At 72.3% G+C, this 114,282-nt stretch carries 92 protein-coding genes, 1 pseudogene and 1 riboswitch (2 of these 94 cut by a window edge); of the genes and pseudogenes, 32 read left to right on the forward strand and 61 right to left on the reverse strand.

Annotated elements, in window-relative coordinates:
• On the reverse strand, positions 1-1,488 hold the 5' portion of the coding sequence (locus ACIQ6Y_RS29805; RefSeq protein ID WP_404043484.1) for a GMC family oxidoreductase. It extends 42 nt beyond the left edge of the window; 1,488 of the gene's 1,530 nt are visible here — the first part of the coding sequence; the start codon lies at positions 1,486-1,488; the stop codon falls past the left edge of the window.
• Between the two features lie 138 nt (positions 1,489-1,626).
• Complete coding sequence (locus ACIQ6Y_RS29810) at positions 1,627-3,126, reverse strand: aldehyde dehydrogenase family protein (protein ID WP_404043486.1); 1,500 nt, start codon at positions 3,124-3,126, stop codon at positions 1,627-1,629.
• 192 nt (positions 3,127-3,318) lie between these two features.
• On the opposite strand from ACIQ6Y_RS29810, the gene ACIQ6Y_RS29815 reads away from it, so the two are divergent.
• A complete protein-coding gene (locus tag ACIQ6Y_RS29815; RefSeq protein WP_404043488.1) occupies positions 3,319-4,062 on the forward strand; it encodes a hypothetical protein in 744 nt (247 codons plus the stop codon).
• Here ACIQ6Y_RS29815 and ACIQ6Y_RS29820 read toward each other — a convergent pair.
• The 4 genes from ACIQ6Y_RS29820 to ACIQ6Y_RS29835 form a co-directional block, all read right to left on the reverse strand.
• Positions 4,059-5,120 (reverse strand): hypothetical protein, encoded by a 1,062-nt coding sequence (locus ACIQ6Y_RS29820; protein WP_404043490.1) that lies wholly within the window; start codon positions 5,118-5,120, stop codon positions 4,059-4,061. The genes ACIQ6Y_RS29815 and ACIQ6Y_RS29820 overlap by 4 nt on opposite strands.
• Before the next feature lie 10 nt (positions 5,121-5,130).
• A complete protein-coding gene (locus ACIQ6Y_RS29825) occupies positions 5,131-5,487 on the reverse strand; it encodes a hypothetical protein (RefSeq protein ID WP_404043492.1) in 357 nt (118 codons plus the stop codon).
• On the reverse strand, positions 5,474-7,255 hold the full coding sequence (locus ACIQ6Y_RS29830; protein WP_404043494.1) for a hypothetical protein: 1,782 nt from the start codon (positions 7,253-7,255) through the stop codon (positions 5,474-5,476). The genes ACIQ6Y_RS29825 and ACIQ6Y_RS29830 overlap by 14 nt, the downstream gene beginning before the upstream one ends.
• 85 nt (positions 7,256-7,340) lie before the next feature.
• Entirely contained in the window at positions 7,341-8,252 is a 912-nt protein-coding gene (locus ACIQ6Y_RS29835; RefSeq protein ID WP_404043496.1) for a LysR family transcriptional regulator, read from the reverse strand.
• 91 nt (positions 8,253-8,343) lie between these two features.
• Here ACIQ6Y_RS29835 and ACIQ6Y_RS29840 point away from each other — a divergent pair, with 91 nt between their 5' ends.
• Positions 8,344-9,777 (forward strand): MFS transporter, encoded by a 1,434-nt coding sequence (locus ACIQ6Y_RS29840; RefSeq protein WP_404043498.1) that lies wholly within the window; start codon positions 8,344-8,346, stop codon positions 9,775-9,777.
• 156 nt (positions 9,778-9,933) lie between these two features.
• On the opposite strand, the gene ACIQ6Y_RS29845 is transcribed toward ACIQ6Y_RS29840, so the two are convergent.
• The 4 genes from ACIQ6Y_RS29845 to ACIQ6Y_RS29860 all read right to left on the reverse strand — a co-directional run bounded on the left by ACIQ6Y_RS29845 (position 9,934) and on the right by ACIQ6Y_RS29860 (position 14,157).
• Complete coding sequence (locus tag ACIQ6Y_RS29845; RefSeq protein WP_404043500.1) at positions 9,934-10,923, reverse strand: malate dehydrogenase; 990 nt, start codon at positions 10,921-10,923, stop codon at positions 9,934-9,936.
• 363 nt (positions 10,924-11,286) lie between these two features.
• Positions 11,287-12,654 (reverse strand): DUF2690 domain-containing protein, encoded by a 1,368-nt coding sequence (locus ACIQ6Y_RS29850; protein WP_404043502.1) that lies wholly within the window; start codon positions 12,652-12,654, stop codon positions 11,287-11,289.
• Positions 12,655-12,839: 185 nt separating this feature from the next.
• Positions 12,840-13,313 (reverse strand): DUF3017 domain-containing protein, encoded by a 474-nt coding sequence (locus ACIQ6Y_RS29855; RefSeq protein ID WP_404043504.1) that lies wholly within the window; start codon positions 13,311-13,313, stop codon positions 12,840-12,842.
• Positions 13,300-14,157 carry a bifunctional methylenetetrahydrofolate dehydrogenase/methenyltetrahydrofolate cyclohydrolase gene (locus ACIQ6Y_RS29860; RefSeq protein ID WP_404043506.1) on the reverse strand — a complete coding sequence of 286 codons (858 nt, stop codon included), beginning with the start codon at positions 14,155-14,157 and terminating at the stop codon, positions 13,300-13,302. Before ACIQ6Y_RS29860 ends, ACIQ6Y_RS29855 begins: the two co-directional genes overlap by 14 nt.
• 268 nt (positions 14,158-14,425) lie before the next feature.
• Here ACIQ6Y_RS29860 and ACIQ6Y_RS29865 point away from each other — a divergent pair, with 268 nt between their 5' ends.
• Positions 14,426-14,941 carry a hypothetical protein gene (locus ACIQ6Y_RS29865; protein WP_404043508.1) on the forward strand — a complete coding sequence of 172 codons (516 nt, stop codon included), beginning with the start codon at positions 14,426-14,428 and terminating at the stop codon, positions 14,939-14,941.
• Between the two features lie 72 nt (positions 14,942-15,013).
• Here the strand turns inward: ACIQ6Y_RS29865 and ACIQ6Y_RS29870 are convergent, their stop codons facing one another.
• Positions 15,014-16,042, reverse strand: a complete 1,029-nt coding sequence (locus ACIQ6Y_RS29870; RefSeq protein WP_404043510.1) for an ArsR family transcriptional regulator — start codon at positions 16,040-16,042, stop codon at positions 15,014-15,016.
• Between the two features lie 141 nt (positions 16,043-16,183).
• Between ACIQ6Y_RS29870 and ACIQ6Y_RS29875 the strand changes: the two genes are divergently transcribed.
• Both ACIQ6Y_RS29875 and ACIQ6Y_RS29880 read left to right on the forward strand, forming a co-directional pair.
• A complete protein-coding gene (locus tag ACIQ6Y_RS29875) occupies positions 16,184-16,993 on the forward strand; it encodes an FHA domain-containing protein (protein WP_404043512.1) in 810 nt (269 codons plus the stop codon).
• A 41-nt stretch (positions 16,994-17,034) separates the two neighbouring features.
• Positions 17,035-17,607, forward strand: a complete 573-nt coding sequence (locus ACIQ6Y_RS29880) for a peptidoglycan-binding protein (protein WP_404043514.1) — start codon at positions 17,035-17,037, stop codon at positions 17,605-17,607.
• A gap of 103 nt (positions 17,608-17,710) precedes the next feature.
• Here ACIQ6Y_RS29880 and purH read toward each other — a convergent pair whose 3' ends face one another.
• Both purH and purN read right to left on the reverse strand, forming a co-directional pair.
• Complete coding sequence (gene purH / locus ACIQ6Y_RS29885; RefSeq protein ID WP_404043516.1) at positions 17,711-19,276, reverse strand: bifunctional phosphoribosylaminoimidazolecarboxamide formyltransferase/IMP cyclohydrolase; 1,566 nt, start codon at positions 19,274-19,276, stop codon at positions 17,711-17,713.
• Complete coding sequence (purN, locus tag ACIQ6Y_RS29890; protein ID WP_404043518.1) at positions 19,273-19,902, reverse strand: phosphoribosylglycinamide formyltransferase; 630 nt, start codon at positions 19,900-19,902, stop codon at positions 19,273-19,275. Before purN ends, purH begins: the two co-directional genes overlap by 4 nt.
• A gap of 319 nt (positions 19,903-20,221) precedes the next feature.
• On the opposite strand from purN, the gene ACIQ6Y_RS29895 reads away from it, so the two are divergent.
• Positions 20,222-20,998, forward strand: coding sequence for a hypothetical protein (locus tag ACIQ6Y_RS29895; protein ID WP_404043520.1), 777 nt, complete (start codon positions 20,222-20,224; stop codon positions 20,996-20,998).
• Here the strand turns inward: ACIQ6Y_RS29895 and ACIQ6Y_RS29900 are convergent.
• Positions 20,995-22,923: a DUF6350 family protein gene (locus tag ACIQ6Y_RS29900; protein WP_404043521.1), complete on the reverse strand. Its 1,929-nt coding sequence runs from the start codon at positions 22,921-22,923 to the stop codon at positions 20,995-20,997. The two genes, ACIQ6Y_RS29895 and ACIQ6Y_RS29900, sit on opposite strands and share 4 nt — an antisense overlap.
• A 96-nt stretch (positions 22,924-23,019) precedes the next feature.
• Between ACIQ6Y_RS29900 and ACIQ6Y_RS29905 the strand changes: the two genes are divergently transcribed.
• A complete protein-coding gene (locus ACIQ6Y_RS29905) occupies positions 23,020-24,288 on the forward strand; it encodes a helix-turn-helix domain-containing protein (protein ID WP_404043523.1) in 1,269 nt (422 codons plus the stop codon).
• An 88-nt stretch (positions 24,289-24,376) separates the two neighbouring features.
• Here ACIQ6Y_RS29905 and sucD read toward each other — a convergent pair whose 3' ends face one another.
• The 7 genes from sucD to ACIQ6Y_RS29940 all read right to left on the reverse strand — a co-directional run bounded on the left by sucD (position 24,377) and on the right by ACIQ6Y_RS29940 (position 36,089).
• On the reverse strand, positions 24,377-25,261 hold the full coding sequence (gene sucD / locus ACIQ6Y_RS29910; protein WP_404043525.1) for a succinate--CoA ligase subunit alpha: 885 nt from the start codon (positions 25,259-25,261) through the stop codon (positions 24,377-24,379).
• A gap of 27 nt (positions 25,262-25,288) precedes the next feature.
• Positions 25,289-26,470: an ADP-forming succinate--CoA ligase subunit beta gene (gene sucC, locus ACIQ6Y_RS29915; RefSeq protein ID WP_404043526.1), complete on the reverse strand. Its 1,182-nt coding sequence runs from the start codon at positions 26,468-26,470 to the stop codon at positions 25,289-25,291.
• A gap of 543 nt (positions 26,471-27,013) precedes the next feature.
• The gene (locus tag ACIQ6Y_RS29920) at positions 27,014-29,251 is read right to left on the reverse strand and encodes a hypothetical protein (protein WP_404043528.1); all 2,238 of its coding nucleotides are present in this window, start codon (positions 29,249-29,251) and stop codon (positions 27,014-27,016) included.
• Between the two features lie 294 nt (positions 29,252-29,545).
• Positions 29,546-30,544 (reverse strand): hypothetical protein, encoded by a 999-nt coding sequence (locus tag ACIQ6Y_RS29925; protein WP_404043530.1) that lies wholly within the window; start codon positions 30,542-30,544, stop codon positions 29,546-29,548.
• 256 nt (positions 30,545-30,800) lie between these two features.
• The gene (locus tag ACIQ6Y_RS29930) at positions 30,801-31,952 is read right to left on the reverse strand and encodes a VWA domain-containing protein (protein ID WP_404043532.1); all 1,152 of its coding nucleotides are present in this window, start codon (positions 31,950-31,952) and stop codon (positions 30,801-30,803) included.
• Positions 31,953-32,098: 146 nt separating this feature from the next.
• Positions 32,099-34,570 (reverse strand): DUF5682 family protein, encoded by a 2,472-nt coding sequence (locus tag ACIQ6Y_RS29935; RefSeq protein WP_404043534.1) that lies wholly within the window; start codon positions 34,568-34,570, stop codon positions 32,099-32,101.
• A 289-nt stretch (positions 34,571-34,859) separates the two neighbouring features.
• Positions 34,860-36,089, reverse strand: a complete 1,230-nt coding sequence (locus tag ACIQ6Y_RS29940) for an AAA family ATPase (RefSeq protein ID WP_404043536.1) — start codon at positions 36,087-36,089, stop codon at positions 34,860-34,862.
• 134 nt (positions 36,090-36,223) lie between these two features.
• On the opposite strand from ACIQ6Y_RS29940, the gene ACIQ6Y_RS29945 reads away from it, so the two are divergent.
• Both ACIQ6Y_RS29945 and ACIQ6Y_RS29950 read left to right on the forward strand, forming a co-directional pair.
• A complete protein-coding gene (locus ACIQ6Y_RS29945) occupies positions 36,224-37,606 on the forward strand; it encodes an SWIM zinc finger domain-containing protein (protein WP_404043538.1) in 1,383 nt (460 codons plus the stop codon).
• 59 nt (positions 37,607-37,665) lie between these two features.
• Positions 37,666-39,531 carry a DUF5691 domain-containing protein gene (locus ACIQ6Y_RS29950; RefSeq protein WP_404043540.1) on the forward strand — a complete coding sequence of 622 codons (1,866 nt, stop codon included), beginning with the start codon at positions 37,666-37,668 and terminating at the stop codon, positions 39,529-39,531.
• 390 nt (positions 39,532-39,921) lie between these two features.
• Here ACIQ6Y_RS29950 and ACIQ6Y_RS29955 read toward each other — a convergent pair whose 3' ends face one another.
• Positions 39,922-40,338 carry a cobalamin B12-binding domain-containing protein gene (locus tag ACIQ6Y_RS29955; protein WP_399650006.1) on the reverse strand — a complete coding sequence of 139 codons (417 nt, stop codon included), beginning with the start codon at positions 40,336-40,338 and terminating at the stop codon, positions 39,922-39,924.
• 532 nt (positions 40,339-40,870) lie between these two features.
• Between ACIQ6Y_RS29955 and ACIQ6Y_RS29960 the strand changes: the two genes are divergently transcribed.
• Positions 40,871-41,734, forward strand: coding sequence for an esterase/lipase family protein (locus ACIQ6Y_RS29960; RefSeq protein WP_404043542.1), 864 nt, complete (start codon positions 40,871-40,873; stop codon positions 41,732-41,734).
• 351 nt (positions 41,735-42,085) lie between these two features.
• Positions 42,086-43,738 (forward strand): peptidoglycan DD-metalloendopeptidase family protein, encoded by a 1,653-nt coding sequence (locus tag ACIQ6Y_RS29965; protein ID WP_404043544.1) that lies wholly within the window; start codon positions 42,086-42,088, stop codon positions 43,736-43,738.
• Positions 43,739-43,791: 53 nt separating this feature from the next.
• Here ACIQ6Y_RS29965 and pcrA read toward each other — a convergent pair whose 3' ends face one another.
• On the reverse strand, positions 43,792-46,287 hold the full coding sequence (gene pcrA, locus ACIQ6Y_RS29970; RefSeq protein ID WP_404043546.1) for a DNA helicase PcrA: 2,496 nt from the start codon (positions 46,285-46,287) through the stop codon (positions 43,792-43,794).
• Between the two features lie 230 nt (positions 46,288-46,517).
• Positions 46,518-46,682: riboswitch (cyclic di-AMP (ydaO/yuaA leader) on the forward strand.
• A gap of 7 nt (positions 46,683-46,689) precedes the next feature.
• Here pcrA and ACIQ6Y_RS29975 point away from each other — a divergent pair.
• Complete coding sequence (locus ACIQ6Y_RS29975) at positions 46,690-47,898, forward strand: NlpC/P60 family protein (RefSeq protein ID WP_404043548.1); 1,209 nt, start codon at positions 46,690-46,692, stop codon at positions 47,896-47,898.
• Between the two features lie 266 nt (positions 47,899-48,164).
• Positions 48,165-49,175: a tellurite resistance/C4-dicarboxylate transporter family protein gene (locus tag ACIQ6Y_RS29980; RefSeq protein WP_404043550.1), complete on the forward strand. Its 1,011-nt coding sequence runs from the start codon at positions 48,165-48,167 to the stop codon at positions 49,173-49,175.
• Here ACIQ6Y_RS29980 and ACIQ6Y_RS29985 read toward each other — a convergent pair.
• Entirely contained in the window at positions 49,153-49,506 is a 354-nt protein-coding gene (locus ACIQ6Y_RS29985) for a hypothetical protein (protein ID WP_404043552.1), read from the reverse strand. The two genes, ACIQ6Y_RS29980 and ACIQ6Y_RS29985, sit on opposite strands and share 23 nt — an antisense overlap.
• Before the next feature lie 450 nt (positions 49,507-49,956).
• On the opposite strand from ACIQ6Y_RS29985, the gene ACIQ6Y_RS29990 reads away from it, so the two are divergent.
• A complete protein-coding gene (locus ACIQ6Y_RS29990) occupies positions 49,957-51,033 on the forward strand; it encodes an NlpC/P60 family protein (RefSeq protein ID WP_404044168.1) in 1,077 nt (358 codons plus the stop codon).
• A 61-nt stretch (positions 51,034-51,094) separates the two neighbouring features.
• Here the strand turns inward: ACIQ6Y_RS29990 and ACIQ6Y_RS29995 are convergent, their stop codons facing one another.
• Both ACIQ6Y_RS29995 and ACIQ6Y_RS30000 read right to left on the reverse strand, forming a co-directional pair.
• Entirely contained in the window at positions 51,095-51,838 is a 744-nt protein-coding gene (locus ACIQ6Y_RS29995) for a LuxR C-terminal-related transcriptional regulator (RefSeq protein WP_404043554.1), read from the reverse strand.
• Positions 51,835-53,127, reverse strand: coding sequence for a PspC domain-containing protein (locus tag ACIQ6Y_RS30000; protein WP_404043556.1), 1,293 nt, complete (start codon positions 53,125-53,127; stop codon positions 51,835-51,837). The genes ACIQ6Y_RS29995 and ACIQ6Y_RS30000 overlap by 4 nt, the downstream gene beginning before the upstream one ends.
• A 180-nt stretch (positions 53,128-53,307) precedes the next feature.
• Between ACIQ6Y_RS30000 and ACIQ6Y_RS30005 the strand changes: the two genes are divergently transcribed.
• Positions 53,308-55,134, forward strand: a complete 1,827-nt coding sequence (locus ACIQ6Y_RS30005) for a PspC domain-containing protein (RefSeq protein WP_404043558.1) — start codon at positions 53,308-53,310, stop codon at positions 55,132-55,134.
• A complete protein-coding gene (locus tag ACIQ6Y_RS30010; RefSeq protein WP_404043560.1) occupies positions 55,121-55,348 on the forward strand; it encodes a hypothetical protein in 228 nt (75 codons plus the stop codon). Before ACIQ6Y_RS30005 ends, ACIQ6Y_RS30010 begins: the two co-directional genes overlap by 14 nt.
• Positions 55,349-55,696: 348 nt before the next feature.
• Here ACIQ6Y_RS30010 and ACIQ6Y_RS30015 read toward each other — a convergent pair whose 3' ends face one another.
• Together ACIQ6Y_RS30015 and ACIQ6Y_RS30020 are read right to left on the reverse strand one after the other, a co-directional pair.
• Complete coding sequence (locus tag ACIQ6Y_RS30015; RefSeq protein WP_404043562.1) at positions 55,697-56,230, reverse strand: DoxX family protein; 534 nt, start codon at positions 56,228-56,230, stop codon at positions 55,697-55,699.
• Between the two features lie 229 nt (positions 56,231-56,459).
• Entirely contained in the window at positions 56,460-57,263 is an 804-nt protein-coding gene (locus ACIQ6Y_RS30020) for a class II aldolase/adducin family protein (protein WP_404043564.1), read from the reverse strand.
• Positions 57,264-57,454: 191 nt separating this feature from the next.
• Here ACIQ6Y_RS30020 and ACIQ6Y_RS30025 point away from each other — a divergent pair, with 191 nt between their 5' ends.
• Entirely contained in the window at positions 57,455-58,081 is a 627-nt protein-coding gene (locus ACIQ6Y_RS30025) for a hypothetical protein (RefSeq protein ID WP_404043566.1), read from the forward strand.
• A 52-nt stretch (positions 58,082-58,133) separates the two neighbouring features.
• Positions 58,134-58,679, forward strand: a complete 546-nt coding sequence (locus ACIQ6Y_RS30030; protein ID WP_404043568.1) for a pyridoxamine 5'-phosphate oxidase family protein — start codon at positions 58,134-58,136, stop codon at positions 58,677-58,679.
• Between the two features lie 19 nt (positions 58,680-58,698).
• Here the strand turns inward: ACIQ6Y_RS30030 and guaA are convergent, their stop codons facing one another.
• Positions 58,699-60,279 (reverse strand): glutamine-hydrolyzing GMP synthase, encoded by a 1,581-nt coding sequence (gene guaA / locus ACIQ6Y_RS30035; RefSeq protein ID WP_404043570.1) that lies wholly within the window; start codon positions 60,277-60,279, stop codon positions 58,699-58,701.
• Between the two features lie 338 nt (positions 60,280-60,617).
• On the opposite strand from guaA, the gene ACIQ6Y_RS30040 reads away from it, so the two are divergent.
• Together ACIQ6Y_RS30040 and ACIQ6Y_RS30045 are read left to right on the forward strand one after the other, a co-directional pair.
• Positions 60,618-60,899, forward strand: a complete 282-nt coding sequence (locus ACIQ6Y_RS30040) for a chorismate mutase (RefSeq protein ID WP_404043572.1) — start codon at positions 60,618-60,620, stop codon at positions 60,897-60,899.
• 640 nt (positions 60,900-61,539) lie between these two features.
• Positions 61,540-62,484 (forward strand): LAETG motif-containing sortase-dependent surface protein, encoded by a 945-nt coding sequence (locus ACIQ6Y_RS30045; RefSeq protein WP_404043574.1) that lies wholly within the window; start codon positions 61,540-61,542, stop codon positions 62,482-62,484.
• 127 nt (positions 62,485-62,611) lie between these two features.
• Here ACIQ6Y_RS30045 and ACIQ6Y_RS30050 read toward each other — a convergent pair whose 3' ends face one another.
• From ACIQ6Y_RS30050 to ACIQ6Y_RS30090, 9 genes are all read right to left on the reverse strand, one after another.
• The gene (locus ACIQ6Y_RS30050) at positions 62,612-64,417 is read right to left on the reverse strand and encodes a GMC oxidoreductase (RefSeq protein WP_404043575.1); all 1,806 of its coding nucleotides are present in this window, start codon (positions 64,415-64,417) and stop codon (positions 62,612-62,614) included.
• Between the two features lie 41 nt (positions 64,418-64,458).
• On the reverse strand, positions 64,459-66,078 hold the full coding sequence (locus ACIQ6Y_RS30055; protein ID WP_404043577.1) for a succinic semialdehyde dehydrogenase: 1,620 nt from the start codon (positions 66,076-66,078) through the stop codon (positions 64,459-64,461).
• 134 nt (positions 66,079-66,212) lie between these two features.
• Positions 66,213-67,070: a serine/threonine-protein kinase gene (locus tag ACIQ6Y_RS30060; protein WP_404043579.1), complete on the reverse strand. Its 858-nt coding sequence runs from the start codon at positions 67,068-67,070 to the stop codon at positions 66,213-66,215.
• A gap of 44 nt (positions 67,071-67,114) precedes the next feature.
• Positions 67,115-68,779, reverse strand: coding sequence for a serine/threonine-protein kinase (locus tag ACIQ6Y_RS30065; RefSeq protein ID WP_404043581.1), 1,665 nt, complete (start codon positions 68,777-68,779; stop codon positions 67,115-67,117).
• A gap of 273 nt (positions 68,780-69,052) precedes the next feature.
• Positions 69,053-70,099: a serine/threonine-protein kinase gene (locus ACIQ6Y_RS30070; RefSeq protein ID WP_404043583.1), complete on the reverse strand. Its 1,047-nt coding sequence runs from the start codon at positions 70,097-70,099 to the stop codon at positions 69,053-69,055.
• 86 nt (positions 70,100-70,185) lie between these two features.
• Positions 70,186-71,751 (reverse strand): serine/threonine-protein kinase, encoded by a 1,566-nt coding sequence (locus ACIQ6Y_RS30075; protein ID WP_404043585.1) that lies wholly within the window; start codon positions 71,749-71,751, stop codon positions 70,186-70,188.
• A 146-nt stretch (positions 71,752-71,897) separates the two neighbouring features.
• Entirely contained in the window at positions 71,898-74,492 is a 2,595-nt protein-coding gene (locus ACIQ6Y_RS30080) for a protein kinase (RefSeq protein ID WP_404043587.1), read from the reverse strand.
• 188 nt (positions 74,493-74,680) lie between these two features.
• Positions 74,681-76,663: a protein kinase gene (locus ACIQ6Y_RS30085; RefSeq protein WP_404043589.1), complete on the reverse strand. Its 1,983-nt coding sequence runs from the start codon at positions 76,661-76,663 to the stop codon at positions 74,681-74,683.
• A gap of 191 nt (positions 76,664-76,854) precedes the next feature.
• Entirely contained in the window at positions 76,855-78,561 is a 1,707-nt protein-coding gene (locus tag ACIQ6Y_RS30090; protein ID WP_404043591.1) for a glycerol-3-phosphate dehydrogenase/oxidase, read from the reverse strand.
• Between the two features lie 303 nt (positions 78,562-78,864).
• On the opposite strand from ACIQ6Y_RS30090, the gene ACIQ6Y_RS30095 reads away from it, so the two are divergent.
• Positions 78,865-80,073 (forward strand): nucleotide sugar dehydrogenase, encoded by a 1,209-nt coding sequence (locus ACIQ6Y_RS30095; protein WP_404043593.1) that lies wholly within the window; start codon positions 78,865-78,867, stop codon positions 80,071-80,073.
• 648 nt (positions 80,074-80,721) lie between these two features.
• A complete protein-coding gene (locus ACIQ6Y_RS30100; RefSeq protein ID WP_404043595.1) occupies positions 80,722-81,195 on the forward strand; it encodes a hypothetical protein in 474 nt (157 codons plus the stop codon).
• A gap of 62 nt (positions 81,196-81,257) precedes the next feature.
• Here ACIQ6Y_RS30100 and ACIQ6Y_RS30105 read toward each other — a convergent pair whose 3' ends face one another.
• From ACIQ6Y_RS30105 to ACIQ6Y_RS30120, 4 genes are all read right to left on the reverse strand, one after another.
• Positions 81,258-82,382 carry a GuaB3 family IMP dehydrogenase-related protein gene (locus ACIQ6Y_RS30105; protein WP_404043597.1) on the reverse strand — a complete coding sequence of 375 codons (1,125 nt, stop codon included), beginning with the start codon at positions 82,380-82,382 and terminating at the stop codon, positions 81,258-81,260.
• A gap of 107 nt (positions 82,383-82,489) precedes the next feature.
• A complete protein-coding gene (gene guaB / locus ACIQ6Y_RS30110; protein ID WP_404043599.1) occupies positions 82,490-83,992 on the reverse strand; it encodes an IMP dehydrogenase in 1,503 nt (500 codons plus the stop codon).
• A gap of 152 nt (positions 83,993-84,144) precedes the next feature.
• Positions 84,145-84,732: a sigma-70 family RNA polymerase sigma factor gene (locus ACIQ6Y_RS30115; protein ID WP_404043601.1), complete on the reverse strand. Its 588-nt coding sequence runs from the start codon at positions 84,730-84,732 to the stop codon at positions 84,145-84,147.
• A gap of 316 nt (positions 84,733-85,048) precedes the next feature.
• Positions 85,049-85,660, reverse strand: a complete 612-nt coding sequence (locus ACIQ6Y_RS30120; protein WP_003948568.1) for a response regulator transcription factor — start codon at positions 85,658-85,660, stop codon at positions 85,049-85,051.
• Between the two features lie 378 nt (positions 85,661-86,038).
• Between ACIQ6Y_RS30120 and ACIQ6Y_RS30125 the strand changes: the two genes are divergently transcribed.
• Positions 86,039-86,368 (forward strand): WhiB family transcriptional regulator, encoded by a 330-nt coding sequence (locus ACIQ6Y_RS30125; protein ID WP_404043603.1) that lies wholly within the window; start codon positions 86,039-86,041, stop codon positions 86,366-86,368.
• 138 nt (positions 86,369-86,506) lie between these two features.
• Here the strand turns inward: ACIQ6Y_RS30125 and ACIQ6Y_RS30130 are convergent, their stop codons facing one another.
• Positions 86,507-87,412: a LysR family transcriptional regulator gene (locus ACIQ6Y_RS30130; protein ID WP_404043605.1), complete on the reverse strand. Its 906-nt coding sequence runs from the start codon at positions 87,410-87,412 to the stop codon at positions 86,507-86,509.
• Between the two features lie 80 nt (positions 87,413-87,492).
• Here ACIQ6Y_RS30130 and ACIQ6Y_RS30135 point away from each other — a divergent pair, with 80 nt between their 5' ends.
• From ACIQ6Y_RS30135 to ACIQ6Y_RS30145, 3 genes are all read left to right on the forward strand, one after another.
• On the forward strand, positions 87,493-88,161 hold the full coding sequence (locus tag ACIQ6Y_RS30135; protein ID WP_404043607.1) for an MOSC domain-containing protein: 669 nt from the start codon (positions 87,493-87,495) through the stop codon (positions 88,159-88,161).
• A 429-nt stretch (positions 88,162-88,590) separates the two neighbouring features.
• On the forward strand, positions 88,591-89,364 hold the full coding sequence (locus ACIQ6Y_RS30140; RefSeq protein WP_404043609.1) for an SDR family NAD(P)-dependent oxidoreductase: 774 nt from the start codon (positions 88,591-88,593) through the stop codon (positions 89,362-89,364).
• A 70-nt stretch (positions 89,365-89,434) separates the two neighbouring features.
• Positions 89,435-90,142, forward strand: a complete 708-nt coding sequence (locus tag ACIQ6Y_RS30145; RefSeq protein WP_404043611.1) for an ester cyclase — start codon at positions 89,435-89,437, stop codon at positions 90,140-90,142.
• A gap of 77 nt (positions 90,143-90,219) precedes the next feature.
• Here ACIQ6Y_RS30145 and groL read toward each other — a convergent pair whose 3' ends face one another.
• From groL to ACIQ6Y_RS30165, 4 genes are all read right to left on the reverse strand, one after another.
• Positions 90,220-91,845 (reverse strand): chaperonin GroEL, encoded by a 1,626-nt coding sequence (gene groL / locus ACIQ6Y_RS30150; protein ID WP_404043613.1) that lies wholly within the window; start codon positions 91,843-91,845, stop codon positions 90,220-90,222.
• A 137-nt stretch (positions 91,846-91,982) separates the two neighbouring features.
• A complete protein-coding gene (gene groES, locus ACIQ6Y_RS30155; RefSeq protein WP_014178834.1) occupies positions 91,983-92,291 on the reverse strand; it encodes a co-chaperone GroES in 309 nt (102 codons plus the stop codon).
• Between the two features lie 215 nt (positions 92,292-92,506).
• Positions 92,507-93,271: a polysaccharide deacetylase family protein gene (locus ACIQ6Y_RS30160; RefSeq protein ID WP_404043615.1), complete on the reverse strand. Its 765-nt coding sequence runs from the start codon at positions 93,269-93,271 to the stop codon at positions 92,507-92,509.
• Positions 93,272-93,666: 395 nt separating this feature from the next.
• Positions 93,667-94,551 carry a polysaccharide deacetylase family protein gene (locus tag ACIQ6Y_RS30165; protein WP_404043617.1) on the reverse strand — a complete coding sequence of 295 codons (885 nt, stop codon included), beginning with the start codon at positions 94,549-94,551 and terminating at the stop codon, positions 93,667-93,669.
• Positions 94,552-94,875: 324 nt separating this feature from the next.
• On the opposite strand from ACIQ6Y_RS30165, the gene ACIQ6Y_RS30170 reads away from it, so the two are divergent.
• On the forward strand, positions 94,876-96,036 hold the full coding sequence (locus tag ACIQ6Y_RS30170) for a methyltransferase domain-containing protein (RefSeq protein ID WP_404043619.1): 1,161 nt from the start codon (positions 94,876-94,878) through the stop codon (positions 96,034-96,036).
• A 48-nt stretch (positions 96,037-96,084) separates the two neighbouring features.
• Here the strand turns inward: ACIQ6Y_RS30170 and ACIQ6Y_RS30175 are convergent, their stop codons facing one another.
• From ACIQ6Y_RS30175 to ACIQ6Y_RS30195, 5 genes are all read right to left on the reverse strand, one after another.
• On the reverse strand, positions 96,085-97,362 hold the full coding sequence (locus tag ACIQ6Y_RS30175; RefSeq protein ID WP_404044170.1) for an RNA polymerase sigma factor: 1,278 nt from the start codon (positions 97,360-97,362) through the stop codon (positions 96,085-96,087).
• A gap of 98 nt (positions 97,363-97,460) precedes the next feature.
• Positions 97,461-97,823 (reverse strand): YciI family protein, encoded by a 363-nt coding sequence (locus tag ACIQ6Y_RS30180; protein ID WP_404043621.1) that lies wholly within the window; start codon positions 97,821-97,823, stop codon positions 97,461-97,463.
• A gap of 94 nt (positions 97,824-97,917) precedes the next feature.
• On the reverse strand, positions 97,918-98,970 hold the full coding sequence (locus ACIQ6Y_RS30185; RefSeq protein ID WP_404043623.1) for an LCP family protein: 1,053 nt from the start codon (positions 98,968-98,970) through the stop codon (positions 97,918-97,920).
• A gap of 109 nt (positions 98,971-99,079) precedes the next feature.
• A complete protein-coding gene (locus tag ACIQ6Y_RS30190; protein WP_404043625.1) occupies positions 99,080-100,429 on the reverse strand; it encodes an endo-1,4-beta-xylanase in 1,350 nt (449 codons plus the stop codon).
• A gap of 124 nt (positions 100,430-100,553) precedes the next feature.
• The gene (locus ACIQ6Y_RS30195; protein WP_404043627.1) at positions 100,554-101,609 is read right to left on the reverse strand and encodes a LacI family DNA-binding transcriptional regulator; all 1,056 of its coding nucleotides are present in this window, start codon (positions 101,607-101,609) and stop codon (positions 100,554-100,556) included.
• Positions 101,610-101,749: 140 nt separating this feature from the next.
• On the opposite strand from ACIQ6Y_RS30195, the pseudogene ACIQ6Y_RS30200 reads away from it, so the two are divergent.
• The 4 genes and pseudogenes from ACIQ6Y_RS30200 (at position 101,750) to ACIQ6Y_RS30215 (ending at position 107,270) form a co-directional block, all read left to right on the forward strand.
• Positions 101,750-103,095, forward strand: a pseudogene (locus ACIQ6Y_RS30200) (ABC transporter substrate-binding protein).
• Between the two features lie 32 nt (positions 103,096-103,127).
• Positions 103,128-104,009 (forward strand): carbohydrate ABC transporter permease, encoded by an 882-nt coding sequence (locus tag ACIQ6Y_RS30205; protein ID WP_404044172.1) that lies wholly within the window; start codon positions 103,128-103,130, stop codon positions 104,007-104,009.
• Between the two features lie 4 nt (positions 104,010-104,013).
• The gene (locus ACIQ6Y_RS30210; protein ID WP_404043628.1) at positions 104,014-104,919 is read left to right on the forward strand and encodes a carbohydrate ABC transporter permease; all 906 of its coding nucleotides are present in this window, start codon (positions 104,014-104,016) and stop codon (positions 104,917-104,919) included.
• A 44-nt stretch (positions 104,920-104,963) separates the two neighbouring features.
• Complete coding sequence (locus ACIQ6Y_RS30215) at positions 104,964-107,270, forward strand: glycoside hydrolase family 3 N-terminal domain-containing protein (protein ID WP_404043630.1); 2,307 nt, start codon at positions 104,964-104,966, stop codon at positions 107,268-107,270.
• A gap of 54 nt (positions 107,271-107,324) precedes the next feature.
• Here ACIQ6Y_RS30215 and ACIQ6Y_RS30220 read toward each other — a convergent pair whose 3' ends face one another.
• The 4 genes from ACIQ6Y_RS30220 to tsaB are packed head-to-tail and all read right to left on the reverse strand — an operon-like array spanning position 107,325 to position 109,813.
• Positions 107,325-107,579: a hypothetical protein gene (locus ACIQ6Y_RS30220; RefSeq protein WP_404043632.1), complete on the reverse strand. Its 255-nt coding sequence runs from the start codon at positions 107,577-107,579 to the stop codon at positions 107,325-107,327.
• Complete coding sequence (tsaD, locus tag ACIQ6Y_RS30225; RefSeq protein ID WP_404043634.1) at positions 107,576-108,661, reverse strand: tRNA (adenosine(37)-N6)-threonylcarbamoyltransferase complex transferase subunit TsaD; 1,086 nt, start codon at positions 108,659-108,661, stop codon at positions 107,576-107,578. The genes ACIQ6Y_RS30220 and tsaD overlap by 4 nt, the downstream gene beginning before the upstream one ends.
• Positions 108,654-109,160, reverse strand: coding sequence for a ribosomal protein S18-alanine N-acetyltransferase (rimI, locus tag ACIQ6Y_RS30230; protein WP_404043636.1), 507 nt, complete (start codon positions 109,158-109,160; stop codon positions 108,654-108,656). Before rimI ends, tsaD begins: the two co-directional genes overlap by 8 nt.
• Positions 109,157-109,813, reverse strand: a complete 657-nt coding sequence (gene tsaB / locus ACIQ6Y_RS30235; protein ID WP_404043638.1) for a tRNA (adenosine(37)-N6)-threonylcarbamoyltransferase complex dimerization subunit type 1 TsaB — start codon at positions 109,811-109,813, stop codon at positions 109,157-109,159. The genes rimI and tsaB overlap by 4 nt, the downstream gene beginning before the upstream one ends.
• A 108-nt stretch (positions 109,814-109,921) precedes the next feature.
• On the opposite strand from tsaB, the gene ACIQ6Y_RS30240 reads away from it, so the two are divergent.
• Positions 109,922-110,476 carry a hypothetical protein gene (locus tag ACIQ6Y_RS30240; protein ID WP_404043640.1) on the forward strand — a complete coding sequence of 185 codons (555 nt, stop codon included), beginning with the start codon at positions 109,922-109,924 and terminating at the stop codon, positions 110,474-110,476.
• 2 nt (positions 110,477-110,478) lie between these two features.
• Here ACIQ6Y_RS30240 and ACIQ6Y_RS30245 read toward each other — a convergent pair whose 3' ends face one another.
• From ACIQ6Y_RS30245 to ACIQ6Y_RS30265, 5 genes are all read right to left on the reverse strand, one after another.
• Complete coding sequence (locus ACIQ6Y_RS30245) at positions 110,479-110,613, reverse strand: hypothetical protein (RefSeq protein ID WP_404043642.1); 135 nt, start codon at positions 110,611-110,613, stop codon at positions 110,479-110,481.
• Between the two features lie 148 nt (positions 110,614-110,761).
• On the reverse strand, positions 110,762-111,271 hold the full coding sequence (gene tsaE / locus ACIQ6Y_RS30250) for a tRNA (adenosine(37)-N6)-threonylcarbamoyltransferase complex ATPase subunit type 1 TsaE (protein WP_404043644.1): 510 nt from the start codon (positions 111,269-111,271) through the stop codon (positions 110,762-110,764).
• Positions 111,240-112,478 carry an alpha/beta fold hydrolase gene (locus tag ACIQ6Y_RS30255; protein WP_404043646.1) on the reverse strand — a complete coding sequence of 413 codons (1,239 nt, stop codon included), beginning with the start codon at positions 112,476-112,478 and terminating at the stop codon, positions 111,240-111,242. Before ACIQ6Y_RS30255 ends, tsaE begins: the two co-directional genes overlap by 32 nt.
• A 41-nt stretch (positions 112,479-112,519) precedes the next feature.
• Complete coding sequence (alr, locus tag ACIQ6Y_RS30260) at positions 112,520-113,692, reverse strand: alanine racemase (protein WP_404043648.1); 1,173 nt, start codon at positions 113,690-113,692, stop codon at positions 112,520-112,522.
• Positions 113,693-113,740: 48 nt separating this feature from the next.
• Positions 113,741-114,282 carry the 3' portion of a L,D-transpeptidase family protein gene (locus ACIQ6Y_RS30265; protein WP_404043650.1) on the reverse strand. It continues 202 nt past the right edge of the window, so only the last 542 of its 744 coding nucleotides appear in the window; its start codon lies off the right edge, out of view; the stop codon is at positions 113,741-113,743.

The raw sequence follows: 114,282 nt of genomic DNA on the forward strand, positions 1-114,282 counted from the left end.
CATGAGCACGCCGATCATCGGGTTGACGGCGGTCATGGTCGGGAACACGGACGCGTCGGCGATGCGGATGCCGTCCAGTCCGCGGATGCGCAACTCGGGGTCGACGACGGCCAGTTCGTCGTCGGCGGCGCCCATACGGCAGGTGCCCGCCGGGTGGTACACGGTGTGCGCGACCTTACGGGCGTACTCGCTCAGTTCTTCGTCGCTCGTGACGTCGGGGCCGGGGCACACCTCGCGCTTGAGCCAGCCGGCCAGCGGCTCGGCCTTCGCGATCTCGCGGGCGATGCGGATGCCGTCGACGAGGGTGCGGCCGTCGTAGTCGTCCTCGTCGGTGAAGTAGCGGAAGTCCAGCGCGGGCTTGACGGCCGGGTCGGCGCTGGTGAGGTACAGCCGGCCCCGGCTCCTGGGCTTGGGGATGTTGGGGGTCATGGAGACGCCGTGGGCGGGGCGTTCGTAGCCGAGCCGCTCCGGGTTGTCCGTGAAGGGGATCTGGTAGAAGTGGAACATCAGGTCGGGGCCCTGGTGTTCGGGGTCGCGGCGCACGAACAGGCCCGCGTCGGAGTCCATCGCGGAGTTCTCCGGGATGGGCCCGTTCGTCTCCCACACGATCACCGACTCGGGGTGGTCGAGGAGGTTCTCGCCGACGCCGGGCAGGTCGAGCGCCACGGGTATGCCGAGCGCCTGGAGGTCCTCGCGCGGGCCGATGCCCGAGTGCAGCAGCAGCCGGGGCGAGTCGACCGCGCCCGCGCACAGGACGACCTCGCGGCGGGCCCGGACCAGCAGTTCCTCGCCGTCCTTGGTGCGCACATGGACGCCCTCGACCCGGCCGTCGGTGAGTTCGAGCTTGTACGCCCAGGTCTCCAGCAGCACGGTCAGGTTGGCGCGCTCGTCCATCACCGGGTGCAGATACGCCACCGACGCCGAGGACCGCTTGTTGTTCTCGGGGTGGTAGGCGAGGTCGAAGAAGCCGACGCCCTCGGTGAAGGGCTGCTTGTTGAAGCCCTCGACGCGGGGTACTCCGAGCGCCGCCTGGGCGGCGTCCACGAAGTCGCGGGCGATGGCGTTGCGGTCCTTCTCGTCGACGGAGACGATGTTGTTCTTCAGCCGCGCGAAGTAGGCCTCCATCGGGACGGCGCCCCAGCCCTTGGCGCCGGCCGCCTCCCACTCGTCCCAGTCGGACGGGAGCGGCTTGAAGGAGATGAGGGTGTTGTGCGAGGAGCAGCCGCCGAGCACGCGGGCGCGGCTGTGCCGGATGTGGGAGTTGCCGCGGGGCTGCTCCACCGTCGGGTAGTCGTAGTCGAGTTCGCCACCGAGCAGGCCCATCCAGCGGCGCAGGGTCAGCACGTCGTCGCGGCCGACGTCGCTGGGGCCGCCCTCGATGACGGCGACGGTGACGTCGGGGTTCTCGGTCAGACGGGAGGCGATGACGGAGCCTGCGGTGCCGCCGCCGACGACGACGTAGTCGTACTCGTGGGGGTTGTTGGACATGGGGTGGTACTCCAGGGGGATCAGGCTTGAGGGGGGGGTGACGGACACGCCCCCAAGGGGCGCGGGGAACTGCGCGATCAGCCACAACGGCGCCGCAGACGCCAAACGACGAACCGAGGCACTGTCGGCGGCGCCATGTCAGCCCCGGAACCACCGCACCGGGCTCGGCGCGAGGTTCTGGTACACGTGCTTGCTCTCGCGGTACTCGGCGAGCCCGGACGGGCCCAGCTCGCGGCCGACGCCGCTGCGGCCGAAGCCGCCCCACTCCGCCTGGGGCAGGTAGGGGTGGAAGTCGTTGATCCAGACGGTGCCGTGCCGCAGCCGGCCCGCGACGCGCCGGGCGCGGCCCGCGTCCGCCGTCCACACCGCGCCGGCCAGGCCGTACTCGGTGTCGTTGGCGAGGGCGACGGCCTCGTCCTCGGTGCGGAAGGTCTCGACGGTGAGGACCGGGCCGAAGATCTCCTCGCGGACGACCTTCATCCCGCGGTGGCATCCGTCGAGGACGGTCGGCTCGTAGAAGTACCCGGGCCCCTCGGGGCGCTTGCCGCCGGTCCGCAGCACCGCGCCCTCCTCCAGCGCGGAGGCGACGTACGCCTCGACCTTGGCGCGCTGCTGCTCGGAGACGAGCGGGCCGCACTCGACGCCGCCGTCGGTGCCGCGGCCGAGGCGGATACGCCCCGCGCGCTCGGCGAGTTCGGCGACGAAGCGGTCCCTGACCGACTCCTCGACGATGAGGCGGGAGCCGGCCGAGCAGACCTGGCCGCTGTGGATGAAGGCGGCGTTGAGGGCCTGGTCGACCGCGGTGTCGAAGCCCTCGTCGGTGGCGCAGGCGTCGGCGAAGACGACGTTGGGGTTCTTGCCGCCGAGTTCGAGGGCGACCTTCTTGACCGACACGGCGGCCGCCTGGGCCACCTTGACGCCGCTCACCAGGCCACCGGTGAAGGAGACCAGGTCGACGTCGGGGTGCTCGGCGAGGCGGGCGCCGACCGTGTGGCCGGGGCCGGTGACGATATTGGCGACCCCGGCGGGCAGGCCGGCCTCCGCGAGCAGGTCGATCAGGGCGACGGTCGTCAGCGGGGTGATCTCGCTGGGCTTGACGACGAAGGTGTTGCCGGCCGCCAGGGCGGGCGCGATCTTCCAACTGGCCTGGAGCAGGGGGTAGTTCCAGGGGGTGATCAGCGCGCACACGCCGACGGGCTCGTGCACGACGAGGCTGTGGACGTCCGGGGTGCCCGCGTCCACGACCCGGCCGGGGGCCTCGGCGGCGACGAGGTCGGCGAAGTAGCGGAAGGCGTCGGCGACACAGTCGATGTCGATGCGGCCCTCTTCGAGGGTCTTGCCCGCGTCCCGGCTCTCCAGCAGCCCGAGCCGCTCACGGTCGCGCACGAGCAGGTCGGCGACGCGCCGCAGCAGGGCGGCCCGCTCGGCGGCGGAGGTGCGGGGCCAGGCGCCCTGTCCGCCGTCGAAGGCGCGGCGGGCCGCCTCGACGGCGCGGTCCGCGTCCCTCTCGTCACCCTCCGCGACGACGTCGAAGGGCCGGCCGTCCGCCGGGTCGACGATCTCGCGGGTGGCTCCGGAGAGCGCGTCGTACCACTCGCCGTCTGCATGGATCGTCCGTCGTGCCTGCTGCCTTGCCATGGTCGGTATTGCCTTCCGTTCCTGTGCGATTCCCCTGGGTGACACGGATGTCACCCTCGGAGACCGGGAGCACATGCCCCCGGGCCCGAGATGCATGCGCAATAGGTGGCCGAAAGTGCGCTGCATCACTGAACATGCGGACAAAAAGGGCGAAACCTACCCTGGGAGAGATGCGCGCCTGGAGGTGACGCCATGGTCATGACGACCCTGCTCTCCGCCGCGGTGAGTGCGACCCTGCTGCTGGCCCCGTCGGCGGCCGCCACCGACGATCCCAGCGCCCGGCAGCTCGCCGACGAGGCGCGGGAGAACCTCCGCGACGCGGAGTCCGTCCATCTGAAGCTGACGGACCGCGGCAAGGACACGGCCACCAGCCGCACACGGCCCGCCTCCATGGATCTCGCCCTGGACCGGGACGGCAACTGCGCCGGCACACTGAAGATGGCCCGGCACGGCGGCACCGTGGAGATCGTCAAGCGGGGCGAGCAGGTGTGGATGAAACCGGACACCGCGTTCTGGAAGGCGCAGGTGCCGGGCGGGCAGGGCGACGAGGTGGCCGAGCTGTTCGAGAACCGCTGGATCCACGGCTCCACCCGCGACGCCATGCTCAAGGGCATGGCCGACACCTGCGACCTCGACAGCCTCCAGGACGACATCGGCTCCGGCGACGACCCGCCGACCGCCCTGAAGCGCGGCGAGAAGACCGAGCGCGACGGCACCGACGTCTACCCGCTGTCCGGCAAGGACGAGGGCAAGAACATCACGATGTACGTCACCGCCGACTCCCCGCACCAGGTCGTGGAGATCGTCCAGCGCGGCGGCGGCACCGACCGGTCCGTCACCTTCGACGACTACGACGAGCCGGTGCCGACGAGGACACCGCCGCCCGAGGACAGCGTGGACGTGGACAAGCTCCAGGACGAGCTGCAGAAGGTCTAGGAGAGATCTGGTTCCGGACCCTCACAGGTGCCGTACGGCGGGCAGAACCAGCCCAACGCCGTTTCCAGCGCCTCCAGTTCGTCGGCGCCGCCGTCGGAGTCGGGGCCGTAGGAAGCCACGGCGTAGATCTCGCCGTCGGAGGCGACGAACCGCTCGTCGTAGATGTGCCAGGTGCCCACGTCGGGCTCGCCGTCGATGGAGGCGACCAGGTACTCCAGGCGTGAGCCGACGAAGTCGCCGTCGTCCAGGTTCTCCAGGGCGATCTGCTCGAAGCCGTCCGCCTTTTCCCTGGCGTTGGACAGATACAGCTCGAACGACTCGTCCGGCGTCGCCTCGGACACCTGGTACACCTGGAGCCGCTGCGTGCGGTCGGGGCTGCGGTAGTTGACCACCGCGATGCCGTACTGCGAGTCGGTCTCGCTGCGCGACCAGCCCTCCGGGACGGCCATGCGGAAGCCCTCGTCGTCCTGTGTCAGCACATAGCCCGCCGGGGGTTCGGCGAAGGTGGGCGACGGAGGGACGGACTCCTCCTCGGTCGGCGTGGGCTGTGCGGAGGAGGACTCCACGCGGGGCGAACTCGTCGCGGGCGGCCGGGCGTCTTCCGTGCCGTCGTCCCCCTTCCCTACGACGAACGTCAGCACCAGGCTCACGGCCACACCGACGACAGCCGCGCCGACGACGACGGACCAGACGACCCGCCGGTCGACGCTACGAGGAGACGGTCCGGGTCCGGCACCGGGCCACGGCTCGGAAGGCGGCACACCGGGTGTCCCCGGCCAGCCGCCGGGAGGGAAGGAGCCGGGCACCGGCGGTACCGGGCCGGGCGCCGGGTCCGCGGGGTGAGCGGGCGGCGTGACCACGGCGGCAGGCTCGTCGCCGGAGCCGGCCCCGGCGAAGGCCCCGGCGAACGCCCCCGCGTCCGCGTCCCACGACGCCCGTCGGCCGGCCCCCGGCGCGAAGTCGGGGCGCGGCGGGGCGGACGGCGCCGGGGCCGGGCCGGACGACGGGTCCTCCCAGCGCTGGGTGTCCTCGTTCCAGTACCGCTGTCCCCCGCTCATCGCGCCCCTCTCACATCCCCAGCATCGCGGCGACGGCCCCGGCGGAGGCGAGCAGGCTGACCAGGGCCTCGGAGTCGGTGAGCAGGGCGCGCAGGCGTTCGCGGCGGGTGGGCGCGGCCTGCCCGGTGCTCGTGATCTCCTCCTCGGTCCGGGCCAGCTCCGCGTCGAGCGCGGCGGTCTGGTCGGTACCGCGCACGCGCGATGCGAGGTCGGCACGCAACTCCCGTACTGCCTTCAGCAGTTCCTCGGTGGCCGCGTCGCGCGGGCCGCCCGCGTACTGGTGGCTCTCGGCGCGCGCGTGGCTGCCGATGGCGAAGGTGCTGTGGGAGACGTTCCCCATGCTGACGTTGGGCTCATCGCTGGACATCGCCGGCTGATCCCTTCTGCGGCGCGTCGCCGCCCGAGACGGAGGAGGCGGAGGCGTGGGAGCCGACCGCGAAGGTGCTGTGCGAGACGTCCCCGATGTTCTCGACGTTCACGCCGCCGTTGCTGATGTTGACGATCTTCTGTACGAACTCGCCGGTCTGGTAGCCGGATTCGTCGAGGGCGGTGCGCACGCCGTGCGCCACCCGGTCCTGCACGCTGCGCAGATAGCGCACGACGTCCATCTCCTGGAACGTCGACCCGGCCTCCGCCGAGCCCAGTTCGCGCACCGACAGCGCCGGCCCCTCGGGCAGCGCGCCCGCGAACCCGCCGGTCAGCAGCCGCCAGCCGTACGCCACGGCCCGCCCGAGGACGGCCAGCGCGGACGCCGCGGAGCGCGGCACCCGGGCGAGCGCCCAGGCGGCCTTGCCGAGGGCGTTGTTGTGCCGGAAACGGTGGGCGGCCCGGTCGGCGTCCTTGAAGTCCGCGCGCACCGGCAGCAGCACATGCGGGGCGATCTCCAGCATGAGCATGCGGCCCTGCGTATGGACGCGCACGAACACCGTCGTGACCAGCTCCTCCTCCCAGCCGCCGACCCGGACGCGCAGGAAGTGACGCCGCTTCTCCGCGCCCTCCTCCACCGACCGCTCCCGGTGCTCGGAGAAGGCCGGGTAGGGCGCGTCCTCGCGGCGCAGCAGGCCCTCGGCGGGCAGGAAGACGCACTCGTCGATCTCCAGCCACCGCAGCCGGTCGCGTACGACATGCCCGGCGTACTCGGCGGTCTCGGCGGGCACCCGCAGCCGCTCCAGCAGGGGGCGGACCTTCTCCAGCACGGCGCGGTTGCTGAGCGGCTGCTGCTTCTTCGCGGGGTCGGGCCGCAGTTCGACGGCGAGCACCCAGGTCTCATAGGCCGCGCCGGCCCCGCAGAAGGGCCGGGCCGGGTGGTACATGACCAGCGGCGCGTGCTGCTCGGTGCGGATGCGGTCGCGCAGCCGCTGGAAGCGCTGCCCCTCGGCCTGTTCGGCCGGGTCGTTCGCCGCGTCCGGGAAGCGCTGCGGGGACAGTTCGGCGGCCATCACCCGGGCGAACTGGCCGCGCCGGCCGGCCTCGCACAGCGCGATCAGCGCGAGTACGGCGAGCGCCGACCAGGCCTCCCAGACCTCGATGGCGGAGGCGAGCTCGCGGACGAGCTCGGGCAGCCATCCGAACAGACCGCCGTCAGTGGGGTCGTCGGAGTACAGACCGAGGCCGTCGGAGGAGCCGTAGCCGTACGGATCGGACGAGTCCTCCTCCGCCGCGCCGAACGCGGCCGTCACCACGGCGGCCAGCAGGGCGGCGAACAGGATGCGGCCGTACCAGCGCAGCACGAACGCCGGCACCAGCCGATACAGCGGCGGCCGGGTGGACCGGCCGCGGATCCAGGAGGCCGCCGCGAGCAGCAGGCTGGGGCCGAGGAAGAGGAACAGCACTCCGCCGGTCAGTCCCCCGCCCACGACCCACAGCCCCAGGATCGCCAGCGCCCAGGCGATCTCCTGCCGCCGGGCACGCAGCGCGTGCGCCAGCACCCGCGCGGCGTCGAACCCGAGCGAGGGCGCGGCGATCCGCTGCTCGTTGAGATGGAGCTCCTCGATCACCCGGTCCCGGTAAGCGGAGTCCAGATACACCCCCGCGCACAGCAGCCGCGTCGCCTCACTGGCGTGCGGCAGGACGGGCGGCCCGGGCGGCGGCGCCCCTGACGGCTGCGGCTGCGACGGCACGTACGCAGTACTCACACCACTCCCCGAGGCTGAAACAGCTGACGGCCAGGCGTATTTGAGAGGCCATCAGCATAGTGCGAGCCACGTCACGGCGTCCGCTTCACGGGCGCACGCGGGTGATCAGCTCCCGTACGGTCCGCCGCAGCCAGGCATGCGCCGGATCGGCGTCATGGCGGGGGTGCCAGGCCAGGCCCAGCCGCAGCGGCGGCAGGCCGAGGGGCACCTCGAAGGCGACCAGCCCGAGCACCTCGGCGAGCGGCAGCCCCCAGGACGTGATCAGCCCCACCAGGTCGGTGTCGCGTACGACGAACAGCGAGGCCGGGAAGGTGCCGACACTGCCCACCACCCGCCGCTCCAGCCCCAGTCCGGCGAGCGCCCGGTCGACGGGCCCGTGGGTGCGGCCCCGCCGGGAGGCGGTCAGATGGTCGGCCGCGGCGAACCTCTCGGGCGTCAACTCCCCCTCCAGCAGCGGATGCCCCCGCCGTACGACGCCGAGCATGCGGTCGTCGCAGAGGTGCTCGCGATGCACCTCGGGTGCCACGGTGTCGATCACCCCGACCTCCAGATCTGCCGTCCCCTCGCGCAGCAGGGGCGCGTCCACATGGCTCTCGGCCAGGAACCGCAGCCGTACGCCGGGGGCCTCGGCGGCGGCCCGTGCGAACAGTTCGGCGCCGAACGCGGCGGCCATGGCGTCCTGTCCGACGATGGTGAAGGTCCGCTCGACGGTCCTGAGGTCGGTGTCGCCGGGCGCGAACAGCGCGCGGGCCCGTTCGACCACCGCGCTCACCTCGGCCCGCACCGCCAGGGCGCGCGGGGTCGGCACCATGGTGCGCCCGGCCCGCACCAGCACCGGGTCGCCCAGCGCCTTGCGGACCCGGCCGAGCGTGCGGCTCATGGCGGGCTCGGACAGATGCAGCCGCCGGGCCGCGCCCTGCACGCTCTGCTCCTCCAGCAGCACATCCAGCGCGACCAGCAGATTCAGGTCGAGGCCGCCCGATTGCGTCACACGCATCCACCCCTTGCAAAGGTTGCACTGGAAGACAATCCACCCCCGACCCTACGGTGGCAGCGCATCCCGTCCCACTCGCTCCTGAGGAGGAGCCGTGCCTTCGCCTGCCCTGAAACAGTCCCCTGCCCCGAACCGCCCCCCTGTCCTGAAGGGCTCCACCCTGCTGGCCCTGTGCGCCTGCGTGCTGGTCGCGCAGAGCCTGGTGGCCGCCGTCAACCTGCTGATACCGCAGCTGAGTTCGTCCTCCCTGCACCCCTCGCACACCGAGATCCTGTGGACGGTCGACGCCTACGTCATCGTCTTCGCCGGACTGCTCGTCCCGGCCGGCGCCCTCGGCGACCGATACGGCCGCAAGGGCGCCCTGCTCGCCGGGCTCGCGCTGCTCGGGGCGGGCGCGGGCACCAGCGCGCTGGCGAGCGGGCCCGCGCTGCTGATCGCCGGGCGCGGGATCGCCGGTGCCGGGGCCGCGCTGATCACCCCGGCCACGCTGTCGCTGGTGCTGTACCTGGCCGGTCCCGAGCGGCGGGCCCAGGCCATGGCGTCCTGGACGCTGGCGATCGGGCTCGGCGGCCTCGCGGGCAATGTGGGCGGCGGCCTGGCGGGTGAATTCCTGTCCTGGCGGGCGCTGTTCGGCGCGATGGTGCCGCTGGCGGCGCTGCTGGCCCTCGCGGTCGCCGTCACCACCCCGCGCACCGAGCGCTCCCCGCACAGCAACCTGGACCCGCTGGGCACGCTGCTGCTCACGGCCGGCCTGGTCGCCGTGCTGTTCGGCATCATCGAGGGCCCGGTCCACGGCTGGACGTCCGCGCGCATCCTCGGCGCGTTCGCCGCGGGCGCCCTGCTGGTGACCGCGTTCACGGTGCACGCCCTGCGCTCCCGCACCCCGCTGTTCGACCCGCGGGTCTTCGCCTCCCGCCGGCTGCGCGCGGCCTGCCTGGGCACGGCGACCGGCTTCTTCGGCCTGTTCTCCTTCTTCTACGTCAACTCGCAGTATCTGCAGGGCCTCAAGGGCTACGGCCCCGCGCTCACGGGCCTCGCGATCGTGCCGCTGACCGTCGGCATGGCCGCGGTGCCGAAGCTGGCCGCGCGCTGGACGGCGTACCCCCGTGCGGTGATCGGGGGCGGGCTCGCGCTGATCGGGACCGGGCTGCTCGGGGTGTCCACGGCCGACGCGGGCACGCCGTACGCCGTGTACGCGGGCTGGATGCTGCTGCTGTCGGCCGGTACCGGGCTGTGCATGCCCGCACTCACCCTCGGCGTGGTCGCTTCCCTGCCGCCGGGGCAGGCAGGGCTCGGCTCGGGTCTGGGCGCGGCGGCCCGTGAGGTGGGGGCGGCGCTCGGGGTCGCGGTGACCGGCACCGTGCTCGGCTCCCACGCGGGGCTGGCCGACGGTATGACGCCCGCGCTGCGCACGGTCGCGCTGCTGGTGCTCGCGGCGACCGTCCTGGTCACAGCGGGCTTCGGGGTCGTACGGCCTGCCGTACGAAGCACGAAGTCCCGCCCTGCCGAAGCAGGACGGGACGTGTGAGCGGAGCGCCGGGCAGGCCTTGCACCTGCATCTCCCCGCAGGAAGCGGGACGTCTTTCCTTGGACCACCAACGCACAGTCGGCTTCCGGGAGTTCCGGTGGCCGGTGTGTGATCAACTATAGCCCACACCGGCCGCCGGAGTCACGTCGGGGAAGCTCAGATGAGGCCGAGGGCGCGAACCGCCTCGCGCTCCTCCGCCAGCTCGGCGACGGAGGCGTCGATGCGGGTGCGGGAGAACTCGTTGATCTCCAGGCCCTGGACGATCTCGTACTTGCCGTCCTTGCAGGTGACCGGGAAGGAGGAGATGAGGCCCTCCGGGACGCCGTAGGAGCCGTCCGACGGGATGCCCATGGAGACCCAGTCGCCGTCGGCGGTGCCGTTGGTCCAGGAGTAGATGTGGTCGATGGCGGCGTTGGCGGCGGAGGCCGCGGAGGAGGCGCCACGGGCCTCGATGATCGCCGCACCGCGCTTGGCGACGGTCGGGATGAAGTCCTCGGCCAGCCACTTCTCGTCGTTCACGACCTCGGCGGCGTTCTTGCCGGCGACCGTGGCGTGGAAGATGTCCGGGTACTGGGTGGCGGAGTGGTTGCCCCAGATGGTCAGACGCTTGATGTCGGCGACCGTGGAGCCCGTCTTCTTCGCGAGCTGGGTCAGCGCGCGGTTGTGGTCCAGACGGGTCATGGCGGTGAAGCGCTCGGCCGGTACGTCCGGGGCGGCGGCCTGGGCGATCAGCGCGTTGGTGTTGGCCGGGTTGCCGACCACCAGGACGCGGATGTCGTCGGCGGCGTGGGCGTTGATGGCCTGGCCCTGCGGCTTGAAGATGCCGCCGTTGGCCTCGAGCAGGTCGCCGCGCTCCATGCCCTTGGTGCGGGGGCGGGCGCCCACGAGGAGGGCGACGTTGGAGCCGTCGAAGGCGACGTTCGGGTCGTCGGTGATCTCGATGCCCTGGAGCAGCGGGAACGCGCAGTCGTCGAGCTCCATGGCCGTGCCCTCGGCGGCCTTGAGCGCCGGGGTGATCTCCAGCAGGCGCAGCTTGACCGGCACGTCCGCGCCGAGCAGCTGGCCGGAGGCGATGCGGAAGAGCAGGGCGTAACCGATCTGGCCGGCCGCGCCGGTGACGGTGACGTTCACGGGAGTGCGGGTCATGGCGTTCTCCGTATGAAGCTGGCGGGGGGCGGCACTGCCCCGGGGTGCGGACGTACAGATGATCGATCTCTTGGTATCAAGAGATCCACCAGCGGTCAGGCTATCGCGCCCGCGTGATCCCGGGTGTCCGGGTGGGTGTGGCCCACCCCACAGCACGCCCTGGACAGGCGCCCCGGGACGAAGAACGGCGGCCGCCCGTCCGGGAGAGGAGAGACGAGGGCGGCCGCCGAGCGGGGGTACCGATCACGCCGGACTCCCGTGGGGGTACTGATCGCGTGCCCCGTATCCCGGCGGCCATTCCTGCTTCGGAAAAGATTTCCGCGAGAAGTTCTCCCGCCCGTACGTCCCCGGCGGCTCAGGCCGTCACTGGGTGCAGCCCGTGGTGCCGGCCGCCGCCAGCGTGGCACAGGCGACCGCGTCGTCCGCGTCCTTCACCGCCACCATCGGCGTGTACGCGATGGTGTCGCCGGCCGTGCTGGTCGTGCCTGTCTCGGTGCGCTTGCCCGCCGTCACCTTCACCTCGTCGCCCTGCGCGGCCCCGGTGATACGGCCCCACGCGGCCTTGCAGACCTTGCTGTAGCGGACTTCGACGACGGTGGTGCCGACCGTGGCCGACGTGGCCGTGGTCACCAGGTCGCCGCTGCAGCCCATGGCCTCGGCGTCCTTGCCGGAGCAGGTCTCGCCGCTGCACTTCACGCCGGGCGGCAGCTTCGGGGCGGTGCTGGGGGTGGGCGAGGGCTTGGGGTCGGCGCCCTCGTTCTTCTTGTCACCGCCGTTGAGGTACAGGAACGCGCCTACGGCCACGATCGCCACGCCGACGACCGCCGCGAGGAGCATCGTCGTACGCCGCCCGCCCCCGCCGCGGGAGGAGGCCGCCCGGGTGCCGCGCGGCGGTCCGCCTACGGCGCCCGCGTGGCGCGGTGCGCCGGCCGGGGCTGCCGGACCGGCGGGGCCGAGGGGGCCGGCCGGGCCGGCAGGGCCGCCGGGAGCGGCCGTGGGGGCCGTGCCCGGGGCCGTGCCCGCTCCTGTGCCGGGTCGGCGGCCGCCGGTCGGGGCCGGTCCGCGGTAGCCGGCGATGTTCCAGGAGTTGACGCCCGACTCCGGCGAGGCGGAGGGCTCGGCGGAGGACTGGGCGGAAGGTGGGGCGGAAGGCCGGGCGGAGTGGCGCGGACCGGCGTCGCGTACGCCGGTGTCGCCCACACCTGCCGCGCGTACGCCGGTGTCGGCCGCACCGGCCGCGCGCACGCCGCTGTCCCGCAGGTCGGCGTCGGTGCCGGTCGGCTGGGCCGGCACCGTGGGGGCCACGCCGGCGGCGCCCGCGACGCCGGGCGTGGCCGTGGCGCCGCCGCCCTTGCGGGCCTTGGCGTTCCTGGCGTTCGCCGGCGGCACGCCGAACTCGCTGAGCGCGGCGCGCGCCTGCGATATCCGGATCGCCTCCATGGTCATGTCGTGCCGCATCTCCGAACGGCTCCACGCACGTTCGGCGAGCTCCCACATGGTGGTGAGGTGGACCGGGTTGGTGCCGGTGACCTCGGCGAGGGCGACGATCGCACCCTTGGGCGCGAGCAGCCGTCCGTTCAGATAGCGCTCCCAGGACGTCTTGCTGTAACCGGTCTGGTCGGAGACCGCTGCGATGCCCAGCCCGCTGCGGTCCACCAGGCGCCGCAGCTGACTGGTGAACTCTCTGATCTGCGGATCGAGTTCATCTGGCAAGGCCTTCCAGCGAGGCATTGCTTTCCCCCTCTTCCCCCCGGTACGTGCTCATGTCTGTCCCGCGCGTGGTGGGGGCGCACGGGAGCTTCGGGGCCGTGGGCATGCACCGTTGCACGCCCGCGGGTCCGCGGTCCAGTGTTCCACCGACCGCGGTCGGGGTCGGCAGCCGCCCCGCTTCGGTCGCACTCAGTCGTCGGCCGTGCTCAGTTGTCGACCGTGAAGTGCAACGCGTCCTTGAAGAAGGGGATCTCCAGCCACGGGTTCGGCTGGACCATCATCGCCAGCAGCACGATCGCCAGCCCCAGGACGCCGTACGTGGCGATGTCCGTGAAGCGGGAGCGCACCGCGAGCATGCCGACACCGGGCAGCAGCCAGCGCAGTACGGCGCCGCCGAGCAGGGCGGCGCCGACCAGCAGGGTGCCGACGCGGAACTGGTCCAGCGCGGTCAGCAGCAGGCCGAGCGCGACCGTGGCGAGCACGGCGAGGATCGGCCACTGCCGTGCGGGCACGGAGGCGGCGCCGGGCACGGCCCGGCCGCTGCCCTCGGGGCGTGCGGTGTCCCGGGTGACCCGCGGGAAGCGCCGGGTCGTACGGCGCGGACGCCCCTCGGCGTCGGGTGCGCTGACCGCGTCCCGCACGACCGGCCGGTCCCCTTCGGGTGTCCTATCGTCCGACACTGCGCTCCGCCGCCTCGACGACGTTGACGAGCAGCTGCGCCCGGGTCATCGGGCCGACGCCGCCGGGGTTGGGGGAGATGAAGCCGGCCACCTCGCGCACGTCCGGGTGGACGTCGCCGACGATCTTGCCCTCGGCGCTGCGGGAGACACCGACGTCGAGGACGGCCGCGCCCGGCTTGACGTCCTCGGCGCGGATCAGGTGGGCGGAGCCGGCGGCGGCGACGATGATGTCCGCGCGCTTGAGGTGGGCCGACAGGTCCTTGGTGCCGGTGTGGCACTGGGTCACGGTGGCGTTCTCGCTGCGCCGGGTCAGCAGCAGCGGCATCGGGCGGCCGATGGTCACACCGCGGCCGACGACCACGACCTCGGCGCCCTTGATCTCGACGCCGTAGCGGCGCAGCAGGGTGAGCACACCATTGGGGGTGCAGGGCAGCGGGGCGGGCTCGTTGAGGACGAGGCGGCCCAGGTTCATCGGGTGCAGGCCGTCGGCGTCCTTGGCCGGGTCCATCAGTTCCAGGATGCGGTTCTCGTCGATGCCCTTGGGCAGGGGCAGCTGGACGATGTAACCGGTGCAGTCGGGGTCCTCGTTGAGTTCCCGTACGACCGCCTCGATCTCCTCCTGCGTGGCGGTGGCGGGCAGTTCGCGCTGGATGGAGGCGATGCCGACCTCCGCGCAGTCGCGGTGCTTGCCGGCGACGTACTTCTGGCTGCCGGGGTCGTCCCCGACGAGGATCGTGCCGAGGCCGGGCGTGACGCCCTTCTCCTTCAGCGCCGCCACGCGGGCGGTCAGATCGGACTTGATCGCGGCTGCGGTGGCCTTGCCATCGAGAATCTGGGCGGTCATGACCCCATCCTCCCGGATGACCGCCCCCCGGTTCCAATCCGGGCCCTTCCTGGGCCTCGTACCGGTGACATGCCCGTTTCTCCCCGTGATCGACGATGTTGCACTTGCACAACACATGACGCTCCGGCTGGACAAGCGCGCGACGGCTGAAGAACGATGAGCGGACAGTGCCGCGGGCAGCACCGGGGGGACGCACCGCTTCTGTGACCTTTCCTCCGCACAATGCCGCGCGTCGTCCCCGCACTCGGACAACGGAGGAAAGACCGCCATGAGTTTCGGCGACCCCAACAACCCCTACGGCGCCCCGCAGGGCCAGCCCCAGCAGCCCGGTTACGGCTACCCGTCCGCCCCGCCGGTCGGCGCGTACGCCGCGCCGGCGCCGACCACGATGCCGGGCACGGTGAGCACCGCCCGCATCCTGCTGTGGATCATCGTGGGCCTCCAGGTCATCGGCACGGCCCTGTACGGCTTCGCCGCCGTGGCCGTCGACAAGGCCGAGGACGACGAGACCTTCGGTCAGTTCGCCGACTACCCGACCGGCCTGATCTGGGCCATCGCGGCGCTCGCGCTGGTGTGGCTCGTGTGGAGCGCCGTCCTCGCGACGAAGTTCACCTCCGGCGGCAACGGCGCCCGTGTGACCATCCTGGTCTTCGGCATCCTCACCGCGGTGCTGGCGCTCGTCTTCACCATCCTGGGCATCGTCCACCTGGTGTTCGGCATCCTGATCGCCGTCTTCGTCGGCAACGCCAAGGGCAAGGCCTGGTTCAACCGGCCGCGTTACTGAGCGACGTCCCGCCCAAGGGCCGCGTCCACCCCGTCGGGGGAAGGGCGCGGCCCTGGCGCGTTCCCGGGGCCGTTACGGCGTCCCGCCCACCCGCCGCTGTGCCTCGCGCAGCATCGACGCGCCCAGCGGGGTGAGGGTGTGCAGCACGGACGGGCCGTGCCGGGTGGTGGTGATGAGCCCCGCGTCGCGCAGGGCCGTGGCGTGCCGGCTGGCGGCGGACGCCGAGACCCCGGCCGCACGGGCCAGCTCACCGGTGGTGGCACCGGCGGACGCGGCGTACAGGGCGACGGCCCGGGCCCGCCCGAGCAGGGTGGTCAGGGACTTCGCGGGCGCCTCGACGCCGAACGGTGAGAGCTGCGCGGCGTCCCGGGCGTCGGGTTCGTGCAGCAGCGAGTACCAGAGCACGGGCGGCAGTTCGGGGTCCGCGAAGGCGACCGGCTCTCCCCAGTTGAAGTAGGAGGGGACGAGCGTGAGGCCGCGGCCGTTGAGATGCAGGTCCCGGTCCTCGGCCTGGGTCGGATAAGCGACTTCCAGGACGGGAGGGCGCCAGCGCATCATGGGCCCGAGTCCCGCGAGCATGCCCTCCACCCCGCCGTCCAGGATGCCGCGCGAACGCACCGCGCGCTCGGCCTCGATCCGCGCCTGCACGGTCTCCCGGTGCGGGACGACGACGGCCTCGTGGTAGGCGCGGAGCATGCCGGTGAACTCCTTGCGCACCACCGGCTCGGCCAGTCGCGCGGCCCACGACGGCGCTCCTACGGTCCGGTCGAGGATGCTCACCTCTTCGAGGATCCGCTCGGGAGGTGTGGCGAGGATCGACTCCATGCCCGCGTCGAGTCCGTCCATGGCGTTCACCGGCGTCAGAAAGTCCGGAAAATACTCGGCCCTCGGGTACAGGGGCAGCAGCACGCCCCGCACCAGTGGCGTCAACCCCTTGTCCCGGATCTGCTGCCGTGCGGTGCGGTACCAACCGGCGTAGGCCCACCTGCCTCGCCTCGACTGCAGCCGGTGCAGGCTTGAGGCGATCTCCCAGAGCGGGTCGGGCGCGGCGGCGATCCGAGTCCTGCCCAGGTCGGCATCGCCGAAGTGAATGCGGAGCATCTCGTTCCCCCCGGTCGAGCACAGCTTTTGCATCCAGGCGCAACAGCATGGTCGGCCCGTCCGCCCTCACGCAATGCTCCTTCACGTCGCCTGGGCGGGCACGGGGGCTCGCCCAGGCGCGAGAGGGAGGGGGACGAACCGGTGTACAGCGTCATCGTCGTGCCGCCGGCCTGCGGCACACCCGACAGCCAGATCAGGATCGCGACCGGAGACCGGCTCTGCTTCGGCCGGGCGCGGGCACAGGACCGACTGACCCTCGCGCACGACGGAGTGCCTCGCGTCGCCGGTGAGATCACCGCGCACCGCACCTACTGGCTGCTGAGCAACCTCAGCGAGGACCGGACGTACGTGGTGGAGAACCCGGAGGGCGCCGGCGAACACGTCAAGGTCGCCCCGGGGCGGCTGGAGGCGCCCGTCCCGTTCGAGTTCTCGCGGATCGTGCTGCCCGCCGCGGGCGATCTGCTGGCCATCGACGTCTGGGGACCTCGCCATGCCTTCCGCAGCGCCCCGCGCGCCGGGCTCCACGGGCCGCCCACCGCACCGGCGTTCGCCCTGGACCGCACCACGCGGTACTACGCGGTTCTGGCCGCCCTGTGCGAACCCCGGCTGCGCGGGGCCCCGTACGCCCCGCTGCCCACCGTCGAGCAGGTGGTGGAGCGGCTGCGTCCGGCCTGGCCGGCGGCCTCCCGGTCGGCCGTCTACTGGAACATCGACTACCTCGCCGTGAAGCTCCGCCTGCGGCCGGGCCCGGACTCCGCGACGCCCGGCCAACGGGTCCACGGCAAGAAAGAGTCGCTCGTCTCCCTCGCCCTGCGCTTCGACCTGGTCCGTGAGGACGACCTGGCGGTGCTGGCGCCGACCGCGGCGCAGGCTCCCCGGCGCCACCCTGGAACATTTCAGGTTCCCGCGCTCCACGGCGCCGGAGAGAGTGGACGGACGACCCGCTCATGAGCGGGACTCACGGGGACAACGGGGAAGGAACCAGGATGAACATGCGCACGACACGGAGCCGGGCGGCCACGGGGGTCGTCGCCGCGCTCGCCACGGGGGCTCTGGCGCTGGGCGCGTCGCCGGCGTCCGCGGCCGCGTCCGACGGGTACGTCAGCGGCGGCGGCAGCTTCTACGACGACTTCAACGACGAGGGCACCCTGTCCACCTCGTCGCACGCCAAGTCCAACGCGACCTGCCTGTGGCAGATCATCCTCTACGCGGAGGGCGTCAAGGAGAGCAACGGCACCCTCTACGACAAGTCGGACATCGACGGGAAGTTCGGCGCGAACACCAAGTACGCCACCAAGCAGCTGCAGAGGGCGTGGGGGCTCACGCAGGACGGCATCGTCGGGAAGAAGACGTTCGGCGCCGCCGACGAGAAGTGGAACGCCTCGACGCGCGCGGGCGAGCTGGAGTACCGGGGTTCCAGCTCCGACGCGAGCACGCGGTACAAGCTCCGCTACCACGGCTCGCGCTACTACTTCGACTTCTACCGGACGGCGAGCGGCAAGTACCGCTTCTACCACGACAGCAAGTGGATGTACGCCTCGTACAGCAGCACCGGCTGCGCCTGACCGGTACGGAGCAGGGCGGGTGCCCCCCTCGGGGGTGGGGCACCCGCCCTTCGTGCTGCTCAGCGCTCCGCGCTCAGTGCGGTCAGTGCTCAGTGCTCAGTGCTCAGTGGAAGAAGTGGCGCGTCCCCGTGAAGTACATGGTGACGCCCGCCTTCTTGGCGGCCTCCACGACGAGTTCGTCGCGGACCGAGCCGCCCGGCTGGACGACGGCCTTGACGCCGGCCTCGGTGAGGATCTCCAGCCCGTCCGGGAAGGGGAAGAAGGCGTCGGAGGCGGCGTAGGAGCCCTGGGCGCGCTCGGCGCCCGCGCGCTCGACGGCCAGCTTGGCGGAGTCGACGCGGTTGACCTGGCCCATGCCGACGCCGACGGAGGCGCCGTCCTTGGCGAGGAGGATCGCGTTGGACTTCACCGCGCGGCAGGCCTTCCAGGCGAACGCCAGCTGCTGGAGGTCCGCGTCGCTCAGCGCCTCGCCGGTCGCCAGGGTCCAGTTGGCCGGGTCGTCGCCGTCGGCCTGGAGGCGGTCGGTGACCTGGAGCAGCACGCCGCCGTCGACGGGCTTGACCTCGACCGGGTCGGCGGGCGCGGCCGGGGCCTTCAGGACGCGGATGTTCTTCTTCTTGGTGAGGGCCTCGAGCGCGCCCTCCTCGTAGCCGGGCGCCACGATGACCTCGGTGAAGATCTCCGCGACCTGCTCGGCCATCTCCTTGCTGACCGGGCGGTTGACGGCGATGACGCCGCCGAACGCCGACAGCGGGTCGCAGGCGTGCGCCTTGCGGTGCGCCTCGGCGACATCCGCGCCGACGGCGATGCCGCACGGGTTGGCGTGCTTGATGATCGCGACACACGGCTCGTCGTGGTCGTACGCGGCACGGCGGGCGGCGTCCGTGTCCGTGTAGTTGTTGTACGACATCTCCTTGCCGTGCAGCTGCTCCGCCTCGGCCAGGCCCGCGCCCGTGCCGTCGACGTAGAGGGCGGCCGGCTGGTGCGGGTTCTCGCCGTAGCGCAGGGTGTTCTTGCGCTCCCAGGTGGCACCGAGGAAGTCGGGGAACTGCGAGTCGTCGACCGGGGCGTACTCGCTCGCGAACCAGGAGGCGACCGCCACGTCGTACGACGCGGTGTGCTGGAAGGCCTCGGCGGCGAGCCGCTTGCGGGTGGCGAGGTCGAAGCCGCCGTCCTGGACGGCCGCGAGGACGTCGGCGTAACGGGACGGGCTGGTCACCACGGCCACCGACGGGTGGTTCTTGGCGGCGGCGCGGACCATCGACGGGCCGCCGATGTCGATCTGCTCGACGCACTCGTCGGCCGAGGCGCCGGAGGCGACGGTCTCGCGGAACGGGTAGAGGTTGACGACGACCAGGTCGAACGGCTCGACGCCCAGCTCCGCCAGTTGCTGCCGGTGGTCCTCCAGGCGCAGGTCGGCGAGGATGCCCGCGTGGACCTTGGGGTGCAGGGTCTTGACCCGGCCGTCCAGGCACTCGGGGAAGCCGGTGAGCTCCTCGACCTTGGTGACGGGGACGCCCGCGGCGGCGATCCGGCCGGCCGTGGAGCCGGTGGACACCAGCTCGACGCCCGCCTCGTGCAGCCCGCGCGCGAGCTCCTCGAGGCCGGTCTTGTCGTAGACGCTGACCAGTGCGCGACGGATGGGCCGCTTGTTGCTCTCGGCGGTCACTGGATAACTACCTTTCGTCCCTCAATGCGATAGCCGTTGCGGGCGAGCCGCCCCACGACGTCGACGAGCAGCCTTCGCTCGACTTCCTTGATGCGCTCGTGCAGCGCACTCTCGTCGTCCTCGTCCCGGACCTCCACCACGCCCTGCGCGATGATCGGCCCGGTGTCGACGCCGTCGTCGACGAAGTGGACGGTGCAGCCCGTGACCCTGGCGCCGTACGCGAGCGCGTCGCGCACGCCGTGGGCCCCGGGAAAACTGGGGAGGAGGGCCGGGTGGGTGTTCACGAACCGGCCGCCGAAGCGGGCCAGGAACTCCTTGCCGACGATGCGCATGAACCCGGCGGAGACCACCAGATCGGGCTCGTACGCGGCAACGGCCCCGGCGAGCGCGGCGTCCCACTCCTCGCGGGTGGCGAAGTCCTTGACCTTGCACACGAAGGTCGGCAGCCCGGCGCGCTCGGCGCGGGCGAGCCCCTCGATGTTCTCGCGGTCGGCGCCGACGGCCACGATCTCGGCGCCGTAGGCCTCGGGGCCGACGGCGGCGATCTCGTCGAGCAGCGCCTGGAGGTTGGTGCCGGATCCGGAGACCAGCACGACGAGGCGCTTGGCCACGGGCTTGGCGGCCACGGCGGGGCCCTTTCTCGGGGGTGCGTCTGTCCGGGCCGGCGGTTGCCCGCACATCACGTATGTACGTTCGTACGAATGCTTCGCCCTCCCCGATACGGGGAAGCCTACGAAGCGGCCGGCCGTCAGCAACGATACCGGCACTCCGGACGGCCCCCACGGGACGGGGGCGTGGCCGGGAGGTAGCGTCTGGGAGGAACCGGGTCGGGAACGCGCGTCGCGCGTGGCGCGTTGAGCAGTCGACGGACGCCGACGGACCCGGTTCGCTTGTCGTCGTCAGTCGTTGTCAGCAGTCGTATCACCGAGGGAAGACGCCCACTTGATGCCCACCCGCAGCCTGCGACTTCTCACGCTCCCCCCGCAGTCGGCACAGGGAGGGGAGCGCGACGGCCTGCTGCTGCGGGAGCGCCCCTCCTCCCCGCCGGACGCGCCCTCGGGCGGGGAGGGCGACCGACGGGGTCGGGAGAGCCAGGAGGAGAACCCCTTCGCGCCGCCGCCCGAGGGCACTCCCGACCAGCCGTGGCAGCCCCGGCACCCCTCCCCCGGCGACCGCGGAGCACCCCAGTCCGGCGACTCCGGCGACGGCTCCTCGTGGGGCAGCCGGTGGAGCGACCGCCAGCCCGGACGCTCGCCCGGCGGCTTCGGCGAGCGGCCCGGCGGGGACCAGGAGGGCGGCGGCCCCGGCGGCGGCCGGCCCGACCGTATGCGCTGGGACCCGACCGACCCCGCCCAGCGCCGCGCCCGGTACGCGCTGCTGTCCGGCATGTGGGCCTTCTTCTTCGCCCTCTTCGGCTGGCCGTACGTCGCCCTGATGCTCGGCGCGCTCGCCCTCTACTGGGGCATCGACTCCCTGCGCACCCGCCCGCGCACCCCCGACCCCGACCAGCCCGCCCCGGAGAACCCCGGCCGCCCCGTGACCCCCTCCGCGGTCGGCGGCCTGGTCACGGCGTCCCTCGCGATCGTCCTGGTCGCCGCGTCCTTCACGGCCCAGCTGGTCTACAGCGACTACTACACCTGCACCAAGGACGCCCTCACCAACGAGGCCGAGCAGGCGTGCGCCGAGCTGCTGCCGAAGGAGCTGCGGGGCGTACTGGACTAGGTCTCCTGCTGCGGAGGGTCCTTCGGCGGGTGCGGCTCGCGCCCTGAGGGACTCGGCGGCTCCTCCCGCGGCATCGCCGCCTCCCTCAGGGCTGCCCAACGGGCCTCGCGCGCGGCCTCGTCGTGCCAGGGAAAGGGCGGGGGCGGGGGCGGGTCGACGGGGAGGAAGTCGTACGGCTCGAAGGCGGGGTAGGTGTCCGAGGTGCCGTACGGGTCGCGGGCGTCGTAGGCGTCGTCGCGGGGGTCGTAGGGGTCCTCGAGGTCGTAGGGACCGGCGCTTTCGGGCAGGGTGTCTCGTCCGCGGCGGGCGGCCTCCGTGGGCTGGGACTCGGCGGATCGCGACGTGCCGGATCGGGGCTCGGTGGAGCGGGACTCGGCGGATCGGGACGTGCTGGATCGGGGCTCGGTGGAGCGGGACTCGGCGGGTCGGGACGTGCCGGATCGGGGCTCGGTGGAGCGGGACTCGGGGCGGCCGTCAGCGTGACCGGACGTCGTACCGGACGTCGACGGGGTCTGGGCGCGCTGCCGGGCGATGCGCGGCCGGCGCGGGGCGCGGTCGCGGCGGCGCCAGGCGTGGACGCCCAGGGCCATGGGGAGCGCGGCGAGAGCGCCCCAGAGCAGGGCCGCCGGCCCGGCCTGCCACCACAGCGGCCCGAACCGGGCGAGCGCGGACGTCCCGAGGGGGCCTCCGGACAGCGCGGCCGCTCCGGCGAGCGCGGCGGCGCACAGCGCGACCGCCAGCCCGGCCACGCCCGCGGTCCGCCGCAGCGTCCAGGCCTCACCGGCAGGGCCGCCTTCCGACGTCGTGCCCCGCCCGGCCCGTTCCCGTGAGCGTCGGCCGCCGCCGTGGCTGTCCGTATCGGCTCCCTCGCCCGGCACCCGCGAGGCGGCCCGTGCCACGAACCACCCGACCGTCAGGCCGGCCAGCACCGGCACGGTCGTGGCCGCCCAGTTCAGGGGTGTGCCCGGGCCGGGGTCGGGGACCGCGGCCAGGAGGGGGAACGGCGGGAGCAGCGGGGCCGGGTCGGAGGTCAGCAGGCCGGTGAGGTGGCCGGTGCCGAGGGCGAAGCCGGGGCCGAGGGCGTAGCAGGCGGCCCAGACGGCGGCGTTGGGGACCAGCGCCAGGCAGAGGAGCAGGACCGCGAAACGGCCGGACCAGCCCTCCGTCAGCTGGGCGAAGGACGCGCGGGCCGTGCCGCCGTGCCACACCAGCGAGGTCGCGACCAGCAGGGCGCCGCCGCCGAGGTGGACGGCCAGTCCGGCCGTCGCCGCTCGGGCGGCCGTTGCGAGCCGGTCCCTGGCCTGCGGGTCCAGGGCGAGCCGGCGGGGCGTGGCCGGCAGCAGGAGCAGGACGGAGTCGAGGGCGTCGCGGGGGCGGCCGTACGCCGTCCACACCCCGGCCCCGGCCGCCGCGATCGCGACGAGCGGCAGACAGACGCAGGTCCAGGGCCAGTTGGGGCGCAGAGCGCCGTCGGCGGCGTACAGCGCGGCCGGTGCGGCGACGGCGAGGTAGCCGAGGACGACGCCCGCCCACGCCGTACGCCGGCTCACCGGCCGCTCGTCCTCCTCGACCGCGTCGCGCGCCGCGCGGTGCAGCAGCCACAGCGGCAGGGCGAGGAGCAGCAGCGGGGTGAGGCCCACGGGTGCGGGGGCGCCGGAGAGCGTGTCGGCGCGGACCAGTTCGGCGCCGTGCGCCAGCAGCCACAGCGCGGCCGCGACATGCAGCGCACCGCCGGGCCCGCTGTCGGGATACGGCGAGCTGATCCACAGCACCATCACCAGCACCGCGAACGAGCCGAGTCCCAGGCCCGCCGCGAGCACCCCGCCGAGGAGGCCTGCGGCCAGTCCGGGGGAGCGTCCGCGCATCCGGGTGAGCAGGAGCGACAGCGGTGGTCGGCGAGCGGTCATCGGGATCACGCCCGTCATGGTCCCAACGACACGCGCTTTCCCGTCGTAACAGGCGAACCTCCGACGTGTCACCCAATATATGTTTATGTTCTTTTCCGCACAAAGGGGCGCCCTGTGACACAGAGCCCGGCGACCCCTCTCCCTCCGCCGAAGGAACGCCGACGCCTGCGTGAAGCCGCCGCGCTGACCCAGGGTCAGCTCGCCGCGCGGGTCGGTGTCACCCGGGAGACCGTGCGCGCGTGGGAGACCGGCCGCACGACTCCACGCGGCCGTAAGCGGGAGGTCTACGCCAAGGTGCTGGCCTCCCTCGCCGAGCCGGCCACGGAGGAGAAGCCTGTGGAGGTCGTGAAGGTCATGCAGGCCACGGAGGTTGTGCAGGACGCGGAGGTCGTGCAGGACGCGGAGGTCGTGCCCGGCACGGAGGTCGTGCCCGGCACGGAGGTCGTGCCCGGCACGGAGGACGTCGAGGTGACGGCGCGTCAACCCGTGGTGGCCGTGGCGGCGGCTGCGGAGGCGCCCGCCGCCGAGCCCGTCGTACGACCGGAGCCGTTGCGCGAGCCGGAGCCGGAGCGCGAGTCCGGTGAGGTGCTGACGCCCACTCAGGCCTTCGACGCGCTGTACGCGTTCTGCGCGCCCGCCCTCGTGCGGCAGGCCTATCTGCTCAGCGGGCGGCGGGAGCTGGCCCGGGAGTCGGTCGAGTGGGCCTTCCAGCTGGCCTGGGACCGTTGGCCCGAGGTCGCCGTGGACCCCGACCCGGCGGGCTGGGTGCGGGCGGCCGCCTACGAGTACGCCCTCTCCCCCTGGCACCGCTTCCGCCCCCGCTACCGGCACCCCGAGCCGCCGCCCTCCGACGCCTCCGACCGCGCGCTGCTGGACGTCCTGCTCCAGTTGCCGGCGCCGTACCGCCGGACGCTCGTGCTGCACGACGGCGTCGGTCTGCGGCTGCCGGAGACCGCGGCCGAGACGGAGGCGAGCACCCCGGCGGCCGCGTACCGGCTGATGCACGCCCGCGAGGAGGTCGCCGCGCGGCTGCCCGAGCTGTCGGACCCCGTCGCACTGGGCCGGCGCCTCGCCGAACTGGCCTCCGCCGAGCGACTGCGCGCGGCCCGGCCACCCGTCGTACGGGCGGGCAGCGAACGCCGGGCCCGCTTCTGGACCCGGGCCGCGATCGCCTTCACCATCGCGATCATCGGCGCCACCGCACTGACCCTGCGCACGGCTCCCACGCATTACGAGCCACCCGTCGCACCCGGTGAGACCGTGCCGGGCGTGCCCCCTCGGGCGGCGCCGGGGCCGCTGTCGGAGGAGGAGCTGGAGCTGCGCACCAAGCTGCGGCAGGAGACGGCGAACGGGCCGGAGAGGCTGGTCCCGCAGGTGCGCTGAGGGTCCGTGACATGCGCGAGGCCCGCACCCCGTCGGACGGGATGCGGGCCTCGGGTCGCCTGTGCGGGCGTCAGCCGTCGGGGCTGATTCAGCCGGCGAGGATCTCGCGGGCCAGCTTGGCGGTCTCGGTCGGGGTCTTGCCGACCTTGACACCGGCGGCCTCGAGGGCCTCCTTCTTCGCCTGGGCGGTGCCGGAGGAGCCGGAGACGATGGCGCCGGCGTGGCCCATGGTCTTGCCCTCGGGCGCGGTGAAGCCCGCGACGTAGCCGACGACCGGCTTGGTGACGTTCTTCGCGATGAAGTCCGCCGCACGCTCCTCGGCGTCGCCGCCGATCTCACCGATCATGACGATCAGGTCGGTCTCGGGGTCGGCCTCGAACGCGGCGAGCGCGTCGATGTGCGTGGTGCCGATGATCGGGTCGCCACCGATGCCGACGGCCGTGGAGAAGCCGATGTCACGGAGCTCGTACATCATCTGGTACGTCAGCGTGCCGGACTTCGACACCAGGCCGATGCGGCCCGGCTTGGTGATGTCGCCCGGGATGATGCCGACGTTGGACTGGCCCGGGGTGATGATGCCGGGGCAGTTCGGGCCGATGATGCGGGTCTTGTTGCCCTTCTTGCCGGCGTACGACCAGAAGGCGGCCGAGTCGTGCACGGCGATGCCCTCGGTGATCACGACGGCCAGCGCGATCTCGGCGTCGATGGCCTCGACGACCGCGTCCTTGGTGAACTTCTCCGGCACGAAGATGACGGAGACGTTGGCGCCGGTGGCCTCGATGGCCTCCTTGACGGTGCCGAAGACCGGTACCTCGGTGCCGTCGAAGTCCACGGACGTGCCCGCCTTGCGCGGGTTGACGCCGCCCACGACGTTGGTGCCGTCGCCGAGCATGAGCTTGGTGTGCTTCATGCCGGTGGCGCCGGTCATGCCCTGGACGATGACCTTGCTGTCCTTGTTGAGCCAGATAGCCATGGTGTGTTGTGTCCTCGTCCTGAGTGCTTACTTTGCGGCGTGGGCCAGCTCGGCGGCCTTGTCGGCCGCGCCGTCCATGGTGTCGACGCGCTGGACCAGCGGGTGGTTGGCGTCGGTGAGGATCTGTCGGCCCAGCTCGGCGTTGTTGCCGTCGAGGCGGACGACCAGCGGCTTGGTGACGTTCTCGCCGCGGTCCTCGAGGAGCTTCAGGGCCTGGACGATGCCGTTGGCGACCTCGTCGCAGGCGGTGATGCCGCCGAAGACGTTGACGAAGACGGACTTGACGTCCGGGTCGCCGAGGATGATCTCCAGACCGTTGGCCATGACCTGGGCGGAGGCGCCACCGCCGATGTCCAGGAAGTTGGCCGGCTTGACGTTGCCGTGGTTCTCACCGGCGTACGCGACGACGTCCAGGGTGCTCATGACGAGACCGGCGCCGTTGCCGATGATGCCGACCTCGCCCTCGAGCTTGACGTAGTTGAGGCCCTTCTCCTTGGCAGCCGCCTCGAGCGGGTTGGCGGCGGCCTTGTCGTGGAGCTCCTCGTACTCGGGGTGACGGAACTCGGCGTTGTCGTCGAGCGACACCTTGCCGTCGAGCGCGATGACCTCGCCGGAGGCGACCTTCGCGAGCGGGTTGACCTCGACGAGGAGGGCGTCCGACTTGATGAAGGTGTCCCACAGCTTGACGAGGACGTTCACGACCTTGTCGGCGACCTCGGCCGGGAACTTGGCGGCCTCGACGATCTCGCGGGCCTTGGCCTCGTCCACGCCGTCGATGGCGTCGATCGCGATCTTGGCGACGGCCTCCGGACGGGTGGCCGCCACCTCCTCGATCTCCATGCCGCCCTCGACGGAGGCGATGGAGAGGAAGGTGCGGTTGGCACGGTCGAGGAGGAAGGAGACGTAGTACTCCTCGAGGATCTCCGGGGCCGTCTCGGCGATCATCACCTTGTGGACCGTGTGGCCCTTGATGTCCATGCCGAGGATGTCCGTCGCGCGGGCGACGGCCTCGTCCGCGGAGGCGGCCAGCTTGACGCCGCCGGCCTTGCCGCGACCACCGACCTTCACCTGCGCCTTGACGACGGACTTGCCGCCCAGACGCTCGGTGATCTCGCGCGCCGCCTCAGGCGTGTCGATGACTTCACCGGCCAGCACCGGTACATCGTGCTTGGCGAAGAGGTCCCTCGCCTGGTACTCGAACAGGTCCACGCGCTTCCGTCCCTATCAGTGATCTCGCGGTTCGTTGGATGCGTGGGCGTGCCGCGAAGGGCAACGTGACGTCCGCTGTCACAAGGGAGGCGCACACGGTGTCCGAGCGCGCGGCATGTCCGTCTCGCAGGTTATCGCTGCTTTCAGGGGGCCCCTAAATCGAGGGTCACACCTGAGCGGTGATACCTGTCACATGATGCCGTGCTCACTGACACGCGGTGCCAGGTGTGAGCGGGGGCGAAGGGGGCCTCACGGGGCCGCGACGGGCTGGGCAAGGCCTCTGAACAGGCCTTTTCTGGTGGGAGGAGGGGGCGGGTAGGGGGCACGGACTGGTTTCGGGGACGGTGTTCGAGGGTTCGGCCGTGTGGGTGGGTAGGGGGTGCGCGGGTGTGGGTGCGGGTGCGGGTGCGGACGCGTGTGTGGGTGGGGCCCCGCCCTCGGGCGCCGTGGTTCGCGTGGGCGCCGAGGGCGAGGCCGGTGCCCCGTGACCGGTGACTGGTGACCGGTGACCGGTGACTGGTGACTGGTGACTGGTGTGTTGTGTCAGACGCGGGGGTCCACGTGGGGCGCGTAGCCCGGGGTGGCGGACCCGGCGATGCCCTGGGCGCCGCCGACGGCGTGGTGGGCGAGGGGGTCCGCGCCGGTGTGGATCGTGCCGGTCAGGTCCTGGGCGAAGTACCCGGCCTGCCCGGCGACGCCGTACGCGAACGGGTCGACCTGGCCGCTCACGCCACCCGCGAAGGGCGTGACCTCGTCCGCGACGCCGTACGCCAGCGCGGTCGTGCTGCCGCCGACGCCCCGCACGACCGGCTGCGCGGTCTGCCCGACCGTGTCGACGACCTGGTCGGCGAGGTAGGCGACCCGGTCGACGGTCGGCTGGACCGTTGCGGTGACCCCGTGCGCGAACGCCGGCACCTCCCCTGCGACGCCCCCGGCGAAGCCGTCGGCCTGGCCGACGACGCCGTACGCCAGCGGCGGTACGTCCGCGGCGACGCCGCTCGCGAAGGGCCGCACATCGCCCTGGACGCCGTACGCCAGCGTGCCCGCGTCCACGACGGCCTGACCGGCGACGGGCACGACCCCGTGCACGACGGTGTGCGCGACGGGCGGCAGCACGGCGGCCGTGGCGTCGTCGGTGACCTGGCCGGCCAGCCCGGTCGCGTACGGCGGCACGTCGGCCACCACGCCCCCGGCGACGGTCCGCACCCCGGCGACCGCCCCTCCCGCGACCGGCTGCACACCGGCGACGGCCCCGCCGGCGACACCCCGCACCTCGGCGACCGCCTGCCCGGCGACGGGCGCGACACCGTGGACCAGCCCGTCCGCGACGGGTCGTACGTCCGCCACGACGCCGTACGCCAGCCCGGTCGCGGCGTCGACGGTGTGCGACGCGGTCGCCCCGACACCCGCCACCGCCTGCCCGGCGACGGGTACGACGCCCTGCACGGCGGTCCCTGCGACCGGCTGCACGCCCTGCACCGCACCGGTCGCGACAGGCACCGCACCGTCCACGGCATGCCCGGCCACCGGCACGACCCCGCGCACAGCCGACTGCGCCACCGGGGTGACCCCGCCGACGGCCGACCCCACGACCGGCGGCACCGCGGCCGCGACGGTCTCCTGCGCTACGGCGGCACCGGTGGCGGTCGCCTGCCGGCGGGCCGTGCCTGCGGTGGCGAGAGCCGATGCCTGGGCGGCGCCGACCGTGCGGTGAGCCTGGGCCTGGGCCTGGGCGTGAGCCTGGGCCTGGGTGCTGGTGACCGTGTCGGTCGCCTGCCGGCGGGTGGTGCCGACCGTGTTGACGACTTGCTGGTGGACGCCGTTCGCCGTGCCCGTGACGTGGGCCGGGACGTCGGCGACGGAGGCGCGGGCGGCCGTGGTGGCGGTGTTCGCGGTCGTCCCGGCCTGGCCGGTGGCTTGGCGGGTGACCTGGCCGATGGCTTGGCGGGTGACCTGGCCGGTGACCTGGCCGGTGACCTGGCCGGCGCGGCCCTGCGCGCCTGCGGCGGCCGTCTGCGCCGCCGGGGTCACACCGGCCGCCGGGCGGCCCGCCGCGGCGACGGTCTGCTGCGCCTTGGTCCGTACGACGCCGTCGACCTCCTGCGCCTGGGCGCGAGCCACTCCCTGCGTGCCCTGCAGGCGCGTCTGCGCGGCCGCCAGCGCCTTCTCGAGCTCGGGCGCGAAGGCGGACAGCGGGCCGAAGAGGTAGTCGATGAAACCGCCGGGCGTGTGCGGCGTCGGCACCTCGTCGCCGACCTGGTCGGCCGTGGCATCGGCCGTGCCGACACCCGACCGAGCGGCCTCGGCAGCCTGCGCCGCCTTCGCCGCACGCGCCGACTGGGCCCCCTTGATCGCCTGCGCACCCCGGACCTGGGCGGCCTTCGGGACACTCACCTCGGCGTCGACGTACCGCCGCGCCTGATCGCTCACACTCCCGGGCGTCGCGACGGCGGTCCGCTGCGCGCCCTCGACCGTGCCGGTGGCCGTGTCGGTGAGGGTGCTGGTGAGGGTGCCGGTGGCGGACTCGGTGACACCGGCGAGCGTGTCACCGGCGTCGGCCGTCGCGCCCGAGACGGTGCCGGGCACTGTGTCGGACGTGCTGTCCGTGCCCTCCATGACATCCGTGAGGTCGGTGTCGGTGAGGTCGGTGAGGTCCGTGACGTCCGAGACGGACAGCGAGGAGGCGGGCAGTTCGTCGGCGCTGGCGACCGTGGAGCCGAGCGCCCACGCACCGGTGACACCGGCGGCGATCACGATGGAGCGGCGGATGTTCTTGTTCATGCGTACGTCAGATCCTTAAAGGACTTCCGCGGCCCCGGAGCGTCAGGACTCCGGGCCCCGGAACGGCGCGAGCTCCCCACGCCGGGTCGGTGACCGTCGGCCGGGCTCGCACCAGGGGACTTGGGGACATGGCGGCGCCGAATCCGTGCGCGGTCCGGGAGAGAGGACCAGCGGACGTGAGGTGATGCGGCGCACCGGCTTCCCGTCCGGAGACACCTGATACGGCATCCGGAACGGGGCGGGCAGACCTGATCCGCCCCCGCGCGGCAGGTCTACGGGGCGGTACGGCCTGCCCTAGCCGGGGAAGACAGGGATGTCCCGGTGCCTGTCCCGGGTCCCGGGCACATCGGCCCGTACGGCGGCGCCGGCCCACAGCCACAGCGACGCCCGGTCGTTCACGGTCACGGCCTGCGCATCCCCGTGCCGCGGCGATCCGCTGTCCCCCGCCGACCCGTTCACCGGCCCACCGTCCGCAGGAAGCGGCCCCTGCGGGACGTCTGTGCCACGGGCGGGGTGTGCTGTGGCGTCCGCCGCCCTGGAGGAGGCGCCGGTGAGCTCGAGCTCGGCAAAGGTGCCCTGACCTTGCAGGGTGGCGCCGCGCCCGGTGGCGTGGTGCGCAGCATCGGCCTCGGTGGGCGCCCCTGAGAGCGCCCTGTCCAGTGCCTCGGCAGCGAAGCCCTGCGGGACGACGGGCCGCGGGGCCACGTCCAGCTGATCGGCGCCGGGCAGCCCGGAGGGAGCCGGGAACACGGGCACCTCGTCCAGGCCGGGAAGCCCGGACTCGGGCTGCGCGCTGGGCAGCAGGGAGAGGTCGGGGAGGGTGGTCAGGCCGGTGGCAGGGTCCGGCAGGGATGGGGAGGGCAGGGATGGGGAGGGCAGGGACGGGGAGGGCAGCGATGGGGCCGGGGCGGGTGATTCTGAGGGGTATGGCAAGGCCGGCGCGTCTTCGCTGAACCCCGCGAGACCGTCGAGCCCGTTGAGCCCGTCGAACCCCTTGCCCGCCGACTCCGCGGTCGCGCCGACCATCCGTAGCCGCTGCTCGTCCGAAGAGGCGACGGTCTGCCCCTCGGCAGGGATCACAGCAGAGACAGCGTCAGAGGAGACGGCATCGACCTCGACCGCCGCCACCGAGTCAGCAGCCCCGGCCGATTCCGCCGCACGCGCCTCCCCACCCCACAGCAACCCCACCACGAACAACCCACCCACCAGCAGCACCACCCGCAGCGCATGCCGCCCCACCGCGGCGCGCATCACGCGCACGGCGGCACCGGGCAACACGGCTGAGCAGGTCAACAGGGGAGAGTCCTCCGGTGCGGGCGGAACGAATCGCAGACAATCGGTGCGATATCGCGGATGGCGGTGCGCCATCGCCAGGGTGGCGCGAGGTCGCGGGTGTTCGGTGCAAGGGGTGCGTGCGGGGTGCGTGCTGGGCGGTGTCGACGAGCGGAGCTCGACTCACCGGCACGGGCCTCGATCCTTGCACGGGACTCCTGCGGTTGCGCAAGCCCCCTGTTACCGATGAGTACTCATATCCGTTTTCCCTCCTCCGTCATGAGGTGTCCGGTATCGGAAGCGGGCGCTTCTCCATCGCCGCCGCTATGACCTCCGGAAACAGATCGGGCGTACAGGCGAAGGCCGGTGCGTCCAGTGCCGCCAACGCCGCCGCGTGCTCCCGGTCGTACGCCGGCGCCCCCTCGTCCGACAGCGCCAGCAACGCCACGAACTGCACCCCCGCCGCCTTCATCGCCGCGACCCGCCGCAGCATCTCCTCCCGTACGCCCCCCTCGTACAGGTCGCTGATCAGCACGACCACCGTCTCCGCGGGCCGGGTGATCTGCGACTGGCAGTACGCGAGCGCCCGGTTGATGTCCGTGCCCCCGCCCAGCTGGGTGCCGAAGAGGACGTCGACGGGGTCGTCGAGCCGATCGGTGAGGTCGGCGACCGCGGTGTCGAACACGACCAACCGGGTGCTGATCGACCGCATGGACGCCAGCACCGCCCCGAACACCGACGCGTACACCACCGACGTCGCCATCGACCCCGACTGGTCGATACAGAGCACGATCTCCTTCTGCAGGGACTGGGACGCTCTCCCGTAGCCGACGAGCCGCTCGGGCACGATCGTGCGGTGCTCGGGCAGGTAGTGCTTGAGGTTGGCCGCGATGGTGCGGTTCCAGTCGATGTCACGGTGGCGCGGCCGCTGCACCCGTGCGCTGCGGTCCAGGGCGCCGGTGAGCGCGGCCCTGGTACGCGGGGCGAGCCGCCTCTCCAACTCCTCGACGACCTTGCGCACGACGGCCCGTGCCGTCTCCCTCGTCGTCTCCGGCATCGCCTTGTTGAGCGACAGCAACGTGCCGACCAGGTGGACGTCCGGCTCGACCGCCTCCAGCATCTCCGGCTCCAGCAGCAGCGCGGACAGCCCCAGGCGGTCGATCGCGTCGCGCTGCATGACCTGCACGACCGAGGAAGGGAAGTACGTCCGGATGTCCCCGAGCCAGCGCGCTACGGACGGCGCCGACGCCCCGAGCCCCGCCGCCCGCGGCTCGTCCCCCTTTCCGTAGAGCGCGGCAAGCGCCCCATCCATCGCCGCATCCTGCCCGGCGAGCTCACATCCCGTGCCGTCCGCCCCGTCCCCACCCAGCACGAGCCGCCACCGCCGCAGCCGCTCCTGCGCGGCGACGTCCACCGGTCCCACTGTCATCTCCTCACCTCCGGATGCTCTTCGAGGTCAGCACCTGACAACTCGGGCTCTGCCAATGCTTCGAGGTCAACGCCTGACAACTCGGGCTTCGCAGCCGCTTCGAGGTCAACGCCCCGCAACACTTACCTCCGCGGGTTCTCTGGGGCTCACACCTGGCAACCCGTCTCCGCCCGTACTTCGGGGCTCACAGCCGGCGCCCCCACCTCTCCCACCTCCCCACGTCCTTCGAGCCCGGCACCCGACATCCCCGCTTCCAGCCCCAACAGCAGCCGCACCACCGGAAGCGCCGCGTCGGCCCGTTCCCTGTCCAGGTCGGCCGCGAACCCCGGTGTCCCGGCTCCGACGGCCGTGGCTCTCCCCCGCTCGCCCGGCGCGCGCCGCACCAGTTCGCCGAGCGTGCGGCGAACTCCCGGCTCGTACGCCGAGAAGGTGCGCCGCAGCAGGGGCAGGACGTCGGTGAATGCCTCCGTCGGCACTCTGGTCAGCCAGTCGTCGACCAGGGTGAGGAGTTGCTCGTCGTGCACCAGCAGCAGGCCGCCGCCGGAGCCTCCGCCCACGAAGCCCTCGATCCACGCTGCCGCGTCGGCCGGTGGTGTGCCCGGGGACAGGGCCAGCCCCATCAGCCGCGCCGCCTCCTCCTGCGCCAGCCCCCCGCCGTCCAGCAGCAGCCGCACGGCCCGGCCCCGGATGACGCCGGGCACTCTGTCCCGGTCCGACAGGGCCCCCAGCACCCGCTGCCAACGGGCCCGCAACCCGGCACGGTCCGCCGGCCCGGGTATCTCCTCGTCCGCCAGCAGGCCCACCGCCCCGTGCACGGCGTCCACATGGCGTCGCATCTCGTCGGCAGCGTCCCCGTCCAACGCGGTGCAGGCCGGAAGCAACCCGACGAAGATCCGCTCGGCCAGCCCCACGGCGACCTCCGCGAGCGCGCCGGTGTCCGTGCCCCGCACATCTCCGTAGCGCAGCGAACGCACCAGGGCGGGCAGGGCCTGGGCGAGGTGGCCGACGTCCGTGTCCAGCGCGGCGCGGTCGGCGAGCACCCGCATCACCGCCGGGAGTGCATCGGGCAGTCCGGCCGCCAGACACCGCTCGGCCAGTGCGGTCACGTCGGCGAGTGTCCGTGCGGCGACGGCGTCGGCCTCGGCTTTCGAGTTCGCCGCGGACAGCACGGTCGTCCCCCACACGCCCGCTTCGGCGACCCGCAGCGACAGCTCCGGCTCCCAGCGCAACCGCCAGGTCTCCCGGAAGGTGCCGGTGCTGCCCCGCGAGACTGCCGGTTCGCCCCAGGGGACGCCCAGCAGCCGCAGCCGGTGCAGCAGTCTGCTGCGCTCGGCGTCGGTCTCCTTGCGCACATCGAGCTCCAGCTCACGCTCGGCCGCCTCCGGCTTGAGCCGCAGCCGGCGCTGCTGCCGGTCCAGGTCCCGCTGCAGGGGCACCGCGGGTGCCGTGGCGGGGACCTGGCCCAGCACGTCCCCCACCACCAGCCGGTCCCGGACCAGCGCGAGCGGCACGTCCGAGCCCTCGCACATCACCGCCCGCACCGCGTCGGTGGTCTCGCTCAGGCCGGGCAGCGGGCGGCCGCGCAGCGCGGCGAGTGTCTCGGCCAGCCGCACGGCCTCGATGACATGCGCCGGAGAGACGGTGCGGTCCTCGGCCCGCAGCAGCCCCGCTACCTTGGTCATCCACCGCTCCACGGGCCGGTCGGGCGCAGCGAACAGATGCCCGTACCAGCCTGGTGAGTCGATCCCCGCCCCGTACCCGCCGGCCCGCGCCAGCCTGCGGTACGTCCACGGCACCCAGGTCAGCTCGGCCTTCACCTTGGGCAGCCCCTTGAGCAGCGCCCTGTCGGCCGCGACGGTGGTCCGCAGCCGCAGCGCGGGCACATGCCATGCCCCGCACACCACGGCCACACCGTCACCGAACTCCCGCTGCGCACCGCGCACCTGGAGCCGCATGTACGCCTCCCGCACCGGGTCCCGGTCGTGGCCCCCGGTGCCATAGGCCTCCCGCAGCGCCCCCATGGCCTCCTCGACCGCGGCGAACGGTGCGAGCACGTCCGTGTCCCCCGGGTCACCTCGGTGCTCGACGACGTCCTCCCACCAGCGCTCGGGGTCGTCGTAGCCGGCGATCTCCGCGAGCAGGGCGAGCGGGTCGAGCCGGACGTCCCGCCCGACCGCGCTCTGTGCGTCCCCCGAGCCCTCCATGCCCTCCGCCCCCTCCGCGGTCTCGGGGATGTCGGCGTCGTCTGTGTCCTCCTCCTTTCCCCAGGCCAGCGTGTGAGTGGCGGGCAGGTCGATGAAACGGGCGGGGACCCCGTGCTCCAGGGCCCAGCGCAAGGCGATCCACTCCGGGGAGAAGTCGGCGAGCGGCCAGAAGGCCGAGCGGCCCGGCTCGTCCACGGCGTGGGCGAGGAGCGCCACCGGCGGACGCATGTCCAGGTCGGCGGCCAGCGGCACGAGTACGTCGGCCTCGGGCGGTCCTTCGATCAGCACGACGCCGGGCCGCACCTCGTCGAGCGCCGCCCGCACGGCTCGCGCCGACCCCGGTCCGTGATGCCGCACCCCGAGCAGCACGGGCCCGGAACCGGAAGGTCCCCTCACGCCTCCGTCAACACCCATCACTTCACACCTCCTTCGCTTCACTTGCAGCTCGCACCGTTCTCGACTCCGCCCGCCACCCCGGGCCTCACGCCGTCCCGCTCCCGGCGCACGCAGCGTCACTCATAAAGAGGCCCTGACCCCCGCATTTCGTTGCCTCGCACTCCGTGCCGCTCACGCACTGTGACGTTCGACGACTACGGTCACCGCGGCCAAGCCGTGTCGTCGTCATCGGAGTTCACGTGCGTGCGCGTCAGCACCGCGGCCGTGCGGCCCTTGCCGGCCTGGCCCCAGATCGAGGTGTTGTTCTTCACGCCGTCACCTCCCGGCAGGCGCGGTAGAAGTCCGTCCAGCCGTCCCGTTCACGCACCACCGTCTCCAGGTACTCCTGCCAGACGACCCGGTCGGCCGCCGGATCGCGGACGACGGCGCCGAGGATGCCGGCGGCGACATCGCCCGGCCGCAGCACGCCGTCGCCGAAGTGAGCGGCCAGCGCCAGGCCGCTGGTGACGACGGAGATCGCCTCAGCCGTCGAGAGGGTGCCGCTGGGCGACTTCACCTTCGTACGGCCGTCGGACGTGACCCCGTCGCGCAGTTCGCGGAAGACCGTCACCACGCGGCGGATCTCGTCGATCCCGTCGGGCACCGCCGGCAGATCCAGGGAACGGCCTATCTGGTCGACGCGCCGCGAGACGATGTCGACCTCCGCCTCCACACTCTCGGGCAGCGGCAGCACCACCGTGTTGAAGCGGCGGCGCAGCGCGCTGGACAGGTCGTTGACCCCGCGGTCACGGTCGTTGGCAGTAGCGATCAGATTGAAGCCGCGAACGGCCTGCACCTCCTGACCCAGCTCGGGTATCGGCAGGGTCTTCTCCGAAAGGATCGTGATCAGCGAGTCCTGCACGTCGGCAGGTATGCGGGTCAGCTCCTCGACCCGGGCCGTCATGCCCTCCGCCATCGCCCGCATGACGGGGCTGGGCACGAGGGCGTCACGGCTGGGGCCTTGCGCGAGGAGCTGCGCGTAGTTCCACCCGTACCGGATGGCCTCCTCCGGAGTGCCCGCGGTGCCCTGCACGAGCAGGGTCGAGTCGCCGCTGACCGCCGCGGCCAGATGCTCGGACACCCAGGTCTTCGCGGTGCCGGGGACTCCGAGGAGCAGCAGGGCGCGGTCGGTCGCGAGCGTGGTGACGGCGACCTCGACGATGCGGCGCGGCCCCACGTACTTCGGTGTGATCACGGTGCCGTCGGGCAGGGTGCCGCCGAGCAGATACAGGGACACCGCCCACGGCGACAGCTTCCAGCGGGCCGGGCGCGGCCGGTCGTCGTGCGCGGCCAGCACGGCGAGTTCATCGGCGAAGGCGTGCTCGGCGTGGGGCCGCAGTGCCTCCGAGCCGACCTCGGCGTCGGTCGCTCGGGTGGTGGTCGTCGGGTCGGTCGAGTTCGTTGGATCCGTGGTCGTCGGATCGGTGGTCGTCAGATCGGTGGTCGTCGGATCGGTGGTCGTCGGATCGTCGGGCTTCGTTTCGATGGACACGGACATGGCTGAGTGCCCCCTCCAGCTCGGCCGGTTCGGATCTGACTCCACCGTGCACCACGCCACTGACAATGCGTTCCGACCTGCGCAAACGCCCACGCCGGGCCCGATTGTCAGTGGGGGGATCTACCTTCGATGACATGACACAGCAGGGGGTGCGCTGGACGGCGGACCAGGTGCTGGCACTGGCGCCTGACGCCGCGTCACGCGATGCGGGAAGCAGGCTCGGTGCGGCCGGGCCGTGGTCCGAGACGGGGTCCGACGAGGGGGCGGTGTGGGGACTGTGCAAGGGCAGCGGCAGCCGGCCGTACCGCACGGCCGTCGACGTCGCGAACGCCTCGGGTCCCGCATACACGTGCAGTTGCCCAAGTCAGAAGTTCCCGTGCAAACACGCGCTCGGGCTGCTGTTGCTGTGGGCGGACGGAGCCGGCAGAGGCGCGGTGCCCCGGGGGCGGGCTCCGGAGTGGGCGGAGCAGTGGATAGAGGGGAGAAGGGAGAGCGGGAGCGAAGAGAAGCCAGGGTCTGAGCACGGGACTTCGGGGGGACCGTCCTCCGACTCGGTGGCGTCGGCGCGGCGCAGGACGGAGCGGCGAGCCGAGCGCATCACGGCAGGGGTCACGGAGTTGGAGCAGCGCCTGACGGACCTGCTGCGCGGCGGCCTGGCCACGGTGGAGCAGACGGGATACGGCCTGTGGGAGGAGACCGCGGCCCGCATGGTCGATGCGCAGGCCCCGGGCCTGGCCGCGAGAGTAAGGGAGTTGGGGGCCACGGCGTCCTCCGGCCCGGGCTGGCCCGTGCGCCTGCTGGAGGAGTGCGCCCTGCTGCACCTTCTCGGCCAGGGCTGGCTGCACCGGGAACACCTGCCCCCAGGACTGGCGGCCACCGTCCGCACCCGTGTCGGACTGTCCGCTGCCCCTGAGGGACCGCCGGTGCGGGACCGCTGGCTGGTCCTCGCCCAGTACGACAGAGCAGACTCGAAACTGACGACGCGCCGGATATGGCTGTACGGCGCCGACTCCGGCCGTACGACTCTGCTCCTCTCTTACGGCGCCGCCGGCCGGGCTCCGGAGCTGGCGCTGCCGGTGGGCCTGGTGCTGGACGCGGAGGTGTCCGCGTACCCGGCGAGCCTGCGGGGCGCGCTCGGGGAGAGGTTCGCGCCACCGGAGCCCACGGCGATACGGCCGCCGGGTGTGACGGTGACGCGTGCCGTCGCCCGGTACGGAGAGGCGCTACGGGACGATCCCTGGCTGGAGTCGGTCCCGGTGACACTCGACGAGGTCGTGCCCACACCGGACGGTGACTCCTGGCAGCTGGCCGACGCCACCGAGGACGCGGCGCTGCCGCTCACCCCTGCCGCACGCACCCGGCCCGGCCTGTGGCGGCTGGTGTCCCTGTCGGGCGGTGCGCCGGTGAAGGTCTTCGGCGAGTGCGGCCACCGCGGCTTCACGCCGCTGACCGCCTGGCCGACGGGGACGGCGGCGAGGACGGGGACGGGGACGGGCGAACCCATACCCCTTTACTGACCCACCCGATTCCACACCCCGAAGCGATCCAAAGCCCACGCCCCGAAAGGAAGCAGCCGATGACCAGGCCATCCGCCTCCGCGGAAGCGCCCGACCAGGGCGTCTGGGAACAACTCGTCACCGCCGCCCTGCTCGGCACGGACCGGCGCACACCACTCGTCGCGCTCGCCCCTGACCGGCACACGCAGCCCGCCGGACCTGACGCCGACCCGCACACACCACCTGCCGGACCCGACACCGACCTCCGCACACCGTCAGCCGAATCTGATGCCGACCTCCGCATACCGCCTTCCGGACCCGACGCGATTCCACGCCAGTCACCCATCGAGCCCAACACACCCCTCGGCGGCCCCGGCACAGCACCCGCCACCCCCGTGCCCCGCCGGCAGGCTCCCGCGCCCGTGGCCCTCCTGGACGCGGCCGCGCAGGAGACCGTACGGCGGCGAGCCGGGCTGCGGGCGGGGCGGGTCGCGCGGCGGCTGGAGCCGGCACCGAGGGATCCGCGACCGGCGTTGCCCGCGGCGGCGGCCCGCCGTCTCGCGGCGCTGTTGGCCGACCGGCCCGGGGCGGCGGGAGGCGGGCGTCGAGGCACCGCGCCCGACCTCATGGAGCTGCTCCCGCAGTGGCTGGCCACGGCGAACGCCCGCGGCTACGCGCCGCCCCCGGAGCTGCTGCCCGCCCTGCTGGATGCGGCACGGGGGCGTACGGACCTGCGGCCGGCGACCCTGACCTTCGCGGGTCGGCGTGCTCTGTGGCTGGCCCGGCTCAACCCGGACTGGCGGTTCGCGCTGCGGGCCACGCCCGGGGGCGGGGCCGCGCTGCCCCGCCTCGAGGACACAGACGGGGTCCGGCGGCTGTGGCAGGAGGGACTGTTCGCCGAGCGTGTCGCGCTGCTCGCGGCGATACGGTCCCGGGAGCCTGCCGCCGCGCGCGAGCTGCTCGCGTCGACCTGGGCGGTGGAGCGGGCCGAGGACCGGCTGATGTTCCTGGACTCGCTGCGCGTGAGGCTGAGTCCGCGGGACGAGCCGTTCCTGGAGCAGGCGCTGGGCGACCGCAGCCGCAATGTGCGGGCCACGGCGGCGGAGTTGCTGTCGGCACTGCCGCAGTCGGCGCTGGCCGCGCGGATGGCTGTACGGGCCTCGGCATGCGTGGCCCTGGACCACACACTGCAGTCACCGACGATCAGCGTGGAGGCGCCTTACGAGTGCGATCCGGGCATGGAGCGGGACGGCGTCGTGGCCAACGCTCCGGCGGGACGGGGCGAACGGTCCTGGTGGCTGGGCCAGTTGGTGGAGGCTGCACCGCTCGACACCTGGCCGGGACGGCTCGGCAGGCGCACGCCCCAGGAGATCGTGGCGTTGCCCGTCGCGGACGGCTGGCAGGGGGAGTTGCACGCGGCCTGGTGCCGGGCGGCGGTGCGGCAGCGGGACCCGGCCTGGTCACGGGCGCTGCTCGGGCCACCGTCCGCTCCAGAGGCAGGTGGGCCGGGCGCGGTGTCGCTGGCGGAGCGGGCCAAGCTGCTGGGCACGCTGGACGCCGACGAACGGGCCGACTGGGTGGCCGGGTTCATCGCGACGCACGGACTGTCCGAGGCGTTTCAGCTGCTCGGCGTGTGCGCCGTGCCGTGGGCTCCGCCCTTGGGGCAGGCCGTGGTGGACGCGCTCAACATCGCGCGGGACGCCGGGAGTTATCCGTGGAGCTTCAGCGGAGTCATGGGTCTCGCCGAGCGCTGCCTGGACCCGGCGGAGGCACGCCGTCTCGACGGCCTGCTGGCCATACCCGAGGAACCGGAGGACGCCTCACCGGGCGCCGGCGGCTACTGGGCAGAGGCCTTCCAGCGCCTGGTCTCGACCCTGCGCCTGCGCGCGGCGATGGCGGAGGAACTGGGGGCCACGACGAGCGAGGGTCCGACCCAGGAACCGTAGGCACCGCGGCCAGGCCCCGCCCGATCAGCCAGCCACGCCCAAGGCACCGAGCCACCGAGCCACCGAGCCACCGAGCCACCGAGCCACCGAGCCACCGAGCCACCGAGCCACCGAGCCACGAACGACCGCCCGGGCCCGCGGGCCCACTCAGGGAACCCGAGCCCGAAAGCGAACCCACCCGACCCAGCGACAACCCCACCGAGCCAGTCACACACAAAGAACCGCGCGCCCGTCAGCCCCAAACGGCCAGGCCCGAAAAGACGAGGCCCCCAAAGAGAGGCCCCTAAAGCCCAAGCCCCCAAGAGCCCAACCCACCCCGGAAGAGCCCAACCCCCACCAACCCGACCAGTCAAACCCGCCGAGCCAGAGGACCCGCTCCCCCGCCGGAGGCTACGCCTCGGCCGGCTGCCGCACGTTCGCCCGGACCCAGTCCACGATCGACGCGGTCGTTGCGCCCGGGGTGAAGATCTCCGCGACGCCCTTCTCCTTCAGCGGCGCGATGTCCGCCTCGGGGATGATGCCGCCGCCGAAGACCAGGATGTCCTCGGCGTCACGCTGCCGGAGCAGGTCGATCACGGCGGCGAAGAGCGTGTTGTGGGCGCCCGAGAGGATGGACAGCCCGATCGCGTCGGCGTCCTCCTGGATCGCGGTGTCGACGATCTGCTCGGGGGTCTGGTGAAGGCCGGTGTAGATGACCTCCATACCGGCGTCGCGCAGCGCCCGCGCGATCACCTTGGCCCCGCGATCGTGGCCGTCGAGCCCCGGCTTGGCCACCACCACGCGGATCGGACCGGCTGCCACACCCATCACTGCCTCCATGAAGCGACTTCATCCATCCGTACCGACAAGTACCGCACACATCAGACACCCCGTACATGTGACGCAGGTCACACGCACCCTGGGTGGGTGCCGCACTCGCCCCGCCCCCGGCCGGGGGCGGCACCGTCACGGCACGGACGCCCCGGACCACACGGAAACCGGGGAAGTGAACGAACGTTATCGCCAGCATCCCGCACCCGGCAGTTTCACGGAGGAGAGGGAGGGGGAAATCACACGTGGGACACGTTCGCCGCGCACCGTTCCGAGTCTTCGCGGCCCTCGCGCCGCGACATCCCGCGGCCGGGGCTCCCCGCGCCGAGGCGGAACAAGCGCAAGGGAAGCCGCACCGGGCCGCCGCGACCGGCGGGGCGGACCTCATCACCTCACCGGCGCCTTCCGCGCCACCCACCACCACTTCGGGCGCGGCCCGGCCGAACCGGGCCGACCGCACCCATCGCGGCTTTCCACGAGGGCACACGGGGGACGGAGCGGTCCTCCGTGCGCCGATGGGAGGTCGGCCGTGAAGGTCACCTGGGACCTGCTGCCCCTTCACTCGACCTGTCGGCGCCTGCTGCCCGGCAGACTGGCCGGCCTGTCCGTGGCCCTCCTGAAGGCGACCGCGCTGGAGGTCGCGATCCTCGCCGGGCATCTGCTCCTCTATCCCTCCGGCATCAGCCAGGAGCGCCGTTCGCTGCCCCCGGCCCCTTCGTCCGACAGCACGGCACGGCTGCCGGCGCAGGACCGGCCGCCCGTGGTGCTGCTGCACGGCTTCATGGACAACCGTTCGGTGTTCCTGGTGCTGCGTCGCGGCCTGGCCCAGCACGGCAAGCACCGGATCGAGTCGCTCAACTACTCACCGCTCACCTGCGACATCCGCACCGCCGCGGAGCTGCTCGGCCGGCACATCGAGGAGATCTGCGAGCGCACCGGCAGCCGGCAGGTCGATGTCGTCGGCCACAGCCTCGGCGGGCTGATCGCTCGTTATTACGTGCAGCGGCTGGGCGGTGATCTGCGGGTGCGGACACTGGTCACGCTCGGCACCCCGCACTCGGGCACGCGGGTCGTGCCACTGGCGGACGCGCATCCGATCGTGCGCCAGATGCGTCCGGGGTCCCCGGTGATCGAGGAGCTGTCCCGGCCGGCGCCCGACTGTCACACGCGGTTCGTCAGCTTCTGGAGCGACCTCGACCATCTGATGGACCCGCTGGAGACCGCCCGGATCGACCACCCCGACCTCAAGGCGCAGAACGTACGGGTGAGCGGAATCGGCCATCTCGCCCTGCCGGTGCACCCCGCAGTCGCGACCGGGATACGTCAGGCCCTGGACAGCACCGACCCCACGCCCGAGGCGACCACCACCCCCGACGGCCTCACCGTGGCGTGACACGCGGGGCGCCAACTGGCGGACTCTCCGCCGCAACCGCCCGTCGACCAGCACGACTTCACCCGTTCGACTGCCGTACGACCACACCCAGGACGCCGCACGAGCACACCCGGAGCGTCGTACGAGCACGCCCGGAACGCCGTACGAGCACACCCGGAGCGTCGTACGAGCACGCCCGGAACGCCGTACGAACACGCCCGGAACGTCGTACGAGCCCACCTCGAAGGCCACTCCCAACCCCCGAAGCCCCCTTCAAAGGGTGGTCGGGCATCGCCCAAGAGCGCCTGAAGATCGAACAATCCTCGAACACAAGGCCAATATCGTGCCCGCAGTCCCCCGAAACACGGCCGAATGCCCGTTTCCTTCGGAGGCGAAACCTGCGGAAGATTGTCGTGCCCGCGTACCGCCGGGTACAGTCACCGCACTGCTCTGGCAGCCCCTGTTGTCGAGGCGAAAGAGAAGTTGGTGAACGACCGTCACCCGTCGGGGACCATGACCACCCCGGCTCCGGCTTCCGACGCCTCCTCGGCGCCCTATGCGTCGTACGGCACCCAGGAAGCCGCGTACGGCGACTTCACCACATACGGCGGCTACGACGCGACCGGTTTTGCGGCCGACGGCCACACGACCGGGACGTACGCCACGGACCCGCTCTTCGGCGAGTTCCCCGCCGACGGCCATGACACCGGCGCCTACGACAGCAGCCAGTGGTCCACCGGCGGCCACCAGACCCTGAACTACGACGCGTACGCGGCCCAGCACCAGGCCGCCTACGACACGGGCGCGTACGACGCCACGGCCTGGGCCACCGACCAGCATCTGCCGCTCGTCCCGCCGCAGGCCACCGCCGCCGACGTCAGCGGCCAGTGGGACGCGAGCGCCTGGCTCCAGCCCGACCAGGCCGGCATCCCCGCGGAGCAGACGCAGCAGTGGGACTGGGGCACCCAGGGCTTCGACACCGGCGCCTACGACGCCACGCAGTGGAACACCGACGGCACGGGCCCCGCCGCTCCCGCGACCGGCGAGTACGAGCAGCAGGCCACGGCGACCTTCGAGCAGATCTCCCACGAAGAGCCGACGGCGTACGAAGAGCCGACCGCATACGACGAATCGGTCTCGTACGACGACTCGGTCTCGTACGAAGAGCCGGCCTCGTACGACGACAACGGCCTGACCGCCACCGGCGAGTTGCCCGCCCTGAGCCTCCTGGACGAGCAGGAGGAGGCATCCGCCCCCGCCCCGCGCGCCGCCACGCGCAGCGGGTCCCGCTCCCGTCGCCGTACGCCCGCCAAGCGCTCCGCGCTGCTGACGGTGGCCGTGCCCTCGGCGTGTGTGATGGGAGTCGCCGGGATCGCCGCGGCCTCGGTGGGCACCCTGACCGGCGACGACAAGGACACCACCGCGCAGGCCGCCCCGGACGCGGCTCCGGTGAAACCATCCGCCGCCAACAACAAGTTCAACACCCAGCTGGCGAACCTCACCGCCGAGGCCGACGACTTCGCCGACCGCGCGAGCCGCACGCAGGAGCGCATCGACCTCAAGGCGCAGCAGGAGCTGGAGCGGAAGCGCGCGGCGGAGGAGGCGGCCCGCAAGGAGCGGATGCGCCCCAAGTTCGCGCTGCCGGTCGCCCAGCACGGACTCAGCGCCTACTACGGCCAGTCCGGCGTCAACTGGATGTCCCTGCACACCGGCATCGACTTCCCGGTCTCGTACGGCACTCCGGTGATGGCCGCCACCGACGGCACCGTACGGACGGAGTGGAACAGCGCGTACGGCAACATGATGATCGTGACGGCGATGGACGGTACGGAGACGTGGTACTGCCACCTCTCCAGCTACACGGTCCCCTCAGGTACGACCGTCAAGGCGGGCGACCAGATCGCCTACTCCGGCAACTCCGGCAACTCCACCGGCCCGCACCTGCACTTCGAGGTGCGTCCGGGCGGCGGTTCGTCGATCGACCCGCTGCCGTGGCTGCGCAGCCACGGCCTGGAGCCGTCCTAGCCTTCAGCGTTGCGTGAGGCCCCGCCGAACAGGTCGGCGGGGCTTTCGCCTTTCTACAGCTTCTCCACCGGCGCGTACCGCAGCAGCAGCCGCTTGGGCTTGGCCTCGCCGAAGTCGACGGTCGCCTCGGCGTTGGCGCCGGTGCCCTTGACGGCCATGACCGTGCCGAGGCCGAACTGGTCGTGGGTGACGCGGTCGCCGACGGCGAGGGAGACGACCGGCTTCTCCGCCGCCGTACGGCGCGTGGCGAAGCCGGAGGCGCCCGACGCCGAGGAGCGCGAGCGGGAGGAGGACAGTGAGGCGGCGATCCCGGAGACGGGGCCGGAGGACATCGGCGCGGTGGCGCCGGTGCGCTTCCAGTCCACGTGCTGCGTCGGGATCTCCTCCAGGAAGCGGGAGGGCGGGTTGTACGACGGCTGTCCCCAGGCGCTGCGCAGCGCCGCGCGCGTGAGGTACAGCCGCTCACGCGCGCGCGTGATGCCGACGTAGGCCAGGCGGCGCTCCTCCTCCAGCTCCTTGGTCTGGCCGAGGGCGCGCATGTGCGGGAAGACGCCGTCCTCCATGCCGGTGAGGAAGACGACGGGGAACTCCAGGCCCTTGGCGGTGTGCAGGGTCATCAGGGTGATGACGCCGGAGCCTTCCTCGTCCTCGTCGGGGATCTGGTCGGAGTCGGCGACGAGCGCGACCCGCTCCAGGAAGGCGGCCAGCCCTCCGGCGGCCCCTTCCTCCGACTCCTGCTCGAACTCCAGGGCCACGGCGGCGAGTTCCTGGAGGTTCTCGATACGGGTCTCGTCCTGCGGGTCGGTGGAGGCCTGGAGCTCGGCGAGATAGCCGGTGCGTTCGAGGACGGCCTCCAGGATGGTGGCCGGTCCGGCGCCGGACTCGACGATCGTACGGAGCTCCTCCATCAGCGTGTTGAACCGCTTGACGGCGTTCGTGGACCGCGCGGCCATGCCGTACGCCTCGTCGACCCGCTTGAGCGCCTGCGGGAAGCTGATCTTCTCCCGCTGGGAGAGGGCGTCGATCATCGCCTCGGCGCGCTCGCCGATGCCGCGCTTGGGGACGTTGAGGATGCGCCGCAGCGGGACGGAGTCCTCGGGGTTGGCCAGCACCCTGAGGTAGGCCAGGACGTCCCGGACCTCCTTGCGCTCGTAGAAGCGGACGCCGCCGACGACCTTGTAGGGCAGGCCGACGCGGATGAAGACCTCTTCGAAGACACGGGACTGGGCGTTGGTGCGGTAGAAGACGGCGACGTCGCCGGCCTTCGCGTCGCCCGCGTCCGTGAGGCGGTCTATCTCGTCGGCGACGAACTGCGCCTCGTCGTGCTCGGTGTCGGCGACATAGCCGGTGATGCGCGCGCCGGAGCCCGCGTTGGTCCACAGGTTCTTGGGGCGGCGGGACTCGTTGCGCTCGATGACCGCGTTGGCCGCGGAGAGGATCGTCTGCGTGGAGCGGTAGTTCTGCTCCAGCAGGATCGTCGTCGCGTCCGGGTAGTCCTCCTCGAACTGGAGGATGTTGCGGATGGTCGCGCCGCGGAAGGCGTAGATCGACTGGTCCGCGTCACCGACGACGCACAGCTCGGCGGGCGGGACGTCGTACTCGCTGGGCGGTACATCGGTCTCGCCGGGGGGCCGCTCGGCGGTCCCCACCAGCTCGCGCACCAAGGCGTACTGGGCGTGGTTCGTGTCCTGGTACTCGTCGACCAGGACGTGCCGGAAGCGGCGGCGGTAGTGCTCGGCGACGTCCGGGAAGGCGCGCAGCAGGTTGACCGTCGTCATGATCAGGTCGTCGAAGTCGAGGGCGTTCGCCTCGCGCAGCCGGGACTGGTAGAGGGCGTAGGCCTGGGCGAGGGTCTTCTCGAAGCCGTCGGAGGCCTGGGCGGCGAAGTCCTCCTCGTCGATCAGCTCGTTCTTCAGGTTGCTGATCTTGGCGCTGAAGGACTTGGGCGGGAAGCGCTTGGGGTCCAGGTCCAGGTCACGGCAGACCAGGGCCATCAGGCGCTTGGAGTCGGCGGCGTCGTAGATCGAGAAGGAGGAGGTGAAGCCGAGCTTCTTGGACTCGCGGCGCAGGATGCGCACGCACGCGCTGTGGAAGGTCATGACCCACATCGCGTTCGCGCGCGGGCCGACGAGCTGCTCGACGCGCTCCTTCATCTCGCCCGCGGCCTTGTTGGTGAAGGTGATCGCGAGGATCTGGCCCGGGTGCACGTTCCGCTCGGCGAGCAGGTGGGCGATGCGGTGGGTGAGCACACGGGTCTTGCCGGAGCCGGCGCCGGCCACGATGAGCAGGGGCGTGCCGGAGTGGACGACGGCGGCGCGCTGGTTCTCGTTCAGCCCCTCCAGCAGCGCTGCTGCGTCCAGGGCCGGGCGCGGGGCGCCGTCGCGGTAGTAGGCGTCCCGGTCCGGGGGCACGTCGAACTTCCCGCCGAACAGATCGTCCGGAAGCGGCTCCGGAGCGTGATCGTCCTCGGGCGGCGGCGGGTGCTCCTCCTCGTGCCCGCGAGGGCTCTGGAGGTCCGCCAGGAAGCTGTCGTCAAAGAGGCTGCTCATCGCTCTCCGAGTCTAGGGGTCGCCACTGACAACCGGTCGCCGTCTCGAGAACTCCGCCGACGCCACCCTGCGTGACCCTGCGGGCACGGCCTGCGGCAGTTCTGTCCCGCTCACGCCAAGGTCACGAAAATGTATCGGGCATATCACCCGTCAACCTTCACAGGGGCCACACGAGTTGGCTACGGTGCCGGGCAGGCCGTACGACCCCCACCGGCGAACGTCGCCGGGCCGCGCGGCCTCCGCCGAGTCCGGTGCGCCCGCACGGCACCGGAGCCGGGGACCCACCGAACCTGGGGTGAATCGGCCCACTCCCTCGCGGGGAGCGCCGTAGGGCACACCTTCCGAACACGCCCGAACCCGACAGCTAACCCGGTAGGCGGCAGATGGAAGGAGTCGCCACCCTTGGCGTCGCACCGCAAGCCGCGCACCACCGGGACGCGCGTCGCAGGCATACGGACCCCCGCCCTGGCCACCGCGGCCCTCACCTCCGTGGCCCTGCTGTCGCAGACGGCCAACGCCAGCCCCTCGGACGACGACCGGCCGAGCCTGGAGGAGGTCGAGAAGAAGGTCGACGATCTCTACCGGCAGGCGGAGACGGCGACCGAGAAGTACAACGCCGCCAAGGAGCGGACCACCAAGCAGCGCAAGCGCGTGGACTCCCTCCTCGACGACGTGGCGAAGCGCACCGAGCAGCTGAACGAGGCGCGCGAGCAGCTCGGCTCCTTCGCCGCGGCCCAGTACCGCACCGGCGCGTCCGCGCCCGACACGGCGACCCTCCTGCTCGCGGACACACCGCAGGACTACTTCGACCAGACCCAGCTGATGGACCGGCTCACCGGCCGTCAGAAGGACGCGGTCGACGACTACATCACCCAGCAGTCCGCGACCATGGAGAAGCGCCGCGAGGCCACCGAGAGCCTGTCGACGCTCACCGACTCGCAGACCGAGCTGAGGACGGCCAAGGCCACCGTCCAGAAGAAGCTCTCCACCGCGCGCGTGCTGCTGTCGCAGCTGACCGCCGAGGAGAAGGCCCGGCTCGCGGCGATCGAGGAACGCAAGCGCGAGGAGGCCGCCCGCAAGGCCGCCGAGCTCGCCGCGCAGCAGGCCGCGGAGGAGGAGCGGCAGCGCAAGGCGGCCGAGGCGGCGGCGCAGGAGGAGGCCGCGAGCGGCGACTCGTCCACCTCGACCGGCGGCGCCGGCACCTCTGACACCTCGACGACCCCGACCTCCCCGACCACCGACTCCACCTACGCCGCCAAGGCCGAGAAGGCGCTCGCCTTCGCCCGCGCCCAGATCGGCAAGCCGTACGTCTGGGGCGCGACCGGCCCCGACTCCTACGACTGCTCCGGTCTCACCCAGGCCGCCTGGAAGGCCGCGGGCGTGGACATCCCGCGCGTCACGTACGACCAGGTCAACGCCGGCACGACGGTGCCGTTGTCGGACGCCCAGCCCGGTGACCTCGTCTTCTTCTACGCCGATGTCACCCATGTCGGCATCTACATCGGCAACGGCATGATGATCCACGCCCCGAAGCCGGGCGCGTACGTCCGCGAGGAGTCGATCTACTACGACGGGGAGTCCTCGATCCACAGCGTGGTGCGGCCGGCCTGACCTTCGCCCTTCAGGGAGCCTGCCGGGCTCCGGGCGGCGAGGGCCGAGGGAGCCTGTGGGTCTGCGGGTCTGCGGGTCGAGGGAGCGCCCGAGGGGGCCTGCGGGTCTGCGGGGCGAGGGAGCGTGTCGGTCTGCGGGCGGCGGGCCCGAGGGAGTCTGCCGGTCTTCGGATGGCGGGGCCGGTGCCGGGCCGCCGCCTCGAAGGCGCGCCACTCATGGCCCATGCGAACGCGCGGACCCCGTACCCGCTCCCTAGCATCGGCCGCATGCCCGGTACCTCTTCCCTGCGCGCCTGGTGGGCGCAACGCCCGCCCGCCGCCGGGGCCGCCGTGATGGCGACCGGCATCGTCTCCGTCGGGCTGCACCTGGCCGGGCACGAGGTGCTGTCCCGGATTCTGCTCGCCATGACCGGCGCCGCGTGGCTGGGACTGGCCGCGGATTTCGTCGTACGACTGCTGTGGGAGCGGCCGAGGTGGCCGGCCGCGGCCGGGACGCCGGCGGCACTGACGGCCGTCGCCGCGACCACCGTGCTCGGCACGCGTGTGTCCGCCTTGGGCTGGCAGGCCCTGGCCGGGGCGCTGCTGGCGCTGGCCACGCTGCTGTGGCCGGTGCTGCTGGTGGACGTCATCAAGCAATGGAAGCCGCGTATGCCGGGTGCGGTGTTCCTGGGCTGTGTGGCCACGGAGGGGCTCGCCGTGCTCGGGGCGACGCTCGCGGCGGCGGAGCGCGCGGCCTGGCTCGCGCACGCGGCACTGGTGCTGTTCTGGCTCGGGCTCGTCCTCTACGGCTTCGCGCTGGCCCGTTTCGAGCCGGGCGAGATGACGCGTGGGGCCGGTGACCAGTGGGTCGCGGGCGGGGCGCCGGCGATCTCGGCGCTCGCCGGCTCCCGGCTGATCGCCGCCGACAGCGCGCAGCTGCGGCTGTGGAACGACGACGCCCACGGTGTCCTGCGTGCGGTCACCGCGGTGGTGCTCGTCCTCGCCGTGGCCTGGTACGCCGTCCTGCTCGTCACCGAGGTGGGGTGGCCGCGCCCCCGCTACGACGTGCGGCGCTGGGCCACCGTCTTCCCGCTGGGCGTGACGGCGGCGGCGACGCTGTCCTTCGCCGCCGCCGACGATGTGCCGTGGCTGAAGGGGCCGGGGCAGGTGCTGCTCTGGATCGCGGTGGCCGCCTGGCTGGCCGTCGCCGCCGGCGCCGTCCTGAACGCCCGGACCGAACTGCGCGGCCCGGCGCCCCGGCACCGCGCGGAGCGGTTCAGGTCCAGAGCACCGCGATGAAGATGTTCACCGTGGTCAGCAGGCCGACCAGGCCGAACATCCCCTTGTCCACCTTCTCCTCGTCCCGCTTCACATAGACGAGCCCCAGGATCACGATCAGCAGGGCCAGCTTCACGCCGATCTTGATGTTGTTCACCGACTGGTCGTCGGCCTGGTTGAGGCCGACCAGGATCACGCCGGTGACCAGCATCGTCAGAGCACCGTGCAGCATCGCCGGGACGAAGCGGGCAGTGCCCTGCCCCATCGCCTTCATCTGAGTGAGGAAGCCGCCCAGGAGCGAGGCGATGCCGATGATGTGCAGGCCCACGAAGAGATGGATGAGTACGTCCATGAGGCCGGAGCCTAATCAGCGGCCTGACCGCCCCCTCACACCGGCCCACCCCCCTGCATATATGCGCCCTATAACACCTCACCCCTCCCACCAGCCCCGGAACCGCCACATCGGTCAGCGCACCCCGAGAAGTCGACCGCCCCGAACCTGGAAGGAGGACAGATACGGTCGCCCACCGGTCCCCTGCCGACACTTCCGTACATCGCGTTACCAAGCCGTCACACTCGGGTCTAGCGTCCTCCCCCAGGTGACCGGATTCCCACCGCCGCCCGGGCCAGGGGCGGCAGCCGGGCACCACCGCCGAGAAGGTCCGGCGGCGGTCCGCTCCCCCCTGTGCGGGCGCCGCCGGACGCGCGGGTTGTCCCCGACACCCGCGCGCCGCTCCCCCTGGCGGCCGTACCCTCCCGCTCGCGGGTGCCGGCGGTCCCAGGAAAGGACGTGCAGGTCCACGTGGCAGCGCACCGCAAGCCCAGACAGCGCCCGGCCGTCGGCGGTACGGCCCGTACGGCGGCCACGCTCGCCCTCGCGGGAGCCGCGACCGCCACCGCCTTCGACGGCACCGGGCAGGCCGCCCCGGATCTGACCCCGGCGCAGGTCAAGGCCAAGGTGAACCAGCTGTATCAGGAGGCCGAGATGGCCACCGAGAAGTACAACGGCGCCAAGGAGGAGGCCGACGCGGCCGAGCAGCGGCTCGAGCAACTGCGCGACGAGGCCGCCCGCAAGGAGGACAAGCTCAACACCGCGCGCGAGGCCCTCGGTTCGATGGCCGCGGCCCAGTACCGCCAGGGCGGACTCGACCCCGCCCTGAGCCTCGCCCTGTCCGACGACCCCGACGAGTACCTCGACCACGCCGCCTTCGCCGAACGCGCCGGCGTCCGCCAGTCCGCCGCCGTGCGCCGGGTGCGCGAGCAGCTCCGCGAGATCGAGCAACTCCGCGGCGCCGCCCGCATCGAACTCACCTCCCTGAAGTCCCGCCAGGCCGAACTCCAGCGCCATCGCCGCACCGTCACCGGCAAGCTCGACGCGGCCCGCCAACTGCTGTCCCAGCTCACGGCCGAGGAACGCGCCGAGGTCACCGGCCGGAGCGCCACGGCTGAAGCACCCCGCGCCTCACGCGACGCCACGACCTCCCGCCCCGACCTCCAGGCCCCTTCCCCGACAGCCGCCGACGCCCCCGACTCCCGCGCCTCGGCCGCCGTTTCCTACGCCTACAGCAAGCTCGGCAGCCCTTACGTCTGGGGCGCCACCGGCCCGGACGCCTTCGACTGCTCCGGCCTCGTCCAGGCCGCCTACCGCTCCGCCGGCGTCGAGCTGCCCCGCACCACCTACGCCCAGATCGGCGCCGGCCGCCGTGTCTCCCGCTCCGAACTCCTCCCCGGCGATCTGGTCTTCTTCTACTCCGCCATCAGCCACGTCGGCATCTACATCGGCAACGGCCAGATGATCCACGCCCCCAACCCCTCCGCACCGGTTCGCGTGGCCCCCCTGGACGAGATGCCTTTCGCGGGGGCGACGCGGGTGGTGTGAGGCTGGGCGGCGGCGAACTCGCCCGGCGGGGGGGGGCACTTGGCTGGGACGCCGGGCTCCGCTAGACCAGCCGGCGCGCAGTCGCCCAGCGCGTCAGCTCGTGACGGTTGGACAGCTGGAGCTTTCTCAGCACGGCCGAGACATGGGACTCGACCGTCTTCACCGAGATGAACAGCTGCTTGGCGATCTCCTTGTACGCATACCCCCGCGCGATCAGGCGCAGCACCTCCCGCTCGCGCTGCGTGAGACGGTCGAGGTCCTCGTCCACCGGCGGTGCGTCGGTGGAGGCGAAGGCGTCGAGCACGAACCCGGCCAGGCGCGGCGAGAAGACCGCGTCGCCCTCCTGCACCCGGAAGATGGAGTCGATCAGATCCGAGCCGGTGATCGTCTTGGTCACATAGCCCCGGGCACCCCCACGGATCACCCCGATGACATCCTCGGCCGCGTCCGACACGGACAGGGCGAGGAAGCGCACCGGCTGCGCGGCGTCCGCCATCAACGGGGCGCACCGGCGCAGCACTTCGACCCCGCCGCCGCCCGGCAGATGCACGTCCAGCAGGACCACCTCCGGCCGGGTCGCCGTGATGACGGTGACCGCCTGGTCGACGTCCGCCGCCTCGCCCACCACCTCCACCCCGGTCTGCGCGGTCTGGCCGATCTCGGCCTGCACGCCGGTGCGGAACATCCGGTGGTCGTCGACGAGGACCACGCGCACACGACGCCCGCCCGCGCCGCCGGACGCCTCCGCGGTCTCGGCCGCCTCCGAGGCTGCCGCCGTGCCGTTCGTCTCGGTCGGATCGCTCATGACGTCTTCTCCGCCCTCTCCATCTCCAGCTCGACCTCCGTGCCGCCGTCCGGCACCGCGCGCAGCCGCGCCGTGCCGCCGTTGCGCTCCATGCGGCCGATGATCGATTCTCTGACGCCCATACGGTCGGCGGGTATCGAGTCGAGATCGAAGCCCGGGCCGCGGTCCCTGACGGACACGAAGACCGTCCTGCCCTCGACTTCGGCGTAGACCTGCACGGCGCCGCCCTCGCCACCGTACTTGGCGGCGTTCACCATCGCCTCGCGCGCGGCCTGCATCTGTGCCCCGACCTTGTCGTCGAGCGGGCAGTCCCCGACGACGACCACTTCGATCGGGACGCCGTGCTTGTCCTCCACCTCGGCGGCGTTGCGCCGCACCGCGTCGGCGAGCGTGGTCGGCTCGTCGGCCTCGTCCTTGCCGGTGCCCTCGGGCTTGTACAGCCAGGTGCGCAGGTCACGCTCCTGGGCGCGGGCGAGGCGGCGCACCTCGCTCGCGTTCTCCGCGTTGCGCTGGATCAGGGTCAGGGTGTGCAGCACCGAGTCGTGGACATGGGCCGCGACCTCCGCTCTCTCCTGGGCGCGGATGCGCATCAGGCGTTCCTCGGAGAGGTCCTGCGTCATACGCACCAGGTAGGGGCCGGCGAGCAGCGTTATCCCGACGAGCACCGCGAGCGCGGCCTGGAGGACCGAGCCGAGGTGGGCCGCGGAGCCCTGCAGGACGAACATCCCCGAGACACCGGCCGTGACCAGCAGGACACCGGCCACCGCACGCAGCAGGGTGAGGGTGCGCCGACGACGGCCGACCTCGACCCAGCGGGCCCGCCGGGCGTTGTCCGCCTGCCGCCAGACGAGGGCGACACCTGCCCCGACCAGCACAGTCGGCCAGAGGTAGGCCTTGGCGCCGTTGCCGAGATTCACATTGCCCACGAAGACCATGGCCACGACGACCATGAGGAGCAGGGCGAGAATCTGGCCTCTGTCCGGCTTGCGGGTGACGAGTCTGCGGCGGCCGTCCGGCGCGGTCTCGGTGGTGACGAGGGAGGGCGGCTTCTGGGCCTCGACCCCACCGACACCCAGCGGCACGAAGAACCAGAACGCGGCGTAGAGCAAGCCGCCCAGGCCGTCCGCCGTGAACAGGCCGACGAAGACGAGCCGCACCCAGATCACGGGCAGCCCGAGATGCCCGGCGAGCCCCCGCGCCACGCCACCCAGCCAGCGTCCGTCGCTGCTGCGGTAGAGCTTGCGCGGCGGCCGCGGTTCGACGATGGGTGCTGCTGCGGCTTCCGGCATGCCATCGATGTTCACACGGCCGGTGGTGGCGGAGCATCAGGGTCGGCCCCCGAGACGCCCCTGATCTTCGGGCGGCGTGCCCTTCGCACAGATCCCCTCCGCCGTCTCAGGGGCGATATCAGGGTCCGGCCAGGGTCATACCGACTGCCGCCGCGGCGGCTCGGCCGTCACCATGGAATCATGACTGATCACCAGCACGCCGCGGACGCCGGGCCCGACACGGGCACCGGGCCCGGCTCGCTGCCCGCGGCCCCCGCGGGTGCGGGCCCGCGCACGCACGCGAGCGCGGGCACGCCCGGGCAGGCGAGCGCGCGGAAGAAGGGGACGGACCCGAGCGACATCGAGCCGACCCCCGCCGAGGCGGCGGGCGAGCCCGCGGGCCGGACGCCTTCCGGTGACCGCGCCGGTGAAAGGGACCGGGCTCGTGGAGACGACCGGGCCGATGGTGGCGACCGGGCTGGTGGAGACGACCGGGCTGGCGGTGGTGCCGGCACCGGTGCAGGCAACCGCAACCGCACCGATGAAGGCGGCGACACCGGCGGAAGAAACCACGTCGATGGCGGCAACCGCGCCCGTGACAGTCATGAGCCCGGCCGGGCCGAACCGAGGAGCGGCAACGCCCCCGGCCCGCAGCCCGGCTCCCCCGAGTCCCCCCAATCCCCCAAGTCCCCCGGCTCCCCCGGCGGCCGGCCACTCGGCGAGGGGCAGCCAACCGACGTACCCGGTACCTCCGAGTCGCCCCGGCGGTTTCGGAGGGAGCGGGGGCACAAGATGCTCGCGGGAGTGTGCTCCGGGCTGGGGCGCCAGTGCGACCTGGACCCGGTGATCTTCCGCATCACCCTCGCCGTGCTGGCCGCCACCGGCGGCATCGGCCTCATCTTCTACGGCTTCGTCTGGCTCTTCGTGCCGTACGACGACGAGGACGAGAACGAGTTCCACAAGCTGCTGACCGGCCGGGTCGACGGCCAGGCCCTCGCGGCGGTGCTGTTCGCGCTGGTGGGCTGCGGGGTCTTCCTGACGATGCTGAACAACGGCGGTGTGCTCACATTCGCCGTCGTCCTCTCGCTCCTGCTCGCGGGCGCGGGGTACTGGTCGCAGCGGCGCGGTGCCCCCGACCACGATCCGCTGGCCGCGCAGGCCGCCGCCGATGCTCCGCCGGAGGCCCAGGCACCGCCGGTGTCCATCTCCTATCCGTCCTGGTGGCGTGACCCCATCGTCAAGGACGGCACACATGTCGGCGGCACCGGCTATCTGTGGGGCCCGCACGACACCCGCGACCCCGACTTCATGCCCTCCGTCGCCCTCGACCTCGACCACTACCCTCACGCCGGCCAGGCATCCCCGGCCGCGCGTCCTGAGCCACCCAAGCCGCGCGGCCCGCGCTGGATCGGCGGCTGGGTCTTTCTGCTCGCCCTGCTCGGTGGCGCCCTGACCACCCGGCTGACCTGGGAGGAGCACCCGCTGGGGACCAGCGTGCAGGCAGGGCTGGCCTGCGCGCTGATCGTCCTCGGCCTCGGCATAGCGGTGAGCGCCTTCCTGGGGCGCACCGGCGCCGGGTCGGTGTTCCTCGTGGTCGTCACCGCCGGGCTGCTCGCCGCCGCATCTGCCCTGCCCAAGGACATCGGCACCGACTGGGTCCGCACGACCTGGCGGCCGGCCACCGTGGCCGATGTCCGGCCGCAGTACGACCTCGGCACCGGCGTCGGCACGCTGGATCTGTCTCAGCTCGACCTGGCCAAGGGCCAACAGGTCAGCATCGACGCCGAGGTGGGCATGGGCCGGCTGCGGATCGTCGTGCCGCCGGACGTGACCGTGAAGGCGACCATCGAGGTCGGCGTCGGCGACATCCAGCTGCCGGGCGAGGGCAAGCAGGACGTGGACGTGGCGGCCGGCAAGACCAAGGAGACCGTCCTGCCACCGGTCAAGGGCACCAAGGCCGGGGGCGCCATCGAACTCGACCTTCAGGTCGGTGTGGGACAAGCGGAGGTGAGCCGTGCTGCGTCATGAGTTCAGGCCGGGCAAGCTGGTGGCCGGGCTCTTCGTCACCGTCGCGGGCGTCGTCTACGCCGGTGATGCGGGCGGCGCCTGGGAGACACCGTGGTTCGCGGTGATACCCCTCGTCGTGGGCGGCCTCTGCCTGGCGGCCGTGGCGGGGTTGGCCGGCCGCGGCATACGGCGGCGCCGCGGGGGAGGAAGGCCCACGACCGGGACGACGACGTAGTAGCGGAGACCGCTGTCGGTCCCACTCCTGCGGCAGCGGCAGCGGACCCCGCCCGGGCCCGGATCGGAGCAGCAGCCACCACTACCCGCCCGACTCAGCCCACGCCAGGTTGGGTCGACCGGGACGTCGAGGCCCTGAGCGGAGACCGCCGCGGGGCCGCTCCAGCGGCAGCGGCAGCGGTCCCCGCCGCAGGCCCGGCTCAGAGCAGCAGCCGCCCGCCTGACTCGGCCGTAGCCACGGTCGGCCCGGCCAGGCAGTCACCGCCAGTCCAACCCACCGTCAGCCACCGCCAGCCCCCTCAAACGTGACCGCACCCCCGCCCCCACAGGCGGTCTCGGCCGGTCCACCTCAGGAGTAGCCCCCAGCACTCCGTTCCCGGCGTCGATTGCGCAAGGCCGCGTCCAGCGAGAAATAGGGCGCCCCGGCGAGGACGAGGGGCAGCCAGCCCATCAGGTAAGGGAGGTCGTTGCCGTAGTAGTAGGGATCGGAGGCCCAGCTCACCGTCAGCCAGAAGCTGAGGGAGATCAGCGCACCGCCGAGGGCGGCGATGCGGGCGAGGAGGCCGAGCAGGGTGCCGATGCCGACGGCCAGCTCGCCGATGGCGATGGTGTAGCCGAAGCCGGTGGGGCTCTTCAGGGCCAGGTCGACCAGGTCGGGAATGGCGGCGGAGTCCCGGACGCCGCGCATCATCGCGCCGATGGAGCCGGAGCCGGAGTCCTTCATGAAGCCGCTGTCGGTGAGTTTGTCCAGGCCGGCGTAGATGAAGGTGACGCCGAGGAAGAGACGCAGAGGAAGGAGCGCGTAGTGGGTGGCGGTGGCACGCCAGTCCCGGCCGCCGCCGGGGTAGGAGGTGTGCGTGTTGGGATGAATACGGTGCGTCATCACTGCCGGCCGCCTCTCGCCCACGGGACATGACCCCTCGACCGACGATACGTAGGAAAGGGAGGTGCTGCTCAGTCCGACGGCACACGGAGTCGGACCAGTTGCGGGATCGGGCCGCCGAGAGCACCCAGCCCGATGGCCCCGGGCACCCCACCCTCCCCGACGCTCACCCGCGCCGCCCCGGCCTCACCGCACCCAACCCCGCCCCACCGAGTCAGCTCAGCTCACCTCAGGTCAAAAGATCCGGCTCACTCCGAGTGATGTCCTGCCAAAGTGGCTGGTAGTTGATCCAGGCCACCAGGTCCCCGCCCAACTGCTCACGCGTGGCGACGGCCATGCGGTGGTCGATGAGGACGGGGCGGCCGGCGGCGCGCGCGGTGAGCTGGACCTGGGAGGAGCGTTCCATGGTGAGGAACCACCAGGCGGCGGCGTCGACCGAGTCGCCGACGGTGAGCAGCCCGTGGTTGCGCAGGACGAGGGCCTTGCCGGAGCCGAGGGCGTCGGCGATGCGGCGGCCTTCCTCGGCGTCGACGGTGACGCCGGTGTAGGCGTCGTAGAGGGCATGGTCCTCGTAGAAGGCGCAGCTCTCCTGGGTGATGGGGTCGAGGAGTTCGCCGAGCGCGGCGAGGGCGCGGCCGTGCACGGAGTGGCAGTGGGCGACGGCGACGACGTCGGGTCGGGCGGCGTGGACCTGGGCGTGGACGGTGAAGGCGGCCTGGTTGACGTGGAAGCGGCCTTCGACGACCTGACCGTCGGAGTTGGCGAGGACCAGGTCGCTGACGGTGACGTGCTTGAAGGGCATACCGAAGGGGTTCACCCAGAAGCAGTCGCTGTACTCGGGGTCGCGGGCGGTGATGTGGCCGGACACGCCGTCCTCGAAGCCGAGCCGGCCGAAGAGACGCAGGGCGCCCGCGAGGCGTTCCTTGCGGTGCCGGCGTTCGTCCTCGACGGAGTCGTGCCTGGGGGGCATGGCGAACCGCAGCCGGTCCGTCGGGAGGGCGGGGGGCGGGGTGGGCCCGGGCGTCCCGTGCATCGAGTCCTCCGGCACTCGGTGGTCGTACGGGCGGAAGGTACCCCCCGTCGGCGCAGGAGGACAGGCCATTGCGCAAAGATGACGTACGCAACAGAGGCACGGCGCACAACCTTCGCGAAGGTTCGCGGGTCTGCCATCCGGAATCAGAAGTGAAGCGCCGATTTTCGGCCATCCGCACGTCAGGAGCTCCCGTGAGTCTCGCCGAGCAGCACATCACCGCCGTCATGCGGCAGGCCGCGTCCCAGGACGTCGTCGAGCTCCACCATCCGTTCGCAAAGGCGCAGACGGTGGCTTCGCTCGCGTACATCGCGGAGGCGTACGGCTTCCGGTACGCCGACGCCCGCGTCGAGGGCGAGAAGAAGACCCTGCACGTCTATCTGGTGCGTGACCACGACGACCGGGCGCGGCAGCGGGCGGCGGCCAACGCAGCGGCGTTCCCGCAGGCCGGGGCGGGCGGCCCGGTGCCGGGCATGCAGCTGGGCACGCTGACCCCGCTGCCCGAGGCGCAGTCGCAGGTGGCGGTGCTGACCGCGCTGATCAGGTACGACGCGTTCGGCTCGGCCGTCGACCGGAAGAAGCTGCTGACCATGGCGGCGGCGTCCCCGCTGCTGTTCCTGCTGCTGGCCGTGGTGACCGGCAAGTACCTCGTGCTGCTGCCGCTCGCCGTGCTGCTGCCGGTCTTCCTGCTCGGCGCGCTGCGCGTCAACGCGGCCAAGCGCGCCAAGCTGGCAGCCCAGCTCACCGCCGCGGGCTGCATGCCGGTGCGGGACCAGCAGGGCCGGGAGCGGTACGTCCGGCCGGTCCACCACGGCGTGTGACAGCCACACAATCCCGACAGTAGATGTCGGGATTCCGCGCCACACTCGCCGTATGGCAGAAAGCGCGACGCACACAGCGAAGACGAAGGCAACGAAAGCGGACGCGGCGGAGACGAACGCGGTAAGGACAGCGAACTGGGAGACCTTCCGCACCGCCGAACCCGACCTCGCCGGAACCGTCGAGGAACGGTTCGGTGCCTTCACGCACCACGTCTTCGCCACACTCCGCAAGGACGGCTCGCCCCGCACGACGGGCCTGGAGGTCCGTTTCCTCGGCGGTGAGCTGTGGCTCGGCATGATGCCGGGCTCGCTCAAGGCTCTCGACCTGCTCAGAGACCCCCGCTTCGCGCTCCAGGCGAACCCCGGGGAGGGCCAGTCCATGGGCGGCGGCGACGTGCGGATCAGCGGGCGGGCGGTCGAGGTCACCGACGCGGCGACGAAGGCCGCTTACACGAAAGAGGTGGAACCGCCGGAGCCGTTCCACCTCTTCCGCACCGAGTTGACGGAGGTCGTGCGGACCTACGTCGAGGACGACAAGTACCTCGTCGTCCAGGTCTGGAAGCCCGGAGAGCCGGTGCGCACTCTCAAGCGGACCTGAGCCCCTTCACAACAGGGGCTTACTCCCACTCGATGGTGCCCGGCGGCTTCGAGGTCACGTCGAGGACGACCCGGTTGACGTCCCGCACCTCGTTGGTGATGCGGGTGGAGATCTTCGCGAGGACGTCGTACGGCAGACGCGACCAGTCGGCCGTCATGGCGTCCTCGGAGGAGACGGGGCGCAGGACGATCGGGTGGCCGTAGGTGCGGCCGTCGCCCTGGACGCCGACCGAGCGGACGTCCGCGAGCAGGACCACCGGGCACTGCCAGATGTCGCGGTCGAGGCCGGCCGCCGTCAGCTCCTCGCGGGCGATGGCGTCGGCGTCGCGGAGCAGGTCGAGCCGCTCCTTGTTCACCTCGCCGACGATGCGGATGCCGAGGCCGGGGCCCGGGAAGGGCTGGCGCTGGACGATCTCGTCCGGCAGGCCGAGCTCCTGGCCGACCATGCGGACCTCGTCCTTGAACAGCTTGCGCAGCGGCTCGATCAGCTTGAACTCGAGGTCCTCGGGCAGACCGCCGACGTTGTGGTGCGACTTGATGTTCGCGGTGCCGGTGCCGCCGCCGGACTCGACGACGTCCGGGTAGAGGGTGCCCTGCACCAGGAACTCCACGGCCGGACCCTCGTCCGCGATGATGTCCGCCTGCGCCTGCTCGAAGACGCGGATGAACTCGCGGCCGATGATCTTCCGCTTCTCCTCGGGGTCGGAGACACCCTTCAGCGCGGAGAGGAAGCGCTCCTCGGCGTCCACGACGACCAGCTTGACGCCGGTCGCGGCCACGAAGTCCTTCTCCACCTGCTCGGTCTCGCCCTTGCGCATCAGGCCGTGGTCGACGTAGACGCAGGTCAGCTGGTCGCCGATGGCGCGCGCGACGAGGGCGGCGGCGACCGCGGAGTCCACACCGCCGGACAGACCGCAGATGGCGCGCTTGTCACCGACGAGCGAGCGGATCGCCTCGACCTGCTCCTCGATCACATTGCCCGTGGTCCAGTTGGGCTGCAGGCCCGCACCCCGGTACAGGAAGTGCTCCAGCACCTGCTGGCCGTGCGTGGAGTGCATGACCTCGGGGTGGTACTGGACACCGTAGAGCTTCTTGTCGTCGTTCTCGAAGGCGGCGACCGGGACGACGTCCGTGGACGCGGTCACGGTGAAGCCCTCCGGAGCGGCGGAGCAGGCGTCGCCGTGCGACATCCACACGTGCTGCTCGTCGGGGGTGCCCTCGAAGAGGGTGGAGGACGTCCGGGAGACGTGCAGGTCGGTACGGCCGTACTCACGGGCGCCGCTGTTGTCGACGGTGCCGCCGAGGACCTGTGCCATCAGCTGGAAGCCGTAGCACATGCCGAAGACGGGAACGCCGGCCTCGAAGATCGCGCGGTCGAGACGGGGGGCGCCCTCCTCGTACACGGACGAGGGGCCGCCGGAGAGGATGATCGCCGCCGGGTTCTTGGCGAGCATCTCGGCGACCGGCATGGTGCTGGGCACGATCTCGCTGTAGACCCGGGCCTCGCGGACTCGACGGGCGATGAGCTGGGCGTACTGCGCGCCGAAATCGACGACCAGAACGGTGTCGGGGGCGGCGGCAGCGGGGGTCGCAGATGACACGGGTTGCCTTCCGGCGGCTGGGCGGGGGTCTTCTGCTGTCCGATTCTACCGAGGTGGGGGGCGGGAAACCGCCCCCGCTGTCGGCGTACGGCCCGACAGTCGCGCATCTCACCATCCGAACCGGCTTGGACGCCCGGGGCGAGCCCGGCATACTGAACCCCATGCTCACGCAGACGACCTTCCTCTTTACCTATGGCAACCGGCCCGCCGGCTGCCATGGTCGTGCTGCTTGAGCTACTGACAAGCGACTTCCCAGGCGCCCCGGGCCGACAAGGCCCGGGGCGTCTGTCGTTTCCGGTCCTTGTCGCTCCGGGACCCCTTTCACCAAGGAGCCCCCTATGACTGCCCTCGACGTGACCGGCGCCCGTACCTCCGAGGCCGCCGACGTAATCACCGGAGCGCGGGAGCGGATCGACGCGCTCGACGACCGGATCATCGGCCTGATCCAGGAACGGGTGGCCGTCTCGGCCGTCATCCAGGAGGCACGGATCACCTCCGGCGGCCGCCGGGTGAACCTCTCGCGCGAGATGGAGATCCTCGACCACTACCGCGCGGCCCTCGGCAAGCCGGGCACCGCCCTCGCCATGACGCTGCTGGAGCTGTGCCGGGGTCGGATCTGAGTGTGCGGGGGTCGGACCTGAGTTCGGGCCCCGTCTCACCCGTACGGCGCGTGACCGGTACGCGAATCGCTTCGTTGCTCCGGATGTCCGCGTCAGCCAGGGGCGGGCCCGAAAGAACCACGCGTGGCTCACTGGGGCGATGAGACGTACGGAACGTGCCGTGCGTCGTGGGACCTCGCTCCAGGGTTGTGACCGGACGGCAGGGGACAGCAGCCCGGTCACCCAAGAGAACGGCCGGCTCCGGGGACGCCCGGGGCCGGCCGGCGGACCCCCAGTCCCCCTTAGGGGAAACCCGGCGACTCCCCCTGCGCATCACCCTGCCCCCTTCAACACCTCCTTCGGCACACCACGAGCGGCACACCACCAGCGGCGCAACCCCCCGGCGCCGCTGTCCCGGGCACCGACACGGCCCTGACGTCGGTGCCGACCAGAGGAAGGGCCCCGCGGCGCAGCCCCGCGGGGCCCTTCGCCGCGCCCGCCGCCTCCTCCTCCCTCTCCCCCCCTCTGCCCCCTCCCGCGTGTGACTCAGGCCACATGAAATTTATGAGGGTGCGGGGACAACCATTCACCGGCCTCACTGATCAAACCTGGCACCAAGGGGCACCCCCACCCGTGGCCCGTTCGTGATCTCGAGGTCCTGATGAAGCTTCACCGTGCCGTGGCAGCGGCCGCCGCCACGGCGGTCGTGGCACCGCTCGCCGTGCTGTCCGCCTCCGTCGCGTTCGCCGACCCGTCGACCACGCCGGCCACGAGCGCGAGCGGGACCCCGAGTGCGACGACCGGGACGCCCGGCTCCACCCCGAGCCCGACGCCGACCCCGACGTCCACCCCGAGTTCGACGCCCACGCCGACGCCAACCGGTTCCGAGGAGCCCGAGCCGGAGCCGAGCGAGGTGCCGCCCGGCGAGGACTACCCGTTCTGCGAGGACCTCGACGCGGGCTACGACGACGTCAAGGTGTCCGCGGACATCAAGGGCCTGCCCGGCAAGATCGTCGCCGGCGACGGCGCGCACACCTTCCGCCTCGTCGTCACGAACGACTCCGACGCCCCGATCGAGGACGTCCACCTCTACGCCGAGGTCGAGAACTACGAGGTGGAGGAGTCGCGCTACCTCAGCCCGTACGTCGAGCTGGAGTTCAAGGACGGCGGCCGCTGGACCCGGATCGGCGACGGCGACTGGGCCGGTGACGAGTTCCTGGAGACCACGCTCGCCGCGCACGCCTCCCGGTCGGTCGAGCTGCGCCTCAGCATCGACGCCGAGGCCCCCGCCGGTGACGCCTACTCCTTCGGCTCCGGCGCCTACCTCGACCAGGTCGGCGGCAAGGAGTGCATCGCCGAGGGCTGGGCCCAGTACGACTTCGAGGTCCTGAAGGCCGGCTCCGCCAACCCGAGCCCGGGCACGGCCACGCCGAGCGACACGGACCACAAGCCGCAGGGCGGCACCGGTTCCACCACCTCGGGCAACCTCGCCGCCACCGGTTCCAGCTCCGCGCTTCCCGTCATCGCGCTCGTCGGCGGTTTCGCCGTCGTCGCCGGTGCGGGCGCGGTGATCGCGGTACGGCGACGCAAGGGCGGCAACGCCTGAGCGAACGCCCCGGAGGGCGCCGCACAGAAAAAGCCGCACTCAAAAGTCGCACTGAAAAGCCGTACTGAAAAAACCAGAGACCACCAGAGGGACCTGCGCTCGGAGGGGGGCGCAGGTCCCTCTGGTTTTACGCCCCTACTTCTTCGGCGGCACCGTCCTTCTTCGGCGGCACCGACGGCATCCCCAGGAACGGCAGCCGCAGCGCGCCGAACGCGTCCGCGGGCACGGCCGGCGACTTCGGCTCGACCGGCTGAAGGCGCTCGTACGCCGCTCCCTGCGCGGGACGCGGGTCGGCCTCGCCCTTGTTGGGCCAGAAGGACATCGCCCGCTCGGCCTGCGCGGTGATCGTCAGGGACGGGTTCACGCCCAGGTTCGCGGAGACGGCCGCCCCGTCCACGACCGAGATGCCGGGGTGGCCGTACAGCCGGTGGTACGGGTCGAGGACGCCGGTCTCGCGGGAGTCGCCGATGGGGCAGCCGCCGAGGAAGTGCGCGGTGAGCGGGGTGCCCATCAGCTCGCCCACGTTGGACCCGGCGAAGCCGTTGATCTCGGCGGCCAGCGCGTTCGCGCCCTCCTGTGCGGCCCGGATCTGTTTGGGGTTGGGCGAGCCGTGGCCCTGGCGGGCGGTCAGCAGGCCCTTGCCGACGCCGTCCGGCTTCAGATACGTCGTCAGGGAGTTGTCCAGCGACTGCATCACCAGGCCGATGATGGTCCGCTCCGACCACTTCCGGTTGGACAGCGAGCGCAGCACCAGCACCGGGTGCCGGGCCGCGTTGGCCAGCCAGCCCAGCACCCGGGAGGAGTTCTCGGCGTACGGCACCTGGAGGATCGACAGGCTGCCCATCGAGTTGGAGCCCTTGCCGTAGCGGACCGGCTCGATGTGGGTGCTCTCGTCCGGGTGGATGGACGAGGTGATGGCGACCCCGCGGGTGAAGTCGGCGCGTCGCTCGCCGGTGACCTTGCGGTAGCGGCGGTCGGTGGTCTGCGCGCCCACCAGGGCTTCGGAGTTGGTGCGGGTCAGCTCGCCCAGCCGGTCGGAGAGGTACGGCAGGCGGCCGCTTGCCTTCATGCGGTGCAGCAGGGTCTGGGTGCCGTAGGTGCCGGCGGCGAGGACGACGCGGCGGGCCTTGAACACCCGTCCGGCGCCCTTGCGGCGGTTGTCCGTCGGCATCGTGGTGATCGCGAAGCCGCCCTGGGAGTCCTCCGTCACCGACACGACCGTCGTCATGGGGTGCACCACCGCGCCCGCCTTCTCGGCGAGGTAGAGGTAGTTCTCGTTGAGGGTGTTCTTCGCGCCGTGCCGGCAGCCGGTCATGCACTCGCCGCACTCGGTGCAGGCGTTGCGGGCGGGGCCGGCGCCGCCGAAATAGGGGTCGGCGGCCTGCCGGCCCGGCTCGGCCTTCGCCTTGCCGTCGGCGTCCTTGCCGTCGCCGAAGAAGACGCCGACGGGGGCCATGTGGAAGGTGTCGCCGACGCCCATGCGCTGCGCGGCCGCCTTCAGATGGACGTCCGACGGGGTCATGGTCGGGTTGAGGCGTACGCCGAGCATGCGCTGGGCCTGGTCGTAGTACGGCTTCAACTCCTCCTGCCAGTCGGTGATGTCCTTCCACTGGGGGTCGTCGAAGAACGGCTTCGGCGGGACGTAGAGGGTGTTGGCGTAGTTGAGGGAGCCGCCGCCGACGCCCGCGCCGGCCAGCACCATGACGTTGCCGAGCAGGTGGATGCGCTGGATGCCGAACAGGCCGAGCTTGGGGGCCCAGAGGTAGTTCTTGATGTCCCAGGAGTTCTTCGGGAGTGTGCCTCGGGTGAAGCGCCTGCCTGCCTCCAGGACGCCTACGGAGTAGCCCTTTTCTGTCAGGCGCAGGGCGGTGACCGAGCCGCCGAATCCTGAGCCGACGACGATGACGTCGTAGTCGTAAGCGTCCTGGGACACGTGCTCTCCTCGTTGAGAACGGGTGGGGAGAAGAAGGGGGCCTAGCGGAGGCGGAACGCCTTCATCAGACGCAGGCTGCGGCTCATGAAGGCCGCGTACTGCTCGTCGTTCATGCCCAGCGACGGGGCCATCGGCAGAATCCGCTGGTGGGCCACGGTCTGTGCCTCGGTGTACTTGAGGATGCCCTCGGAGCCGTGACGGCGGCCGAGGCCGGAGTCCTTCATGCCGCCCATGGGGGACTGGACGGAGCCGTAGGCGGAGGCGTAGCCCTCGTTGACGTTGACCGTGCCGGTGCGCAGGCGGGCGGCGACCTCGCGGCCGCGGCGGCCGTCCTTCGTCCAGACCGAGGCGTTCAGGCCGTACGACGTGGCGTTGGCACGCTCGATCGCCTCCTCCTCCGTCTTGAAGCGGTACACGGAGACGACTGGGCCGAAGGTCTCCTCGGTGCAGACGGACATCGCGTCGGTGACGCCGTCGAGAATGGTCGGCTCGAAGAAGTAGGGGCCGATGTCCGGGCGGGCGACCCCGCCGGCGACGAGCTGCGCGCCCTGCGCGACGGCCTCCTCCACATGCCGCTTCACGGTCTCCAGCTGGCGTTCGCCGACGAGGGAGCCCATGTCGGCGCCGTAGGCGAGGGACGTGCCGAGCCGCATGGCCTTGGTGCGGGCGGCGAAGCGCTCCAGGAAGGCGTCGGCGACCGACTCGTGGACGTAGAGCCGCTCGATGGAGATGCACAGCTGGCCGGCGGAGGAGAAGCAGGAGCGGACCGCGCCCGCGGCGGCCTTGTCCAGGTCGGCGTCGTCCAGGACCAGCATGGCGTTCTTGCCGCCGAGTTCGAGGGAGACGCCGACCAGGCGTGCGGCGGCGCCCTGGGCGACCTCGCGGCCGGTGCGGGTGGAGCCGGTGAAGGAGACGTAGTCGGCGTGGCGGACCACCTCGGGTCCGACGACCGGGCCCTCGCCGAGGACGACCTGGAAGACGTCGGCGGGCAGTCCGGCCTCGACGAGCAGGTCGCGGGCCCACAGGGCGGTGAGGCAGGTCTCGGTGTCCGGCTTCATCACGACCGCGTTGCCCGCGACGAAGGCGGGGAGCGCGTCGCCGACCGACAGCTCCAGCGGGTAGTTCCAGGGGGCGATCTGGCCGACGACACCGCGCGGGTGGCGCAGCTCGGTGACCTTGGTGAGGGTCGGGACGGCGCCCGTGTGCCGCTTGGGCTTCAGGTAGGCCGACGCCTTACGGCCGTAGTGGCGGGCGGCGACCGCGACCGCCTGGACCTCCTCGTGGGCGTGCAGCCGGGCCTTGCCGGTCTCCAGCTGGATGAGGTCGAGCACCTCGGCCTGGCGTTCCAGGACGAGGTCGTGGAAGCGGAGCAGCACGGCCGCGCGCTGCCGTACCGGCACCTGGGCCCAGACCGCCTGGGCGGCGCGGGCCGCGTCGAAGGCGCGGGCGACGTCCTCGGGGGTGGACTCGGGCAGGTCGGCCAGCTTCTCGCCGGTGAACGGCGTGTGGTTGGCGGTCCGGCCGGAACCCGTGACGCCCTTGGTGAGTTGGGCCACCAGCTCTGGGGTGACCACGTCGGCGGCGGTGCGCACACCCGCGGGGGCGGGGGCGACGGGGTTGGTGCCGGGGGCGGCCTTCTCGGGTGCCTGCGCTTCGGTCATGACGCGCAGGGTATGCGCAGGCGAGGGCTTTGTGTACCCGTCGGTAATGGGGATTCACCGACTGCACACAAGCCGCCAGTGATCACTGGCAACAAACGCCCTGATCAGGGGCTTGGCCTCCGTTCCCGCACTCTTCACTCGAACGCCAGTTTCCTCACGGCACCAGTGCGCACCTGCCCGGCCACCGCCGCCAGCTGCGCCGCGGCGTGGTCCGCGGCCGGGCGCAGCGCCGGCCGCGGATGCAGCAGCCGGGAGATCAGCGGCCCGAGCGGACCGTCCGGCCCGAGGGGACCGTCCGGCACGAGCGGACCGTCCGGCACGAGGGGAGCCTCTCGTGCGAGGGAAGCCTCCGGCCCCCCGGCGTGCCCGGCCGGGGCCACGCCCACCGCCGCCGCGTGCAGCAGCGCGCCGAGCGACCACAGGTCGGAGGCCGGCCCGGCGTCCCGTCCGGCCCGGCGCTCCGGCGCGGCGAACTCCGAGCCCCGTACGGGGTCGACCCCGAAGTCGGTCAGGACGACCCGGCCGGTGTCGTGCTCGACGAGGACGTTGGCGGGCCGTACGTCGCGATGGACGATCCCGACCGCGTGCGCGGCGCGCAGGGCGCCGAGGACGGCGAGGCCGAGGCGGGCGCACTCGGTGTCGGGCAGCGGGCCACGCGCGAGGAGTTCGCGCAGGCAGTGGCCTCGCACCAGCTCCATGACGACCCACGGCAGTCCGTCGTCGACGACCACGTCGTGGATGACGACGGCCGACGGATGGTCGACGCGAGCGGCCGCGCGGGCCTCCCGGTACACCCGGTTCACGGCCCGGCGTCCCGGTTCCCCGTCGGGGTCACGGGGCACCTTCGGCTGGCGCACGGCCACTTGACGTTCCATCAGCAGGTCGAACGCCTGCCACACGGTGCCCGTGCCGCCGGAGCCGAGCCGCCCGTCCAGCCGGTAGCGGCCGTCGACCAGGCGTCCCTCGCGCGCGTGTTCGCCGCCCTCGCTCATGCCCCATGCCTACCCCGTGGGGCGGGAGTTGTCGAAGGAACGAGTCAGAGATTGTCGATGTCGACGGTCTCGATCACGTGCTCCGCCACCTCACGGCCCCGCTCGGTGAAGTCGCCCTGGCCCGGGTAGGAGATGGACAGCCGGTACATGTCGCCCTTCTCCGTGTTGACGTAGAAGAGCCTGACCTCCCGTGGCACGGGGAAGTCGCTGACCGTGTCGTCCGTGTAGGTCAGGGTGCTCTCGGCGGCCTCCCGGCCCCCGTAGGTGGTCTTCTCCGTCTCCACCTTCACGGGCTTGTCGTCGGCCATGTTGTAGACGGAGCTCGTGCCGCCCTCGAGCTCCTCCTTCTCGTCGTAGGCCTGGCCGGTGGGGCTGCTGGCGATGGAGTCGAGCGTGTCCTCGGACTTCTTGCTCAGCTCCAGCCGGATGTACACGGCCCCGCTGGGGTCCGTGAAGCGCACCCAGTGGTCGTCCTTGGGGTCGGTCGGCTGGGGCCCGGACTTCTGGTAGCCCGTGGGCACGGTCAGGGTCGCGGCCAGGTTCTTGGCCCCCTCCTTGTGCCAGCCCTCGGACAGCGGGTCCTTGAAGGGCTGGGCGATCGCGAAGTAGGCCGCCACCGCGGCCGCGACGACCGCGGCACCGATGCCGATCAGCGCCTTGCGGCCGATGCGGATGCCGCTCTGGTCGCCGCCGCCCGTCACCGTCACGACCTGGGTCGGTACCGGGGCGGGCGGGTTGGCGGCCGCCTCGAGCAGGGCGCGCACCCGTGCGGCGCCGGGCCGGTGCGCCGGGTCCTTCTGGAGCAGGCCGTTGATGACCTCGGCGAGCGGGCCCTGCGCCGAGGCCGGCGGGGCCGGGTGGGCGTTGAGGACGGACTGAAGGGTGGCCGGGGTGTTGCTGCGGCGGAACGGCGAGACGCCCTCGGCCGCCGCGTACAGCACCACGCCCAGCGACCACAGGTCGGAGGCCGGTCCCGGCCGCTGCCCGAGGACGCGCTCCGGCGCGATGTACTCGGGCGAGCCGACGAAGCCGCCGGTGTCGGTCAGATTGGTCTCGCCCTCGATCTGGGCGATGCCGAAGTCGGTGAGGACGACCCGGTCGTGCCGGCCGAGCAGGACGTTGTCCGGCTTGACGTCACGGTGCAGGATCCCGGCCGCGTGGGCCGCCTCCAGCGCGCCGAGCACCTCCAGGCCGACCCGGGCGGCCTCACGGGCGCCGAGCGTGCCCTCCTGGAGCGCGGCACCGAGGGAGCGTCCCTGCACCAGCTCCATGACGATCCAGGGCCGGCCGTCGACGACCGCGACGTCATGGACGTTGACGACCGCAGGGTGGTCGAGCCGGGCCGCGGCGCGTGCCTCGCGGCGCATCCGCTCGTAGGCGTTGGCCTGCTCCCGCTCGGGCAGGTGGTCCGGGACGCGGGGCTCCTTGACGGCGACCTCGCGGTCCACCGTCTCGTCCTTGGCCCGCCACACCGTGCCCATGCCGCCGTGGCCGAGCTTGGCGAGCAGCCGGTAGCGCCCGGCGATCAGCCGTCCGGCGCCCGGGTCTTGAGAGGCCTGGGCGGGCTGCTGCGGCGGCACGACCTGCGTCGGGGCCGCGTACGGGTTGCCCGGATGCGGAACACCCGCCGGCGGGTGTGCGTTCGGCGGTTGCAGACCGAAACTCGTCGGCTCGTCGGCCCCGTAGCGGGCTCCCCCGTTGTTGCTCATGGGTCCATGCATATCGCGCCGACCGCCTGATCAGCCAGCCGGAAGGGGGCACAGTCACAGACCCGTGACTCAGCGAAGCCAGGCGCCCTAGGGCCTGTCGTTTGGATCATGCCGGCGTCGCGGGGTCTGGCACGCACATCTGCCGCGTTGTCGTCACTCGCCGACGCTCCGCGTCGACTCCCTCCTCCGCCTTGCAGCTGCACGCACCAGACCCCGCTCGACCCGGCCAAGAAGCGCAGTCCCTTTCAGCCGACCTGATCCAAACGACAGGCCCTAGGCGCCGCTGGCCGAAGTGGAGGGGGTCCGCTGCGGGGTGGTCACCGACGTCGACGGCGCCGGGCTCGTCGGCGGACCGCCGCCGTCGCCGTCGCCGTTGACGAGCAGGGCCGCCGCGGACAGCCCGGCCGCGGCCATCGCCGCCACCAGCAGGGCGACCGCCAGCTTCCCGGCGCGTGCCGGCCGCTGCGCGGGCTCCGGGTCGGGCGTGCGCCCGGTGTCGCGGAAGGCCCGCAGCATCCGCTCGGCCGTCACGGCGTCCAGCCGCCGCGACGGATCACGCTCCAGCAGCCCTCGTACGACGGGCAGCAGCGGCCCCGCCCGGTCGGGCAGCCGGAGCTCGTCGGACAGCACGGCATGCACGACCGCGCCCAGCGAATCGCGCCGGAAGGGCGACTCACCGCTGACCGCCGCACACAGCAGCGCCCCCAGCGACCACAGGTCGGACGCGGCCCCGGTGCCCGCCCCCGACATGCGCTCCGGGGCCGTGTACTCGGCCGAGCCGACGAAGGAGCCGCTCTCGGTGAGCGTGGTGGTGCCCTTGACATGGGCGACGCCGAAGTCGGTGAGGACGACCCGGCCGGTGCCGTTCTCGACCAGGACGTTGGCGGGCTTGAGGTCGCGGTGCAGCACCCCGGCCGCGTGTGCGGCGCGCAGGGCGCCCAGCAGGGCGACGCCGATCCGCGCGGCCTCGCGGGCGTCGACCGGGCCGTCCGCCCCGATGCGGTCGGCGAGCGAGGCCCCGTCGATGAACTCCATCACCAGGTAAGGGCGTTCCTCGAACTCGACGACGTCATGGACGACGATCACATGCGGATGTCTCAACTGCGCGACCGCGCGGGCCTCCCGCAGCGTGCGCTCCCGCCGTCGCCGGGCCTCGCTCGTGGAGAGCGAGTCGTCGAGGGCGAGTTCCTTGACGGCGACGGGCCGGCCGAGCAGCAGGTCGGTGGCCCGCCAGACCACACCCATGCCACCGCGTCCGAGCACCGTCTCCAGCCGGTAGCGCCCCGCGATCACACGTCCGCCGGCCCCCTCGGTCCCCATGCGCCCCATCATGCACCAGCCGGAGCGCCGGACTCCGGGACGCGACGGTGTCATTGGCCGACAACCGACGGTCGGCGCCCCGGCGTTCAGGAGCCGTTCGGCCGCCAGGTGCGCAGCAGGATGTCGAACTGCTTGCGCATCGTCGGCCAGTCGGCGACCGGGGCGGAGGCATACAGCGCGTACTCGACGCCGTCGCGGGAGATGTACATCTGGTCGATCGCGCGGCGCGGCCCGGGCTTCGTCTTCACCTCGGGCTGGTCCTGCGCGGTCCAGGTGTACTCCCACAGGGAGCCGGGGCGGTCCCGGTAGGTGTTCTCCGCCATGCTGAGCCGGTGGTAGTCGACCAGCGGCTGCACCTGCTGCTCCAGGTCGACCTGGTGCTCGTAGGGGTCGAAGTCGGGCGTCCGGTCGACGGCGATCCGGAAGAAGTGCTCGCCGCCGTCGGGCGAGTAGTCGACCTGCCCGGTGGCCTTGTCGAACTCCACGCGCTCCCACTCGGGTCCGGGCAGGGCGATGGTGAACCCGAAGGGGTCGTCCTTGCGCACCCAGCCGTCGGGGAGGGTGCCGGAGGAGGTCTCCGTCGGCGTGGGCTTCGGACCGGGGTCGGCGGTGTGCTGTTCCTGCCGCGCCTGCCACTGCTGGATGCCCACCGCGGTGCCGCCTCCGATGAGCGCCGCGAGGACGACCACCAGGGCGAGGGTGCGCCGCCGGCGCGGGCGTCTCGGCGTCCCGTAGGGGGCCTGCGGGTACGGCGTCGTCGTGGACGTCGGCGTGACCGGGGCCAACTGCGGACGCGGGCCCGCCTGCGTCGGGACGTATGGCTGCGTGACGGCCGGAACGCGGCCCTCCGCCGCCTGGGCGAGCATCCGTTCGGCGTCGGCGGCGCCGGGACGACTGGCCGGATCCTTGCGCAGCAGGGCGGCGATGACGGGTGCAAGCGCACCGGCGTTGGCGGGCGCGTCGGCCTCCTCCTCGACCACGGCCTGCATGGTGGAGATCGGTGAGGTGCGGCGGAACGGCGAGCGGCCCTCGACCGCGGTGTACAGCGTCGCGCCGAGCGCCCACAGGTCGGAGGCGGGCCCGGGGTCGTGACCGCGGACGCGCTCCGGGGCGAGGTAGTCGACCGAGCCGACGACCTCTCCGGTGCGCGTGATGGTGGAGTCGCCCTCGATCTGCGCGATCCCGAAGTCGGTGAGCAGCACCCGGCCTTCACGGCCGAGCAGGACGTTGCCGGGCTTGACGTCGCGGTGCAGCACCCCGGCGGTGTGCGCGGCACGCAGGGCGCGCAGCACCCACAGGCCGATCCGGGCCGCTTCCGCGGGCTCGATGCGGCCTTCCTCCTTGACCGCGTCGGCGAGCGAGCGGCCTTCGACCAGCTCCATGACGATCCAGGGGCGGCCGTCGTGCTCCAGCACGTCGTGCACGGTGACGACGGCCGAGTGGTTGATCCGCGCGGCCGCGCGCGCCTCGGCCCGGGTCCGCGCCAGCAGGACGGCCTGGTCGCTCTCCGAGACGTAGAGAGCGGCCGTCAGTTCCTTGACGGCGACGGTCCGGTTCAGCACCTCGTCCTGTGCCCGCCAGACCCGGCCCATGCCACCACGGCCGATCGATTCGGCCAGGCGGTAACGGTCCGCAATGAGCTGGCCCTGCATCTGATTCACGTTGCCCCGCTTTGATATTGACAGGGTCAGGGTAAGGACCGGTGACCGCACGGGGAACACGCGGGGCCGCTCGGATACCGCACTGTGACGGTTGTCGCTTTGCGTGACGGAACGGAACCGAAACGCGGTGGTGTGAATCAGCCACCCGTCGCCTGGTAGGTGGTGGACGCCTGCTCGTACAGCCGTGTCACCTCGTCGCGTTCGGCCTCGGGGCCGCGCACCTGCACCACGTGGTAGCGGCCGTCGAGGAGGATCGCGACATTGCGTACGAACAGCTCCCGGCCGTCCGCCCCGGTCCAGGTGAACTGCCCCTCGGCCATGGTCCGTCCGCCCACGGATATCGTCTTCAGTCCCGTCGCGGTGGCCCAGGTGGAGTCGCGGTACGGCTGCAACTCCGCCTCCCGCTCCCGCTGGTACACCATCGGATCGGCACCGAACTCCGCCGCGGAGTCCCTTCCCGGTACGACGATCAGCTCGAACGCGCCGTGGCTGTAACGCACCTGACCGCGGCCGTTGCGGGGCGTGCGGTCCCAGCCGTCGGCGACGGCGACCCGGAAACCGGCCTCGTCGGCCCGTACGGTGAACCCGTCGGCGGCGTCGGGCCCGGTCGTCCGCGTCTCGGTCGAACCGGCCGACGCGGACGGGTCGTTGCCGCCGGGTGAGGTCTGGTCGGGCCGGGGTTCGCTGCTGGCCTCCGGCTCGGGCGCCTCACCGACCTGGCCCGCGGCCCCGGTTCGGTCCGCGCGGGGCGCGCCGCCCGAGCCGGCCTCGTCCGACTTCGGCATGAACAGCGCGGCGTACGCGATCACGGCGGCCATCGCCAGCAGCACCGCCACCAGCAGGGTGCGGCCCAGACTGCGCGGCGAACGCTCCGGCTCGCGGGCCCGCTTGTGTCTCCCGTGCGGCGCGGGCAGCCCGCCGCGCCGCCTGCGCACCAGCTCGCCCCGCCGCCGTACGACGGGCAGCCGGCCCGGGTCGACGGGCGGCACGGCGACGACGTGCACACCGGCCTCCGGCTCGGGCGCCGACCGCACGAGCGAGCGCAGCCAGCCGCCGAGTTCCTCGAAGTCGATGCGCTCGGTGGGGTCCTGACGCAGCAGCGACTCCACGACCGGCCTGAGCGGGCCGCACTCCTCCGCGAACGCGGGCGGCTCCGCGCACACCATCTGCACCAGCTCGGCCGTCGACTCCTCCGGGTAGGGCGCATGCCCCTGTACGGCCCTGAAGAGCAGCGCGCCCAGCGCCCACAGGTCGGTGGCCGGACCGATGGGCGCCGCCAGCTGCCAGTTCTCGTGCACCGGCCCGGCCTGCTCCGGAGCCCACCGCTCGGTGACGGGCCCCACCACGGCCATCCGCGCCTGCCGCGCCCGCTCGGCGGCCAGCGCGGTGGCGGGGCCGCGGTGGGCGGGGGCGGCCTGGGAGTCCCAGGGGCTGGGAGTGCGGGGGGTCTGGGCGTGGCCCGAGGGGGGAAGTGCCCGGAGGGCGGGGTCGGCCGAGGGGCTCCCGGCGTCCGGGGCGGTGCGGGGCGCGGCGCCGTGCCAGGAGCCGGGGCGCACCCCGTAGGGGTCGGCCGGCTGTCCGGGCGGGGTGCTGCCCGGGCGGCCCTGGGTGTCCTGCCCGGGGACGTACGGCGACTGCGGGGTGCCCTCCGGTGCGGGGCGGGCTCCGGGTAGCGGGGTGGGGCCGTTCGGCCGGGTCTCCTGTACGCGGGCCGCGGCGCGGGCGCCCGCGCGGTAGGCCGCGATCGCCCCGGCGCGGGCCGCCCTGATGTCATCGCCGGTCTCCAGCGCCCGTCGGCTCGCGGGCACGGCCGGGGTGCCGGGGCCGCCCCGCTCCTGCGCCCCGGGCAGCGGCAGCCGCCCGGCGCCCCGCGCCTCGATGGCGGCCCGCCGCGCGGCCTCGGCGTCGGCCGCACTGCCGCCGGGCCCGGCCGGATGCCCACCGGCGCCGAGGGCTCCGCGTGGAGCGGCGTACGGCGGCGTACCAGCGGCGCCACCGGCACCCCCGGCATACGGCGGCGTACCCGCGGCGCCCGGCCCACCGGCGCCCGGTCCGCCGGCCGCGCCCGCGTCAGGTGCGGCCTGATGCGCTCCCGGGACCCCGTCGTCGTCCGGCGCCGGCACGGGGTCGTACCCGCACAGCGCCTCCTCCGCCGCCCCGACCGCGAGGCCGGTGAGCATGACGCGGCCGTCGTCGCAGACGAGGACCGTGCGGGCGGTGATGTTGCGGTGCACCCAGCCATGGCCGTGCAGCACGCGCAGGGCCATGAGGACGTCGGAGGCGACCTCGGCCGCCCGGTAGGGCGTCAGCGGCCGCTCGGCCAGCAGCGCCGCCAGCGGGCGCGCCGCCACCAGCTCACTGACGATCCACAGCGAACCGCCCTCGGCGAAGACGTCGAAGACCTGGTCCAGCCGCGGATGGTCGGGTATCGCGGCCGCGGCCTGCGCGGCCTCCACGGCACGCCGTACCGCCGGGTCCGCGGGCCGCCGCGCACCGCCCCCGCGCGCGGCAGGGCGCCGTACGCCCGGGTCGCGCGCGGTGAATCCCTCGGGCAGCCCGTCCGCGTCGAGCACCTCCGCCTCGACGACCTCCGGCAACGGCACCTGCCGGACCAGGACTTCCTGCCCGCTGTAGGTGTCGAAGGCGCGTGTCTCGGTGAGTTCGTACTCGTCGGCGGGCGGCAGCGGCAGGCGGTAGCGGCCGGCGAGCACCCGTCCCGCATAGTCGTCCACGTTGCCTCCCCCAACCGCCCGGCTGGTCAATTCCGTTCGCCCGCCGCACCGTTCCGGCTGCGTACGGTTCGCAAGCACTCACGATACGTGCCGGAGGCAACCCGCACCGAGGGGATGGGACATCTCACTTCGGCCGCATCCCCGAAATCCCGGCCCGCTGCGGGGCCACGCCCCCGGAGCCCCCCGGCTCAGTCCTTCGGCTGGAACGTCTTCGTCAGCGTCCGCCAGGTGTCCCGGCGCAGGTCCCCGCGCCACTCGGCGGCCTTCGCCGTGTACATCAACGCGTAGCCCTGGTCGTCGTCGACGACGAACCCGCGGTCGACGGTGCGGTACCGCGTCCCGCCGTCGGTGTAGGTGAACTCCCAGTCGGCCGTGTTCCAGCCGCGATAGTCCACCGCTTCTATGCGGATCCGCTGGTACTGCGAACGGACCATGGAGCCCTCCTGGTCGCGCCAGTCGGCGACCGGGTCGTCCTTGGGCGTGCTGGTCCAGCCGATGAGCAGCTTCTGCCCGTCGGGGCCGGTGAAGCGGTCGCCCGCGTCACTGCTGGTCTGGAACTTCCAGCCCTTGGGCAGCCCGATCGAGTAGCCCTGGCCGCCCTGGTGGGTCCGGGCCACGTCGACGTCGTTCTTGCCGGAGGACCCGGAGGCGGACGCCTTGGGGGAACCACCGGCGGTGGGGGTGGTCCCGCCGCTCGCGGTGCCCGCGCCCGGCGTCGAGCCCTGGTCCGCGGACTTCGAGGCGTCGCCGTCGGGGCGCGTCCCGCCCTGCTCGTCGTCCTTGGTGTCGGCGCTCGGGGTGGCCCCGGCGGCCGTGCCGGTGCCGGGGCCCGACTTCGCCGAGTCGGTGTCGTCGCCACCGAAGGTGAGGGCCAGCACGGTGCCGAGCACGGCGAGCACCACGACCACCGCGATGATCACCAGGGTCCGCTTGGGCACCACATCGGTCAGCGGCGCGCGCGGCACCGCCCGCGGCGGCAGGTCCGGCGGCGGCATCACGGGCCACCCCGAACTACGTCCGCCCGTCCCGGCGTTCGCGCCGCTCCCGGTCTCCGTGCGCGAGACCCCGACCGCGGCGGTGGTCCCCGCCACGGCACCGGCTGTTCCGGCGGAGCGCGTCTCGCCGCTGCCGGACTTCGTCCGCGACGCGGCCGCCGTGGTCGCCGCGCCCGCGGCGGCCTTGCGCACCGAACGCAGCGCCCCGCGCAGCCGATCGGCCGCCTCCTCGCCCCGCCGGCCCCCGGTGCCGGGCTCGCCGGGCTGCGCCGGCAGCGGCACGACCCGCGTGGCGTCCAGCGCCTCCGGCTCGTCGAGCGTGTCGGGGGCGTGGATGACGGCGTTGAGCATCGCCCGCGCGCCCGCGTCGTCGAGCCGCTCGGCCGGGTCCTTGGTGAGCAGGCCGCGGATGACGTCCGCGAGCGGCCCCGCGTTCTTCGGCTCGTCCAGCGGCTCGGTCATCACCGCGGTGAGCGTGGCGATCGCCGAACCCTTGTCGTACGGCGGTGTCCCCTCGACCGCCGCGTACAGCAGGCCGCCCAGCGACCACAGGTCGGCCGCGGGGCCGGGCTTGTGGCCGCGGGCGCGCTCCGGGGAGATGTAGGAGGGGGCGCCGACGAGCATGCCGGTGGAGGTGATGGACGGGTCGCCCTCGACCTGGGCGATGCCGAAGTCGGTGAGCACGACCCGGCCGTCCTCGGCGATCAGCACGTTGGACGGCTTCACGTCGCGGTGCAGGATGCCCTCGCGGTGCGCGGAGCGCAGCACGTCGAGGATCGCGAGGCCGACCTCGGCGGCGCGCTTCGGCTCCAGCAGGCCGTCCTCACGGATGGCCTCGGCGAGCGACTTGCCCTCGACGAGCTCCATGACGATCCACGGCCGGTCGTCCTCCTCGACGACGTCGTAGACCGTCACCGCGCTGTTGTTGCGGATCCGCGCGATGGCCTTCGCCTCGCGCAGCGTCCGCGTGATCAGCCGGCGCTTCTCCTCCTCGTCGATGTTCGACGGGAACCGCAGCTCCTTGACGGCGACCGTGCGGCCGAGGGTCTCGTCCTCGGCACGCCAGACCGTGCCCATGCCGCCGCGGCCGAGCACGTCTCCCAGCCGGTAGCGCCCGGCGAGGAGACGTGCGCTCTTGTCCTGACGGGGTGTCCCCGCCCGCTCCGCCTCCGACATGAGTCCCCTCGTACAACCCGCCCTGACAGAGGCTCCATTGTCCCTCACCCGACAAGTGCCCCACGCCCCGGGGGCCCCTCGCCGCGCGGCCGTGTCCGCGTGTCCTCAACTGAGCTGAATCGCCCGTTCCGCGGCGGGGCATGACGAGGCGTGGCCAAGGCTCCGACCTGGGCCGGAGCACCTGCGGACCGTCACAGCGGCACGATGTCCGGCGCTCCGAGCCGGGCCGCGTCCGCGGTCAGGTCGTCGGGCTGGCGCTGGGACTCGCGCTCGGCCTCCACCCGCTTCTCGTAGTGCTGCACCTCCCTGTCGACATGGTCCTTGTTCCAGCCGAGCACCGGCGCCATCAGCTCGGCGGCCTCACGCGCGCAGCGGGTGCCGCGGTCGAAGGTCTCGATGGAGATCCGGGTGCGCCGGGTGAGGACGTCGTCCAGGTGACGGGCGCCCTCGTGCGAGGCGGCGTAGACGATCTCGGCGCGCAGATAGTCCTCGGCGCCCTGCAGCGGCTCGGCCAACGACGGGTCCGCCGCGATGAGTTCGAGCAGTTCCTCCGTCATCGAACCGAAGCGGTTGAGCAGATGTTCCACGCGCACCACATGCAGCCCGGCCCGGGCGGCGATGCGCGCCCGCGCGTTCCACAGCGCGCGGTAGCCCTCGGCACCGACCAGGGGGATGTCCTCGGTGACGCACTCCGCGACCCGCCGGTCGAGGGCGTGCACCGCCTCGTCGACGGCGTCCTTGGCCATCACCCGGTACGTCGTGTACTTGCCGCCCGCCACCACGACCAGGCCCGGCACCGGGTGGGCCACGGTGTGCTCGCGGGAGAGCTTGCTGGTGGCGTCGGACTCGCCGGCGAGCAGGGGGCGCAGGCCCGCGTACACGCCCTCGACGTCGTCCCGGGTGAGCGGCACGGCCAGCACGGAGTTCACATGCTCCAGCAGATAGTCGATGTCGGCGCTGGAGGCGGCCGGGTGGGCCTTGTCGAGGTCCCAGTCGGTGTCGGTGGTGCCGATGATCCAGTGCCGGCCCCAGGGGATGACGAACAGCACGGATTTCTCGGTGCGCAGGATGAGCCCGGTGGTGGAGTGGATGCGGTCCTTGGGCACGACGAGGTGGATGCCCTTGGAGGCACGGACGTGGAACTGCCCGCGCTCGCCCACCATGGCCTGGGTGTCGTCGGTCCACACACCGGTGGCGTTGACGATCTGCTTGGCGTGGATCTCGTACTCCCCGCCGGCCTCGACGTCCTGCACGCGCGCGCCGACCACGCGCTCGCCCTCGCGCAGGAAGCCGGTGACCCGCGCGCGGTTGGCGACCTGGGCGCCGTAGGCCGCGGCGGTGCGCACCAGGGTCGCCACATAGCGGGCGTCGTCCATCTGGGCGTCGTAGTACTGCAGCGCGCCGACCAGCGCGTCCTTCTTCAGGCAGGGTGCCACGCGCAGGGCGTGACCGCGGGTCAGATGGCGGTGCACGGGCAGGCCCCGGCCGTGTCCGCGGGCCATCGACATGGCGTCGTAGAGGGCGACGCCCGATCCGGCGTACAGCCGCTCCCAGCCCTGGTGCTGGAGCGGGTACAGGAACGGCACCGGCTTCACCAGATGCGGTGCGAGCCGCTCCAGGAGCAGGCCGCGCTCCTTCAGTGCCTCCCGCACCAGTGCGAAGTCGAGCATCTCGAGATAGCGCAGGCCGCCGTGGATCAGTTTGCTGGACCTGCTCGACGTGCCGGACGCCCAGTCACGCGCCTCGACCAGGCCGGTGGACAGCCCGCGCGTGACGGCGTCGAGCGCGGTGCCCGCGCCGACCACTCCGCCGCCGACGACCAGCAGGTCCAGTTCGTGCTCGGCCATGGCCGCGAGGGCCTCGGCGCGCTGCGCCGGTCCCAGTGTCGCTGTCCTCACCGCTGCCTCCCGCTCGTCGGTCGCACCGGCCGCACCCGTCGGGCGAAGCCCCGTTCGTATCCCTCTGCATCCCTCCTGCCCAAATTCTGACCGGCTTGCCCGACTTCAGCCACCACGCACGGTCGACCTGTGGATAACTCCTGCCGACCTGCACACGAACACGGCCGCCACACCCGGCGACACAGGGAATGAATCCCGCATATCGGTCATATTTACGCCTAGTCTGACAGTGCGCTCGCTCGTTCTGTCCACACGGCTTGCGCACCTGTCCCGCTTCGGTTACTGGGAAGGACGGCATACGCCATGCCCGCAGATCTCGCCGTCATCGGACTCGGCCCGCTCGGCCTGCCGCTGGCCCAGGCCGCCGTCGCCGCCGGCATCCCCACGGTCGGCTACCGCACCGGACCTGAGGCCGGTTCCCTCAGCCCCGCCGAACTGCGCCGGATGCACTCGGAGGGTTTCCGGCTCGCCGACGGGCCCGCGGAACTCGGCCGCGTGCGCACGGCGGTCATCTGCGCGCCCACCCCGCGCGCCGCCGACGGGGGCCTCGACCTGACCCAGGTGGAGACGGCCGCCCGCACCCTTGCCGCCCGGCTGCGCCCGCACACCACCGTCATCCTGGAGTCCCCGGTCCTGCCCGGCACCACCGAGGACGTGCTGCGCCCGCTCCTCGAAGAGGGCTCCGGCCTTCGCGCCGGCCGCGACTTCCACCTCGCCCACTCCCCCACCCGGGTCGATCCCGGCAACCGCGCCTTCACCCCCGCCAACACCCCCAAGGTGATCGGCGGCCTCACCCCGGCCTGCACCGAGTCCGCCGCCGCCTTCTACGGCCGTATCACCGACAAGGTCGTCCGCGCGCGGGGTCTGCGCGAGGCCGAGGCGGTGCAGCTCCTGGAGACGACGTACCGGCACGTCAACATCGCCCTCGTCAACGAAATGGCCGTCCTCTGCCACGACTTGGGCGTCGACCTGTGGGACGTCATCCGCTGCGCCGAGTCCAAGCCCTTCGGCTTCCAGGCCTTCCGCCCCGGCCCCGGCGTCGGCGGCCACACCGTCCCCCAGGACCTCGTCGGACAGCCGGGCCGCGGCCTGCGCATGGTGGAACTGGCCCGGCAGGTCAACGACCAGATGCCGCGCTACGTCGTCCAGCGCGCGGCCACGCTCCTGAACGAGCACGGCAAGTCGGCCCGGGGCGCCCGCGTGCTGCTGCTCGGCGTCACCTACAAGCCCGACCTCGCCGACCAGCAGGGCACCCCGGCCCACGAGATCGCCGTCCGCCTGATGTCCCTCGGCGCGGCCGTGAGCTACCACGACCCCCACATCCCGGCCTGGACGGTCCTGGACCGCCCGATCCCCCGCGCCGACTCCCTCTACGAGGCGGCCGCCGACGCCGACCTCACGATCCTCCTCCAGCCCCACCGCACGTACGACCTCCAGGGGCTGTCGGTGAAGGCACAGCTCCTGCTGGACACGCGGGGGGCCACGCCCACGGGGGCGGCGCACAGGTTGTGACGGGGGGCGCGTGAGGCGCCGCGAGCCCCTGGGGCTGGTGGCGTGAGGGGCGGGGCGCCGGTACCGTACGAAGCAGGTGGAGCCCACCGCAGTGGCCACTGCGGCAGGCTCCTGACAGTTCACGGGTGTCCGCCCCTAGTCCTCATGGGGGCGGCCGCTCACCATCCGAAAAAGGGTGGAGCCCACCGCAGAGGGCACTGCGGCAGGCTCCTGAGAAGTGATCGGAGTGTCCACCCCCAGGTCTCGCGGGGGTGGCCGCTCACTTCCCGTAAATCCGCAAGATCCACCTCCTCCGGAACTTCACCAGCCGAAGCCGAATGCGATCCCAGCGAGTGGGCTTGCGGTGGCGTCCCATAGGGGCCCCCTTCCACGACGCCGCCCAGTAGCCCGGTGAACGGCACGTTGGAGTTCGGGCCGGGCCCCGAGGGCCGGGGTCCGGACCGTGTCCTTGGAAGGGGGCACCCAAGAGAACTGGGGCGCCGAGCAAGGACGTTAGCGCCTCAGCACCCCCGTCCGACGCCGCATTCACCCCGAACGCAACCGTGCGCCCCCTCCCACCCCACGCGCCCCCTCAGGAAGCACCCGCCACGCTCACGGTCAGGCCTGTTACCGTGCGGCGTCTCGTTCGCAGTCACGGGGGTCCCTGTCATGAGCCAGTCAGTTCCACCGCAGCCCGGCGTCTTCCCGCCGGCCCCGCCGATGCCCGCACGCGCGCGTGGCGGCAGTCTCGCGCTCGGCGTCGTCACCGCGGTCGTCGTCGCTCTGGTCACCGCCGGTGTGTACGGCGCGATCGTCGGTGCCATCGAGAAGCAGATCGGCTTCGTGGCCGTCGGGGTCGGCTTCCTCATCGGCTACGCGGCCGGCAGGGCAGGCGGCTCCCATCCGGTGCTGCCCCTGCTCAGCGCGCTGCTGTCCGTGGGCTCCGTCTGGCTGGGCCAGCTCATCGGCACCACGATCAACGCCTCGGACCTGCTGGGCGTCTCCGCGACCAGGTTCTTCTTCGACCACTTCGGCATCCTGATGGAGGCCTGGCAGCGGTCGGCGAACCCGATCACCTTCCTGTTCCTCGCCCTCGGCGCGTTCGCCGCGTACTCCGGCACGAAGAAGGCCGCGGCGGCGTAAGGACGTACGACGAAGGGCCCGTCCACGCGCGTGTGGACGGGCCCTTGCTGCCGTAATCGTGCTTACCGGCGGTGCTGCGAGTCCGCGACGGTCACCTCGACGCGCTGGAACTCCTTCAGCTCGCTGTAGCCGGTGGTGGCCATGGCGCGGCGCAGGGCGCCGAAGAGGTTCATGGAGCCGTCGGGGGTGTGCGACGGGCCCGTGAGGACCTCCTCGATGGTGCCGACGGTGCCGAGGTCGACCTTCTGACCGCGGGGCAGCTCCTCGTTGACCGCCTCCATGCCCCAGTGGTGGCCCTTGCCCGGCGCGTCGATCGCGCGGGCGAGCGGGGAGCCCATCATCACGGCGTCGGCGCCGCAGGCGATGGCCTTGGGCAGGTCGCCGGACCAGCCGACACCGCCGTCGGCGATGACGTGGACGTACCGGCCGCCGGACTCGTCCATGTAGTCACGGCGGGCCGCCGCCACGTCCGCCACGGCCGTGGCCATCGGCACCTGGATGCCCAGCACATTGCGCGTGGTGTGCGCGGCGCCGCCGCCGAAGCCGACCAGCACACCCGCGGCGCCCGTGCGCATCAGGTGCAGGGCCGCCGTGTAGGTGGCGCAGCCGCCGACGATGACCGGGACGTCCAGCTCGTAGATGAACTGCTTCAGGTTCAGCGGCTCGTGCGAACCGGAGACGTGCTCCGCCGACACCGTCGTACCGCGGATGACGAAGATGTCCACGCCCGCGTCCACGACGGCCTTGGAGAACTGGGCGGTGCGCTGCGGGGAGAGCGCGGCGGCGGTGACCACGCCGGAGTCGCGCACCTCCTTGATGCGCTGCCCGATCAGCTCCTCCTTGATGGGAGCGGCGTAGATCTCCTGCAGCCGGCGCGTGGCCGCCTCGACGGGCAGCCCGACGATCTCGTCGAGCAGCGGCTGCGGGTCCTCGTAGCGCGTCCACAGGCCTTCGAGGTTCAGCACGCCGAGGCCGCCGAGCTCGCCGATGCGGATCGCCGTGGCCGGGGAGACCACGGAGTCCATGGGGGCGGCCAGGAAGGGCAGCTCGAAGCGGTAGGCGTCGATCTGCCAGGCGATCGAGACCTCCTTCGGGTCCCGCGTACGGCGGCTGGGGACGACGGCGATGTCGTCGAAGGCGTACGCCCGGCGGCCGCGCTTGCCGCGCCCGATCTCGATCTCAGTCACGATGTGTGGCCTTTCCCTGATGCGTTTCAGCGTCTTCCAGTATCGCCGACGGGTACGACAAGGGCGGCCCCGGAGCATCCGGGACCGCCCTGATCACGCTGTGCGACTTACTTACGGCTGTAGTTCGGGGCCTCGACCGTCATCTGGATGTCGTGCGGGTGGCTCTCCTTCAGGCCCGCCGCGGTGATCCGGACGAAGCGGCCCTTGGACTCCATCTCCTCGATGGTGGCGGCGCCCACGTAGCCCATGGTCTGGCGCAGACCGCCCACGAGCTGGTGCAGGACGTTGGCCAGCGGGCCACGGTAGGGCACCTGGCCCTCGACGCCCTCGGGGACGAGCTTGTCGTCGGAGGCGACCTCCGCCTGGAAGTAGCGGTCCTTGGAGTACGACCGGCCCTGGCCGCGCGACTGCATGGCGCCCAGCGAGCCCATGCCGCGGTACGACTTGAACTGCTTGCCGTTGATGAACATCAGCTCGCCCGGCGACTCCTCGCAGCCGGCGAGGAGGCTGCCCAGCATGACCGTGTCGGCACCGGCTGCGAGCGCCTTGCCGATGTCGCCGGAGTACTGCAGGCCGCCGTCGCCGATCACCGGGATGCCCGCGGGACGGGCCGCGAGGGCCGCCTCGTAGATCGCGGTGACCTGCGGGACACCGATACCGGCGACCACGCGCGTGGTGCAGATCGAGCCGGGGCCCACGCCGACCTTGATGCCGTCGACACCGGCGTCGATCAGGGCCTGCGCGCCGTCACGCGTGGCGACGTTGCCGCCGATCACGTCCACGTTCACGCTCGACTTGATCTTCGCCATCCAGCTCAGCGCGTTGCTGTTGTGGCCGTGCGAGGTGTCGACGACCAGGAAGTCCACACCGGCCGCGGCGAGCGCCTGGGCCCGCTCCAGCGCCTCGGGGCTGGCGCCGACGGCGGCACCGACGAGCAGCCGGCCCTCGGCGTCCTTCGCGGCGTTCGGGTACTTCTCGGCCTTGACGAAGTCCTTGACCGTGATCAGGCCCTTGAGGACGCCCGCGTCGTCGACCAGCGGAAGCTTCTCGATCTTGTGGCGTCGCAGCAGCTCCATGGCCTCCTGGCCGGAGATGCCGACCTTGCCGGTGACCAGGGGCATCGGGGTCATGACCTCGCGCACCTGGCGGCTGCGGTCGCTCTCGAAGGCCATGTCACGGTTGGTGACGATGCCCAGGAGCTTGCCGGCCGGGTCGGTGACGGGGACGCCGCTGATGCGGAACTTGGCGCACAGCGCGTCGGCCTCGGCGAGCGTGGCCTCGGGGTGCACGGTGATCGGGTCGGTGACCATGCCCGACTCGGACCGCTTCACCAGGTCGACCTGGTTGACCTGGTCCTCGACGGACAGGTTGCGGTGCAGTACACCGACGCCGCCCAGACGGGCCATCGCGATCGCCATGCGCGATTCGGTGACCTTGTCCATGGCGGCGGACAGGAGCGGGATGTTGACCCGGACATTACGGGAGATCCGGGACGAGGTGTCGACCGCGTTGGGGAGCACCTCGGATGCACCCGGCAGCAGCAGCACGTCGTCGTAGGTCAGCCCGAGTGTCGCGAATTTGTCGGGCACTCCGTCGACGTTGGCAGTCATGACACCTTCCCCAATGGCCTTGATCGGTGCGGATGTCCATGCTAACGGGAAGTGCACCCGTCTCATTCCACGGTCCGCGGCCGTACTCGTCTTCGTATGTTCCTACGGACGCTGTCGGCCACCTTCTCAACCAAGGCGCCGTGACTGCGCTCCTACTGTTCGGCCAGGGCCCGCAGCCGGCTGAGCGCGCGGTGCTGGGCCACCCGGACCGCGCCGGGTGACATTCCCAACATCTGCCCCGTCTCCTCGGCGGTGAGGCCGACGGCGATGCGCAGCAGAAGCAGCTCGCGCTGGTTCTCGGGCAGGTTGGCCAGGAGTTTCTTGGCCCATTCGGCGTCGCTGCTGAGCAGCGCGCGCTCCTCGGGGCCGAGGGAGTCGTCCGGGCGCTCCGGCATCTCGTCCGACGGGACGGCCGTGGAGCCGGGGTGGCGCATCGCGGCCCGCTGCAGGTCGGCGACCTTGTGCGCGGCGATGGCGAAGACGAAGGCCTCGAAGGGCCTGCCGGTGTCCCGGTAACGCGGCAGCGCGAGCAGGACGGCTACGCAGACTTCCTGCGCCAGGTCCTCGACGAAGTGGCGCGCATCACCCGGGAGCCGGGACAGCCGGGTGCGGCAGTAGCGCAGCGCCAGAGGGTGGACATGGGCGAGCAGGTCGTGCGTGGCCTGCTCGTCCCCGTCGACCGCGCGGTGGACGAGTGAACCGATCGCCCCCTGGGCACGGGTCGCCTCCTCGTCACGCATCGGTCCATGGTGCCTTGTGCCGGAACCGTCCGCGGCACCACGGCCGTCGTTGTGCACCGAAGCGTTATGAGCAGGTGCGCCGGAACTCATCCCTTGCGCCCTCCCCTTCCGCTCGACCGACTCGTCCCCGAGGAACTCCACACTCTCAAGGATGCGGCATCCGCGCCGAAACGAGCAGCACGCCTCCGAGGGGCGGTCCCCGCCGCACCCCGAAGGGGCGCGGGGAACTGCGCGACCAGCCCGATACGGTCCGTGGAAGACCACTCACGGACGACGGCGGACGAGTGGCGACCGACCACTCGTCCCACCGGGGCACTCAGCGAACGAGCCCCCACCGGAAACCCAGCGCCACGGCATGGGCCCGGTCGGACGCACCCAGCTTCTTGAACAGTCGCCGAGCGTGGGTCTTCACCGTGTCCTCGGAGAGGAACAGCTCCCGGCCGATCTCCGCGTTGGACCGCCCGTGGCTCATCCCCTCGAGCACCTGGATCTCACGCGCGGTGAGCGTCGGCGCCGCACCCATCTCGGCGGACCGCAGCCGCCGCGGGGCGAGCCGCCACGTCGGGTCGGCGAGCGCCTGGGTGACGGTCGCCCGCAGCTCCGCGCGCGAGGCGTCCTTGTGGAGGTAGCCCCGCGCCCCCGCGGCGACCGCGAGCGCGACACCGTCCAGGTCCTCCGCGACGGTGAGCATGATGATGCGCGCCCCGGGGTCGGCGGACAGCAGCCGCCGCACTGTCTCGACGCCACCCAGACCGGGCATGCGTACGTCCATCAGAATCAGGTCCGAGCGGTCGGCACCCCAGCGGCGGAGGACTTCCTCGCCGTTGGCCGCCGTCGTCACGCGCTCGACACCGGGCACGGTCGCGACCGCGCGGCGGAGCGCCTCTCGGGCAAGCGGGGAGTCGTCGCAGACGAGGACGGAAGTCATGGCCGCCCTCCGCAGCTGATGCGCGTCACCTTGAGCCTCCAGGCTGGTACGAATCGTCACCTGTGCGGTCGACCGTCTCGGACGCTTGCCCGAGCGCTTGTGTTTTCAACCGCCTCGCACTCTCAACGACGGTCACTCGAAAGAGTTACGGGGCCGCATGCCGTCTTCGGCACTCTACGTGAGGGGGCGGACACGGTGCAGACATGGACGGCAGACCCTCAACGTTTCATCACAACCGTGCCCCATTCGGCCCATTTTCTTCCCTTTTGCTGGTGTCCGCGGCTAGATTCGCAATGAGTCATATTTTCATCTCCTTAGATCGTAGTTGTACGGTCGTGGGCACCGTATCCGCTCAGAACGGCTACAAGGGGTCACGTAATGGCAGATTTCTCCCGCCTTCCCGGACCGAACGCAGACCTATGGGACTGGCAGCTCCTGGCTGCCTGTCGCGGAGTGGACAGCTCGCTCTTCTTTCATCCCGAGGGCGAGCGGGGGGCGGCCCGGAGCGCTCGCGAGAACTCGGCCAAGGAGGTCTGCATGAGGTGCCCGGTCCGCGCGCAGTGCGCGGCACACGCACTCGCGGTGCGCGAACCGTACGGCGTCTGGGGCGGGTTGACCGAGGACGAGCGCGAAGAACTCATGGGCCGGGCGCGGCACCGTCTGGTGACGGCTTCGGCCTCCGGCGGCGACGTCGCTTCGAACAATTGAAGGAACGTTTCTTCCGAGATCTCTCTCCGGAGACGAAACGGCCCTCTCCAGGGACACCGGGGCTCTCCAGAGACATAGGGGCACGCGTGCGCGTGCCCCTCTCTACTTGCTCTGCCTGCTCTGCCGGCCCTACTTGCTCTACTTGCGGCCCGCCGCGGTCGCCAGCTGGTCCAACGTGGCCGTCACGGCCGGGACCTGGGCCAGATCGGGCAGGGTGAGCGCGACGATCTCGCGGCGCACCGCCGGTTCCAGCGTCACCGCGCGCGCCCCTCGGGGGCGTACGGACTCGATGGCGAGCTGAGGCAGTACGGCCACTCCGAGACCGGCGCCGACCAGGCCGACCACGGCCGGGTAGTCGTCGGTGGCGAAGTCGATGCGCGGCGTGAAGCCCGCCTTCTCGCAGACCTCGACGAGCTGGCCGCGGCAGCGCGGGCAGCCCGCGATCCAGGGCTCGTCGGCGAGTTCCCCGATGGCCACGGACCCGGCGCGGGCGAGCCGGTTCCGCTCCGGCACGAGCGCGACCAGACGGTCCGTCAGCAGGGGCCGTACGACGAGGTCGTCCCACTCCCCTTCCTGTACGCCCGCCGCGCCTTCGTAGCGGAAGGCGAGCGCGATGTCGCAGTCGCCCTCGCGCAGCATCTCCACCGAGCGCGGCGGCTCGGCCTCCACCAGGGAGACCCGGGTGCCGGGGTGCGCGGCGCGCAGGGCGGCGAGTGCGGTGGGGACGAGGGTGGAGCTGCCGCTGGGGAAGGAGACGAGCCGGACCCGGCCGGCGCGCAGCCCGGCGATGGCCGCGACCTCCTCCTCGGCGGCGGTCAGTCCGGCGAGGATGCCGGCGGCGTGCCGCACCAGTGCCTCACCGGCCTGCGTCAGCCGCATCTCACGGCCGCCACGCACCAGCAGCGGGGTGCCGACGGACGTCTCCAGGGCCTTCATCTGCTGGCTGACGGCAGGCTGGGTGCAGCCCAGCTCGCGCCCCGCCGCCGAGAAGGAGCCGGTGGCGGCCACGGCGCGCAGCACACGGAGATGTCGGGCCTCGATCACCCTTTGAGCATAAGCCGTCCTTGGGTGCAGCCGCGAATAATGCGTCGACGCTTTGATCGCCGGCGGCCTACCGTGCCGCCATGAGGCTTCTTTCCGTAAACCTGGGCCGTGCGACGCGCGTGCCGTACACCGACCAGCCGGAGGGGCTGACCGGCATCGACAAGCGGCCGGCCGAGGGGCCGGTGCGGGTCACGGCCCCGGGTCCGAAGGGCGTCGGCGCCGGCGGGCTGGCCGGGGACGCGGTGTGCGACACCCGGCACCACGGCGGCGACGACCAGGCCGTGTACGCGGTGGCCCGGGAGGATCTCGACGCCTGGGAGCTCGAGTTGGGCCGCGAGCTGGCCAACGGCGTGTTCGGCGAGAACCTCACCACCCTCGGCCTGGACGTCTCCGGCGCGCTGATCGGCGAGCGCTGGCGGATCGGGCCCGAGGTGGTGCTGGAGGTCACCTGCGGGCGGATGCCGTGCCGCACCTTCCAGGCCCACCTGGGCGAGGAGCGGTGGGTGAAGCGGTTCACCGAGCGCGGGGCGCCGGGGGCGTATCTGCGGGTGATCGAGCCGGGCGAGATACGGACCGGCGACCCGGTCGAGATCGTGCACCGGCCGGACCACGACGTGACGGTCGCCCTGGCGTTCCGGGCCGAGACGACCCGGCGCGACCTGCTGCCGCGGCTGCTTCCGGCCGGGGCGGCCCTGCACCCGGAGCTGCTCGCGGCCGCGCAGAAATACACGGCCACCCAGGGCGGCTGACGCGCAGTCACCTTTCTTCGCGGGCGCCGCACGGCTCCTAGGGGACAACCCCGGGAGCCCGGCCCGGGTCGGCTCGGGGGCGGGCCGGGGTTGCTCCCCGATGTCCGGCGGGCGGTGATCGAGGACGCTCGACGCATGACCCGTTTCAAGCGCATTCTCGCCGTACTCGGCGCGACCCTCACCGTGCTCGCGCCGGCCGTGGGCGCCCTGTTCACCCGGCTGGGACCGACACCGACATCAGCACGGTCGGCGACGCCCGCTTCGACCGCGAGCCGGCGATACCGCCCCTGGCCCCGTCGAGGGTCACCGAGGACGGCACCCGCGTCTTCGACCTGCGGATGCGGGCAGGCGAGACCGCCGGGCCCCGCCCCGTCGAAGCGGCGGCGTGCGGGGAGCGGATCCCTCCGGTCCGGGCCATAACCTTGCGCCATGACAACGGCTCTGATTACGGGATCGACCGCGGGCATCGGTGCCGCCTTCGCACGGCGGCTGGCGGCGGACGGGCACGACCTCGTCCTGGTGGCGCGGGACGCGAAGCGGCTCGCCGAGCAGGCGACCGAACTGCACGACCGGCACGGCATCGAGGCGGAGGTGCTGGTCGCCGACCTGGCGACGGACACCGGCATCGACGCCGTCGCGGCCCGGCTGTCCGACCGGAAGCGGGCCGTCGACCTGCTGGTCAACAACGCCGGCTTCGGCAACAAGGGCCGCTTTCTCGATGTGTCCCTCGACGACGAGCTGCGGATGCTCAAGGTGCACTGCGAGGCGGTGCTCCGGCTGACGTCGGCGGCGACGGAGGCGATGCGGGAGCGGGGGCGCGGCGGTGTGGTGAACGTGGCCTCGGTCGCGGCGTTCGTGCCGCGCGGCACCTACGGCGCGTCCAAGGCGTGGGTCGTGCAGTTCACGCAGGGCGCGGCGCGTGATCTGGCGGGCAGCGGGGTGCGGTTGATGGCGCTGTGCCCGGGGTTCGTGCGCACGGAGTTCCACCAGCGGGCGGGGATGGGCACCGACAACATCCCCGGCTGGATGTGGCTCGACGCCGACAAGCTGGTCGCGTCGGCGCTGGCCGACCTGCGCCGGGGCAAGTCGCTGTCGATCCCGGACCCGCGGTACAAGGCGCTGATGGGAGTGGTGAAGGTGGTCCCGCGGGGGCTGCTGGGCGGGGTCACGTCCCGGACGGGGCGGAAGTACGGGCCACAGTAGGCCGACCCGGTCCGTGCGATGGAGAATGGAGCTGTCCGGACGGACCCCACGGGGGGTCGGAGGCGGCGCCATGACGTTCGTACAGCTCATCGACTGCAAGACCAGCCGGTTCGAGGAGATGAACCGGCTCATGGACTCCTGGATCGAGCAGACCAGGGGGAAGCGGACCGCGACGCACAATCTGATCGGCAAGGACCGGTCGGACGGGTCGCACTTCATCGAGATCGTGGAGTTCCCGTCGTACGAGGAGGCGATGCGGAACTCGAACCTTCCGGAGACCGACAAGATCTTCCGCGAGATGGTCGCGCTCTGTGACGAGATGCCGGTGTTCACCGACCTGGACGTCGTACGGGACGAGCAGCTCTACGCGACGAATGTGCGGCGGCTGCTGGAGACGCTGGGGACGCAAGGAGAGCTCCCGCCGCTCGACGACCTGATCGCGGAGCACTACCACGACCACGACCCGGCCAATGAGCAGGACACCCTCGGGCGGGACAACATCCGGCGCGAGATGGACATGTGGCGCGGGGCGTTCGACTTCGCGTTCACGGTGGAGGACCTGATCGCCGAGGGCGACCGGGTGTGCGCGCGGTGGTTCTGGAAGGGCACCCACAAGGGTGACTTCCTGGGGATCGCGGCGACCGGCAGGGAGTGCAGCATGAGCGGCACGACCGTCTTCCGGTGCGGCGGCGACGGGAAGATCGTCGAGGGCTGGTGGGAGTACGACCGGCTGGGGCTGATGACGCAGCTCGGCGTACTGGACCAGTTGGAGCTGTAGGGCGCCCGAGCAGCCGGAAGGCCCGGCACCCCCGAAGGGACGCCGGGCCTTGCGCGGTGACGCGGTGACGCGGTGCGTCAGTGAGCGTGGCCGTGGCTGTGACCACCGGCGGCCGGCTCCTCCTCTTCCTTCTTCTCGACGACCAGGGTCTCGGTCGTCAGGAGGAGGGAGGCGATGGAGGCGGCGTTCTCCAGGGCGGAGCGGGTGACCTTCACCGGGTCGATGACGCCCTGCTTGACCAGGTCGCCGTACTCGCCGGTGGCGGCGTTGAAGCCCTGGCCCTTGTCGAGCTCGGCGACCTTGGAGGTGATGACGTAGCCCTCCAGGCCGGCGTTCTCGGCGATCCAGCGCAGCGGCTCGACGGCGGCCTTGCGGACCACGGCGACACCGGTGGCCTCGTCGCCGGTCTTGCCGAGGTTGCCCTCGAGGACCTTGACGGCGTGGACCAGCGCGGAGCCACCACCGGAGACGATGCCCTCCTCGACCGCGGCGCGGGTCGCGGAGATGGCGTCCTCCAGACGGTGCTTCTTCTCCTTCAGCTCCACCTCGGTGGCGGCGCCGACCTTGATCACGCACACGCCGCCGGCCAGCTTCGCGAGGCGCTCCTGGAGCTTCTCGCGGTCCCAGTCGGAGTCCGTGTTCTCGATCTCGGCCTTGATCTGGGCGACGCGGCCCTGGACGTCGGCGGAGTTGCCGGCACCGTCGACGAGGGTGGTGTCGTCCTTGGTGACGGTCACGCGGCGGGCGGAACCCAGCACCTCGAGGCCTACCTGGTCGAGCTTGAGGCCGACCTCCTCGGAGATGACCGTGGCGCCGGTGAGGACGGCCATGTCCTGCAGCATCGCCTTGCGGCGGTCACCGAAGCCGGGGGCCTTGACCGCGACCGCGTTGAAGGTGCCGCGGATCTTGTTCACGACGAGGGTGGACAGGGCCTCGCCCTCGACGTCCTCGGCGATGATCAGCAGCGGCTTGGAGGCACCGGCCTGGATGACCTTCTCCAGCAGCGGCAGCAGGTCCTGGATGGAGGAGACCTTGCCCTGGTTGATGAGGATGTAGGGGTCCTCCAGGACGGCCTCCATGCGCTCCTGGTCCGTCACGAAGTACGGCGACAGGTAGCCCTTGTCGAAGGCCATGCCCTCGGTGAAGTCCAGCTCCAGACCGAAGGTGTTGGACTCCTCGACGGTGATGACACCGTCCTTGCCGACCTTGTCCATCGCCTCGGCGATGAGCTCGCCGACCTGGCTGTCCTGGGCGGACAGGCCGGCCACGGCGGCGATGTCGGACTTCTCGTCGATCGGGCGGGCGGTCGCGAGGAGCTCCTCGGAGACGGCGGCCACGGCCGCGTCGATGCCCTTCTTCAGGGCGGCCGGGGAGGCACCGGCGGCGACGTTCTTCAGGCCCTCGCGGACGAGCGCCTGGGCCAGCACGGTGGCGGTGGTCGTACCGTCACCCGCGATGTCGTTGGTCTTGGTCGCCACCTCCTTCACCAGCTGGGCACCGAGGTTCTCGTACGGGTCCTCGACCTCGACCTCACGGGCGATGGTCACACCGTCGTTGGTGATGGTGGGGGCGCCGAACTTCTTGTCGATGACGACGTTGCGGCCCTTGGGGCCGATCGTCACCTTGACCGTGTCGGCAAGCTTGTTGACGCCGCGCTCGAGGGCGCGACGGGCGTCCTCGTCGAACTTCAGGATCTTCGCCATGGCAGCGGGAGCCCTCTCGGAAAAGTCTGCGGTAAAGAAACTGCGCCCCGGGCGCCCGGCTACTCATCGATCGCGGGGGCCAGGGGCGCAGTGGAAGCAAAGGTGCTTCAAAGGTGCTTCGGATGAAGCGAGGTGACTTACTTCTCGATGATCGCGAGGACGTCGCGAGCCGAGAGGACGAGGTACTCCTCGCCGTTGTACTTCACCTCGGTGCCGCCGTACTTGCTGTAGAGGACGACGTCGCCGACGGAGACGTCGAGCGGAAGACGGTTGCCGTCCTCGAAGCGGCCCGGGCCCACGGCCAGGACGACGCCCTCCTGGGGCTTCTCCTTGGCAGTGTCCGGAATGACCAGGCCAGAGGCCGTGGTCTGCTCGGCGTCGAGCGGCTGGACCACGATGCGGTCCTCGAGCGGCTTGATGGCAACCTTGGAGCTGGCGGTCGTCACGATCCGACCTCCCCCTTCGGAGATCTCACGGGGTTAACTGTCTGAGGTGGCGACCAGGTGGATCCGTCGTCGCGGGTGCCGGACCTGCCCGTCGCGTTGTTGGCACTCTCCAGTGGGGAGTGCCAGAGCCGAGACTATGACCGCGATTAGCACTCGGTCAAGCGGAGTGCCAATTGCCGTGCGGCGCGGCGTCCTCCCAGGTCTCCGAGCGGGCTCTACAGGTAGTCCTCCAGCCTCCCCACCGTCAGCCCCTTGCGCTGGATCTCCCGCAGCACGGCGACCGTGCGGTCGCGCAGCGGCGGGGCGGTCGGGTCGTCGGCGGGCAGGGAGACGATCGCGCCCGGGACCAGCCCCGCGGGGGCCCGGGTGCCGGTGACCGTCGCGCCCCAGCGGACGACCGCCGTGATGCCGCAGTCGGCGGCCGCCCTCAGCGTGGTGGCGTCGTACGCGCCGTACGGCGGGCGGAAGAGGCGGGGGCGGACGCCGAAGCGGGCGTGCAGCTTGTCCTGCTGCCCGCAGATCGCGGCGCGCTGACCGGCGTACGGCAGGCCGCGCAGGTAGGTGTGGTCGAGCGTGTGGTTCTGCAGGCTCGCGCCGACCGCGCGCAGCCGCGCGAAGTGGGCGTAGCCCGGTCCTACGACGCTGTCGGTGAGGAACAGGCTGACCGGCAGCCGCAGTTCTCGTACGAGGTCGACGAACCGGGGGTCCCGCTCGGCGCCGTCGTCGTACGTCAGGAACACCACCCGGTCCCGGGTCCGCACCCGCGCGACGACCGGCAGCGCGCCGGCCGCGCGCCCGGAGCCCGCCGCGTCCGGCCGGTCGACCGGGTGCGGCGCGGCGGCCGGCGGCGCGGTGAGCCCCCATCGCCGGTACGCGGGACCCAACCCGGCGGCAGGGGGCCGCCCAGCATTTTGACGCGCGTCGGAGCGTGGGGCACCGCTGCGAGGTGCTTCGGTGGAAGGTGCAGCGTCGCGGGACACCCCGGTGGGAGAGCCGACGCGGTGAGGTACTTCGGAGCGAGACCCGGCGGCGTGAGGCGCCGCGGCGTCGGTGCCCGGCCCATGAGGCGCACCGGCCTCAGTGCGAGGCGTGCCACCGGGCACCCGCGCGCGAGGCTCACCGGCGTCGGATGCGCCACCTTCACCGGAACGCGCGCCCGCCCCTCCTCCCGGGGCGCCACCATCCCCGTCCGCCCCCGCACCTCCCCTCCCCGGTGCCCGGGCGTCCCCCTGCCCCCGGACGCCCGGTGTCTCAGGCCGGTCGGCCGCCCGCTCGGCCGCGTTGTGGCCCGGTCGTTCGACGGGGTCGACGGACTCGGCGCAGCCCGTCAGCAGGGCGGCCACGGTGAGCGTGCCCACGATCAGCCGCCGCACCGTCACAGGTAGTCCTCCAGCCGGGCCACCGCGTACCCCTCGTCCGTCACCTTCTTCAGGAACCGGCGGATCATGTCGGGCATGGTGCCCTTCCACTCCTCCCGCCCCCGGAAGTGGCTGAGGACGATGTCGCCGGGGTGCAGGCTCCGGTCCCACTCGCGGTACTCCCAGCGGTCGACGAAGACCTCCTCGTTCCACAGCGGGGCGTACTTCACGCCGCAGGCCTTGGCGGCACGCAGCGTGGCCTCGTTGTAGTTCCCGAAGGGCGGCCGGAAGAGGACGGGGCGCTTGCCGTAGCGCTTCTCGATCACGTCCTGCATGCCGCAGATCTCGCGCTTCTGGTCGGCGTAGGACAGGCCCGGCAGGTAGGGGTGGTGCAGGGTGTGGTTGTTCAGGGCCACGCCGCCGTCCTGCATCCGCTGGAAGTACCCGTAGTCCTGCTTCACCAGGAAGTCGCTGAGGAAGGCGGTGTACGGGATCTTCAGCTCGCTCATCATCCGCAGGAACGCCGGGTCCTTCTCGGCGCCGTCGTCGATGGTGAGGAAGACGACCTTCTGCCGGGTGGGGATCGTGGTGAAGACGGGCGGGAGGCCCGACTCCTCGTGTCCGTCGACCTCGAATCCCTCGCGGGTGGTGATCACCGGCTTCTTCGCGGGCGGGGCCGGGGCGCTGAGCGGCACCTTCTTCAGGCCCCAGCGTTTCGCGGCGGCCACGCGGGCGATGTGCTCGGCGCGCAGCCGCGCCGCGTAGGACTCCAGGGCGCGGGCCGGGGGCGCCTTGAGGATCGGCTGCTGCCCGGCGGCGGGAGCCGCCTCACCTCGCGAGACGCGCGAACCGTCCGAGCCACCCGAGTCGCCCGATCCACCCGAGTCGCCCGATCCACCCAAGTCGCCCGAGTCCCCGTAACCGCCGGAACCCACGAGACCACCGGAACCGACGAGACCGCCAGACCCCCCGGGCCCGCCGGAGCCCCCCGAGCCGCCCCCCTCCGCGCAGCCCGAGGCGACCGCGGCGGCGGCCAGCACGGCGAGCGCTGCCGGGGCCCGAAGGCCGCGGACCCGGCCGAACGGACCCCCCGCCCACCACGCCCGACTTTTGTCATTTTGTACTACTAGTCTCATGGCGCCGGATCCTCGCAGTCCCCCGCCCCGAACCCCGCCCGACACCGCCACCGCGGGCACACCATCCACCGACTGGCCGACAATGACCCGGTGAACGACCTCGACGCCCTCCTCACCCCCGAAGGCCGCGCCCTCCTCGACGAGGTACGCGGCACCGACCCCGCGCAGGAGCTGGCCGTCGCCACCCGGCTGCGCCGCGAGCACCCGGCCGAGCTGGTCTCGGCCGCGCTCGGCCAGGCGCGGCTGCGGCAGCGGGCCGTGGCGAAGTTCGGGGCCGAGGACGCGGGGCGGATGTTCTTCACGCCCAACGGGGTCGAGCAGTCGACGCGGGCGAGCGTGGCGGCGTACCGCGCGGACAAGCTCAAGGGCCTCGGCGTCACCTCCGTCGCCGACCTGTGCTGCGGGATCGGCGGGGACGCGATCGCCCTGGCCCGCGCGGGCATCCGCGTCCTGGCCGTGGACCGCGACCCGCTGACCGCGCAGGCGGCCCGCGCCAACGCCGACGCGCTCGGGCTCGCGGACCTCATCGAGGTGCGCGAGGCGGACGTCACCGAGATCGACACGGCCCCGTACGACGCCGTGTTCGTCGACCCCGCCCGGCGCGGCGGGCGCGGCCGGATCTTCGACCCGGAGGCCTACTCGCCGCCGCTGTCCTGGGCCGTGGGGGCGGCCGGCCGGGCCCGGCACGCGGCGCTGAAGATCGCCCCCGGCATCCCGCACGAGGCCGTCCCCGCCGACGCCGAGGCCGAGTGGATCTCGGACGGCGGCGATGTGAAGGAGGCCGTGCTGTGGTTCGGGACCGAGCCGGGCGCCGTCCGCGCGACCCTGCTGCCCGGCCCGCACACCCTGCGCGGCACCGGCCTGCCCAACCCGCCGGTCCGCCCCCTCGGCCGCTACCTCTACGAGCCCGACGGCGCGGTCATCCGTGCCCACCTGGTCGCCGACGTGGCCCAGACCCTCGACGGCGGCCTCCTCGACGAGACCATCGCCTACGTCACCTCCGACGCCCTGCGCCCGACCCCGTACGCCAGCGCCTACGAGATCACCGACCAGCTCCCCTTCAACGTCAAGAAGCTCAAGGCGCTGCTGCGCGAGCGCGAGGTCGGCATCCTGACCGTCAAGAAGCGCGGCTCGGCCGTCGAGCCGGAGGAGCTGCGCAAGAAGGTCAAGCCGCAGGGGCCGAACGCGGCGACGGTGTTCCTCACGCGCGTGGCAGGCGCCCCGACCATGCTCGTCGGCCGGCCCCTCTAGGCCCCAGGCCCCAGGCCCCAGGCCCCCGGCCCCTGGCCCGTCCAGGCCCTACGCCCCTTCCCGCGCGCGGCGCAGCAGCAGCTCGCGCTCCTTGTCGTTGCGCGCCAGCCCCGCGGCCCGTTCGAACTCCGCGCGCGCCTCCGTCGTACGGCCGAGGCGGGTCAGCAGGTCGCCGCGGACACTGGGCAGCAGGTGGTAGTCGCGCAGGGCGCCCTCGGCGGCGAGGGCGTCGACGATGGCGAGGGCCTCGGCGGGGCCGTCGGCCATGGAGACGGCCACCGCGCGGTTGAGCTCGACCACCGGGGACGGGACGCGGGCGGCGAGCAGGCCGTAGAGGGCGGCGATCCGGGGCCAGTCGGTGCCGGCGTACGTCGCCGCACGCGCGTGGCAGCCCGCGATGGCTGCCTGCAGGGCGTACGGACCGGCGGCGCCGCCCAGCTCGACGGCCCGCTCCAGGGCGGCGAAGCCGCGCCGGATCAGCAGCCGGTTCCACAGCCGCCGGTTCTGCTCCGCGAGCAGCACCGGCTCCCCGTCGGGCCCGGTCCGTGCCGCCGTCCGCGAGGCCTGGAACTCCAGCAGGGCGGCGAGGCCGTGCACCTCGGGTTCCTTCGGCATCAGCGCGGCCAGCACCCGGGCGAGCCGCAGCGCGTCCTCGCACAGCGCGGGGCGCAGCAGGTCGTCGCCCGCGGTGGCGGCGTACCCCTCGTTGAAGATCAGGTAGATGACCTCCAGGACCGAGCCGAGCCGGGCCGCCCGGTCCGTCCCGTACGGCACCTCGAAGGGCACCCCGGCCTTCGCCAGGGTCCGTTTCGCGCGCACGATCCGCTGGGCGAGCGTCGGTTCCGGGACCAGGAAGGCGCGGGCGATCTCGTCCGTGCGCAGCCCGCCGACGAGCCGCAGGGTCAGTGCCGTGCGGGCCTCGGCGGACAGCACCGGGTGGCAGGCGGTGAAGATCAGCCGCAGCACGTCGTCGTCGATGTCCCCCGGCCCCGACGGCTCGGGGTCGTACACGGCCCCCGCGACCCCGGCCGTCCCCGACACCCCGGCCGCCCACACCCCTGCCGCCCACACCCCTGCCGCCCCGGACTCCGCCGACAGCTCACGGCCGGCCTCGGCGAGCTTGCGCGCGTACGTCTCGCGGCGCCGGACCAGGTCGATGGCGCGGTGCTTGGCGGTGGCGGTCAGCCAGGCGCCCGGCCGGTCCGGGATGCCGTCCTCGGGCCACTGCTCCAGGGCGGCGACGAGCGCGTCCTGGGCGATCTCCTCGGCGATGCCGACATCCCGGACGATCCGCGCCACACCGGCGATGATCCGGGCGGACTCCATCCGGAAGACGGTGTCGACCGTCTCCGCGACCGCGTCTGTGCCGTGTGCCGTCACACCTCACATGACAGCACACGGCACTGACAACGGCGGCCGTGCACTCAGCCCCCCATCTCCTCGATCTCGCGGATCTCCAGGCCCACCGTCCACTGCGGCGGGTGGACCTCCAGGAACCGCTTCCCCCACTCGATCGCCTCGGCCATGTCCTTGCACTGCATCAGCGCGTAGCCGCCGACGACCTCCTTGGTCTCGGTGAACGGGCCGTCGGTGTACGACAGCTTCCCCTCCGACCAGGTGACCCGGGTGGACTCGGCGGTCGGCTTCAGCCCGGCGGTGTCCAGCATGACCCCCGCCTTGGTGATCTCCTCGAACAGCGCGCCCATGCGCTCCTCGAAGCCGGGGTCGGCGGACGCCATGTCGATGGTGTTCTCCTCGATACGGACCAGGGACAGATAGCGGGGCATGGTCGCTCCTCGGGTTGCGGCGGGGTTTTTCCCCGCTCTCACCCTGTGCGTCGAACGGGAGACTCCCGGATCGACACGCCCCCGGAAAAACTTTTCAGCGCAGCGACTCCCACAGCGCGCCGGCCTCCGGCTCGTCCGGCACCACCCGGTTGCGGTCCCAGGGCGCCTGCACGACCGGCATCATGACCGTCCGCACCCCGTCCGCCGACAGCCCCGTCAGGCTGCGGCCGAGGCTCATCAGCTCGGCGAGCGAGTCCAGGCCGGTGTCGGTGGTCAGGCCGGAGGTCACCGTGTCGGCGACCTGGTAGAGGTGGCCCGGGTCGGTGAGCAGGCCCGCCGAGGAGACCTGCTCCAACAGGGCCTTGACGAGCTGCTGCTGGAGGGCGATCCGGCCGAGGTCGCTGCCGTCGCCGATGCCGTGGCGGGTGCGGGCCAGGGCGAGGGCCTGCTCGCCGTCCAGCAGATGGGTGCCCGCGTCCAGCCGCAGATGGCTGTCCTCGTCGTCGATGTCCTCGTCGGTGGTGACGGTGACTCCGCCGACGGCGTCCACGAGCCCCGCGAACCCGGCGAAGTCGAGCTCGACGTAGTGGTCCATCCGTACGTCGGTGAGCTCCTCGACGGTCTTCACCGCGCACACCGGACCGCCGATCGCGTACGCCGAGTTGAACATCGCCCCCTGGCGCGGCTGCGAGGTGCCTCCGGACGGCAGCGGGCAGGACGGCCGGTCGACCAGGGTGTCGCGCGGGATGCTGACCACCGTGGCCGACGTACGGCCCGGGTCGAGGTGGACGATCATCGCGCTGTCGGAGCGGCCGCCGTCGCTGTCCCCACCGCCGAGCCGCTGGTTCTCCGCGCCGCTGCGGGTGTCCGAGCCCAGCACCAGGATGTTCAGCGGCCCGCTGTCCACCGGCTCGGCGGACTGCGACGCCGTCGGCCGGGGCGGCCGGTCGTCGCCCAGCGCCTGGTCGATGTCGACGCCCTTGATGTTGTCGTCGAGCCGCCAGTAGGCCCAGGCCGCCGCGCCGCCGGCCAGTACCAGCACCCCCGTCAGAGTCAGGCCGACGGTCTTCAGCACTGCCGACCGCCGGCCCGCTCTTCTGCCCTCGTCCTCGTTCCCGCCGCTGCCGTTCCCGTCGCGTCCCGTCACGGGCAGGAACGTACGTCCGAACCATTACGGGCGGGAACGTCAGACCATGTTTTCTTCGGAAAATCTCAGATTTCTCTGCTTGACGTCATGTCAGAAGCTCGGCCCGGCCTCAGCCGAGCGTCACCACAGGCACCGGATTGCTCCCGCTCCACGTGCCGTTGAACCCGAAGGTCACCGAACCCCCGTTGGGAACCGTCCCGTTGTACGAGGCGTTGGAACAGGTGACGGCCGTCCCCGACTGGGTGCAGTTCGCGTTCCAGGCCTGGGTGACGCGCTGTCCGGCTCCGAAGGTCCAGTTCGCCCGCCAGGACGACAGCGAGCCGCCCGAGCAGGAGATCCGCACCTGCCCGGTGAAGCCGGTGCTCCACTGGTTGACGACGCTGTAGACCGCCGTGCAGCCGTCACCCGGAGGCTGGGTCGTGCCGCCGCCCAGCGAGCCGGCGATCGCGTAGTACGCCGGCTTCGGCGCGAAGTTCTCGGTGTACGGCGTCGCCGCGCCGTACCCGTCGAACACGTCCGGGACCCAGGAGTCGGAGTCGGTGAAGCCCCACACCGTCGCTCCGACGCACCGGCTGACGGCCACACAGGCGTCCATGACGGCCTTGTAGTCGGCGGCCTGCTGGGTGAGCTTGGCGTCGGTGGCCGGCAGCTGCATCCGGATGTCGAGCTCGGTGATGGCCACGTCCACGCCGAGGTCGGCGAAGCGCTGGATGTTCTGCTGGAGGCTGGAGGGCACCTGACCGAGGATCAGGTGCGCCTGCAGGCCCACGCCGTCGACCGGGACGCCGCGCTCCTTCAGCGACTTCACCAGGTTGTACAGGGCGGTGGACTTCGCGTTGACGCCCTCGACGTTGTAGTCGTTGATGTACAGCTTGGCGCCGGGGTCGGCGGCCCGCGCCCAGGTCAGGGCCTGCGCGATGTAGTCCTGGCCGAGACCGTTGGACCAGATCGTCGACCGGTAGGTGCCGTCCTCGTTGAACGCCTCGTTGACCACGTCCCAGGCGGCGATACGGCCCTTGTAGCGGGTCATCTCGGTGGTGATGTGGTCCTGGAGGATGCTGCTCAACTGCGCCTGGGTCCAGGTGCCGTTGGTCAGCCAGCCCGGGTTCTGGCTGTGCCAGACCAGCGTGTGGCCGCGCACCTGCTGGTTGTGGGCGGTGGCGAAGCTGGCGACCTGGTCGGCCGGGGCCCAGTTGAAGCTGCCCCGGCTCGGCTCGACCGACTCCCACTTCATGGCGTTGTCGGGGGTGACCGAGTTGAACTCGCGGCCGGCGATGTCGCCGTAGGTGCCGGTGAGCTTGGCGGGGTTCACCGCCGAGCCGATGACCTTGCCCTTGGCGGCGGCGAGGTCGCGCAGGGGTGTGTCGGCGGCCTGGGCTCCGGGCGCCGCCACGAGCAGGGCGCCGAGCGCGGTGAGTCCGGTGACGAGAGTGACGAGGCCGGATCTGAGGGATCTCATGTGCGGGTGCCTCCGAAAGTTCCGAATGTTTCGGTGGTGCAACCGATTGGCTTCGGAGGAGTGTGGGGGCGCCCGCCCCACTCGTCAATAGGTCACCTTCCGGCCGGCGACACCCAGGGGCCCCTCAGACCGCTGCGGGCGCGGCCGTGCTGCTGCGCACCACCAGGCTCGTCGCCAGCTCCACCCGCGTCGCCGCCGGGGCGCCCGCATCGCCGCGCGCCAGCTCCAGCACCAGCCGGGCCGCCGCCTCGGCCATCTCGGTCAGCGGCTGCCGTACGGTCGTCAGCGGCGGGCCCACCCAGCGGGCCACCGGCAGATCGTCGAAGCCGACCACGCTCAGGTCCTCCGGGACGCGCAGCCCCAGCTCGCGCGCGGCCTCGTACAGCCCGAGCGCCTGGAGGTCGTTGCCCGCGAAGACGGCGGTCGGCCGGTCGGGGCGGCGCAGCAGCTCCAGGCCCAGCCGGTAGCCGGCCTCGTGGTGGAAGTCGCCGGTGACGACCAGCGAGGGGTCCACCGGCAGCTCGGCCGTCTCCAGCGCGGCCCGGTAGCCGTCGACGCGGGCGCGGCTGCACATCATCCGCAGGGGCCCGCTGATCGCGCCGATGCGGGTGTGGCCGAGTTCCACCAGGTGCCGGGTCGCGGCGAGGCCGCCCTGCCAGTTGGTGGCGCCGATCGAGGGCACGTCGGAGCCCGGGTCGCCGGCCGGGTCCATCACCACGAACGGGATGGAGCGGCTGGTCAGCAGCGCCCGCTGGGACTCGTCCAGCTCGGACAGCACCAGGATCACGCCGTGCGGGCGGCGGGCCGCGACCTGGTCGGCCCAGGTGCGGCCCGGGGTGAGGCGCCCGGCGATCTCGGAGAGCACGACGCTCAGCCCGGCGTCGCGCGCCACGTTCTCCACGCCCCGGATGACCTCCAGCGCCCAGGCGCTCTCCAGCTCGTGGAAGACCAGGTCGATCAGCGGGGAGCGGGTCGCCTCGGCGCGTCGGCGCCGGTAGCCGTGGGCGCGCAGCAGCTCCTCGACGCGCATCCGTGTCCCGGGCGCCACATCGGCTCTGCCGTTGAGGACCTTCGAAACAGTCGGCGCGGAGACCCCGGCCTCGCGGGCGATCTCGGCGAGGGTCGCGGTCTGCGCCGAGCGGGCTGCCGTATGGGCTTCAGCGGATTCCGGAGCTGTCATGTCGGCGATCGTATCTCTGCACACGGTCTTGACGGACCCCCTCTGTCGCCATACCTTCCCGGAACATTCGTAATTCAGCCCGAATCTTTCGCTCAGTTCGTTCGACACAGGTTCTGACACTTCCCGGGAGAGGTGCTGTCATGGGGTCCACCACGCCGTCCTCCAAGCCGTCCGACGGCGGACGCACGTTCAGCAGGCGCTGGGTCCTCGGCGCGGTGCCGCCGCGCTCACCACGCCCGCCCTGGCCGCCTGCGGCGACAGCGGCGGCCAGAGCGGAAGCGGCGGCACGGTCACCGCCTTCGTCTACGGCGACGACGCCGTGAAGGTGCAGCAGGCCGCGGTCGACCGCTTCAACGCCTCCGCCGCCGCCAAGAAGACCGGCGGCCGGATCCGCCTGCAGAAGGTGCCCGGCTCCGACTACTCGCCCAAGCTGCGCACGGCCATGGGCTCGCCCAGCGCGCCGGACATGTTCTTCAACTGGGGCGGCGGCTCCATCAAGGCGTACGAGGAGGCGGGCAAGCTCGTCGACCTCACCGACATCATCGAGAACGACCCGGTCCTGAAGAGCGGCTTCCTGCCCTCCGTCCTCGCGGCGGGCGACCTCAAGGGGCGCCACTACGGCATCCCGATGCGCGGCATGCAGCCGGTGATCCTCTTCTTCAACAAGACCGTCTTCGCCGAGCAGAACCTCCAGCCGCCCACCACCTGGGACCAGCTGCTCGACATCAACACCAAGCTCAAGAAGGCCGGCATCACCCCGTTCGCGCTCGGCGGCTCCGACGTGTGGCCGGAGCTGATGTGGCTGGAGTACCTGGTCGACCGGCTCGGCGGCCCCGAGGTGTTCAAGCGCATCCAGGACGGCGACGCCGAGGGCTGGGGCGACCCGGCGGTGCTGAAGGCCGCCGAGATGGTCAAGGAGCTGATCGACGACGGCGCCTTCGGCTCGAAGTTCACGTCCGTGTCGTACGTCAACGGCGGCGCCCCCGCGGTCTTCGCGCGGGGCAAGGCGGCCATGCACCTGATGGGCTCCTGGGAGTACTCCACGCAGCTCGGCAAGTTCCCCGACTTCGCGAAGAAGAACCTGGGCTGGGCGGCCTTCCCGCAGATCGAGGGCGGCAAGGGCTCCCCGCGCAGCGTGGTCGGCAACCCCACCAACTACTGGTCGATCAACGCCCGTACCCGCAACAAGGACGCCGCGATCGCCTTCCTCAAGGACTGCGCGTCCAAGGAGTACGCCCGCGCGCTGGTCGCCAACGGCGACGTCCCCACCACGTCGAACGCGGCTCTGCTGCTGGGCGACGCCCCGAACGCCGAGTACGCCCTGTTCCAGTACAAGCTGGTCGAGGACGCCCCCTCCTTCACGCTCTCCTGGGACCAGGCCCTCGGTGACGAGCTGGGCACCCGGATGCAGACGGAGATCGGCAAGCTGTTCGCGGGCAAGTCCTCGCCGAGCGACTTCGTGGCGGCGTGCAAGGGGCTGAAGTGAGCTCCACCAGGATGCGTCCCCGGGACACCAGCATGCGCTCCCCGAACACCAGGACGGGCCCCCGGACCACCAGGATCCGCCCGCACGCCTCCTGGGCCCTGCCGGGCGTGCTGTTCTTCACCTTCTTCGCCGTCGTCCCGATGGCGCTGGCCTTCTATCTGTCCTTCACCTCCTGGGACGGCCTGGGAGACCCGCGCCCGGTGGGCCTGGAGAACTGGCAGAAGCTCCTCGACGACCCACGGCTGACCCAGTCCCTCAAGCTCACCGTGATGCTGACCGTGACCAGCTGGCTGTTCCAGACCGTCGTCTCGCTGCTGCTCGGCGTGTGGGCGGCGGGGCCGCAGCGCAACCGGGCCGTGCTCTCGGCGATCTTCTTCGTGCCGCTGCTGCTGTCGTCGACCGCCGTCGCGCTGCTCTTCTACGCGCTGCTCGACCCGAATTTCGGCATCATCCAGAAGGACATCCTGGGCTCGTCCTCCGGTGCCTTCCTCGCGATCGTCTTCGTCGGCGGCTGGCAGTTCATCCCGCTGCACACCCTGATCTACCAGGGCGGCGCCCGCCAGATCCCGCCGGTCCTCTACCAGGCGGCGGCCATCGACGGCGCCGGACGCTACCGCCAGTTCTTCTCCATCACGCTGCCGCAGCTGCGGCACACCATGACCACCTCAACGGTGCTGATCGTGGTGGGCTCCCTGACCTACTTCGAGACGGTCCTGATCCTGACCAAGGGCGGCCCCGGCACGGACACCGCGATCCTGCCGTACCTGATGTACGAGGCGGGCTTCCGCTCCTACGACTTCGGCTACGCCAGCGCCATCGCCTCCTTCCTGGTCCTCGCCGCCACCGGACTGTCCCTGCTGCTGGTCAAGCTCACCGGCTTCGGCGGCATGCGCAGCACCCGCGAAGGGATGTGACGAGATGTCCCACGACACGCTGCCGCGCCCGGCGAAGACTTCCGGCCGCAGGACACCGCCGCCGGACAAGCCCTCTCGCCGCAGGCGCCACTGGACGCGGCGTCCCAACCCGGTCGCGGGATTCGGCGCGCTGATCTGGCTGGTGATCGTGCTGATCCCGGTCTACGCGATGCTCTCCGCGTCCCTGACCGGCCCCGACCAGGCGCTCACCGGCAACCCCCTCAAGCCGCCCGCGCAACCGACCCTCGACAACTACAACACCGTGCTGCACAGCGGCTTCTGGCATCTGCTGAGCAACACCGCGATCGTCGCGGTCGCCGTCGTCGGCATCGTGCTCACGCTGTGCGTGCCGCTCGCCTACGCCGTCGTCCGCACCCGCGACCGCTGGTCCGGCGCCGCCTTCCGGCTGTTCCTGCTGGGCGTGGCGATCCCCGCGCAGGCGGTGGTCGTCCCGCTGTACCTGCTGATCGCCAAGCTCGACCTGTACGACACCCTCCTCGCGGTCATCCTGCCGACGGCCGCGTTCGCGATGCCGGTCTCGGTGCTGGTGCTCGTCGGCACGCTCCGGGACATCTCGGAGGAGCTGTACGAGGCGATGGCGCTGGACGGGGCGAGCGCGCTCAGGCAGCTCTTCCGGCTGACGATCCCGCTGGCCAAGGGCGGCATCAGCACGGTCGTCATCTACTCGGCGCTCCAGGCCTGGAACGGCTTCCTCTTCCCGTTGATCTTCACCCAGTCCGACGAACCGCGGGTGCTGACCCTCGGCCTGTTCAACTACGTCAGCCAGTTCGGCGTGAACATCCCCGCCCTGCTCGCCTCGGTCGTCCTCTCCGGCATCCCCATCTTCGCCGTCTACCTGGTGGCCCGGCGCGCCCTCGTCGGCGGCCTGATGGGCGTGGGCGGCAAGTGAACCGACGCCAACCCGCCGTCCCACCCGACTCTGACAGGAGTTTCATGACCACCGCCCCCTGGCGCGACCGCGCCCTGCCCGCCTCCGCCCGCGTCGACGACCTGCTCTCCCGGATGTCCCTGAAGGAGAAGACCGCCCAGCTGTACGGCGTCTGGGTGGGCGCCGGCACCGACGGCGACGGCGTCGCCCCCCACCAGGACCAGATGAACGCCGACTACGAGTGGGAGGAGCTGATCACCCACGGGCTCGGACAGCTCACCCGCCCCTTCGGCACGGCCCCCGTCGAGGCGGCGGCCGGCGCCCGCTCCCTGGCCGCGGCCCAGCGCACCATCGCCGCCGCGAGCCGCTTCGGCATCCCGGCGATGGCCCACGAGGAGTGCCTGGCCGGCTTCACCGCCTGGGGCGCGACCGCCTACCCGGTGCCGCTCGCCTGGGGCGCCTCCTTCGACCCCGCCCTGGTCGAGGAGATGGCCCGCAGCATCGGCCGCGACCTGCGCACGGTCGGCGTCCACCAGGGCCTCGCGCCGGTCCTGGACGTCGTACGCGATGCGCGCTGGGGCCGTGTCGAGGAGACCATCGGCGAGGACCCGTACCTGGTGGGCACCATCGGCGCCGCCTATGTGCGGGGCCTGGAGTCGGCCGGCATCGTGGCCACGCTCAAGCACTTCGCCGGGTACGCGTCCTCCGCGGGCGCCCGCAACCTCGCCCCCGTGCGCGCGGGTGTGCGCGAGTTCGGGGACGTGACGCTGCCGCCGTTCGAGATGGCGCTGCGCGAGGGCGGGGCGCGGTCGGTGATGGCGGCGTACAACGAGACGGACGGCGTGCCCGCGACCGCCGACGCCCGGCTGCTGACCGAACTCCTCAGGGAGACCTGGGGGTTCACCGGCACGGTCGTCTCCGACTACTTCGGCGTCGACTTCCTGCGCACCCTGCACCGGGTGGCCGCCGGCTCGGCCGAGGCGGCGCACGCGGCCCTCGCGGCGGGCGTGGACGTCGAGCTGCCGACCCTGGACTGCTACGGCGACCCGCTGCTGACCGCCGTACAGGAAGGCCGGATTCCCGAGGAGCTGGTGGACCGGGCGGCCCGCCGGGTCCTGCTGCAGAAGTGCGAGCTGGGCCTGCTGGACGAGGACTGGCAGCCCGAGGTACCCGAGTCGGTCGATCTGGACTCGGCGGAGAACCGCGCGCTGGCCCGGCGCCTCGCCGAGCAGTCGGTCGTGCTGCTGGCCGACCCCGACGGCACACTGCCGCTGTCCCCGGACGCCCGGATCGCGGTGGTCGGCCCGCGCGCGACCGACCCGCTCGCCATGCTCGGCTGCTACTCCTTCCCCTCCCATGTGGGCGTCCAGCACCCCGAGATCCCCATGGGCGTCGACATCCCGACCGTCCTGGACGCGCTGCGGGCCGAACTCCCCGACGCGAAGGTGACGTTCGCCGAGGGCTGCGGGGTGGACACCCCGGACACGGCCGGTTTCGAGGAGGCCGTCGCGCGGGCCACCGAGGCCGATGTGTGCGTGGCGGTGCTCGGCGACCGCTCCGGCCTGTTCGGGCGGGGCACCTCCGGCGAGGGCTGCGACGTGGCCGACCTGCAGCTGCCCGGCGTCCAGGGCGAGCTGCTCGACGCGCTCCTCGCCACCGGCGTCCCGGTGGTGCTGGTGCTGCTCACCGGCCGCCCCTACGCGCTGGGCCGCTGGCACGACCGGCTGGCCGCGACCGTGCAGGCCTTCTTCCCCGGCGAGGAGGGCGGCCCCGCGCTCGCGGGCGTGCTGTCCGGCCGGGTGAACCCCTCCGGCCGCCTCCCGGTGAGCGTGCCGCGCGGGCCGGGCGGGCAGCCCTGGACCTACCTCCAGCCGCCGCTCGGACTGGCCGGGGACGTCAGCAGCCTCGACCCGACGCCGCTGTACCCCTTCGGGCACGGCCGCTCCTACACGACCTTCGCCTGGGAGGACTTCACCGACGGCACGGACATCGCCACCGACGGCTCCCTCGACCTGGCGCTCACCGTCCGCAACACCGGCGACCGCGCGGGCACCGAGGTCGTCCAGCTCTATCTGCACGATCCCGTGGCCTCCGTCACCCGCCCCGACATCCGCCTCGTCGGCTACCACCGCCTCGACCTCGACCCCGGCGAGGCCGCCCGCGTCACCTTCCGCTTCCACGCCGACCTGTCCTCCTTCACGGACACACGCGGCCGGCGGATCGTCGAACCGGGCGACCTGGAGCTGCGGGTGGGCGCGTCCAGCACGGACGTACGGCACACCGCGCGGCTGCGGCTGACCGGGGACACGCGCGTCCTGGACGGAACACGCCGGCTGCGCTGCGAGGTGACGGCCCAACTTCCGTCCAGCTGAAGGCTGCTGCGCGAGCACCCTGGCGCAGCTGCTGGGGCTGTAGGAAGGGCGAGGTCAGCCGACCGACTCGAACCGCCAGCGGTGTACCGCCCGGGTCACCAACTCCCCGTCCGGCTCCGGCAGTTCGGGGAGGTCGGCGTCGTAGGGCGCGTCCCACCAGGTGATGACCAGGACCCGGTCCTGCGGCGCGCGGAAGGTCTCGCGGCGCAGCAGGGGTCCGCCGGCCGACTCCTGCGCGCGTGCCCAGGCGAGCAGTTCCCCGCCCCGGCCGGGCACGGCCCGCGCCTCCCACATCAGGGCGACCGTCACGGGTACAGGTTCTCCTTGCTGACCTCGTGCACATGGTCGTGACCCGGCACATGAGGGTCCGTCACCGGCAGGGAGGAGTCGGCCGACAGGTCCCAGCTGGAGGCGGCCCGGCCCCGGGCGACCATCTCGGCGCCGAGGGCGGCCACCATCGCGCCGTTGTCGGTGCACAGCTTCGGCCGCGGCACCCGCAGCCGGATGCCCGCCCGCTCGCAGCGCTCCTGGGCGAGCGCCCGCAGCCGCGAGTTGGCCGCGACACCGCCGCCGATCATCAGGTGGTCGACGCCCTCGTCCTTGCAGGCCCGTACGGCCTTGCGGGTGAGCACGTCGACGACCGCCTCCTGGAAGGAGGCCGCCACATCACGCACCGGCACCTCCTCGCCCGCGGCGCGCTTGGCCTCGATCCAGCGGGCCACGGCCGTCTTCAGACCGGAGAAGGAGAAGTCGTACGCCGGGTCGCGCGGCCCGGTCAGCCCGCGCGGGAACGCGATGGCCTGCGGGTCGCCCTCGCGCGCGTAACGGTCGATGACCGGGCCGCCGGGGAAGCCGAGGTTCAGCACGCGGGCGATCTTGTCGAAGGCCTCGCCGGCCGCGTCGTCGATGGTGGCGCCCATCGGGCGGACGTCGGAGGTGATGTCGGAGGACAGCAGCAGCGAGGAGTGGCCGCCGCTGACCAGCAGGGCCATCGTCGGCTCGGGCAGCGGGCCGTGCTCCAGCTGGTCGACGCAGATGTGCGAGGCGAGGTGGTTGACGCCGTACAGCGGCTTGCCCAGGGCGTAGGCGTAGGCCTTGGCCGCCGAGACGCCGACCAGCAGCGCGCCCGCGAGGCCCGGCCCCGCGGTGACCGCGATGCCGTCGAGGTCACGGGCGCTGACGCCGGCCTCCTTCAGCGCACGGTCGATGGTGGGGACCATCGCCTCCAGATGGGCGCGCGAGGCCACCTCGGGCACGACGCCGCCGAACCGGGCGTGCTCGTCGACGCTGGAGGCGACGGCGTCCGCGAGGAGCGTGGTGCCCCGGACGATGCCGACGCCGGTCTCGTCGCAGGAGGTCTCGATCCCCAGTACGAGGGGTTCGTCAGCCATTGTTCTCGGTTCCTTGTGCGTTCGCTGGGTCGTTCAGGCGCATCACCAGGGCGTCCACGTTCCCCGGCTGGTAGTACCCGCGCCTGAACCCGATGGGTTCGAAGCCGAAGCGTTCGTACAGCCGCTGGGCGCGGGTGTTGTCCACCCGGCACTCCAACATGACCTCCGAGCACTCGAAGGCGGTCGCCGCGCGCAGCAGCTCGCTCAGCAGCCGCGCGCCGAGCCCGGTGCCCTGCTGGTCGCGGGCCACGGCGATGGTCTGCACATCGCCGAGTCCGCCGGAGGCGGCCAGGCCCGCGTAGCCGACGATCCGCCCGCCGTCCTCGGCGACCACATAGCGGCGGGTGGAGCCGGGGCCCCGCGCATGGGCCAGTTCGGACCAGAACATGCCCCGCGACCAGGCGTCCTCGGGGAAGAGGTCCTTCTCCAGGTCCAGCACGGGGTCGATGTCCCACCAGCGCATCTCGCGCAGTCGCGGGGTCGTCACGGGCGCGGTCACTTGGGGGTGACCACCTTGTAGTTCTTGGGCACCTGCGCGTCCGGCCGGCGCAGATACAGCGGCCGGGGCGCTTCGAGCTCCTCGCCCGCGGCGAGCTTCTCGGCGGCCAGCGACGCCAGCGCCGCGGCCGACACATGCTCGGGCTCATGGGCGCTGGGGAAGGTGTCCGGGTAGAGCAGCGCACCGGCACCTACGGCGGGCAGTCCGGCCACCCTCTCGGCGATGTCGGCGGGCCGGTCGACGGCCGGGTCGGTGAGCCGGGTCCGGGAGTCGGCGTACGTCGCCCAGTAGACCTCCTTGCGCCGGGCGTCGGTCGCCACGACGAAGGGGCCCTTCTCGATGTCGGCGGCATACGCCAGGCCGTCCAGCGTGCACACGCCGTGCACGGGCACGCCGAGCGCGAGGGCGAAGGTGTCGGCGGTCATCAGACCGACGCGCAGACCGGTGTAGGGGCCGGGGCCGATGCCGACGACGACGCCGGTGACGGCGTCGAGCTTCAGTCCGGCCTCGGCCAGCACACGGTCCACGGCCGGCAGCAGCAGCTCGCCGTGCCGGCGCGCGTCCACCTGGCTCGACGAGGCGATGACGTCCGTGCCGTCGTGCAGCGCGACGGTGACGGCGGGAGTGGCGGTATCCAGAGCGAGCAAGAGCACGCAAACAGCCTACGGCCCCCACGCTGCGGGCACGGCCGCCCCGGTCGGCCACGCGCTGACTGCTAACGTCACCACGAACCGGGACGTACGACGCAGAGGTGGACGACGGTGACAAGCAGCAGCTCGGGGTTCGTGGCCGCCCTCACCGCGGCGGCCGTCGCCACGGTCGGCTTCCTCACCTACCAGGCCTCCGCGAACGTCCCGCCGGAGCTGAGCCACCCGCAGGCGCTCTCCCCCTCGGACGTCTCCCCCGTCAAGGCACCCCGCGACAGGAGGCACCCCGCCGCCCTGCCGTCGGGGTCCGGATCGGGTGAACGTGTCGTGTACTCGGTGGACGACGACCGCGTCTGGCTCGTCGGCCCCGGCCACCAGATCCTGCGGACCTTCAAGGTCACCCCGGGCACCGTCGACCCCCGCCCCGGCACCTACACCGTCACCTCCCGCTCCAGCACGGTCACCGGCACGGACGGCACCCCCATCGAGCACGTGGTCCGCTTCACCAGCGTCAAAGGCGTCGCCGTCGGCTTCAGCGCGGCCCGCAACGGCTCCACACCCGCGCCCGACCCGCGCCGCAGAACGGGCGGCATCCGCGAGTCCCGCAAGGACGGCGACGCGATGTGGGAGTTCGCGACGATCGGCCGGAGGGTCGTGGTGATCCGCTAGGGCTAAGCCGCCTCCGGCTGGGGCGCCGGGGGCGGCGTGGAGACGACGGTGGCGGCGGCGCAGGCCGCCAGCAGGTCGCGCATGGAGATGACGGACGGCTCGCTGGGCTGTTTGTCGTCTCGTTCAGTCGCGCTCACGAACGCCTCCTGGAGTGGGCGGCGGAGTTAGTAAGGCAAACCTAACCACGAAACGCCGAGCGGGACAACGCTGCTCCGGGGGCGCGGGGAACTGCGCGAACGGCCACAACGGCGCGGCAGACGCCGGACAACCGCCGGAGGCACACGCTCAGGCGCCCAACGCATCCAGATCCACAGAAGCCCACCGCGCACCGAGCCCCGTCAACGTCACCCGCCGCACCTCATCGGTCGTATCCCCCACAGCCCGATGAATGACGACCTGCAACCGCTCCTCGGTCAGCTCCTCGACCTTGCCCTCGCCCCACTCGACAACCACCACCGACTCCGGCAGCGACACATCGAGGTCGAGGTCCTCCATCTCGTCGAGCCCCCCGCCGAGCCGGTACGCGTCCACATGCACCAGCGGCGGCCCGTCCCCCAGGGACGGATGCACGCGGGCGATGACGAACGTCGGCGAGGTGACGGCCCCCCGCACCCCGAGCCCCTCCCCGAGCCCCCGGGTCAGCGTCGTCTTTCCCGCGCCCAGCTCCCCGCTGAGCATCACAAGATCCCCCGCGCGCACCACCTCGGCCAGGCGCCGGCCGAGCTCACGCATCTGGTCGGGGGAGGTCACGGTCAGCCGGGTCTCAACGCGGCTGTGCGGTGCTGCTGCTTCCATAGCCACCCACGGTAGCTCCTGCCGGGACGGCCCCCGCACGAGTGAGCAGGTCGGCGAGCCGGTCGGTGACCACCTCCGGGTGCTCCAGCATCACCAGATGCCCCGCGTCCGGCACCAGCACCAGCTCCGCGTCCGGCAGCAGGTCGGCGATCGCCTCGCTGTGCTCACTCGGCGTGACCAGGTCCTGCACCCCGGCCAGCACCAGCACCGGCAGCTCACGGAAGTGCGCGAGCGCGTCCGTCTTGTCGTGGTCGGTGAAGGCCGGGTAGAACTCGGCGACCACGTCGATGGGCGTGCCCTCGATCATCCGCTCGGCGAACCGGGCCACGGCCGGGTCGACGTCCCGGGACGCGAACGAGTAGCGCTTGATGATCCCGGCGAACAGGTCGGCCGTCGCCCGCCGCCCCTTCTCCACCAGCTCGGCCCGCTGCCCCAGCGCCTTCAGCACGCCCGGCAGCACCCGCCGCACCGCGTTCACCCCGGCGACGGGCAGCCCGAAGTTGACCTCGCCGAGCCGCCCCGACGACGTACCGACGAGCGCGACCGCGACGACCCGCTCCCGGATCAGCTCGGGGTACTGCGCGGCCAGCGCCATCATGGTCATGCCGCCCATGGAGTGCCCGACCAGCACGATCGGCCCGTCCGGCACGGCCGCGTCGATCACGGCCTTCAGGTCACGCCCCAGCTGGTCGATGCTCAGCGGCGCCTCGCCCTGGACCTGCGCCACCCCGCGCCCGGACCGGCCGTGGCTGCGCTGGTCCCAGTGCACGGTCCGTACGACACCCCGCAGCGCGGCCCGCTGGAAGTGCCAGGAGTCCTGGCTGAGGCAGTAGCCGTGGCTGAAGACGACCGTGACGGGGGCGGGTGCCTTACGGCCGAACAGCCGGCGCCGCCGCGGAGCTCCGCCGCCCTCGGGGTCGACCTCGTCGACCTCGTAGTACAGCTCGGTGCCGTCGTCGGCGTACGCCTTGCCGGGCGTGCCGCGCAGCGCGCCGTACGGGCCGGCGGAGTCCAGGGCGAGGCGGGCCTTCTGCCGCATGCCGCGGCCCACGGTCAGCCGCTCTATGGCGACGCCGGCCGCCGCGCCCGCCGCGACGACACCTATCGCCACACCGGCGATGCCGGTGGCCCGGCGCCAGCTCCCGGTGGCCACCGCCCCCGTGGCGGAGGCGACGGCCGCGACGGCCTCCGCGCTGCTCTCGCTCACGTACCGCTCCTCAACTAGGTGTCACCTCGGTCCGGGGTCGGCTACCCCTGTTCTTCCCCGTTCACATGGACGCGGGGCACACGGCTTCCGATCCGGGTGACGATCTCGTACGCGATGGTGCCCGCGGCCTGCGCCCAGTCCTGGGCGGTGGGCTCGCCGCGGTCGCCGGGGCCGAACAGGACGGCCTCGTCGCCCGCCGACGGCTCGTCCCCGCCGAGGTCGACGACGAACTGGTCCATCGCGATCCGCCCCGCGACCGTGCGCCACTTGCCGCCGATCAGGACCGGCCCGGCGCCGGAGGCGTGGCGCGGGATGCCGTCCGCGTAGCCGACCGGGACCAGGGCGAGGGTGGTGTCGCCGGGGGTCGTGTAGTGGTGGCCGTAGGAGATGCCGTGGCCGCCGGGCACATGCTTGACCAGGGCCAGGGACGCCGACAGCGTCATCACCGGGCGCAGGCCCAGCTCGGCCGGGGTGCCCAGCTCGGGGGCGGGCGAGATGCCGTAGACGGCGATGCCGGTGCGGACCAGGTCGAAGTGGGTCTCGGGCAGCGTGAGCGTGGCCGGCGAGTTGGCGATGTGCCGCACCTCGGGGCGTACGCCCTGCTGCTCGGCGTACGCCAGCATCTCCCGGAACCGGGTGAGCTGGGCGGCGATCGACGGATGGCCGGGCTCGTCGGCGCAGGCGAAGTGCGACCACAGGCCGGTGATCCGGATCAGCCCCTCGCGCTCGGCGCGCAGGGCCTCGGCGACCAGCTCGGCCCAGTCGGCGCCCGGCTGGCAGCCGCCCCGGCCAAGACCGGTGTCGGCCTTGAGCTGCACCCGCGCGGGGGTCCCCGCCTGCCGGGCGGCCGCGGTGACCTCGCGCAGGGCCCACATGGCGCTGACGGACACGTCGACGTCGGCCTCGATCGCCTCGCGCCAGGGCCCGCCGGGCGTCCACAGCCAGCACAGAATGCGTACGTCGTTCAGCCCGGCGGCCCGCAGCGCCAGGGCCTCCTCGGGTGTGGCCGTGCCCAGCCAGGTCGCTCCCGCCGCCAGAGCCGCGCGGGCGCACGGCACCGCCCCGTGGCCGTACGCGTCGGACTTCACCACGGCCATGACGGCCGCGCCCGACGCCTTCTCCCGCAGGGTGCGCACATTGGCCCGCAGCGCGGCCAGGTCGATCTCGGCGCGGGCGCGCAGCGGGGCGGAGGGCAGGAACGCAGTCTCACTCATCCCGCCCAGTGTCTCAGAGGGGCCGGACAGCGCCGGGCGGGCACGGGCTCACGTCCCCGGCCGGCGACCCCACACGTACACCCGGTCGCCCTTCTTCAGCACGCCCCACAGCTTCTTGGCGTCGCCCAGCCGCAGGTTGACGCAGCCCATCGACCCGACGGTGGTGAAGATGGTCCCGTACACGGCGTGGAAGGCCTGCCCTCCGTCGAAGAACTGGGCGTAGGGCATGGGCTGGCCGTACAGCGTGGACACATGGTTCTTGTGCCGCCAGTAGACGGTGTGCCACCCGGTCCGCGTCCGGTACCCGGCCCGCCCGCTCCTCATCGGTACGGGCCCGTAGACGACCTTCTTCCCCTTCTGCACCCACGTCACCTGCCGGGCGAGGTCCACACAGGCGACCCGGTACGTCCGCACCGGGCACTTCTTCGCCGCGTTGGGGTTCTTCCGCGCGGACAGCAGCATCATGTGCGCCCAGGTGACGGGCCCGGCGAAGCCGATGGCGGGCTTGATGCCGTACTTGAGCTGGAATGCCCTGATCGCCCGGCAGTCGGCCGCCGACTGTTTCCCGTCCGCCTTCCGCTTCAGCCACT

Source organism: Streptomyces sp. NPDC096205, from assembly GCF_044763135.1.
GTDB lineage: Bacteria > Actinomycetota > Actinomycetes > Streptomycetales > Streptomycetaceae > Streptomyces.

Excerpts from the sequence above, each read along its gene's own strand:
- ACIQ6Y_RS29930 (WP_404043532.1), bottom strand. The coding sequence starts at position 31,952 with ATGACAGTGGGACCGGTGGACGTCGCCGCGCAGGAGCGGCTGCGGCGG.
- ACIQ6Y_RS30045 (WP_404043574.1), top strand. The coding sequence starts at position 61,540 with ATGAAGCTTCACCGTGCCGTGGCAGCGGCCGCCGCCACGGCGGTCGTG.
- ACIQ6Y_RS29815 (WP_404043488.1), top strand. The coding sequence starts at position 3,319 with ATGGTCATGACGACCCTGCTCTCCGCCGCGGTGAGTGCGACCCTGCTG.
- ACIQ6Y_RS30125 (WP_404043603.1), top strand. The coding sequence starts at position 86,039 with ATGGCAGATTTCTCCCGCCTTCCCGGACCGAACGCAGACCTATGGGAC.
- ACIQ6Y_RS29935 (WP_404043534.1), bottom strand. The coding sequence starts at position 34,570 with ATGGGTGTTGACGGAGGCGTGAGGGGACCTTCCGGTTCCGGGCCCGTG.
- ACIQ6Y_RS30005 (WP_404043558.1), top strand. The coding sequence starts at position 53,308 with ATGACTGATCACCAGCACGCCGCGGACGCCGGGCCCGACACGGGCACC.
- ACIQ6Y_RS29870 (WP_404043510.1), bottom strand. The coding sequence starts at position 16,042 with ATGCTCCGCATTCACTTCGGCGATGCCGACCTGGGCAGGACTCGGATC.
- ACIQ6Y_RS30135 (WP_404043607.1), top strand. The coding sequence starts at position 87,493 with ATGAGGCTTCTTTCCGTAAACCTGGGCCGTGCGACGCGCGTGCCGTAC.
- ACIQ6Y_RS29940 (WP_404043536.1), bottom strand. The coding sequence starts at position 36,089 with ATGTCCGTGTCCATCGAAACGAAGCCCGACGATCCGACGACCACCGAT.
- ACIQ6Y_RS30030 (WP_404043568.1), top strand. The coding sequence starts at position 58,134 with ATGGCAGAAAGCGCGACGCACACAGCGAAGACGAAGGCAACGAAAGCG.
- ACIQ6Y_RS29820 (WP_404043490.1), bottom strand. The coding sequence starts at position 5,120 with ATGAGCGGGGGACAGCGGTACTGGAACGAGGACACCCAGCGCTGGGAG.
- ACIQ6Y_RS29995 (WP_404043554.1), bottom strand. The coding sequence starts at position 51,838 with ATGAGCGATCCGACCGAGACGAACGGCACGGCGGCAGCCTCGGAGGCG.
- ACIQ6Y_RS29980 (WP_404043550.1), top strand. The coding sequence starts at position 48,165 with ATGCCCGGTACCTCTTCCCTGCGCGCCTGGTGGGCGCAACGCCCGCCC.
- ACIQ6Y_RS29945 (WP_404043538.1), top strand. The coding sequence starts at position 36,224 with ATGACACAGCAGGGGGTGCGCTGGACGGCGGACCAGGTGCTGGCACTG.
- sucD (WP_404043525.1), bottom strand. The coding sequence starts at position 25,261 with ATGGCTATCTGGCTCAACAAGGACAGCAAGGTCATCGTCCAGGGCATG.
- ACIQ6Y_RS29845 (WP_404043500.1), bottom strand. The coding sequence starts at position 10,923 with ATGACCCGCACTCCCGTGAACGTCACCGTCACCGGCGCGGCCGGCCAG.
- ACIQ6Y_RS30060 (WP_404043579.1), bottom strand. The coding sequence starts at position 67,070 with ATGAGCGAGGGCGGCGAACACGCGCGCGAGGGACGCCTGGTCGACGGC.
- ACIQ6Y_RS30095 (WP_404043593.1), top strand. The coding sequence starts at position 78,865 with ATGCCCGCAGATCTCGCCGTCATCGGACTCGGCCCGCTCGGCCTGCCG.
- ACIQ6Y_RS29810 (WP_404043486.1), bottom strand. The coding sequence starts at position 3,126 with ATGGCAAGGCAGCAGGCACGACGGACGATCCATGCAGACGGCGAGTGG.
- guaB (WP_404043599.1), bottom strand. The coding sequence starts at position 83,992 with ATGACTGCCAACGTCGACGGAGTGCCCGACAAATTCGCGACACTCGGG.
- ACIQ6Y_RS30015 (WP_404043562.1), bottom strand. The coding sequence starts at position 56,230 with ATGACGCACCGTATTCATCCCAACACGCACACCTCCTACCCCGGCGGC.
- ACIQ6Y_RS29825 (WP_404043492.1), bottom strand. The coding sequence starts at position 5,487 with ATGTCCAGCGATGAGCCCAACGTCAGCATGGGGAACGTCTCCCACAGC.
- pcrA (WP_404043546.1), bottom strand. The coding sequence starts at position 46,287 with ATGAGCAGCCTCTTTGACGACAGCTTCCTGGCGGACCTCCAGAGCCCT.
- tsaE (WP_404043644.1), bottom strand. The coding sequence starts at position 111,271 with ATGGAAGCAGCAGCACCGCACAGCCGCGTTGAGACCCGGCTGACCGTG.
- ACIQ6Y_RS29865 (WP_404043508.1), top strand. The coding sequence starts at position 14,426 with ATGAGTTTCGGCGACCCCAACAACCCCTACGGCGCCCCGCAGGGCCAG.
- ACIQ6Y_RS30195 (WP_404043627.1), bottom strand. The coding sequence starts at position 101,609 with ATGACAGCTCCGGAATCCGCTGAAGCCCATACGGCAGCCCGCTCGGCG.
- ACIQ6Y_RS29985 (WP_404043552.1), bottom strand. The coding sequence starts at position 49,506 with ATGGACGTACTCATCCATCTCTTCGTGGGCCTGCACATCATCGGCATC.
- ACIQ6Y_RS30190 (WP_404043625.1), bottom strand. The coding sequence starts at position 100,429 with ATGAGATCCCTCAGATCCGGCCTCGTCACTCTCGTCACCGGACTCACC.
- ACIQ6Y_RS30070 (WP_404043583.1), bottom strand. The coding sequence starts at position 70,099 with ATGGGGACCGAGGGGGCCGGCGGACGTGTGATCGCGGGGCGCTACCGG.
- ACIQ6Y_RS30020 (WP_404043564.1), bottom strand. The coding sequence starts at position 57,263 with ATGCACGGGACGCCCGGGCCCACCCCGCCCCCCGCCCTCCCGACGGAC.
- ACIQ6Y_RS29955 (WP_399650006.1), bottom strand. The coding sequence starts at position 40,338 with ATGGGTGTGGCAGCCGGTCCGATCCGCGTGGTGGTGGCCAAGCCGGGG.
- ACIQ6Y_RS30120 (WP_003948568.1), bottom strand. The coding sequence starts at position 85,660 with ATGACTTCCGTCCTCGTCTGCGACGACTCCCCGCTTGCCCGAGAGGCG.
- ACIQ6Y_RS29895 (WP_404043520.1), top strand. The coding sequence starts at position 20,222 with ATGCCCACCCGCAGCCTGCGACTTCTCACGCTCCCCCCGCAGTCGGCA.
- ACIQ6Y_RS30040 (WP_404043572.1), top strand. The coding sequence starts at position 60,618 with ATGACTGCCCTCGACGTGACCGGCGCCCGTACCTCCGAGGCCGCCGAC.
- ACIQ6Y_RS30140 (WP_404043609.1), top strand. The coding sequence starts at position 88,591 with ATGACAACGGCTCTGATTACGGGATCGACCGCGGGCATCGGTGCCGCC.
- ACIQ6Y_RS30000 (WP_404043556.1), bottom strand. The coding sequence starts at position 53,127 with ATGCCGGAAGCCGCAGCAGCACCCATCGTCGAACCGCGGCCGCCGCGC.
- ACIQ6Y_RS29920 (WP_404043528.1), bottom strand. The coding sequence starts at position 29,251 with ATGAACAAGAACATCCGCCGCTCCATCGTGATCGCCGCCGGTGTCACC.
- ACIQ6Y_RS30175 (WP_404044170.1), bottom strand. The coding sequence starts at position 97,362 with ATGGAGTCCGCCCGGATCATCGCCGGTGTGGCGCGGATCGTCCGGGAT.
- ACIQ6Y_RS30215 (WP_404043630.1), top strand. The coding sequence starts at position 104,964 with ATGACCACCGCCCCCTGGCGCGACCGCGCCCTGCCCGCCTCCGCCCGC.
- ACIQ6Y_RS30065 (WP_404043581.1), bottom strand. The coding sequence starts at position 68,779 with ATGAGCAACAACGGGGGAGCCCGCTACGGGGCCGACGAGCCGACGAGT.
- ACIQ6Y_RS30085 (WP_404043589.1), bottom strand. The coding sequence starts at position 76,663 with ATGTCGGAGGCGGAGCGGGCGGGGACACCCCGTCAGGACAAGAGCGCA.
- ACIQ6Y_RS30115 (WP_404043601.1), bottom strand. The coding sequence starts at position 84,732 with ATGCGTGACGAGGAGGCGACCCGTGCCCAGGGGGCGATCGGTTCACTC.
- ACIQ6Y_RS30075 (WP_404043585.1), bottom strand. The coding sequence starts at position 71,751 with ATGCAGGGCCAGCTCATTGCGGACCGTTACCGCCTGGCCGAATCGATC.
- ACIQ6Y_RS29850 (WP_404043502.1), bottom strand. The coding sequence starts at position 12,654 with ATGCCTCGCTGGAAGGCCTTGCCAGATGAACTCGATCCGCAGATCAGA.
- ACIQ6Y_RS29860 (WP_404043506.1), bottom strand. The coding sequence starts at position 14,157 with ATGACCGCCCAGATTCTCGATGGCAAGGCCACCGCAGCCGCGATCAAG.
- ACIQ6Y_RS29965 (WP_404043544.1), top strand. The coding sequence starts at position 42,086 with ATGCCCGTTTCCTTCGGAGGCGAAACCTGCGGAAGATTGTCGTGCCCG.
- ACIQ6Y_RS29835 (WP_404043496.1), bottom strand. The coding sequence starts at position 8,252 with ATGCGTGTGACGCAATCGGGCGGCCTCGACCTGAATCTGCTGGTCGCG.
- ACIQ6Y_RS30180 (WP_404043621.1), bottom strand. The coding sequence starts at position 97,823 with ATGCCCCGCTATCTGTCCCTGGTCCGTATCGAGGAGAACACCATCGAC.
- tsaD (WP_404043634.1), bottom strand. The coding sequence starts at position 108,661 with ATGGCTGACGAACCCCTCGTACTGGGGATCGAGACCTCCTGCGACGAG.
- ACIQ6Y_RS29900 (WP_404043521.1), bottom strand. The coding sequence starts at position 22,923 with ATGACGGGCGTGATCCCGATGACCGCTCGCCGACCACCGCTGTCGCTC.
- ACIQ6Y_RS30145 (WP_404043611.1), top strand. The coding sequence starts at position 89,435 with ATGACGTTCGTACAGCTCATCGACTGCAAGACCAGCCGGTTCGAGGAG.
- ACIQ6Y_RS30205 (WP_404044172.1), top strand. The coding sequence starts at position 103,128 with ATGCGCTCCCCGAACACCAGGACGGGCCCCCGGACCACCAGGATCCGC.
- alr (WP_404043648.1), bottom strand. The coding sequence starts at position 113,692 with ATGAGTGAGACTGCGTTCCTGCCCTCCGCCCCGCTGCGCGCCCGCGCC.
- ACIQ6Y_RS30100 (WP_404043595.1), top strand. The coding sequence starts at position 80,722 with ATGAGCCAGTCAGTTCCACCGCAGCCCGGCGTCTTCCCGCCGGCCCCG.
- ACIQ6Y_RS30210 (WP_404043628.1), top strand. The coding sequence starts at position 104,014 with ATGTCCCACGACACGCTGCCGCGCCCGGCGAAGACTTCCGGCCGCAGG.
- groL (WP_404043613.1), bottom strand. The coding sequence starts at position 91,845 with ATGGCGAAGATCCTGAAGTTCGACGAGGACGCCCGTCGCGCCCTCGAG.
- ACIQ6Y_RS30055 (WP_404043577.1), bottom strand. The coding sequence starts at position 66,078 with ATGACCGAAGCGCAGGCACCCGAGAAGGCCGCCCCCGGCACCAACCCC.
- ACIQ6Y_RS29950 (WP_404043540.1), top strand. The coding sequence starts at position 37,666 with ATGACCAGGCCATCCGCCTCCGCGGAAGCGCCCGACCAGGGCGTCTGG.
- ACIQ6Y_RS29880 (WP_404043514.1), top strand. The coding sequence starts at position 17,035 with ATGCGCACGACACGGAGCCGGGCGGCCACGGGGGTCGTCGCCGCGCTC.